Below are 110177 nucleotides of genomic sequence, written 5' to 3'. Positions count from 1 at the left end.
GGTGCAGACTTGCATCGTCCATCTGCTGCGGCACTCGTTGTCGTTCTGTTCCTGGCAGGATCGGCAGCCCATCGCCCGGCGCTTGAAAGCCGTCTACGACGCGCCGAACGCCGAAGATGACTCCGGCGAAGGGAAGGTGAGCAGGTCGTTCTCGTAATACTGTCGGTTGCTGAAAGTGATGAGGCCTTCGTGACGGCTGCGGTAGTGCCATTGCAGGCGTTTGTGGCGCACCTGATGACTCATGAGTTCGTCGAGCACACTCTCCAGGTCCTTGTGGGCTTCGGGTGTCAGGTCGTCTTCGTCGTCGTTGCCGGCGCTACTGAAGAAGTTCGTCGGTGGAAGCTGCTTGGGATCGCCGACCACGATCAACTGTTTGCCGCGTGCAATGGCACCGATCGCGTCCCACACCGGGATTTGCGAAGCCTCGTCGAAGATCACCACGTCAAAGGTCTCGTGGGAGGCTTCCAAGTATTGTGCAACGGAAAGCGGACTCATCAGCACACAGGGTTTGAGCCGAGGCAACAGCTTGGGGATGCCCGCCAGTAAACGACGCACCGGGATGTGGCGCATCTTCTTGCCGAGTTCTTTGCGAAGCAGACCGATCTCCGTCTTCGGCACGTCGCCGATGCCTTGGTCGCGTGGGATGCCGGTCGCCAGACGAGCGCGGATGAGTTCGCGCGAAAGCCCAGCGATCTTTTCGTCCAGCTCGCGGAAGCGTTCGATGCGCTCGTTGTGTTCGCGACCGAAGAATTCACGCAACGCGGTTTCGCGTTCAATCAGGGCGAAAAGGAGGGCCTTCCGGTAACTCCGCTCAAACAAGCCAGGCACGTCCAGCGTTGCTCCGTCAGGGGATTCCAGTTTGGCGATCACCGGTTCAAGACCCGTATCCACTGCTGCTCTACGCGCCTTCTGCCATGAGCACCATTCGCGGACCTGGCGCCACGCGAACGGGAGTCGCTCAGTCAGCGCCCGCACGGCGCCGAGGTAGTCGGGTGCGCTGTCCACTGTAGCTCGACGCAGTTTCACCTCTGCGGTGAATCGATCCATTTCCGTTTCGAACGCGTTCAGCGCGCCACAATAGCGCGTGAGCCGTGCTCCGATGCCGGTGCTCGGTGCGTAGACTGCGGGACCTTCGCTGAACAACGTGGCGAGGAGCTGGCGCAGTTGGCCAAGCCAGACCAAATCGTCCCCTCCGCACGCGAGCATCCGAGCGTGAAGCATTTCGCCCCACTGTCGGGCTTCCGAAAGCGCATCGGGCGAAGGTTCGCCTTTCGCCCAAAGCACACCGAGACATGCTTGCGCGGTAGGGGCTGACGACCCCAGCTCGGTATTAATTGAGCGCAGTCGCGGTGCCGTAAGCACGAACAACTCCAGTCCAGACACCACCGCCGCGAGGTGACCCGGCACGGTATCGAATTCTTCGCGACGCAAGGCAGCCGACGCCGTTAGCGGTTCGTAAGCGATGGTGAATTTCTTAGTGGCATCTTGAAAGCGCGCGAGGCGGCGACCAATCGGCGTTTCAGGCGCAAAGCTTGCGAGCCCTTCGGCGAAAAGCCTCCCGAGTAGCTGACGCAGCACCTCCAGCCAATCCGTGTCGTCACCGGCGAGGCTGAGCAGTTGTTCATGGAGGGTGGCGCCCCAAGCGCGCACCGCAGCCAGATAGTTCGCATCGGGCTCTCCGTTGGCCCAGATTCGATCGCCAAGCATTTTTTCCGCATCGCTGCGCGCGCCGGCCAGCTCGGCGTTCACCGTGCGGAGGCGCAATGCAGCCGTGATCACTGCGTCCAAGGTGCCGACTTCCGGCTTGGCTTGGTCCGACCGTGCGGTGCGGAGATGTCGGCGGACATAGCCGACACGAAGCCACTTCATGAGAAACCAAGCGTTGCGGCCGGATTCCCATTTTTGCTTCAGCGTATCCAGATCCAACGCGAGCAATTTGGCTTCGTCATAGCCGGCCAGCGAGGAACGCAGTTCCACACGTTCGTTGATCCAGCCAAGCCACCGGTCGAAGCGAGTGACCCATTCAGGCCAAGCCGTGATAACAAATGCGGCGGTCACAGGGGCCGCGCCGACAATGCTTTCAACCAGAGCCAGCAGGTTTGCCAATTCCGCACGCGTCGAGTCAGACCGGGGTGTCTTGAGCCACTCGTGCAATTCATGCGTCGCTCCGATGGCCGTTTTTGCCAGCGCAATCAGATCGCGGGCGCGTGCCACATTCATTTCCGATTCCGCGTCGGTCCACGTCTCGCACACCACGGGCGCGCCACCAGTGCTAGGCCGCACGTGAATGTGGCGAAGTTTGGCACGTAGTTCGGCACGCTCTGCGGTGTGTGAGATCCACCGATCGAGGTCGGTTACCAATTGGTTCCACGGTGTGGTGGCAAACGCGGGGCCAACCGGTTGTGGCGCCAGCAGACTTTCAATCAGATCGCGAAGGTGATGAAGTTGCTGACGAGTGGCCGAGTTGTCCGGGCAACGCAGCCAAGTCCGCAGTTCGTGCGTGGCGTCAATCGCGGCGGTGCAGTGCGTGGCCAGTTCACCGATGCGGGCGAGCGTGCGTTCGGCCCAGGCGGGCGACCACTCCTCGCAGGCGAGCGGAGCCAATGCATGGTCATGCAACGGCATGACGGCGCGCGACCGCTCTTGGAGTTGCCGTGCGAGCTGACGCGTTTCATCCAGCTTCGCGGCGGTCGTTTCGAAAATAGCCGGCCAGTTGTCGAGCCGAACGGTCGGCTCATTCTGACGCGGAAGAAGGTAGTCGAAGCAGGCGTGCGCGCTCAGGCCACAAGGCGTGCGTCGGTGTAGAGCGCGCGTGTAGGCGTTCAGGCTGAAGCGCAAGCGCTCCAGCTCAGCGGCGCGGTGTTCCCAGTCGGTGGCACTCTCTTCAGCTACGAATTTCAGGCTGCGCTCGAACTGGGCGAGGACGTCGGCCTTCCCGACTTTGTTGGAATGGAGTTCGAGGCAGAAGGGCTCCAGCCCTTCCTCACGCAAGCGACGGTGAACGACGTCGAGAGCGGCGCGTTTCTCGGCCACGAAGAGCACGCGTTTCCCGTGCGCGAGGCAGTGGGCGATAATGTTGGTGATGGTCTGCGATTTTCCGGTGCCCGGCGGCCCTTCGAGCACGAAGTCGTGTCCGGCCGCTGCAGCCATAACCGCGGCAAGTTGGGACGAGTCGGCGCTGCGCGGACAAAACACATCACGCGGATGGAACTGATCGTCGAGTTGGGGCGGCCGGATGTCGTCAGGGGGATTGTCGTAGGGTGTGCCGGCCTCGTTGATCAGGTGGTTGACGATCCGATTACGCGTGAGGTCGTCGAGCCGGTCGGAGAGATCCTTCCAGAGGAGAAATTTGGTGAAGGAAAACTGCCCGAGCCAGACCTCGGTTTTCACTTCCCAGCCGGGCAGATCGCGCACCGCGTCGCGGAAAATCTGGAATACGCGAGCGACGTTCACGCCGCTGTCGTCCTCGGGCAAGGGGTCGAGGCCGGCGATGTCCTTCTGGAAATTCTGCCGCAGCATCTCCATCAGGGTGACATTGAGGCGCGTTTCTTCGTCGATGCGGCGGAGAGCAAAGCCTTCGAGCACCGACTTGCGCTTCAGCTCGACGGGCACGAGGAGCAAAGGTGCGCGGAGGACGCGATCGCTATGCTCGGTCTCGCGCCACTCGAGAATACCGACGGCAGCGAAGAGCGTGTTGGTGCCGTTTTCGTCGAGGGCGTTGCGAGCGGCACGAAACAACTCGGTGAGCCGACGAGCATGTTCGGATTCGTCGAGATGGGTGTGCAGCCTGCCGTGCGTCAATTCATCGGCAAGATGCGCGGCAAGCGCGTCGGCGCGCTGTTGACGGGACATCGTCGCGCCGTGACGCGGGTCGTCCTCGCTCATGAGCTTCGGCTTGGGACGTAAGGCGAGTTCGTTCTCGGCCGCGAGTTCGTCCTCCACGTGTTCGGGCGCAGCCGAGAGAATCCGGATGGTGGATCTGGTCTCTTTGAAATTCAGGAGCCGGTTGCGTAAGCTGAGGTCGAGCAGGCGGCTTTTCCATTGGTCGACGCGCGTGGCGGGTCTGGCGGCGGCGTTTGCGGTCGGATCGAGTGGATCGACGAAGACGCGGTCGCCGATACCGTCGACGATATCGACCGAGACCCGACTGTTCGTCGCGTCGGCGGCTCGCTGCCCGGGAATGGGCAGCGGCACGATGCGAGCGATGCGGGCGCGGTGAACATCGAGCGCTAGCCGAAACGGTTTCTCCGTGTGCAAGTGCGCGCGGGCGGCGCGCTCGGCGTCGTTCAGCACTCCCGGCGATTCGCTCGCGACCAGGGTGGTCTCAAAGACCGTGATCAGCGATTCAGTCTCATGTTTGCGAATCTGCTGAAGCGCGTCGGAGCCGTCCGCTGTCGAGTCGGGAAAGGTCCGTTCCTCCAACCAGCAACCCGCATAGGCGTGGCCCTCGTGCATGAGCATGAGCGGATGCAACCCGGCGCGTTCGCAACTGGCGGCGAAGAGCAGCGTGAGATCGAGGCAGGTGCCGAACCGCTCCGCGACGACCTGCGAAGGGAAGGACACCTTCTGGCCGGTGTTTTCGAAGCTGGCGGGCGGATTGATGTAGCGGATGCCGAGTTCGGCGACGGCCTTGTAGATGGCGGCAACCTGTTCCCATGCGCGTTTGCGATTTTTGTCCTGGTAACCGTTGAGCGCGCCGCGTCCGGTGGCATCGCGAAGCAATTCCGACGCACGGCCAAGGATCGGCATGAGCGCCGGATCATTAGGCAGGATGAAGGCAGCGAGAATTTCCGGCAACGACACGAGACCGCACCACTCGTTGCGCGCGAGCAGCGAGATCGACTCGGTGCGCGAGCAAAGCACCGTGTCGCTGGCGATGACTTCAACCTTGAGCCAGCCGGCGACCTTCTCGTTGAGCCCCGCGAGGAAATCGTGACCGAGCTTCAGATCGAGCTGCGAAACGCGAAACTCGCCGTGGGGCTCGATGGCTTGGATGCGAACCTCCGCCGGAGTCGCGAATGCTGGCTCGGTGGAGACGCGAATGGCGAGATCTCTGCGGGCAACGCCGTCATTCTGAAACCGCAGCTCTTTGACGACCGGAATCGCATTCTGCTGGAAGGCGTAATTTATAGCCGAGTCGTAGGCTAATGCTAAGGTGGCTTCAGACATGGTCAGGAAAAAATAGGCTTAAGAATCAGTTCAAATTCCGAGCATGTCCCATCCAGGTGCGGCAAATTATCGCAGCACGCCAAGATAGCTTCCTTAGTCGTGATCTCCCTTCGAAACTGCTGAGCGCGGGCAGGCTTTTCTCCACCAACGATTGATGGCGTATAATATTCCTCAATAGCTCCACGCGAGAGAACAAAGACGTTCTGCTTTCGCAGTTCTTCCAGGAGCGCGTGTTTGGCTGCGATGACCTCAGGTGTCGTCGATACGCTCAAGAGTCGCAGACGCTCATCGTTGGCTTCCCAAGCGAAGAACGCGTCAACAGCATTGGTCATCGTCGCAAGGTTCTCCGGCGTGCGATCCTTGTCGTAAGCGGCTTTGGCGGACTTGGCCCGGGCCCAGAGGACCTTGATCTCGCCGCTCCTATTGGCCTCTTTGAGCTCCTGGGTGTTTTTCGCCGCAACCGCAGTGATTTCATGATCCAGCAAAGCGATTAAGTCTGTCTGCATCTTTTGGAGTGCCGCATCCGCGTTTAGAATTCTAAAACCCTTTAAAAGCAGGTCTAGATCGGCGACCACATAGACCGCTACGTTAAACAACGCGAAGAACTCCCGGTAGCGTCTTATGCTAGGTCCGTAAGATCGCGAAAACGACCATGCGGCGAAGTCCATCGCCCTTGGTCTCAAGGCCACCCTGAGTGCCATCATCGGCTAGAATACGAGTGGTTGAGAGGATGGCCTCAATTCTCGGCGGAGGAATCTCTAGTTCGAGCTTGATGTTGCTGAAGCTCTCACGGACATAGCCCTCAATGGTGTTTTCGATGAGCCGGATTTTCTCCAAGCGTTGATCAGCGACGATGTCCTGGCGGAATCGATGCCTTCGGGGTAGCGGGCGGTGAGGTCGGCGATCTGGGATTCGAGCGTGCGGAGGCGGGCGCGGTGTTCGCCGACGAGCTTGGTGGCACTTTGTACGGATTGAGCGGCGGCGCGTTCTTCGGCGCGGAGCTGGTCGAGTTGTTTGCTGAACGCTTTGAGCGTTTTCTCGGCAGCGGGCAGGGCCTGTTCATGGCTGGCCTCGGCGGTTTCTAGTTCGGTGAGGCTGAGGGCGCTCTCGGGGGCGGTGGGCGAGAGCGTGGTAGTGAGGGCGTCCGCCCGGCGAGCGATGGTGGCGGCGGCTTCGCGGAGGGCGGCGAGCGAATCGTGTTCTCCGAGGTGAGGTTTGAGGGCCGCGGTCGCGATCTTGATCTGAGAATCGAGTTCTTTGGCGGTGGCGACGGCTTCGCGGGCCGTGTCCACACTCGCGATCTCGGCGGCTTGCAAGGCTTCGCGGAGTTCGGTTTCGGTGGCGGCGAGTTGGGCGGCGGCGTTTTGAGCGTCTTGGGCGCCCGAGCGGATGGCGATTCGGCCCCAACCGGCGAGGTGGAGATCGAGGAATTGCGGGCGGTGGAGGCGGTAGGACTCGCCGGAGGCGAGCGAAACCTGAGAATTGAGACCTGAAACCTGAGGATCAGAAACGACAGTTGTGTCGTGATCGGGCGTGAGTTCGACAGTGAGGCCGAGGGCTTCGAGTTGGGTGCGGAGGGTGTGGACGGAGGCAGCGAGGGCTTCGAGCTTGTTGAGCCTGGCTTGGGTGAGCTTGGGAAGTTTGGTGCGGCGGGCCTCGAGCGCGGCAACCTCCGCGGTGGCGGCTTCGGCTTTGGCGACTTGCCTGGCGAGCGTCGCGGCGGCGGCGGTATATTCGCGGAGTTTGAGGAGGGATTGGAGTCGCTGGTGTTCGACGCGGAGGGCGCTCAGGTGGTTCTCGTGTTTGGGCGCCTCGGCTTGGGCGGGGTCGAGGCGGGCTCGGACTTGGGCGAGGGATTGCTCGGCGGAGGTGGCGGCGGCTTCGGCAGTGACGAGTTCTTTTTGCGTGGTCGCGAGGGCGGTGCGGCGAGTGGCGAGGACGTCGGCATCGGCAGCGAGCGCGGCGAGTTTTTCTTGCGCGGTGGCGAGGGCTTGGCGGCGGGCGTCGAGTTCGCCGCGCAGGCGTTCGGCAGTGAGGGTCTGTTCGCGGAGCTGGTTGGCGAGCGCGGTGCGGTCGGCGAGCTCTTTTTCCAATTGGGCGACAGAGGCCTCGGCTTGGTGGTAGCGCTGGTGGGTGACTTCGAGATTGGCGCGGGTCTGGCGGAGGCCATCGAGCTGCACCTCGATGGCGGCGAGGTCGTCCTCGGCGGTGGCGAGGGGGCCACCGGTCTTGGGTCTGCCGCCGGAGGTGAGGATGGAATCAGCGCTGGCGGAGAGACGGGCACGAAGTTGTTCGATGACAGGATCGAGTTCGACGCGGGCGAGGCGGGCGCGGATGCGTTGGCCCACGGCTTCGTCGTCAAGACCGGGCCAGGCGGCGGGTTCGCCTTGGCGAGCCCAGAGGAAACCGAGGAAACCCCAATGTTCGGGCTTGGTGGCGCCGCGGCCGGGGAGCGTGGACTGGAGGAGCGTGTTGACGCGCTGGTCGGCCTGGTCGGCGTCGGCGATGAGCTGCCAGGAGCCGGATTGCCACTGGCTGAGCTTGCTGCGCGGCGAGTTGAGAAAGGTTTTCTCGATGAGGAAACGGCCGGCGCGCGTCTCGAAATCGACGGCGATAGTCGGCGCGAGATCGGTGCCGGCGGGCTGGAGGACTTTCAGCTCTTCGCTCTTGGTGGTGTGGCGATCGAAGAGGGCGCGAGCGGCAGCTTGGAGCGAGGTGGATTTGCCGGATTCGTTGGGCGCAGCGAGGACGTTGAGGCCGGGGGCAAAGGGACCGAGCTGGACGGTGGAACGGAAGCGGCCGACGTAGGTGAGCTGGATGGAATGGAGGATCATCGAGTGACCTCCTGAAGCGTTTGGAAAACTGTCTGGCGGAGCTGGTCGAAGAACTCGGGCGTAAGCTGAGCGAGATCGATACGGGAGGGGGCGAGGAGTTTTTGGGCCTCGGCGAGCGAGAGCGGATCGGCAGCAGAATGCGAAGGGGCGGTCGCGGCGCCGGCGGACCCGGGCGCGATTGTTGGCGTGGTCCCGCCGGCGAAAGTTTCGAGGCGATCGACGTCGGCGAGGACTTGGGCGAGGATCGGATGGCGGGCTTGGAAATCGGCGAGCTCGGCGGTGGTGAGCGCGACGCGGGTGCGGTCGACGACTTGGTCGACCAGGAAAGTGGCGAGGATCGGGTTGAGCCAGGCGCGCGTCTCGGCAAGCGCGGAGGGTGAGGCGATGCCGGTGAGGGTGACGCGCAACACCGTATTGGCCGCGGTGGGTTTCAGGTCGTTAAGCGTAGCGGCGAGGCTGGCGCGCGAGGCTTCGGCGGTGAGGAAATCAAACGAGAGCGAGCGCCACGTGAGGGTGGCGACGGGAATCGGTTGCACGCGGGGCGTCTGGCCACGCGCAAGGATCTCGACAAGCGCGACGTGACCGCTGGCATCGTTGGCGAAGCGGTCGGGTTCGGGAGTGCCCGGCATGACGATGCGACCGCCGTCGGTATCGGGCAGCCAGTTGTGCCAATGACCGATGGCGAGGTAATCGAGACCGGCGCGCGTGGCGGCGTTGAGCGCGATGGGAAAATCGTTGGGCTGGTGTTTAGCCTCGATGGCAAGGGCACCGTGAGTGATGCCGATCTTGACGGCGTCGCGTGGGAGTCCGGCAGCGAGTTCGCCGAGCTTTAGGCTGGGATCGGTGGTGGAGAGTTTTTGATGAAGCGGAGAAGCGAGCAGGAAGGTGTCGTCGCCGAGATCGGTGACGCCGGCTTCGCGGAGAACGTGGACGTTGGACGGAACGTTGAGGAAGGCCTTGCGTTGCCAGACGGAATCGGGGCCGGTGTGCGGGTCGTGGTTGCCAGGGAGGATGTAGATGGGCAGCGCGGGGAAAGCGCGGAAGAGACCGACGGCGGACGTAACGAGCGCGTCGTCCACTTGGTTGTCCTCGAAGAGATCGCCAGCGATGAGGAAGGCGTCGGCTTCTTGCTGCACGGCGAGATCGAGCGTGCGTTTCAGTGTGGCGAGACGGGCTTCGCGGAGGTGGGTTGCTCTCGCGCTGAATTGGGCGAAACGTGCGCCCAGCTGCCAGTCGGCAGTATGAATGAAGCGAAACATGATAAGCCGATCGGGGGCTGGAGCTTGATCGGCGCTGGATGGAAGCTAGAGGCGCAGATGCTTTGCGTAAAAATTCTGCCGTGCAATAATGATTCAGAAAGACAGCCAGAATTTTCCACTTCCAGCGAGGCCCCCCCCAGGGGAGAGCAGATGGTCTCCCCGTTGGCCATGTTTGTTCGCCCTTCACTCCGGCTGAAATCCTGACGCTCGAGTCTCGCTTTCTTGCGCTCCGTTGCTTTCGCGGCTGCATGCTTCCGATCACTAGGACGAACGTCGGCTATCCTACGAGCGCGCCGCACTACTGGCCGCAGAGAAACGCTGGGTGGAGCGGGTCCGCCCAGCGTTTTTTACCGGAGTTCAAGCGATCGTCGGGATTCGTGCGGGGGAGAACGAGCGCACTGATGAGCTCCCCCACCGATGGTCAGCAATGAAAAGACGGTCGCTCCGAAGCGCCTCCTGAACCTCAGCGGGATCTTCAAGCTGCCGCAGAACTGGCCAAGATCACGAACGTCGGCGGTGAAAGGCTGTAAGCAATGAAATCGGTAAAAGTGATAAATCTGTTTTATCTTGTTTATCGATTGTTCTCCGTTATCGGTTTTACCGATAATCATGGACTACCCCATCAAGACACCTCAGCAGCTTGGCGCGGTGCTCAAGGGCTTTCGGCGTGAACGCCAGCTCACCCAAGCCGAAGTCGGGGCGCGGGTCGGACTGGCGCAGAATGCCGTTTCGGAAATCGAGTCCGATCCCGGCCGGAGCAGTGTGGCTCGCGTTTTGAAACTGCTCGCCGCACTCGACGTGGAGGTCGTCCTGCGACCGCGCCAGCCACAAGGGAAACAAGCGGCTTGGTAAGCACCATGGGCCGCGCGAAAAAATCCCGAGCACTGGGAGTCTGGATGAACGGAGAGCTGGTCGGCCACTGGCGCCTTCCGGCCACCGGAGCACAGGAATTTCTCTACGCCGACGCGTGGCTCGCCTCGCCGGCGAGCCGCCCCATTTCGCTTTCGCTGCCGCTGCGTCCGTCGCGCGAGCCCTATCGCGCCAACGTGGAGGCGTTTTTCGACAACCTTCTTCCGGATAACCGACACATCCGCGAACGTCTGCAGCGGCGTTTCCGAACTGCGTCGATCCAGGCCTTCGATTTGTTGCAGGAAGTGGGGCGCGACTGTGTGGGCGCGCTCCAACTGCTAGACGAAGATTCTCCTGCGCCCGATGTTCGGAAAATCACGGGCGATCCGCTCACTTCGGCCGGCGTCGCAGAGTTGCTGGGATCTGCACTCAACCCGTCTTTAGGCCAAGACGACGATGCGGATAGTTTCCGGATCTCGCTCGCTGGAGCACAGGAAAAGACGGCGTTGCTGTGGCACGGCGGACGATGGCGACGACCGACCGGCACGACGCCCACCACGCACATCTTGAAACTGCCGATCGGCCTAAGCTCACAAGGCATCGATCTGACCACTTCCGTCGAAAACGAGTGGCTCTGCGCCCAGCTTGTCCAAACTTACGGCCTCGCGATCGCGCCGTGTCGGATCGAAACGTTCGACGATTTCAAAACCCTGGTGGTGGAGCGATTCGACCGTCGGCTCGCGGAGGGCGGAAAGTGGTGGCTGCGTCTGCCTCAAGAAGACTTCTGCCAGGCCACCGGCACTCCTCCGGCCTTCAAATACGAAAGTGACGGTGGCCCGGGCATCCGGAAGATCATGGACGTTCTCCTGACTTCCGAAAACGCGGCCGCTGACCGACGTGATTTTCTCCGAACGCAACTCGTATTCTGGCTGCTCGCCGCGATCGACGGGCACGCGAAGAATTTCAGTTTGTTTCTCCGGCCGCGCGGAGCCTTTCGCCTCACGCCATGTTACGATGTGCTTTCTGCGTATCCAATGATCGGTCGCGGGCGGGGCCGCCTGGCGCCAGAGAAGATAAAGATGGCCATGGCTGTCGAAGGAAAGAACCGGCACTATCAATGGAGTTCGATTCGCCTTCGACACTGGCTCGAGACGGGAAAGCGTTGCGGCGAGCCGGACATGGCCGCTTTGGTTCGTGAACTCGTCGATCAAACCCCCGCGGTGCTGAGCTCGGTCGAAAAGCGAATTCCCGCGAGCTTCCCCGCTGCGTTGGCGGAAGCGATTGTCGCTGGGGTGAGGAATGCTGCGGCGGAGCTGGGCGACGAGCTGGCACGTTCCACCTAAACCCTAAACGCCGCGCTTGAGGCGCGACGTGCAAGCGCGGATTGGCGGCGCCGCGACGAGCGAGAAACGTTTCCGATAATCCTGCGGCGAGCAGCCGCAGAACTCGCGGAAGGCGCGGTTGAAGCGGCCCAGCGAGCCGAAACCCGACGCCTCGGAAACGTCCACGATCCGCAAGTCCGACGTGACCAGCAGTCGCTGCGCCTGAAAAATCCGATATCCCGTGGTGAAACGCGACAGCCCCGTGCCGAACACCAGGTGAAACAACTTCAGCGCCTGCTTCGGCGCCAACGAGATTTCGCGCGCGAAGGTTTCCGTATCGACCTGCTCCGTGTAGCGAGCGCGACGAGATGCGCCATCCGCTCGGCTTTGAGCAGAATGCCATCGTGAATGAACCCCGCCCGCTTCACTCGCGCGGCGGACGCCGCCGGCGCGTCCAGATACGAGGCGCTCAAACGCCGGATCTGCGCTTCGATTTCCAGAAACGCCGCGCTCTGCATCGTGCGGTCCGGCGAATCGAAATCCTGCTCCCAATCCTGCAATCGCGAGAGCTCCAGTTCCGTGTGCGCAAACGACGGCGGCGCCACCACCTGGCCGTGCAGCAGCGCCTGCACGAAACGCTCCGGCAGCCGCAGGCTCAGGAACCAGCCAAGCGGAACCGTCACCACAAAGTAATCCGCCTGACTGCCATGATCGACGATCTGGTGCGGCACCGCCGCCCAGAACGCCGTCAACCGCCGCGGCTCGATCCGCACCAGGTTCCCGCCAAAGAGATAAGTGATCCATCCGTCGGTGAGAAAATTCAGCTCGATCTCGTTGTGCCGGTCCGCGCGACGCATCACTGCCGGCGTCCATCGCTGACACGAGAAGCCATACGGCGTGAGATCCAGACGAGTGGGGTCGAAACTTATCATGACGGAAAAGCGGGCGCGTGGCGGCGGGGCGAAAGCCGGCGAGCGCGCGCATCGTGAGCGATTAATTGGCTGACACGCGAGAGCCTCGCACAGAAAAAGACGCGACGCCCATGGATGCCTTCCCCGACATTCGCTCAAGCATCGGGTGAGCCGAAAATTTATCCGATGGTCAAAGCCCCTGCGCCTCTTTCCTTCGATCCCTCCCGCCCGGACTTCGAGCCTTACGGATTGACCTGCGTGCACTGGCGACCGTCGAAGATGCTCCGGCCCGATCACCACAACGAGGTGGAGTTGAACTTCCTGAAATCGGGCAACGTCACCTACCTGCTCGGCGGGCGAAAGGTCACCGTCACCGCGGCGCACCTGAGCGTGTTTTGGGCGGCGGTGCCGCACCAGATCATCGATTTCGACGACGAGCCGTCCTACTTCGTCGCGACGATTCCGCTGCCGTGGTTCCTGCAGTGGCGGCTCCCCGCGAGCATCGTGAAGCCGCTGCTCGCCGGCGCACTGATCAACGAGCCTTCCGGTCAGCGCGCGGTGTTCGACGCGCAGCTTTTTGCGCACTGGGAAGCCGTGCTCCGCGAAAACAATCCGGCGCTCGAGCGCTCCGTGTTGCTGGAGATGCAGGCGCGCTTGCTTCGGCTCGGCGCGAGCGTCCCGTCGCGCACGAACGCAGAAACGCGAAAGCCGTTCAGCGCGGCCGGGCTCAGCAAGGCGGAGCGGATGGCGTGCTTCGTGGCCCAGCATTACCTCGAAAAACTCACGGTCGAGCGCATCGCGAAGGTCGTCGGCCTGCATCCAAACTACGCGATGAACCTCTTCCAGAAGACACTTGGCACGACGCTCATCGATTACATCACGAAGCATCGCGTGTCGCACGCACAGCGCCTGCTCGCGACGTCGGACGCGAAGATCAACGACGTCGCGGCGGACTCCGGGTTCTCGTCGATCAGCCGGTTCAACATCGCGTTTCGCAAAACCTGCGGTTGCTCGCCGCGCGATTATCGCCGGTCGAATCGCATCGAGGAACGCGACGTCGGTTAACGTTCGTTCAGCAGGCGCCTGACCGCCGCTTGCCATTCGCCGTGCAACCGGCGCGCGTCCTCCGCGGGCAGCCGCGGACGATAAACGGTCACCTCGCGCGCACGCTCCAGGCGCGGCACCATCGATGCGTGAGCGCCGCTCCGCGGTTGACCCGCAAGCACCGCGCCAAACGCGGAGCCGTCGGCGAGATTCGACACGTGCAGCTCCGTGCCGGTCAAATCCGCCGTGAGCTGCATGAGGAAACGGCTCGCGGTCGGACCGCCGTCGCCGTGCAGCACGCCGACCGGCACGCCGGCATCGCGCCGCATCGCTTCGAGCGCGTCGCGGATCTGCCACGCAATCGATTCGAACGCCGCGCGCGCGACGTGACGCCGATCGCTGTGACTGCTCAAGCCCAGCAGCGCCGCCTTCGCCTTCGGTTGCCAATACGGCAGACCGAGACCGGTGAACGCCGGCACGAGATACACACCGCCATTGTCCGGCGCGGCCTGGGCGAGTTGCTCGATCGCCGCGATGTCGCTGGCGAATCCGAGCTGATCGCGCAGCCACGTGAGCGTCGAGCCCGACGAAATGATGATGCCCTCGAACGCATACGTCGGCTCGCCATGCAGCACCCACGCCAGCGCGGTGAGCACGCCCTGACCCGCGGCGCACGGCGTCGCGCCGACGTTGAGCAGCAGCGACGAACCGGTGCCGAACGTGACCTTCGCCGCGCCCGGTGCGATGCAGCCCTGCGCGAGCAATGACGCCTGCGAATCGCCCATCACGCCGCGAATCAGCAGCGGTGCGGGCAACGCGCCCTCCAGCGTCGTGTCGCCAAAGGTGGCGGAGCTTTCCCGCACTTCGGGCAACGCGTTTCGCGGCACCTGCCAGAGCCGGCACAACGCGTCGTCCCAGGTGCGCGTGTGAAGATCGAACAGCAGCGTGCGGCTGGCGTTGGTGGAATCGGTGGCGAACACCCGCCGCTCGGTGAGACGATAAATGAGATACGCGTCGATCGTGCCGATCAGCGCGGCGCCCGACTCGAGTTGCCCACGCAGCTCAGGACGATGCTGCACGAGCCACTGCAGTTTCGACGCGGAGAAATACGGATCGAGCTTGAGGCCGGTTTTCCGGTGCACGAACTCCTTCTCCGCCGCGAGCGCGGCGCAGAACGGTTCGCCGCGTCGGCACTGCCACACGATCGCGGGCGCGAGCGGCCGGCCCGTGGCGCGGTCGAAGATGACGATCGTCTCGCGCTGGTTCGCGATCGACAGGCTCAAGATCTCGGCGGCGCGCGCGGCTTGTCGCGCGACGAGCGTGCGGAGGACGGTGAGGGTGTTGGCCCAGATCTCCTCCGCGTCGTGCTCCACCCAGCCGGGCTGCGGATAATGCTGGGCGTGGTCGCGCGCTTCGCGATCGAGCGTCTGCCCGGCGGCGTCGAAGAGCAGCGCCTTGGTGGCCGACGTGCTTTGATCGAGCGCGAGAAAAAACATAAGTAGCCGCGTCAGCGGGACAGCAGCGCGCGCGCGGTCGCGCTCAGGCCTTCCATCGAAATACCGTAGTGACCGAAGATGTCGGCCTGCGCGCCTGTGACCGTGTCTTCGTCGGGCAGGCCGACGATCTGGAAACGCGGCGCGAGGCCGGCTTGCAGCAACGTGGACGCACAAGCCTCGCCGAGACCGCCATGAATCGAATGCTCCTCGACGGAGATCACGGCGCGACACTCCCGGCCGGCGGCGAGCACCGCGTCGGTGTCGAGCGGTTTGATCGACGGCAGGCTCAGCACGCGCGCGGCGATGCCTTCGTCGGCGAGCTGTGCGGCGGCGAGTAGAGCGTGGACGACGGTTTCGCCGGTGGCGAGAAACGCAACGTCGCGGCCCTCGCGCAGCGTGAGCGCGCGGCCGACTTCGAAGTTCGTTCCGGGCGCGTGCAGGTCGAACATCGCGGCCTTTCCGAAACGCACGAACACCGGTCGTGGCGCGCGCGCGGCGTAGCGGATCGCTTCGCGCGTCTCGAAATTATCCGCCGGCACGAGAATCGTGAGATTGTGGATCGCCCGCAGCACGGCGAGATCGTGGAGCGAGTGATGCGTCGAACCCAGCGCGCCATAGCTGACGCCGGCGCTGATCCCGACGAGCACGCCGGGAACGTCCGAATAACAAAGGTCGTTCTTGATCTGCTCGAGCGAGCGTGCGGTGAGGAAGCACGCCGGAGAAACGCCGAACGCTTTTTTTCCGCACGCCGCGAGGCCGGCCGTGATGCCGACGAGGTTCTGCTCGGCGATGCCGACTTCGACGATTTGCTGCGGCAGCGCCTTGCCGAAAGGCGCGAGCTTGCCCGAGCCGCGCGAATCGGAGGTGACGGCGACGATGTTCCGATCGGCGAGCGCGAGCGACTGCAGCGTGGCGGCGAACTCCTCGAGATTGGCGCGGCCCATTTTTAGGCCGAGCTTTTGCGTCATGGCCTTCGCTGCGGGCGTGAACATCGACGGAGCGGGCGCGCTCATGCGGCGGCCTCCTGAAGTTTCTTCTCGGCGGCGGCGAGCTCCGCGAGCGCTTGCGCGAGTTCGGTCTCGCTCGGCACGCCATGGTGCCACTTGCCGACGTTTTCCATGAAGCTGACGCCCTTGCCCTTGACGGTGTTGGCGAGGATGAAAAGCGGCTTGCCCGCAGGCGGCGGGGTGGTGAGCGCGGCGGTGAGCTGCGCGTAATCGTGGCCGTCGATCGAGCGGACCTCCCAGCCGAAGGCGCGCCATTTCTCGTCGAGCGGCTCGTTCGACATCACGTAGCGAGTGGGGCCGGTGATCTGGAGCGTGTTGTGGTCGAGGATGGCGACGAGGTTGTCCAACTTGTGATGCGCGGCGGCCATCGCGGCTTCCCAGTTGGAGCCCTCCGCGAGCTCGCCGTCGCCGAGCAGCGTGAAAACGCGATAGCTCGCGCGATCCAGCTTCGCGGCGAGCGCCATGCCGAGGCAGATCGGCAAGCCGTGGCCGAGCGCGCCGGTATTCATTTCGATCCCGGCGATCTTGCGGGTCGGGTGACCGACATAGGGACTGCGATAGTGGCAGACCGTATCGAGATCGGCGTCGGGAAAAAAGCCGCAGTCCGCGAGCACGGCGTAGAGTGCCTCGACGCTGTGGCCCTTGCTCTGGACGTAGCGGTCGCGCGTCGGGGAGTCGACGGTCGCGGGCGAAACCTGGAGCACGCGGTGATAGAGCGTATTGAGAATATCGAGACACGAGAGACCGCCGCCGGTGTGGCCGGCGCCGGCGTCGTGAATCAGCCGCAGCATCCTCCGGCGGAGGTGCGTGGCCTTGAGGGCGAGTTCGAGATCGGTCATCGGGAGCGTCAAATCGCGCGCGGCGGGACGGCCGGCGCTCAGGCTTCGGGGCGCTCGTGGTGGTGGCACTCCCAACCGAGGTAAGTCTCGAACGCTTCGGCGAGCACGGCGGCGGTGCGGGAGGCATTCATCACGACGTGGTGCTCGAAGCCTTCGCGGCAGACATGATGCAGCAGCTTCTGCAGCTTCGGCACGTGGGCGACGGCGCGGTTGCCGAAGGTTTTGAGCTCGTCGTTGGTGAGCGTGCCCTCGCCGACGTAGGTGCGGATGACACCGGCAGTATCGTCCGTCGTGATACGACCGAACGTGAGCGGGCTCGCCGGCGTGCGGCCGTCGAGCGCGCCCCAGGTGTTTTCCACACCGAGCGTGGAGCCGAGGATCGGGGCGGTGGCGACGGTGATGTCGGGGAGGAACGACTTCGCCCAGTTGCCACAGTGGAAGAGGACGCACTTGTCGGCGTCCGTCCCGTAGTTGTTGTTCCAGTCCACGAGGGCCGACGGCGAGCCCGAGGCGAGCTGCATCGCATACATCGTGAGCACGCCGGTGACGTCGACTTCGCAGGCGCTCGGCAGGAAGGCTTCGCTCATCATGCTCATCGAGGTGCAGACGTTGCAGCCGTGATTGGCCTGCACGGAGGTCCAGCACTGGATGGCGGTGGCGTCGAGGTGGTGGGCGGCGACGAAATCGTCGAGGACGACGCCGAGGCGCGACATCTGCACGAGCTTCGCGGGCGGGACCGCGCTGGTGTTGGCGTAGGCGTTGATCTCGTCGATCTTGGTGCGGAGCCGTGTGTCGGTTTCGCCGATCTTCGCGGCAGCGCCGAGGATTTCCGAGAGGTCGACGGTGGTGACGCTGATGCCGTGGCGCTCGAGGATCTTCTCGGAGTAGCGCACGGTGTTGAACGCGCCCGGCCGGGCGCCGACGGCGCCGAGCCGCACGCCGCGCAGACCGCGGACGACGCGACAGACGGCGACGAAGTCCTGCAGGTCGGAGCGGAACGAGGCGTCGAGCGGGTGCACGACGTGTTTCGTCGTGAGCGAATAGGCGATGCCGGCCTGGCGGAGATTGTTGCAGACGGAAATCTTGCCGCAGAACGAGTCGCGACGGCGGATCACGTCGAGTTTGTCGAGATCGTCGGGATAGCCCTGGACGAGCACAGGGAGGTTGAGGCCGGCGAGCTTCAGGGTGTCGGCGATGCCCTTCTCGTCGCCGAAATTCGGCAGGCACACGAGGATCCCGGCGATGCGGTCACGGTGGCGTCGGAAGAGATCGGCGCAGGCGCGGGCGTCGTGGTGCGTTTCCACGCCGCCGAGTTTGGTCTCGGCGGGATCGAGCATCACGGCTTCGAGGCCGAGCTGGCCGAAGCGCTTGGTAATGTCGGCGCGCGCTTCGGGCACGAGCTTGTCGGGGAAGAAATCGCGGTTGCCGAAAATGACGCCGAGGGCGAGAGGGGCGGATTGAGTCATGGCGGGCGACGGTGCCGATCGCTCACTCGCGAAAGTGAAGCCCGGCGGGGTCGGGAAGGACCGCGATACTAGCGGGAGCCGCCTGCGATTTCGCGCCGGATTCTTGCAGATTTTGGCGCAAAACTAAGGCGGGCCGGAGCGCCGCGCGGGCCTTCTCCCCGTTTTCGGCGAGTTCAAGGAGGCGGTTCCAGGTGCCGAGCGCTGTTTACCGCAGGTTTAAGAAGATAGGAGCGACCAGGAAGTCGGTAGAATCGTGACGATGCGGCCGGTGCAACCGGGGGGCTGAGCAATCGGGCTGGAAATAGGGGCAATCTCGTCCGCGAGGCGCGCGGCGCCGACGCGTCAGAGTTTTTCCAGGCGCGCGTTCAACTCCAGGTAGTCGCAGAGTGCCGCGACGTTGCGGTTGAAGACGCCGCTGCTGATGCGGTCCGTGACCGTATACTCGCCGTTCCAGCGCTGGCCCTTCGGCGCCTCGCTTTTGAAACGGTCGTTGCGGGTGATCCACGCGCCGGACGCGTCCTGCGCGGCGATGATCTTCTTCACCGTGCCGGACAACTCGTCCAGGCGGCGGACGATCTTCTCCTGCGACGGCGCGCGCTCCTCGTCGTTTTTCAGGCCCTCGCGGCCGAGTCGCAGCGCTTTCTCGTAACGGCGGGTCGCGGCGGCGATCGCGTCGGACAGGTCGGTCTCGTAGCCGTAGCCGGTGCGGCGCTCGGGATGAAGTTCCTCCACGCTGTTCACGCGAATCCGGCCGCGGTCGTAGTAGAGCGCGTGGTTCGTGCCGATTTCGACGAAGCGCGCCCACTTGCCGTTGGGCAGACGGATTTCGCCCAGCCAGCGCAGCGCATCGGGGATCGGCTCGAGCAGGGTCTCGTCGCCGAGCGCGAGGTAGAGATCGATCAGCGTGCCGATGTTGCGGACGGTCACGCTGGGGCAGAGGGACGCGGGCTCGAACGTGCGCGCCCAGGCGGGTTGGAGAAACTCGTTGTATTGCTGCGCCCAGCCCGGTTGCGGCGGCGGCTGTTGCGAGATCACGATGAAGCGGGCGACGCGCCGCAGGCTGTGCTCTATCGCCGCGTTCTTGGGATCGGCGCGGTGCGCCTCGATCATCACGCGCACGCAGTCGTTGATGCCGGCGTCGTTGAATGTCGCGAAATCGTGGTAGTTGCCGCGCGCGGGATACAGGTGCGGCCAGCCGCCGTTCGCCAGCTGCGTCGTGAGCATCATCTGCACGGCGCGCTGCGTGGCGGCGGTGAGTCGCTCGTCGGGCGCGACCTGGTTCAGGGCCAGCAAGAAGCTGACGGCGGACTGGCTCTGGTTGTCGTCGAGGCTGACGGTTTCGTTGGTCAGATCCGCGAAGTCGATCGTGTGATCCCAACCGCCGTGCCGGTTTTGTCCGCGGATCAATGCGTCCGCGGCGTGGCGCGCGGCGGCGAGCGCTTCCTTGTCGCCCGTCGCGAGGTAGGCGCGTAGGAACGACTGGCCGACGGCCGGCGTGCCAGGCGGCTGCACCTCGATCGTATCGGCATCGGCCGGAGACTCGCCCCAGCGCTGCGCCAAATCCGGCGTCACCGCGTAAACGTAACCGCCGTGGGCGTTGAGGGTGTGGAAAAACGCGACGGCTCTCGTGAGCGCGGCCTCGGCTTGGGGACGGAGTTCGTCGGCGTTGAGTCCGGCGGTGAGGAGCAGATACGCGATCCAGCTGACGATTTTCTTCGGCATGACGATGGGAGGGTTTTATCCCGCGCGCGGGAGCGTTTAGCGGTTGGGTAATTGCACGCGACCGGGCGGGAGCGTGGAGAGGACGTGAAACTCCAGCGGTCCGCCGGGCGAAGTCAGCCCGCGGAGATCGACGTCGCGCGTAAGCGGTCCGGCCACGCGCACGTCGAGCGGCCCGGAGGAACCCGCGGTGCGCGCGAGCGCGGTGTCTCGGGCGATGAAGCTCTGGGCGTTTTGCAGCTGCAGCAACGGTCCCTCGGTGGCTTCGATCTGCACGCGATCGAACTGGATGCCGGCGACGTCGATCAGGCGGGCGCCGCGCGTCGCGGTGATCCGGACGTTTTCGAAACGCACGTCTTGCACCGGCATCTCGGGCAAGCCGCGGATCCACATCGCGGTGCCGGCGCCGCGGCAGATCACATTGCGAATCGTGATGTGACGAAACGACGGCGTGGTTTCGGACACGGCGGGGAAGCGGCTCAGGTAGTCGGCGGGATCGGCGGTCGCGGCGTCGTCCTCGGCGGGCGCGCTGCCGGAGTAGAACAAATTGAAGTGAATCGGCTCGGTCGGAATGTTGAGCATGTTCACGCCGTCGATGTGGATGTTTTCCACGACGCCGCCGCGGCCGCGGGTGCTTTTGAAACGGATGCCCACGTCGGTGCCGATGAAGGTGAGATCGGCGGCGTAGATGTTGCGCACGCCGCCGGACATCTCGCTGCCCACGATGAAGCCGCCGTGGCCGTGGTAGACGACGTTGTCGCGGATGACGAAGTTCTCCGTTGGCCGGCCCCGGGCGCGGCCCTCGGCGTCCTTGCCGGACTTCAGGCAGATGGCGTCGTCGCCGACGTCGAACGTGCAACCGTAGACGACGCCGTTGCGGCACGAGTCGAGATCGAGGCCGTCGCCATTTTGCGAATACCACGGGTTCAGCACGGTGACGTGACGGATGACGACGTCCTCGCAGAGCAGCGGATGAAGATTCCAAGCGGGGGAATTTTGAAACGTGGGACCATCGAGCAGCACCTGCCGGCATTCGCGCAGGCTGACCATCACCGGCCGGAGGAAGTCGCGGATGCGTTCGAAATCCTCGCGAGTCGGACGACCGTCGCGGGAACGCCCGTCACCGCGCGCACCGGCCAGCGCGCCAGCGCTGGGCCACCAGATCTGGCCGCTGTCGTCGAGCACGCCGCCGGAGGCGACCAAGTCGCGCCACTGCGCTTCGGTGAGCTTGGCGCGTTTTACCGGGCGCCAGGCCTGACCGGAACCGTCGAACACGCCAGCGCCCGTGATCGCGATGTGTTGCGCGCCATTGGCCGAAAGCGGCGACTGGCAGCGCATGGAGCGTCCGCCCTCGAAATTCGTTTCCACGAGCGGGTAGAGGGTGCGGTCGGGGCTGAAAAGCACGACGGCGCCGGCTTCGGTGTGCAGTTCGATGCGATCGCGCAGCACGATCGGGCCGGTGAGCCAGATGCCGCGCGGCACGACGACGCGGCCGCCGCCCTGATCGGCAAGCTGACCGATGGCGCGCGCGAACGCGTCGGTGTTGAGCGTTCGGCCGTCGCCGATCGCGCCGAAGTCGACGATCGACGCCGCTCGCGCCGGAATCTGCGGCAAGGTCACGCGCGGCAAATCGAACGGCGCCCCGGCATAGAGCGTTTCCGGCACGGGCGCAAAAACGGTCGGCGCGCCGGATGATGCGGCGTTCACCGAAGACGCGGCGGTGAGGAGCAACGCAGCGAACCAGCGAAGCGCGTGGGAATGACGGCGAAGGGAGAGCATGACGGGTGTGGGGTGGGGCAAAGGCGGCGGTTAGTTGACGACGTTGACGATCACGCGCTGGTAGCGCGTGAGCCGCGGACTGCCGTGATCGGTGACGGCGAGGATGATGTGCATCGCGCCGGTCCCCGGAGCCATGACGCGGCTCGTCGGAACGGTGAACCAAGCTTTCGGCTGATCGAAATTCTGGATGTCGAGCGGCTGACCGGAGCGGCCGCTCGAGAGCGGGAACGTCCCAGCCTCGTGGTAATAGAACCACTCGTAGGAAACCGCGTCGCCGTCCGGATCCGTTGTTCCCTCGGCGCTGAGATCGATGCGCTCGCCGGGTTTGGCGGTCAGTTGGGCGGCGTGGCCGAGCCTGGGTTGCGGCGGGTGATTGGCTTCCTTCGGCGATTTCACGGTCCAATCCATCCGGGCGGCGAAATCGTTTTGAAAGGCTTCGCGCCAGCGCCAGATCGTGGCGTGGTTCGTGTCATGCCAGCGGCCGTCGATGCCTTTCACTTCGTCGTCGGAGTCGGTCCAGATCGGGCGCGTTTCCGGATGAAGGTGCCATTTCTGCGGACGCGGCGTGTAGAGCTCGTAACGTCCGCCCCAGCCGCCCCAGTCGGGATGTTCGGGGACGTTGAGGCCGTTGCCGATCAAGCCGAGGAAGCTTGGCGTGTCGCCCTCCATCAGGTATTCCCAACGCGGATACTCCGCGCCGAGCGGGCCTTTTCGGCGGATGTGGTGGTCGAGCCACTCGTTGGTCACGACGGTGAAGTCGGCGCCGGCGCAGCGCGCGTGAAAATAGTCGCCGCTGATGCCGCTCCACGTCGCGTGGTGGTAGGCGCCGCCGGTCCCGAAGCCCGGGCTCACGATGTAGAAGAGTCCGGGAAACTCCTGGCGCAGCCACGGCCCCGAGTCGTCCTGGTCGGAGATCGCGTAGACGCGGAGCTGCGCGACGGCGCGGGCGAGCTGATCGGGCGAACGCGCGGCGCGGATCTTCCACAACGCTTGCGCAAGCACGCTCGGCCCGCCCCAGACCGGAACCCAGAGAGGACGCGCGTCGTCGCGGTCGAGCGCGCGGATGAGCGCTTCGGAGCCGGGCGAGTCCTTGCCCTCGCCGACGCCGAGCAGCCCGTAGACGGGGAGGCCTTCGGAGACGAGGCCGAGCAGGTGTTCGCCGGTAGGAAAGCCGCGCTCGTGTTGCTCGAGCTGATCGCGAACCTTCCCGTAGGCCGTCACGATCTGGCGGATCCGTTGCGGCGCGACGCGGTTCTGCTGGTGGATCGACGTCGTGGCGACGAGGCCCTCGACGTCGAACTGGTTCGCGTAGGTGAGAAAGCGCACCATCGACATCGCGTCATCGGGCTCGTTCTCGATGTCGGTGAGGACGAAGACGCGCGGCTTCGCGGCACTCGCGAGCAGCGGCAAGGCGGCGGTCGCGAGCAGAAGAATCAGACGCAGGGTTTTCATGAGAGTATTCGGAAAAAGGCTACGTCACTTACGGCGTGACGGTCACGATCACGCGTTGATAGCGCGACAAGGCGGGGCTGCCCTTGTCGGTGAGTCGAAGAATGAAGTGGAGCGTCTCGGGTTTTTCTACCTTGGGTGCGATCACCCAGGCGCCGATGGCGTTTTCGGCGCCGTCGATTTTCACCAGTTGCCGGTAGCTGCCGGCTTCAGGGTAGTGAAACCAGTAGAAGCTCAGGCTGTCGCCGTCGGGATCGCTGCTGCGGTGCGCGCTGAGGCCGAAGCCCTCGCCGGATTTAACGGTGAGCTGGGCGGGATGATCGAGCACGGGAACTGGCGGGTGATTTGCCTCGGCGAAAGGCTTGGTGGTCCAATCCATGCGCGCGGCGAAGTCGTTTTGAAAATCGTCGCGCCATCGCCAGAGCGTCGTCTTGAAATCGCGGAACGTCTTTTCGCCCGGGCGCGTCGCGCGGCCGTAAGCGGGCGTCTGCGGCGGCGCGTAGGTGTCGATCGCGTTGGTCCAGATCGGACGCGTTTCCGGCGGAATGGGAATGCCGCCGATGAACGTCTTCGGATCCGCGACCGGCACGTCGGGCCGGTAGCGTTCGTAACGTCCTCCCCAGCCGCCGTAATCGGGATGCTCGGGAGCGTTCAGCCCGTTGGGGACCAGGCCGAGGAAACTCGGCGTGTCGCCCTCCACGCCCCACGCGACATCGGGATAAACGGCGCCGAGTGGACCGTGACCCTGCTGCAGATGGGTCGCGATCCAGCGATTGCTGATCGTGGTGTTGTCCATCCCGTCGATGACGCTGTTGATGCCGCTCCAGGTGGCCGCACCGTAGTCGCCGCCGGGCGTGACAATATAGAAGAGGTTCGGGAATTCCTTCCGCAGCCAAGGGCCGCTGTCGTCCTGGTCGGAGATTGTATAAACGCGGAGCTTGGCCACGAGACGATCGACCTCCGCGGCGGAGCGCGTCGCGCGCAGTTTGTGCAGGGCCTGCGCGAGCGTGTTGGCGCCGCCCCAGACGGAGATCCACAGGGGGCGCTCGTCGCTTTTCTCGAGGACGTGAATCAACCAGTCGGAGCCTTCGCTGTCCTTGCCGTCGCCGACGCCGCTCATGCCATATTCAGGCCGACCGGATTTCACCAAGGCGTCGAGCGCGTCGGGTTGCGGATAGCCGCGATCGTGCTGGAGCAGATTGGTGTGAACCTTGGCGTAGGCGCGAATCACTGCGTGCATCGACTCCGGCGCGACGGACGTGCGTTTCCAGGTGGAGGTCGTCGCCACCAGGCCCTCGATGTCGAGACAATCTGAATACAGCAGCAGCCGCACGAGGCTCTGCGTGTCGTCCGGGTCGGCTTCGATGTCGGAGAGGATGAAGACGCGCGGATGGGCGGCGCCGGTCGCGAGCAGCGGGACGCAGCAGGCGAGGGCGAGAAGAGCGAGGCGGACGTGACGTTTCATGAGCGGAAGGAGTCTTGCCTCGGCGGCGCCAGCGGCAACGTGGCGGAAGCGTTGAACATTAGCGCGAGGCCGGTGCGTTCGCGGGCGCGCGGCAGCGTTCGAGTCGTGTGGCGAAATCGCGCAGGAAATCCTCGCGCCACTGGCTGATGGTTTTCGCGCCGTGGTGCCGACCTTCGGCGACGGCGGGCGATGGGTCGTCGGTCCACCACTGCGGATGCGTGGGATCGACCGCGAGCGCGGCGTCGGCCGCGGGAAACACCGACGTGATCGCGCCTGTTTTTCCGTCGAGCGCCGGCGCGTTGCTGCGCACCGTGTAGCGATAGGTTTTCGCGTCCTTGGGACAGAAACGAAACCGGATCGCGCCGGCGCCATCGGGCCAGCCGGCGAGGTTTTGGTTATCCACGACCAATTCCGCGGATGGCGCGGCGGGGGCGTTCGGGCCGAGCGGCAGAACGAGCTCGAGAATGCCGAAGATTTCCAGGCGATCCTCCGCCGTCGTGAGGCGATCGAAGCGCGCGTAAGGCCGCGGCCACGCGCGGACGTAGCGACCGCCCCAACCGGGTTGAAACGGCAGCTCGGGATTGCCCCGCAGCAGCCAGCTCACGGTCGGCGTGTCGCCCATTTTCAGCGAGGTGCGCGTGCGCTCTTCGAGCCGGATCCCGCGCGCGAAGAAGTCGCCGAGCGCGCCGCGGCCCGCCGCATGCGCCGCGGCGAACGTCTCGCTGCCGAGATCGCCCTCCTGGTTGCCGCCGGTGAACCAGCCGCGGTAGGTCGCGTTGGACTCGATCATCCACAGATTCGGATGCTGCGTCGCGAGGTAGTGATAGGCGTCGGGGCTCCATTTCTTGTTCGGGCCACCGATGAAATACACGCGCAACTTCGGCAGGATGTCGGGCGCATCGTGGAGCGCTTGCGCGACGTCCTCGATGCCGCCCCAGACGAGCACGTGCAGCGGACGCGGATCGTCACGCCGCGCGCAGCGGACGATCCAATCGGAGCCGGCGGTCGGGCGGCGAAATCCGGCATAGGGCGCGGCTTCGATTTCGCCCTGCTGCGTGATCGCGCGCAACGCGTCGGGCTCCGGGTAACGCGCGGAATACGTGCGGAGGTTGGCGTAATCGCGCGCATAGCAATCGATGACCTGCAGGATGTGCTCCTTGCGACCTGCGCCGTAGGGCGACGCGATCAATCCTTCGAGATCGAGGACGTCGGCGTAGAGCAGCACGTGCACCATCGACTGAAAATCGTCGAAGTCCGTGCCGCCGATATCGGTCGACACAATCACGCGGTGACGATGCCCCGCGAGCGCGCCCTGGTCGGCGAACGCGGAGGTCAGCGCGATCGCAGCGAAAGCGCAGAGCGCAAAAGCAAGGTGGACAGGTTTCATCACGCGGTGCGGGGTGGGGTCCATACTGTGGGGCGCCAGTGCGCGGTCGAGGCGAGGGTGCATATCAAACGCGCAAGCAGGGTGGCACCTGGCTGGGACAGTTTAGCAAAGGCGCGCGGCGGACTCCTCTCTCCTGGCAGGCTTTTTTGTGCCTATCCTAAGGTGGGTCGGGACGGTGCGGGCCGGCGCGCGTCGGTGTTACGCCGGGAAGCCCCGGATTTGACCGGAGCTCACGACCAGCGCGGGCGCGATGAGAGCGACCGCCGCCGCGCGAAGTTCGTGTCAGATCCAGCGGCGGACTTTTCGCCGATAGGCGAGGAAGGCTTCGCCGAAAAGTCGCTCGAGTGCGGCCTCCTCCGGCTTGATCTGAAAACGATTCATGCCGACCACAAAGAGCGCCGGGCCGAGCAGCGCGAGCGGGTGCGCGAGCCACCCGGTCCAGGCAATCAGCCAGAGCAGCATGCCGAGATACATGGGGTTGCGGGTGAGGCGATAGACGCCCGAGGTGACGAGGGCCGACGCTCGCTGCGGCTGGCGCGGGTTGACGGTGGTCCGGGCGCGGCGAAACGAGACGACACCCGACACCACGATCACGCCGCCAATGAAAGCGATCAGGCCGACGGCGGGCTTGCGCCACGGGAGTTCATAGCTCCGCACCGGCACCGTCCGCGCGAGGAGCAGCATCAGTCCGCCGACGAGCAGCAGGATGACCAGCGGTGGAACTCTCGGATGTGGTGAACCCATCGCGGAAAACGACACCGCGAAACCGTCACCGGCGCAATCGTGCGGTGCGTGCTGGTGCCGCGATCTGCCGCATCAGGCGCGCTGGAATCGTCAGCGCAAACGGCTCCCTGGCGCCGCACCGCAGGGCGGGTTCACGCGTTTGACGGTCGCGGAAAACTCCGTCGGCACCCGGAGCGGCAACGGGCTTGCCCGGGTGGGAGCCGCGAGGTTTGCTGCGCCACATGAAGCGATCGCCCCCTTCCGCCTCGTCTCGCCAAGAGCTCGCGGCGCCGACGGGAACGGTGTTCGTTTTGCTGCTCGTCGCCGCGCTCGCTGCTTACCTGCCGGCGCTGCGGGGGACGTTTCTATGGGACGACGCCGGCCATGTCACCAATCCGGCACTACAATCGTGGTCGGGATTGTTCCGCGTCTGGTTCGAGCCGGGCGCGACGCAGCAGTATTATCCGCTGCTGCATTCGGCGTTCTGGCTCGAGCACCGGATCTGGGGCGACGCTCCGCTCGGCTATCATTTGATCAATGTGTTGTGGCACGCGACGTCGGCCTGCCTGTTCGTGACGCTGTTGCGGCGGCTCGCGGTCCCCGGCGCGCTGCTGGCCGGCTTCGTGTTCGTCCTGCATCCGGTGGCGGTCGAATCGGTGGCTTGGATCTCGGAGCAGAAGAACACGCTCTCGCTGGTCTTTTATCTGGCGGCGGCGCTCGCGTGGTTGCGTTTCGAAACCGACCGGCGGCCGCGCCGTTACGCGGTTGCCACGTTGTGGTTTGTCGCCGCGTTGCTGACGAAATCCGTCACCGCCACGCTGCCGGCGGCGCTGCTCGTGATCGCATGGTGGCGGCGCGGCCGGCTCTCCTGGCGTGCGGACGTGCGGCCGCTGCTGCCCTGGTTCGTGCTCGGCGCCGCCGCGGGACTTTTCACCGCCTGGTTCGAGCGTGTCGGGATCGGGGCGCAGGGCGCCGACTTCGGGCTCGATGCCGTGGAGCGCGTGCTGCTCGCCGGCCGCGTCGTGTGGTTTTACCTCGGGAAACTGGTGTGGCCGGTCGGGCTGGCGTTCTTTTATCCGCGCTGGACGATCGACGCGTCCGTCGGTTGGCAACTGTTGTTTCCGCTCGCGGCGCTAGCGGCGATCGCCCTCGCCGTCGCCTGGAGCCGGCGCCATCGCGGACCGTTGGCGGCGCTCCTGCTGTTCGGCGGCACGCTCTTTCCCGTGCTGGGATTCGTGAACGTTTACCCGTTCGTGTTCTCCTACGTGGCGGATCACTTCCAATATCACGCGAGCCTCGCGATGATCGCGCTGTTCGCGGCGTCGGTGAAGCTTGGATACGCGCGGCTGCCCTGGCCGCGCTGGAGCGGTCCGGCGCTCGCGGCGGCGGTGCTCCTCGTGCTTGCGGGACTCACGTGGCGGCAGAGCGGCACGTATCGGAACGGGTTCGCCCTTTATGAAGCGACCCTGGCGCGCAATCCCGCGAGCTGGGTCGCGCATTTGAATCTCGGCATCGCGCTCGACGACGCCGGTCGCACGGCGGAAGCCTTGCCGCACCTGCTGCGCGCGAACGAGCTGAAGCCGGATTTCCCGGAAACGCTCAACAGCTTCGGCAATGTCCTCAACCGTCTGGGCCGCGCCGCCGAGGCTCGGCCGTTGCTCGAACGAGCGATTCAGCTCCAGCCGCGGTTCGCGAACGCTCACAACACGCTGGGTGTCACGTTGATGGCGCTGCGCGACGCCGCGGCGGGCGAGGCGGCCTTTCGCCGCGCCCTCGAACTCGAGCCCGGGCTGACCGTCGCCCGCGTGAACCTCGGCTGGGCGCTCGCGAATTCCGGACGCGTCGCCGAGGCGCGCGCGCTGCTCGAGGAGGCGCGTCGCGAGCAACCGGACAACGCCGAAGCCGAGTTCAAACTTGGTCTCGTTTACGCGATGTCGCAGCGCCTGGGCGACGCGGCGTCGCACGTGCGACGCGCCGTGGAGCTGCAGCCGGGCAACGCCGACATGCGCCATGTGCTCGGCTGCGTGTTGCTTGATCTGGGCCGGCCGGGCGAAGCGGCCGAGGAGTTCGTTGCGGCTCTGAAGATCGCTCCCGCGCACGACGGCGCCCGCCAGGGCTTTGAGCAGGCGCAGCGTCAGCTCGCTCGCTGACCCGGTGCCGTTACGCGCGCCGTGCGTCCTGTAAGTCGCGTTCCGATGCGACGGCGTGGCGAGAACGTGCTGGCGAACGGCTTGCGGTCGGGCCGGAATGGTTTCCGGACCGTTGACAGCGGGCGGGTTAGCGGAAGCTTGGCGGAACTCCGCGTTCTCTGACATGACGGACTCTACCTTTATGCGCCGCTCACTTTTTACTGTTTCGAGCCTCGGATTTTCCGCCCGCGGCCTGTTGCGCGTTTTTCTGCTGACCTGCCTTCTGGCCCTGACACCCGCCTGGGCCGCCGATCCCGCTGCCCCGGCAAACGAAACGGCGACTGCTCCGGGCGGCGCCGGCGGCGAAGCGGAGCCGATTGTTTCCATGAAGCGGCTGGAGTTCGACGCTGAGGATGGCGGCGTTTATGGACAGCTCGTCTTCGCCGACGAGTTGCAGAGCGCGAATGGCGACAACGATCTCGTCTTCACCATCACCGAGGAGCCGTTGCATGGCCGCGTGGGCCTCGCGGGCGGCGACGATTCGGACTTCTTCAAGAACAAGACGTCGCGGCTGGGCTATTTCGCGTATCGGGCGGACGACGACTATCAAGGCGAGGATTCCTTCTCCTATACGGTGCGCAACGAAACATCGGGCCTCGTGTTCAAGAACACCGTCGTGATCGCCGTCAGCCCGCCACCGCCAGTGATGCTGCAGAAGCTGGAGGTCGATGCGACGCGCGTCCGGGGGATGAACGTTCGCGAGGTCGCGCTCACGACCCGGCCGAATCAGCCGGCGATGTACAAGGTCCCGAGCCACGAGGATTTCATGTCTCCCGTCGACCGCGCGGCTGTCAGCGACCCGAAGGTCGCCTACCTGCTCGACGAGCAGGCGAAGCCGCAGAACGGCACCGCCAAGCTCGATCGCGCCACCGGCCAGCTCACCTACGCGCCGAATCCCGGCTTCATCGGCGAGGACCGTTTCAAATACTATACGGTCGACGAGAACAACCCGCACCTCGGCGTGGAGAACGTCGTCGTCGTGCACGTCGAGCCGATCCGCCGGGTGCGCCACGTGACCGCCGACCGCTCCCGCAGCCGCGAGGTCGATCTCGTGTTTGTCATCAATAATTCGCCGTCCATGGCGGCGCACCAGAGTCGCATCGCGGCCAACCTGAGCCGGTTCCGCCAGCTCTTCCACACGCGCGACCTGGACTATCGCATCGGCGTGCTGACAACGGACTTCGTCAATGCGGAGCCGGGCGTCCGCGCCGAGGATCAGCGTTTCTATAAACAAGTCCGCACGGTGGAGCTCGATGCGGCGGGAAAACCCGTCCTCGACTGGCGTGGGCGACCGAAGCAGACCACGAAGCGCGTCGCCAGCAATGGGCGCCTCGTGACGCTGCCGGCCATGGCGCAGCCGTGGGTGACGCCGAAGACACCGGACAGCCTCTTTGCCGAGTTGGTGAAGGTCGGCACCAACGGCGACAGTAACCGCACGGCGTTCACCGCGGTGTATAATTTCGTCGCGAATTACTACAACAAGCAGCACACGTTCCTGCGTCCGGAAGCGACCACCATTGTGGTGTTCTTCATGGACGAGGAGGAGACGCGCATGGCGTTGTGGAAGGAGGAAAGGGACGGCACGCAGAAAGCCGAGTGGATCGAAAACGGAACGCTGCCGGATCTGCTCAACCAATATAACGCGCGGCATCCGAAGAATCGGCAGACGCTCGACGGCTATATCAATTACTGGGTGTTGCGGCCGTTCATCATCGCGAAAGGCAACAAACGCGGGAAGATCGAGATGCACGCGGTGGTCGCGCCGGACAACATCTCGCACCGCCGCGCCGCCGAGCTCACGGGTGGGACGGTGTTGAACATCGAGAGCGATTTTTCGGCGCCGCTGGCGGCACTCGGCGATCGCATCGCCGACACGGTGGCGGTGGCGCTCGATCCGGTCGCTCCGGGCGCCACGTTATACAAGAAGAGTTTCCGCGTGTTGGTCGACGGCGTCGAGGTGAAGCCCGATCCGGAGAACGGCTGGAGCTACGACGAGCGCACCCACAGCATTCGGTTCCAGGGCGAAGCCAAAAAGAAAGCCTTCACCGCCAAGATCGACATCACTTACGAAGAACACCTGTGACCTAGCGGCAGAAGGTGGCGCGGACAGTTGGCGGGTCGCGATCGCCGGGCTCGGGGCCCGGCACCAGCCGCGCGGCGAGGGCGATCAGGGCGCAGCGGCGCGCACCGCGAACGGCTGGCCCACCGTGCCGATGACAAACAGAACGAGGCGCACGGGCGTCGCGCCGGTGTTGATGCCGTTGTGCAGCAGGTCGACGACCTCGGGCAGGGCGTCCCCGGCCTTGAAGGTCTTTTTTTCGCCGGTCTCGGTTTCAACGGTGATCTCGCCGTCGAGGATATAAGCGAAGCAGGGGACTGGATGGCGGTGCCAGTTGGTCTGGCGTCCGGGCGCGAGTTCGACGAGGACGGCGGTCACCTCCGCCGGCGCCTGCGTTGGATAAACCAGTTTGGCGCCTGCACCGTCCGTCTGTGTTTGCAGCAGAATCTTCGTCGTTACGCTGCTGCTGTAGGCGGCGGCGCCGGCCTTGTCGTTTGCGGCGGCGTTGGTGACCAGGGCGAGGCAGCTGAAGAGAAGGGTGGCGGTGAGGAAGCGGAAGCGCATGGTGAAGAGGAGTTCGGGTGTGAGGCTGGCGTTGAGCGGGGTTCGAAATCATTGCCGTGGGTGGGCGCGCGCTTCGCGAGACGAAAAATGTGGGTGAAAACCACCGGTCATGCGGGTTTCGCACGTTGCATTAGTGGAATGGTCGGTTAGGGTGCCCGCTTGATCCAAAATACATCCACCACCCGCCCAGACTCGAAATCTGCATCTCATATCGAAGTTGAAGGAAAGATCGTAGCTGTGCTGCCCGGCACCATGTTCCGGGTGCAGCTTTCCAACGGCCACGTCGTGCTGGGGCACATCTCCGGCAAGTTGCGCAAGCACTTCATCAAGATCGCCGCCGGCGACACCGTGAAAATGGAGATGAGCCCCTACGACACGGAGAAGGCGCGCATCACGTATCGCGTAAAGGATACGTCCTCGACCTACCGCCCGCGCGCCCGCCGGCGTTATTGAGCGCGAGCCGCGACGGCGGCGGTCGCTTCGATCGGATGGGGAACCACGAAAAACACGAAAGTTTCGGATTTGGCCCACGGAACACACGGAATACACGGAAGAATGGTTCTGAATTCCGTGTGATCGGTGTGTTCCGTGGGCTCATTTGGGTGCGACTGGGTCGCGGGCGTGCGCGAGTGGGGTGAAGAACGAACCAAGTTTTCGGCCCGGCGACTTGGTATCGGGTGGCGGAACGGATTCGCCTCATTCCGGGCATTCTTCTTGCCGAACGTTCGCCCTCCTCGCGCCTTTGCGCTGAGTCCGACGGTTTTTCTCTTCGAACAACGCGAAGGCGGGAAGGCGCGAAGTTCACGACGCGGCCGGCGCGTCGAGATCGCGCAGCAGGGCTTCGATCTGCCGCTTCTCGGGCTGGAGCCGGAACCGGTCGCGTATCCACAGAGCTGCGACTCCGAGCAGAAGGCCGATCGCAAAGACCAGAGCCATGCTCCAGGCCTGATCGGCCGTGGCTTTGCCGCTGGCATAGAGTTGTCGAACGGCCAACCGCTCAGGCTTCGCGTGACGCCGGCGCGAAACGGCGGATGAAGTCGAGAAGGAGGGCTGCCGCCGTTTCGGCGTGGGTTTCCAGCAGGAAGTGTCCGCCATCGAGAATGTGCGCTTCCATTCGGGGCAGCGCCTGCATCCACGACACGGTCTCGGCGATCTCGAAGAAGGCGTCGTGTCGGCCCCACACCATCAGCGCCGGCGGCTGGCGGGCGGCGAGATAGTGGGCGATGGCGTCGAAGCGCGCCACGTGCCGCGCATAGTCCGCGATGAGGGCGCGTTGCGTTTCCATCCGGCCGGGCCGGCACATCACCTGCCAGTCTTCTTCCCAGACTGACGGTGAGATGCGGTCGGCGACCTCGGCAGGCACGCCAGCCACGTATTGGGCGCGGATGCCCTCAAGCGTGAGGTGTGCGGTGGCCGCGGCTTCGTTGTGTTCATTCGGCGCCGACCAGAAGGCCATCGTATCCGCCCATTGGGGACCGAGACCGGTGCGATGCGCGTTGCCGTTTTGAATGACGAGACCCAGCACACGATCGGGCGCCGCCATCGCCAAGCGGAGCCCGACCGGTGCGCCGAAGTCGTGCAGATATATGAAACGCGGTCCGACCGCCAGATGATCGAGCAACTCGGCGACGGCCTCCGCAAACGCCTCGAACGACGCGGAAGGCAGCGGGTCGGACTCGCCGAAGCCCGGGAGGTCGGGCGCGATCACAAACGCCGTTCGCGCCAGCACGGGGATTATCCCGCGGAAGCTCCGGGCCGAATTGGGAAATCCGTGTAGAAGGAGCACCGCCGGCGCTGACGCGTTGCCCGCGGTCAAAAACGATAAACGCGTTCCGCCGGTCAACGTGATCGTCCGCCGTGTCGCCAGCTCGCGCTTCGACTCCGGTGTGCCCGGACGGACGGGCTCCTTGGCGTCACCGGGAAAGGAAGTCGCGCTCATGGAAGACTCGGACGTCCGCGCATTCGGATGAGAAGAAGAGCGGCGCCGTTTCTGGGACAGGTGCGCCGCAAGCGGGTTCAAGAGCAGGGGGCCGCGCAGTCTTCGGGAAAAAGGTCGCTCCTCTTTGCGAATCTTCGCCGCCTTCGCGTCTTCGCGCTTAATCCGACGCTCCTGCGCTCTGTCACAACTGCAGGTTTTTCACCTCGATCAATCCGTTGAGCATCAGCACCACCGACTGCACCATCGGGCAGGGCGGACAGGAATAGCGCACGCGGTCGCGGATGTAGGCGATTTCGTCGACGGGCAACTTTTTCAGTTCGTCGTTGATCTCGCGCAACAGCGCCTCGTCGCGCATGTCCTGCGGGCCCGCCGCCAACCGGCGGAGGGCGGCGCGAACGCGGGGAGTGAGGGAAGGGCGGGCCATGACGATTAAGGCCGCGGAACCTGCACACCTCGCGCCGAAAGGCCAGCCCGCGGCGCGGGTGGCTTCGACCGCGGAGATGAAGCGCAAAGAGGCAAAGGCGCGAAGGCCGATCCGCGAAGCCGAACCGATCGAACCGACGGCGCGCCGCGGCGGCGCTGGTCGCTTCGATCCGGGGGTGAAGAACGAACCAAGTTTTCGGCCGGCTGTTCAGTGGCCGGGTGGCGAAACGGATTTGGCTCACTCCGGCCTGTCTTCTTCGCGAACCTTTGCCTCTTTGCGCCTTCGCGCTGAATCCGAGGGTTTTTGTCTTCGAACAAAGCGCGAAGAAGCGAAGGCCGATCCGCGAAGCCGGACCGATCGAACCGCCCGCGCGCCGCGGCGGCGCTGGTCGCTTCGATTCGGGGTGAAGAACGAACCAAGTTTTCGGCCGGCGGTGATTTGTCCCCAGGGACAACGGCTTTGCTTCACTCCCGCCGGTCTTCTTCGCGAGCCTTCGCAGTCTTCGCGTCTTTGCGCTTAATCCGTTTTCTTCGCCGCCGGCTTCAGGAAGCCGTTCACGTCGAGCCAGTGCATGAACGCGTCGAACCAGCGGTTGCTCGTGCGGTCGGGATTGCCGAGGCCGAAGCCGTGTCCACCATTCTGATACAGGTGAAATTCCACCGGGCGCCCGGCGTCGAACCACGACTTGATCACGCCGAACTGGCCGCGGAAGAGGAAGTCGTCGGTGGCGATGACGTTGAACATCGGCGGCGCGTCCTTCGGCACGTCGACCGGGCCCATGCCGCCGTAGATCGGTCCGATGAACGCGAGCTTCATCGTCTGCGAATGCAGCGTGCAATGCATCGTGAGCCCGGCGCCGGCCGAAAAGCCGATCATGCCGAGACGCGAGGGATCGACGCCCCATTCCTTCGCGCGCTTCAGGATCAGTGCGTAGGCGGCCTCGGCGTCCGCGAGCTGGTTCGACAAATCCGGCCGGGGCGGGCGCGGCCGGTTTTCGCCGGCTCCGGCGGCGGCGAAGGTCTGGTTCATCGATTCCTTGAAATCCTCGAGCGAGACCGGCGTCGGTTGTAACCGGTATTTCAGGACAAACGCCGCGATGCCGCGGTCGGCGAGGGCCTGGGCGACTTCCCAGCCTTCGTTGCCCATCGAGAGCCAGCGAAAACCGCCGCCGGGCGCGACGATGACGGCCGCGCCGTTGGCTTTGGCGGGATCCGGCAGGAAGGGCGTGAGCGTGGCCGCGGTGATGTTGCGCGCCATCGGATCGCCCCACTGGCGAAACCAGGTTTCGCGTGCGGGCTGGTTTTCGACGCCGCCGGTGTTGAGCGGAATGGCGTTGGGTTCGGCGGGCGTTTCGAGCGGATAGATGGTGCCGTCCTGAGCCACGGCGGACGTGGCGAGAACAAGCAGCGAGGCGAAGGCAGCGGTTTTGAACAGGTGCATGCGGGGCAGGGGGATTGTCATGGTCTGAGGGGAGTTTTTTGCCGGCCCGAGGTTGGGACGCGGCGGGAGGGGTGGACAAACGCATAGCCGCACCGGTCCGTGGGCGCCAACCCACGCACAGAATTACCGTTCAGTTGAGGAACGAAGACCGAACGGTTTCGCGCTTGGTTGGGGATCCAGAAACCTAATTAAGCGCAAAGACGCGAAGCCGGCGAAGGCTCGCGAAGAAGTCGAACCGATCGAGCCGACTGCGCGCCAGAGTGGCCGTAAAGTAGGGCGGTTCTGTGACCCGCCTTTCCACGGAGGGAAGTTCAGAGACCAAAGCCCAAAGCCTAGAGCCCAGAGCCTAGAGCGACGTAGGGGTGAGTTTTCTTCGCGAACCTTCGCAACCTTCGCGTCTTTGCGCTTAATCCGATGTTTGTCGCGCTTCATCCGCCGGTCGGGCGGGCAACATGAGCGTCGCTTCCGCCAAGCCGGGCGCGGTGAAACGCACGCGGGTCGGGGTGGTCGAATCGGTCGATTGCACGTAAGCGACGAGCCGGCCGTGGTGAACGCGGTGCGTGGCGTCCGTGTAATCGGACATGTCGCGAAGATTGCCGGCCTCGAGGCCGAGCAGCCGGCCGTTTTCAACCGTGCACGTCACTTCATCGTCCGCGTTCAACACCGGCACGCCGTGACGGTCCACAAGCTGAACCGCCACTACGCTGACGCCGCCGTCCGGCCCGGCGGGTTCGCTCGTGTGCACGCGCAGCGCCGTCGCCGCTTCCGCCGTGCGCACGACCGTTCGGCCGATCTCCGCGCCGTGCTCGTCGAAGCCGATCGCTTCGAGCGTTCCCGCCGTGAACGGGAGGTCCCATTTCATGATTCGCGTCGCCGGATCCTGGCGCTGGTCGGCGCCGACGGGTTTTCCATTCAGTAGCAAACGCACCCGTGCTGCGTTCGTGTAGCAGAGCACGCGAACGTCGGTGCCGGGCTCGTAATTCCACAGCGGCCACGATTCCGTGGAGCGCCGGTCGTGGTCCGGTTTTCGTTCCGTTCCAAGATGGATCACCGGCCGGTCGGACCACAGCGCTTCGCGGAAACGGCCGCGGGGCTTTACGGCGCCGGTGAGATCGAGGAGTCCGGCGGACGAGCCGCGCGAAGGCCAGCGTCCGGCCTCGCCGAGATAATCAATGCCGGTCCAGAGAAACTGGCCGAAAATGAACGGGTTGTCCTCCACCGCGCGCCAGGCGTCGACGGAGTGCCGGTTTTCGCTGCCGTAGATCACGCGCCGCGGGTAGTGCTCATGATCGAGGCGGTAGCGGTCCTCGGTGTAATTGTAGCCGACGATGTCGAGAGCGCCGGGGTATCCGGTTTCGTTGGACATCACGACGCCGGCCAGCGCGGCGGTGACGGGCCGCGAGCGATCGTGCTGCCGCACCACGGCGGCGAGGCGCTCCGCGATCGCCCCGAGCCGCTGCGCGTCGGGCGCGTCGGGCTGATACTTCCCGATTGTCGGCTGGCTGATCCGCGCCTCGTCGAGGACGGGATGCGAGTAAGGATCGTTGGGATAATCGACTTCATTGCCGATGCTCCAGGCGAAGATCGACGGGTGATTCCGGTCGCGGCGCACCATGTCGGCGAGGTCGCGCGCGCTCCATTCGGCGAAGAAATCGGCGGAGCCTTCGAAGCCCGGTTTCCCCACGTTCCAGCCCTCGAGCCATTTCCGCTTGGGAAACTCCCACTCGTCGAACGCCTCGTCGAGGACCAGCAGGCCGAGTTCGTCGCAGAGTTCGTAGACGTCGGGCGCCTGCGGATTGTGGCTCATGCGCACGGCGTTGCATCCGAGCGCCTTCAGAGTCGCGAGCCGCTGCCGCCAGACAATCCGCGGCACGGCCGCTCCCAGCACGCCGGCGTCGTGATGCAGGCACGCGCCTTTCATCTTCATCCACTCGCCGTTGAGCGCGAAGCCGCGGTCCGGATCGAACGTGAGCGTGCGAATCCCGGTGGTGGTCGTGGTCTGGTCGAGCGTGCGGCCGTCGGCGTGAACGATTCTCGTGCGCAACCGATACCGATGCGGCGCGGCGAGCCGCCAGAGTTGAGGCGACGGCACCGTGAGCGGTTGCGTGACGGTCGCGGTCGAGTGGGCGCGCAGGTCAGCCTCCTCGTGTGCGGCCGCGACCTCGGCGCCGCGTGCATCCAGCAGCACCTGTTCGACGCGCACGCGAAGATTTTCGGCGGTTTCATTCTGGAGCTCGGTGTCGACGTCGAGCGTGGCTGACGCGTCGTCCGCGTCACGGGTGCGGACGAACACGCCCCACGGCGCGAGGTGCACCGGCCCGGAGCGAATGAGGAAAACGTGCCGGTAAATGCCGGAGCCGGTATACCAGCGCGAATCGGCGGAACGGCTGTGGTCGACGCGCACGGCGATGGTGTTCTCGGCGTCGAACTTCACGTGCGGCGTGGCGTCGTAATAGAACGAAACGTAGCCGTTGGGACGTTGCCCGAGGAGGTGGCCGTTGAGATAGACCTCGCTGCGATTATAGACGCCTTCGAAATACAAGAAGACTTTGTCGCCGCCCTCCGCCGGAATGAAAACCTGGCGGCGATACCAGCCGACGCCGCCGGGCAGATAGCCGGTGCAACTCGCGAGCTGCGGATCGAGTGGCGCCTGGATGCTCCAATCGTGCGGGAGGGTGACTCGTTCCCAGCTGCGATCGTCGAAACCGGGATCTTTCGCGGCGGGATCGTCGGCAAGCGAGAACGTCCACGCGTCGTCAAGCGGAGACGCCGAGCCGAGGGACAACGGCGTGGCGGCGAGATTCGAGGTCAGGACAAGAGCCAGAACGGAAAGGAAGCGGATCATGGGGAAGAGGGGCGGCGGAGCGTAACACGAATTCCGCGGCAGGAACAGATGCGCGCCACCCCTCGATCAAAAATCACCCGATCGGGTGAGCCACTCTCAACTCTCAACTCTCAACCCTCATCTCTCAACTCCCGCCTCGCCTCCCTTCACTCCTCGCCCTCGATTTCCGGCGGCTTGATCGGCATGAGCAGGCGGTCGAGTTCGTCCTGCGTGGGATTGCGGATCGAGAGCACTTTCAAGATTGATTCGCCGGCGGGGAGCGTCACCTGGGTTTGCGCGCCGGCGGCGAGGCCGAGCAACGCGGTGGCGAGCGGCGAGTTGTGCGGCAGGCATTCGATGCCCGAATCCGGATCGGTCGCGGTCTCGCCGTAGGTCGTGACCAGAAACGTGAAACGGTGTATTCGTTTCGTGGCGACGTCCTGCTTCTCGATCCGGGTGACGTGACCGAGTTGCAGGGTGTCGGTGGGTTTGGTGAGCCACGTCGCCGGATCGACTTCGATGAACGTGTTGCGGGCGACGAAGCGATCGAGCGCGGTCATCTTGCGGTCGACGGCGCGAATGGCCTCCTTGGCGGCCTTGAAGCCGAAGTTCTCGCGCAGGTCGCCCTGGCTGTGGGCTTCGATCTTGTCCTGCACGAGCCCGACGCGCTTCACCTTCAGCGCCTCGAATTCCTCGGCGAGCACGCGGTTGTAGCCCGGTCGAACATAGATTGTCGTAGGCGCGGGCGGCGGCGGGCGGTAGATGTGTTTGCGACGGAGCGGCATGGGGGAGGGGGAGTTGAGAGCTGAGGGTTGAGAGCTGAGGGTTGAGAGTTGAGAGTTGGAGGAGCGGACGGGCGGAGCGCTGGCTCGCGGCTGCTTCGCGTCCTGGCGTCTCCGCGCTTAGATCAAATTCGGATCTGAACGAAGCGCGAAGGTGCGAAGATCGATCCGTGAAGCTTGGGGTCGTGAGGTAGGGCGGGTCTTTGACCCGCTTTTTTGCGTTTCAGTCAATCGAAGGCGGGTCACAGACATGCCCGACCATGGAGTCCTACGCGCGGAGGTTGCGCCTTCGCCTTCTTCACGAAGCTTCGCCATCTTCGCGTCTTTGCGCTTAACCCGATTTCTCGGTTTCCAAATGAAGCGCGAAGGCGCGAAGGTGCGAAGATCGATCGGCAAAGCCGAGCCGATCGAACCGCGGCGGGCCGCTTCGATCCGGGGCGAAGAGGGAATCAAGATTTTTTCTAGCGGCTCTTCGGTGGGCGAACTGCCATTGCCATCTCCAAGTCCTGGTTTTCTTCGCGAAGCTTCGCCATCTTCGCGTCTTTGCGCTTAACCAGTCCTGTCACTTTTCTCACCGCCATGTCTGACCTCCGCGCGCAGCTCGACGCCGTTTACCGGGCCGAAAGCGGTCGCATCCTTGCGACGCTCATCCGGCTGCTCGGCGATTTCGAGCGCGCAGAAGATGCGATGCACGATGCGTTCAACGCCGCGCTGCGCCGCTGGCCGACAGAAGGCGTTCCCCGGAATCCCCGCGCGTGGTTGATTTCCGCCGGACGGTTCACGGCGATCGATGCGATCCGGCGGCGCGCGCGTTTCGACGTCGCACAAGCGGACATCGCCGAAACGTTGCACGGCGGTCAACCGCCCGCTCCGACAGGCGACGACGAGTTGCCGGACGACCGGCTCAGGCTGATTTTCATCTGCTGCCATCCGGCGCTTCCCGCGGAGGCGCGGGCGGCGCTCACGTTGCGCGAGGTGTGCGGGCTGACGACCGAGGAAATCGCGCGGGCGTTTCTCACCACCGCCCCGACGATCGCGCAGCGGATCGTGCGCGCGAAGGCGAAGATTCGCGACGAGCGCATTCCCTACCAGGTGCCGTCCGGGCCGGAACTGCCGGAGCGCCTCGGTGCGGTGCTGGCGGTGGTGTATCTGTTGTTCAATGAAGGCTACTCGGCGTCGTCGGGGCCATCGCTCGTCCGTGCGGAGTTGTCGGCGGAAGCGATCCGGCTCGGGCGTGTGCTCGGCGAACTGCTGCCGGAGCCGGAGGTGGTCGGGCTGCTCGCGCTGATGCTGTTGCACGAATCGCGGCGCGCGGCACGCGTGAGCGGCGCCGGCGAACTCGTGCTGCTCGAGCAGCAGGATCGATCGCTGTGGGATCGCGCGCTGATTCGCGAGGGCATCGCTTTGGTCGAGCGCGCGCTCGCGACGCGGCGGTTCGGGCCCTACACGCTGCAGGCGGCGATCGCGGCCGTGCACGCCGAGGCGGCGGCGCCGGAGGCGACGGACTGGCGGCAGATTTGCGCGCTGTATGCGGCGCTGCTCGCGATCCAGCCCTCGCCGGTGGTCGAGCTGAACCGCGCGGTGGCGGTGGCCATGCACGAAGGCCCGGCGGCCGGCCTCGCACTCGTCGACGCGCTGCTCGCCCGCGGCAAGTTGCAGGAGTATCGCCTCGCGCACGCGGCGCGCGCCGATTTCTGCCGCCGACTCGGCCGGCGCGACGAGGCGCGCGCGGCTTACGAACGGGCGCAGGGGCTGGCGAGTTCGGACGCGGAAAAGCGTTTCTTCGAGAAACGCCTGCGCGAGCTCGGCTAAAAAAATATTGCCGTGCGCTGTCGAATTTCGCGGCGGCGGTTCGGCTAGTGGTTGAAACCCGCCCGATCCCGGGCGAGGTCACTCTCACCATGAAATACATCTGCCTCGGTTACATTGATCTGAATTGGTTCGCCTCGATTCCGGAAACGGAGCGGCAGGCGATGATGGACAACTGCTTCGCTTACGACGAGAAGCTCCGCGCGAACGGACACTTCCTTGGCGGCGAGGGGCTGCAGCCGCCGAACACGGCGGCGACGCTGCGCTACACGAACGGCCGCGTCGTGGTCACCGACGGCCCATATGCGGAAACGAAGGAGCAGATCGGCGGCATCATGATCCTCGAGGCGCGCGATTTGAACCACGCGATCGAGCTGATCTCACAACATCCGGGCGCGAAGTTTGGTCCGTGGGAAATTCGGCCGGCTGCGGATTTGGACGCCCTCGTGCGCGAGAGCGAAGCGCGTCGTCGCGCCAGCGGCGAAGGGTGAGCTCTCGCGATCGGGGACAGAGGCCGGGTCGGCGGCGGCCGGCGACTTATTTTTGCGCTCGCCGCGCGGCGGCATCGGCGGCCGCCTTCTGCCGGGCGGCGAGCGCGTCCTCGCGGGCCTTGGCTTTCGCTGCCACCGCCGCCTCGTGGTCAGCCTTGCGCTTGGCTGCGGCGGCATCCGCGTCGGCTTGTCGTTTCGCGAGCGCGGCCTGCTTGTCGGCTGCGGCTTTCGCTTTCGCGGCCTCGGCTGCGGCGAACGCTTGCTCCTCGCTTGCCTTTACGGCGGCGAACCAGGTGTGGACGCTCGTGCCGGGAGCTGGAGTGACGGTGACTTTCTTGATCGGTCCGGCGCCGCGCGGGTCGACCGAGGGGCCGATGAACACGATCGTGCCGTCCGGCATGTATTCCCACGGCTTTGCCTCGGGATCGGGATCGATTGAGCTCACGCCGAAGGGCAGGACCGTCGCGCTGGCGCGGTCCCACCTCATTTTGGGCGAGTTTTCCCAAGGAAGAGACTGGCCGGAAAATTCCGCCACGAGGTCGCCATCCAGGAAATAACGTGCGCCGACACCCGGGCGGTCGCTCGCCGGTCCGCCCTTCACGATCAGATGCTGGCTGTCGGGCGTAAATTCCGCGGCGCGGCCGGGAGCGCGGCGGGCGGGGAGAAACATCCCGTCGGCGTAAACGGTGCCGCCGTCCGGGCCGCGGGTGGCCGCCGCCACGTGTTGCGAGTCGGGACTGAAGAACACCGTGCCGCCGAAGCCGCCGTCGCGCGTGACGACTTCGCCGTCGACGATGAGCTCAGTCGTGTTGGCGTCGATACCGGCAAAGTAGGCGCAGCGTTCGCCGTTGGGGCTGAGCGCGAGTCGCCAGATGTTGCGATGCACGGGCGAGGATTTCCCGTCATGATAAATCTTCAACGCGAGCGGCTGCGCGCCGGCGGCGTAGACGAATTGGTTTCCCGTCTTCGCGAACGTCGGCCGGCTGCGGACGAGCTCGTGGCCTTCGTCCGCCTCGCCGTTCTTCACCATGAACTGTCGCGTGCCGTTTCCCGCGATGTAAGCCAGCGTGGACGAATCGGGGGAAAACGTGAGGGCGTCGACGGAGGCATACTCCTGGTGCTTTTTCCCATCGTGCACGACCCACTTGACGGTCGCCATGTCACGCTGGAACCACGCGGCCCAGTGTTTGCCGTCGGGACTGAATACGATGTCCGCGACGCCTTCCGAATGCGAGACGAGTTTGCCGTTGAGGTAGAGCGTTTGCTTGAACACCTCGGACGTGCCGGCCGAGGGCCGGACGATCGCGGCGATGTCGCCGTTCGCGCTGACGCGGTAACGTTCGATGAACGGCGCGCTCAGGATCGGCTTGCCGTCGACGAGCAGTTTCTGGTCGCCCTCGGAGCCGGAGGTGCAGACGACGTGTTTGCCGTCGGGCGTGAAACGCGCGCGCTGGCCCGAATAGCCGGCGTCCTTGCCGTCGACGATGAGGAGGCGATCGGCGGGCTGTTTGGCCTTGCCGGCGCTCAGCAGCCAGCGCTTTCCGTCGGCGCTGAAGAACGGTTGCGGCACGCCGTCGAAGGCGGGCGTCACCGGTTTCCCATCCATCATCAACCGAAACGAGCGCATCGTGTCGGCGGTCTGCTGGTAGAAATAGACGTGGGCTCCGTCCGGCGTGAATTGCAGCAGCGAGACCGGTGGTGCGGCGGTCGAATGAGGCGCGCGGAAGATTTCCTTGCCGTCGAGAATCACGACCACCTCGCTGCCGCGGCGAGCGGCGTAGGCGTAACGCTTCCCATCTCGGGTGAAGGCGACCGGGCCTTTGCGCGCGACTGACTGCTCGCGGATGATGCCGGCGTTATCGTAGTCGGTTTCGAACATCGGGACTGCGCGCAGGATATCATCAAACGCCTCGCCGTCGGTGCCGTCGATCGTCACGACGAATTTGTTTCCCTTGGCGTGCGTCGCCGCAAAGCGCATGCCTTTTTCGCTGAGCGTGTAGATCGTGCCGGGGACGTAAGCGGGACCGACGATCTCTTCAACGATCGTGGGTGTGGACGATGCCGCGAAGGCGTGCGCGCCGTCGCTGGCGAACACAACGAGCGCGGCGAACACGGGCCGAAATGACCAACGAGGGGTGTTCATGGGGGCCTCTGCACAGGAAGGCTGTCGGGGGAGGGTGGAGCGTTCAGGTGAAGCCGGCCTCGTTTCGGGTGACGAAGCACCGATTCACCGGGGAGAATCGCGCGATGGCGTGCTGCGAGATGCGGACAACGCGGCCGGGCCTTCAAGCCTGCTGCGGGGTCTTCGGCTGCGATCAGCTTTTGCCTGATGACGCGGCGAGAAAGCCTCACCCGGAGGGGCGGCGGACGGGCGCTGAGCGTCGTCTCGCGCTACGCGTCGGTGCGCCGCCGGACGCGGTGAACAACCGAGGGATGCGGCGCGGCGACGGTCAGGGGGTCTCGGGCGCGGGCAATTCAGCGCTGACCTGGAGCGCCAGCACGGGGTGCACGCGCGGCGCCGTGATGGCGTTCAAGACTTCGAAGCGAAGTTCGATTTCCGTGAGGGGGTCGATCGGTTTGACCAGGATCGTTGCTGTCGCGTGGGCCGGGATTTCGACGAGCGAAGCGTGTTGATGAAGCTGATACGCGCTCACGTTGCGCAGCCGGAAATCGGCGTCGCTGTGGTTTTGCAGCGTGACGGCGAGGACGGTGGTTTCCGGCTGGTAGATCGCGGACGCGACCGTGAGCGACGCGGCGAGCAGCGGCTCGATCCATTCGGCGCGACCGATCAGGGTGTTGTCGAACCAGACGACCGTGCGCCGGGCGAACAGCGCGTCTTTGAGCCCGGCCTCGGTTTTCTCCCGCGCAAAAACGAGCGTGACAGGTCGGTGGCCGCCTTCCGGCACCTGATGGGTCCAATCGACGAGGTCATGGATGTCGGAGTTGCCCATGATCGTGAGATTGCGATCGAGAGCGATCTGCAGGGATTCGTCGGAGAACTCGTGCTCGTTCACCACTTCGATGCCGTGGATCAGGTTCTCGGCGAGGAGTTGCTCGTGCATCGGCGTGAGCCGCGCCACGCCGTCGGGCGTCTGCTTGGTCCACGACGGATGGTTCCAGAAAATGAAGGCTCCCTGGCGCGACGCTTCGCGAAACGCGTCGATCGGATCCGCGGTCAGGAGCGGATTCGCGTCCTGGATGAAGATGGCGTTGGCGTGTCCCGGCGGCATCTTGCGCGTCACTTCGGCGCCGCGGATGACGAGGAGGGTTTGGTCCTTTGCCGCCTTGCTCGCGATGACATGGGCGCGGTTGCGATCCGGATGCGGGATGTCGGCGGCGTGCGGTTGATACTCGAGGTGGTCGGTGATCGCGATGGCGTCGAGGCCGTCACGGGTCGCTTCCTGCACCCGAATGTTTGGCCACACGCTGCCGTCGGAAAAGACGGTGTGCTGGTGGAAGTCGCCGACCAGGGTTTGATAATCGGGCAGGTCGGGAAACTCGATGACGCGCGACGCGGGCGAGTGTCCGAACGCGGGAGCGGCGAGCGCGGTCAGCGCCGCGAGGAAAAGCGGGGAAGCGGCCCGGAGAGGTGAGGGGCAGGAAAGCATGCGTGAGTGAAGCGCGGCGCGACGAACCGAGACAAGGTTGGACCTTCTCGGGGCCGACTGGCGCGGGAGCGCAAAGCGCGGCCCCGCGTCCCGCATCGAGCCTGCTTTCCGCCGCGCGGTTACGTGCCGTGGCGGCGGATGAAGGGTTGCGGGCTCAGGCCGTGCACACGCTTGAACACCCGCGAGAAATGAAACGGATCCATCCCGAGCCGTTCCGCCACCTCGTGCACCAGCAGGTGCCCTGAATCGAGCAACTCCGCCGCGTGCACCATGCGCTTGCGCGTGAGATATTCATAAGGAGAGCCGTGACCGAACCGCTGGAACAGTCGCGACAAATGGCTCGGCGAAACATGGCACGCCGCCGCGACTTCCTCCGCCGTGGCGGTGCTCACGAAATGCCGGTCGATGTAGTCGAGACAGCGGCGGAGTGTTTGCTGCGAGCGCCGGTCCGGATCGCCCGACGCGTCCGGATGTTCGCCGAGCTTCAACAGCAGCACGCGTAGCTCCAGCGCCACGATCGCCGGCGTGTGCGGGCGATGATGACGGCCGTCGGACACCAGCAGGCGCAGCGCCGCCTCGACCTCGTCGGCATTCGGCAGCACGCGAAACCGCCCGGGTTGCAGCGCCGTGGCGGAGAGCAGGTTCTTCGCTTCGCCACCGCCGAAGTTGATGAAAAATTTCGACAACAGGTGCTTCGGATCCGACTCGATCCGAACTCGCACGCCCGGCCCGTAGGTGAAAAAGCAGCCGCGCTGCAGCTCGTGCTGCGTCCCCGCGATTTCGAGCCGGCCCCTGCCTCCAGCCACGAACTCGACCGCGAGCCACGGAAAGGTCTCGCGCCGAATCAGGTAGTCCGGTGCGGTGAGTTCCCAGCCGCCGCAAATCACCGTCAACTCGTCCGTCAGCGGTGCGCCGGAACCGAGATAGAAGCGTTCTGCCGCCTTGACCTGACGGGAGATGAAGGCGGGTTCCTCGGGGGCGGGGCGCGGTGCGGGACGGGGATTCATGAGGGCGGAAGCAAGATCAAGAATCGATATGCAACGGCAAGGAAATGCCATGGGAAACCCCACCGCATCCGGGCAAGATATCGCCAGCTTCGCCGGCGGCGCGCCTCCGGCAACCCCTTCGCCTTTCGATCATGCTGAAAGCCGGCATTCTCAATCCCCAGTTGTTGTCGCTGCTCGCCCGCGTGCGGCACACCAACTCCCTCGTCATCGCCGACCGCGGCTTCCCGTTCTGGCCCGGTATCGAAACCGTGGATATCTCGCTCGTCGACGACGTGCCGACGGTGCTGCAGGTGCTCGCGGCTCTCCGGCCCAACTTCGTCATCGGCGCGGCGCACATGGCCGAGGAGTTCCTTGCGCATAATCCGCCCGGGATTGTGGCCCGCTTCGCCGCGGCGCTGGAGGGGATCCCGCTGCAGCACGAACCGCACGAGGCGGTCTTCAAGCCGCGCGTGCCGCGCGCGATCGGCCTCATCCGCACCGGCGACACCACGCCCTACGCCAACCTCATCCTCACCAGCGCGTGACCCGCGCGCTCCTGTAGTTAAACATGCACTACCGCAAACTCGGTTCCACCGGCCTCGACGTTTCGATTCTCAGCTTCGGCGCCTCGTCGCTCGGCGGCGTGTTTCGCCCGACCGACGACCGCGAGGGCGTTCGCGCGGTGCACGCGGCGCTCGACGCCGGCATCAATTTCATCGACGTGTCGCCCTACTATGGCGCCACGCGCGCCGAGTCGGTGCTGGGCCGCGCGCTGCAGGGCGTGGCGCGCGACCGGTATATCCTTGCCACGAAGGTCGGCCAATACGGCGAGGGCGAGTTCGATTTCTCCGCGGCGCGCGTGACGCGTTCGCTCGACGAGAGCTGCGCGCGGCTGGGCGTCGACTACATCGACCTGCTGCAGTGCCATGACATCGAGTTCGCCGATCTGAACCAGATCGTGGACGAGACGCTGCCCGCGCTCGTGAAGCTCCGCGACGCCGGCCGGATCGGCCACATCGGCATCACGGGTCTGCCGCTCAAGGTGTTTCCCGCCGTGCTCGATCGCGTCGCGCCCGGCGTCGTCGAAACCATCCTCTCGTTCTGCCGTTTCGAGTTGAACGACTCGGCGCTCGGCGACCTCGTGCCGTATCTGCGCGAGAAAGGCGTCGGCATCATCAACGCCTCGCCGACCGGCATGGGCCTGCTGACGGAACGCGGCGTGCCGGCCTGGCATCCCGCGCCGCCGCACTTGGTGGCGACGGCGAAACGCGCCGTCGATTACTGCCGCGAGGCGGGCGTCGACATCGTGAAGCTCGCGATCCAGTTCGCCATCAGCCATCCGGGGATCGCCACCACGCTCGTCGGCACCGCGAATCCGGAGAACATTCTCAAAAACGTGGCCTACGCGGAGGCGCCGGTGGAATTCGAACACATCGGTCGCGTACTCGAGATCCTGCGCCCGGTGCACAATCACAACTTCACCCGCGGCCGTCCGGAAAATCGTGACGAGCTCGTCGCCTGAAAACCGCTTCCCCGATGCAAACGCTCATTCTCGAAACGCCCGGCAAACTCGTGCTCGCCGACACCGACGTCCCGACGTCGCCCGGTCCCGGCGAGGCGCTGGTGCGGGTGCACCGCATCGGCGTCTGCGGCACGGACATCCACGCGTTCAACGGCAAGCAGCCTTTCTTCAGCTATCCGCGCATCCTCGGTCACGAGCTCGGCGTGGAAGTGCTGGCGGTCGGCGCGGGCGTGATGCACCTCGCCGTCGGCGATCGGTGCGCAGTAGAACCTTATATCAATTGCGGTCGCTGCATCGCCTGTCGCCGCGGCAAACCGAATTGCTGCGCCGCGCTGAAGGTCCTCGGCGTGCACCTCGATGGCGGCCAGCGCGAGCGCATGGTGTTGCCCGCGGCCAAGCTGCATCGCTCCGCGAAACTCAGCTACGATCAACTCGCGCTGGTCGAGACGCTCGGCATCGGCGCGCACGCGGTGGAGCGCGCGGCGCTCCAGGCGGGCGAGACGGTTGCGGTGATCGGCGCGGGACCGATCGGCTTGTCGGCGATCCAGTTCGCGCACGCGGCGCAAACGCGCGTGATCGTGATCGACGTCAACGAGGCGCGGCTCGCGTTTTGCCGCGAGCGGCTGGGAATCGCGGCGGAGGACTTGATCGACGCGCGTGCCGGCGGCGTGGTCGAGCGACTCCAGGCGCTCACGGCCGGCGATCTGCCGACGGCAGTGTTCGACGCGACCGGCAGTCCGGGCTCGATGAAGAGCGCGTTCAATTATCCGGCGCCCGGCGGGCGTCTCGTGTTCGTGGGGCTTTTTCCGGGCGAGGTGACGTTCGACGATCCGAATTTCCACCGCCGGGAGCTCACGCTGCTGGCGAGCCGCAACTCGCGGCCGGACGACTTTGTCCGCATCATCGAACTCGTCGAAACCGGCCAGGTCGACACCTCGCCGTGGATCACGCACCGCGCGGCGCTGGCCGACGTGCCCGGGCATTTCGCCGCCTGGACGCGACCGGAGACCGGCGTGCTGAAAGCGATGATCGAAGTATCCGATCAGTAGTTACAGAACCTGCCATGAGCGTCTCCCCGTCACACGAAGCCCGGCTCCGCGAGGTCTCCTCTGCGCGTTTTGCCGGCTGATCGATCATGAAAACTTCCTCCCTCGCTTTGATCGGCCCCGGTGCGATCGGCTGCACGTTGATCGGGCACCTGGCCGCGACCGGTCGCTTCGACCTGACGGTCGCGGCGCGCTCGCCGCTGGACCGCATCGAGGTCGAAACCGAGACGGGCGTCCTGCGTTGCGAGCCGCGCGTCTGCACCGCGGCGACGCAGGTGCTCGCACCCGTGGATTGGGTTCTGGTGGCGACGAAAACCTACGACGTCGCCGGCGCGTTGCCGTGGCTGGAGCGGCTTTGCGTGCCCGAAACCCGCATCGCCCTCCTGCAGAACGGCGTCGAGCATCTCCAGCGGCTGCCCGAGCGGTATTGTCGCACGCAGCTCGTGCCCGTCGTGGTCGATTGCCCGGCCGAGCGTCAGGCGCCCGGCCGCGTGCGCCAGCGCGGCCCCGCCCGGATGATCGTCCCCGACGACGCGGCGGGGCGGGCATTTGTCGAACTGTTCCGCGAGACGCGTATCCAGGTCGACACGACGAACGATTGGCGAACCGCCGCCTGGCGGAAGCTCTGCCTCAACGCGGCCGGTGCGGTCTCGGCCGCGACGCTGCGGCCCGCGGGCATCGTGCATTTCCCGCCGGCCGCGGACCTGATGCGCGCGATCGTGCGCGAGGTGGTCCTCGTCGGTCGCGCCGAGGGCGCGCAATTGGACGACGCGATCGTCGACACGGTGATCGAGAACACCCGCCGCGCGCCGCGCGATGCGGTGAATTCGATGCACGCGGATCGCGCGGCCGGACGCCCGATGGAAATCGATGCGCGCAATGGCGTCGTCGTCCGTATCGGCCGTCGGCACGGCATTCCCACGCCTTGCAACGAGGCGCTGACCAATCTGCTGCTCACGCTCGAGCTGCCGGAGCAAGCCCAACCCTGATCATCGCAACCGCCGCGGACATCCCCTTTTTCCTGTCATGAAGCCCTCCTCTTCTACGTCCCTCTCGGGCCGGCGCGTTCGTGCCGCTCTTCTCGCCGGTTTGCTTTTGCCGGCGGCCGGATCGTTGGCGGCCGAGCCGCTCTCCTCGAATCTCAAACCGACCGTCATGGTGGTGGCGGCGGACGAGCCGGTCGCGGCCGGCCCGTTCGAGCCGTCGTGGACGTCGCTCGCGAACTACGAAGTGCCGGAGTGGTTTCGCGATGCCAAATTCGGCATCTGGGCGCACTGGGGGCCGCAATGCGAACCGGAGCAGGGCGACTGGTATGCACGCTCGATGTATTCGCAGGGCACGCGGCAATATGAGTATCAGACCCAGCATTACGGCCATCCCTCGCAGGCCGGTTTCAAGGATGTGATCCACGCCTGGAAGGCCGAGCACTGGAATCCCGAGGAGCTGGTCGCGCTCTACGCCCGGGCCGGCGCGCAATACTTCGTCGCGCTCGCGAATCACCACGACAACTTTGACCTCTGGCCGTCGAAATACCAGCCGTGGAACGCCACGAAGCTCGGCCCGCAAAAGGACATCGTCGGCGGCTGGGCCGCCGCCGCGCGGCGTCACGGTCTGCGCTTTGGCGTGAGCGTGCACGCGGCCCACGCGTGGAGCTGGTATGAAGTCGCCCAGGGCGCGGACGCGACCGGGCCGCTCGCCGGCGTGCCTTACGATGGCAAGCTCACCGCCGCCGACGGTCGCGGCACCTGGTGGGACGGACTCGATCCGCAGGACCTTTACGAGCAGCGGCACACGCCGAGCCCGAACTTCGGGAACCTCTCGTCGATCCACGCACGCTGGAACTGGGGCAACGGCGTCACCCCGCCCGACGCGGCCTACTGCGAGCGTTTCTACAATCGCACCGTGGACCTCATCAATCAGGTCCAGCCGGATCTCGTTTACTTCGACGACACTGCGCTGCCGCTCTGGCCGGTCAGCGATGCCGGCCTGAAGATCGCGGCGCACTTCTACAATTCCAACCTGGCCCGCCATGGCGGAAAACTCGAGGCCGTGCTCTGCGGCAAGATCCTCGCGGAGGACCAGCGCCGGGCCATGATCTGGGATATCGAGCGCGGTCAGAGCAACGTGATCGAGCCGGAGCCGTGGCAGACCGACACCTGCATCGGCCAGTGGCACTACCGGCGTTCGATTTACGACGAGAAAGGTTACAAAAGCGCGCGCACCGTGCTGCAGACGCTCGCGGACGTCGTGAGCAAGAACGGCAACCTGCTCCTGAGCGTGCCCGTGCGCAGCGACGGCACGATCGACGACGAGGAGCGCCGGATCGTCGAAGGCATCGCGGACTGGATGGCCGTCAACCGCGAGGCGATCTTCGCGACGCGCCCGTGGAAAGTCTTCGGCGAAGGCCCGGCGTCCGCCGGTGCCGAGTTGAGCGCGCAAGGTTTCAACGAGGGCAAGGGCAAGCCGTTCGGCGAGGAGGACGTGCGCTTCACGCAGTCGAAGGACGGCCGCGTGCTCTACGTCATCGCGCTCGTGCCGCCCACGAAGCCGCTGCGCGTGAAGGCCCTCGGCACCGCCGCTGGCCAGCTCGACCGCGGCATCGCCCGCGTGCAACGGCTCGGCGCTTCCGCGCCGGCAAAATGGCAGCGGACCGCCGAGGCGCTCGAGATCGCAGCGGGCGGTTCCGCCGGGCCCGATCAGCCCGTCGTATTCAAGATCGTGTTACAGTAGCAAACGGGGCGGCCCGGGCAGCGGCCTGGTTTACGTTTTCATTGGGCCACCGCGACAAGGCCCTTCACATCCTCGACAACTCGTCGCTGTGCCCTGCTTATCGGGACGCCGTCGCCGCGGCCTTCGTCCTATGAAAAAACTTCGCCTGCTCTTCTGGTTATCGCTGCTCGCGACGCCGCTCGCCGCCGCGCTGCAACTCGGTAGCCCGTTCACCGATCACGCCGTGCTCCAGCGCGACCAGCCCGTCCCCGTCTGGGGCTGGGCCGACGTGGGCGTGACGGTCACGGTCAAATTCGCCGGTCAGACCAAATCCGCGACCGCCGACGCGAAGGGCGCGTGGCGCGTGACACTCGATCCGTTGTCCGCTTCGGCCGAGCCGCGTCCGCTCACGGTCGCGCAAGGTTCCGAGACGCGCACGCTCGCCGATCTCCTCGTCGGCGAGGTGTGGCTGGCGTCGGGCCAGTCCAACATGGTTTTCACGCTCTCAAAATCCCGTTACCGCTGGGCCGGCGTGATCGACGAGGAAGCCGAGATCGCCGCGGCCGATTATCCGTTGATCCGGATGTTCACCGCCGGTGAACAGAAATCCTACGAACCGCAGGCGACCGTGCCCGGCGAGTGGCAGGTTTGCACGCCGGCCAATGCGCCCGCGTGGTCCGCGATCGGCTATTTCTTCGCGCGCGATCTGCACCGCGAGCTCGGCGTGCCGGTCGGCATCGTGACCGCGGCGTATGGCGCGAGTTGCGCGCACGCGTGGATTCGTCGCGACGCGATGCTCGACGATCCCGCGTTCAAGGCCGTGCTCGATCGCTTCGACGAACAGGTGCGCGGCCACACTGAGCCGACGGCGGCGGAGATCGCGGATTGGGAGCGTGCCGTCGAACTCGCAAAGGCGGAGAACCGCCGGCCGCCGCGCCGTCCCGGACAGAGCCCGATTCAGGACCAGCACAACCCGACGGTGATGTTCAACGGCATGATCGCGCCGCTCGTGCCCTACGCGGTGCGCGGTTTCATCTGGTATCAGGGCGAATCGATCACGTCGCCGCGTGAGCTGTTCCCGCGCTGGAACGCCCGCCTGATCGCCGACTGGCGCCAGTTGTGGGGCGGCGAGACGAAACCGTTTCTGTTCTGCCAGCTCGCGGCGCTGGCCAACAACAGCAACAGCCCGCAGGTCCGCGCCTGGCAGGCCGAGGCGTTGCGGGAATTCAACACCGGCATGGCCGTGACCATCGACGTCGGCGACGAGAAGGACGTGCATCCGCACGACAAGGCGCCCGTCGGCCATCGCCTCGCGCTCCTCGCGCTCACGCACGCGTATGGCCGTGACCTCGAAAGCTCCGGACCGGTGTGCACCGGCGCGATCGCGACCGCGGAAGGCGCCGCGCGGCTGCGGTTCGATCACGCGACCGGCGGGCTCGTGGCGAAGGGCGGGGCCTTGCAGACCTTCGAGATCGCGGGCGCCGACGGAAATTTCACGGCCGCCGAAGCCGCGATCGATGGCGATGCGGTGATCGTGCGCAGCGGTGCCGTCTCCGCACCCGCTGCGGTGCGCTACGCGTGGGCCAACTATCCGGCCGGCTGCAATCTCTACAACGGCGCGGGTCTGCCGGCCGCGCCGTTTGGCGTCGCCTTTTCTGCGCCGTGACGATGTTCGTGCCCTCTCCGGCCCATGCGATGGGGCGCGACCAGGCGGAGGAGGAGCGAGCTTTTATTCTTCGAACAGCACCGCGCCACCTTCGGCGGCGAGCGAGAGCGCGATTTTGCCATCCGCGCTGACGGTGATCGAGTCGCGCTTCGCAGTGCGGTCGGGCGCGTCGTGGAGTAACGTGAGCGTCCGGCCTTTCAGTTCCGGCAGCGAAAGCGTGAGCTCCTTCGGCTGCTTTTCGCCATTCGAGGCGGCGATATACCAGCGGTCGCCGTGGCGACGGGCGAGCGCGACGTCGCGGCCGGGATAGCCGGCGAGAAAACGCGTCTCGTCCCAGACGGCCGGCACGCGTTTCAGAAAATCGATCACGAACGCCGGCTGCTCCTCGAGGTTGTTGGGCGTGAGCCCGAAGTGCTGGAGCGGCGATTGGAAGAGCACGGTCGTCGCGAGCTGAAACGCATCTGTCGTGCGGCGCACGTTGCCTTTATCGGCCTCGCGATGAAAGCGGCGGTTCAGGACCATCGGGCCGTAGTCCATGGGCGCGACCGGATTGCGGACAAAGGGAAACACGGCGCTGTTGAACGCCTCCTGGTCGGCGAAGCCTTGCGAGAACACGAGATTCTCCGACGCCGTCACGGCCTCGCTCGTCATGAAATTCGGATACATGCGCTCCCAACCGCGGGGCAGCGTGGCGCCGTGGAAGTTGAGCATCAGCCCGTGCGCGTTCGCGTCGGTGAGGATGTCCTCGTAAAGCTTCATCGTGGCCTGCTTGTCGCCGCCGAAGAAATCGACCTTCAGGCCCTGCACGCCAATCGAACGCAGCCACGCCATCTCGCGCTGCCGCGCGGGGGCGGCGTCCATGCGTTCGCGCGGCGTCTGCGGGGCGTCGTTCCAGTGGCCGTTCGAGTTATACCACAGCAGGACGCCGACGTTTTTCCGGCGCGCGGCGGCGACGAGCTCGGCGAGTTTCTCGCGGCCGAGCTCGGTGTCCCAGAGCGCGTCGATCAGGATGTATTCGTAGCCCATCGCCGCGGCGAGATCGATGAATGCGCGCTGGTCCGCCTCGTTCATGCTCGCGTCCTGCCAGAGCAGCCAGCTCCACGTGGCACGGCCGGGGCGGTAAACCTGCGAGGCGTCGTAGAGCGGTTTGACGACGTCGGTGGCGACGGTGGTTTCGACGATCGGCGCGAGCGTGCGCCCGATCGTGATCGTGCGCCAGGGCGTGAGCAGCGGCAGCGCGGCCGCGACCGTGGCGTCGCCGACGCCGCCGTTTTCGCCAGGCTCCGGAAACGCGAGCGGATACAAGCCGTCGGCGGTGGGCTCGCCGAGTCGCGAGCCGACATAGCGACTGGATACGCCCGTTTCGGAAATGAGCGCCCAGCCGTCGGCGCCGATGCGGAAGAGCGCGGGAAACGTGAAGCCGAGTCCGTGCTGCGATTTCGTCCCGACCGGGACGTCCATCAAATAACCTTCCTCGTAGCTCGGCTTCGTGGCTTTCCAGCCGCTGCCGGCGGGCGCTTGCGACGTCACGAAGGCGGTGGCGTTGGCGGGGAATTTAAAGCCCGTGCGCTCGCTTTGGACGATGGCGCGCTGTTTCTCGGGGCCGGACAGACGATACGCGAACGCGACGTCGCGATCGCTCACGCGGAAGATGACCTCGAGTTGGTCGCCGTTGGCATTGGTGAATCTCGCGGTGAGCTCGTTGGCCCGGTAATGCACGTCGCGCGTCTTGCCGTGCGGCAGCGTGTAGTGCTCGTCGATCGCGGCGGTCGTGCTGCCGGCGGCGGTCAGGCCGGTGGCGAAACTACCGAGGCTGGTTTCAAGGCCGAGGGGCGAGGCTTCGAGGATGGGTTTGCCCTGGTGATCGATCCGGTAGGAAAGCGCGCCGGCGTCGAGCGTGAGGCGCACGGCGAGGGCGCCGTCGGGACTTTTAAGTTCCTGGGCGCGGACGCCGAGGGCGAGCGAAAGGGCGACAAAGACAGCGAGGGCGAATTTCATGGTGGAGAACGGGGTGCCGATGACACCCGCAAGACGACGGCGGCCCGCGCGAACGTCGACTCGTTTGTCGCCAATTCTTGCTGGACCGTGAGGCGGAAACGGTCGGGCCGATCGCACGCCGAGCGTCGTTGGGCTGCTGCCTTCCGTCGGCTTATTCGGTCATCGAGGAGATGCTTAGGATAGGTAGGTAAAACCCCGGGTAAGAACCTGAACGGTGGAAGGTGGCGCTGCCGCCGAAGTGCAGTTGACTAACGTCGGTGGCTTCCGGCGGGTCCGGTCCCGCCACTTTCCAGCATCATGACCGAAGACCAACTGCGCCAGCTGCTTAATGTCTTGGAGGCAGGCGTCCTCATGTTCGAAGCGGAGGACCGTGACCGGCTCTCGAGCCACGAATTGAAAGCGTGCATCGCCCTGATGGAAGCGCGCGCGCACGTGGTGCTGCAGCTCGAACGGCAGTCGCAGGCCCAGACCCGCTTGCTGGCGGCGCACCAATCCTAGCGATCAGGTTTGGCTGGGCGCGGTTTCAGTGGCGCCTTGGGTCGAAATTTGTCCGTTTCGCACAGCGCGCTCGAATCGGCGACAATACCAAATGGCGCCGACCGCGAGGACGAATTGGAGAACGAAAATGCTGCTGTAGTCGAAGACGTCTGACGCGGCCGAGTTCGTCAACCGGCTGAAGCCCTGCACCCACAACCCGCCGAGATTGATCAACACGAAACCTGAAACGCCGCTGACAAACGAGAAACCGGCGCTCACCGTTCCCAACCGGTCCGCCGGGATGAAGTCATACACCAGCGGGCCCCAGATCAGGTATTTCAGCGCGATGAAGCCGCCGCCCATGCCGGCGAAAAGGCTGACGCCGACGATCACGGGAGGGGAGACGAACCCTTCCGGTCCGAAGCGGAGCAGCGCGAAGAGGCAAAGGTTGACCGCCGCGGCTCCGCCGATCGCGAGTTGCATGAGCTTCAGGCGGGAGAAGCGGTCCGCGAGGTAGCCGGAAAGCGGCACGAACATGACGAGATTGGCGAGCATCGTAATCGTTTCGATCCCGCCAAACTGCGCCTTGGTCAGACCGATCTGCTCGGTCAACGTGAGCGGGACGAACACTCGTGACGCGGTGCTGGAGAGCATCGGACAGGCATAAAGCGCGTAGACCGGCCACCACCTTCGGTCGGCGAAAACGTCGCGCAGGAAGCGGGTGAACTGAAAGCGTTCGCACACGGTGCCGCCGGGCGGCGGAGCCTCGCGGACGGCCAAAGCGATGAAGAGCGTCGCGACCAGCGTGAGCGCCGCGCCGGCCCAATAGATCAGGTGCTCGCCTCGGAGATCGAAAGTCCCGCCGGCGAGCAGCGGCCCGAAGCTGCGATCGAACTGAACCAGCAGCACGCCGTTGAATACCAGGCCCACCATCGTGGTGGAAACGCTGCGCAGCACTCCGGTGCGGCCGCGTTGCGCGGGTGGCACGACCTCGTTGTAAAGCGGTTCGTAAGGCTTGGCAACGTCGGTGAAAAACTGATACAGGCCAATGAGCGCGGCGAGGGTCCACAGGTTGGGCGCGAGAGGAATGGCGATAACCACCAATGCGGAACCGGTCCAGCCGACGATCAGGAAGGGGCGTCGGCGCCCCCAGCGGGTCCAGATCCGGTCGCTGACGTAGCTCGAGACCGCTCCGACCATGAAGTTGAAGGCGATGTTGAGACTGCTGAAAAACGCGATCAGGGCCGGCTGGTCGGCGAATTTGCGCAGCGTGAAGGTGAGCGGGGAGCCGCTGAGCAGATTGGAGTAGTTCATGGCCATCCACGGCAGCATCATGCTGGCGGCCCACGTCCACGGGATCCTCGACTGACCGGTGGTGATCGGCATCGCGCGGAAGATCAGATTCCTTCGCGCGTTCTGCGGACGCACTCGCGAGCCCAGGCGCAGGGCGTTATCAAGCGGGGCCGTTGACGGCCGTGGGCGCAGGCGCAGATGACGGGGGCTTGGTTGGATGCAGGGCTTTCCCGGGGGAAATGTTGAGTCGGGATGGGCATCCGGCGGCGCACGTTGGCGAAAAATCGGTCGGAGCGGAAGAGTTTAGGAACGGCCCGGCGTGGTCCCGACCAGGCAGGCGTGACTTTCCCGGGAGATGCGTCCAAATGGAAAGGATACAGCCCGACCGGCAGGTTCGCGTGTCCATTGCCGCGGTAGCCCAGGCGCTCGCGGTGCGGGCAGTCGGGGATCTTCGTCACAAAAAGGGGACTACAGGGCAGCGAGGCACGACGGCGAACCGGCGGGGCACGGTCTGGAAATTGACAGCATGGCTCAAACGTCTTCCAGGTTACACCGATGACGAATCTGCTGCGCGTGACTCAACGGGATGTGGCGCAGAAGTATGGCTGCAGTCATGCGACGGTCTCGCTCGCGCTGAGCGGCAATCCGAGAATCAGCGAGAAGGTGCGCGCCGAGATCGTGGAGCTCGCCGAACGGATGGGCTACCGGCCGGATCCGAGTCTCGCGCAACTGGCGCGCAGCCGTTTCGCCCGGCGGGCGGCGGACTACCGGGCAAACCTCGCCTATCTGGTGCATTCGAAGGCCACAGGCGCGATGCAGCTGCGACATTTCGAGGCAGCGCGGCGTCGGGCGGAACAAAGCGGTTACAAGGTCGAGTGCTTCGACCTCGCGCCTTACGCGTCGGGCTCGTCCGCTGCCCAGGTGCTGTATAACCGCGGGGTGCGCGGCGTCATCATCCCGTCGATGCCGACGCTGGTGGAAGAGTGTATGCGCGACCGCGCCTGGGAGCGGTTTACCATCGTGTGCTGCACGCTGGGCTGGGCTCGCTTCGTCTATAATGTCGTCACCGACGACGTCTTTGCCGCGACGCGGCTTACCTGGAACGAGGTCGTGTCGCGCGGCTACACGCGGATCGGCGCTGCGATGTTTCGGCACAATCCGATCGCCGAGGACGATTATGCGCGGCACGGCGCGTCGGTCGCTCAGCAGGAGGCGCTCGTGCCGAAGAACCGGCGGATCCCGATCCTCGTGGATTGCGATCCGTTCGATCGCGACACGTTCATGCGCTGGTTTGAGCGGCACGAGCCGGAGGTCGTGATTTCGTTCATCAGCCGCGCGTGCGAATGGCTGACGGCCGCCGGATACCGCGTGCCGGAGGACGTAGCTTTCGCCTGCCTGAATGTTCGTCCGCAGGAGCGCTACACGGGAGTGCTGATCCCCGATCCGGATCTCGCGACCACTGCGGTAGACTTTCTGATCGCCCAGATTCACCAGAATCAACGGGGCGTGCCGCGCGTGCAGCAGTCGCTCATGCTGGAGCCACAGTGGCGCGAGGGGAAAACCTTGCCGGCCCTCTCGGGCGGGCAGTCGCGTTAACGGATTAACCGCGGGCGGGTTTGCGGGAGAGGCGGCCGGCGGCTTCCTCACGTTCACCCAACGGCGTGTCCGCCGGTTCTGTGTGTAGTGTAACATCGGATGCGCCTCACCCCCAAGCCACCGTTCGCCCCCAACAGCCATGCAGACCATGACTTCCTGCCGTCCCGGCCTCGCCGGGTTTCTGGCGCTGACGGGCTTGCTCGCCTCGCCACTCCCGGCGCTGGCGCAAGCCACCGACGATCCCGCCGCCCGCCGCAACGAACCCCTCGTCCTCTCGCCGTTCGAGGTGACCACGGAACGCGATCGCGGCTACATCGCGACGAACACCCTCGCCGGCAGCCGCCTGAACACCTCGCTGCGCAACACGCCGGCGTCGATTTCCGTCCTGACGAAAGACTTCCTCGACGACATCGGCGCGCTCAACGTGAACCAGGCGATGGAGTTTGCGCTCAGCGCCGGCAATGACATCGGCGGCGGCAATTCGAACGTCGCTGCGTCGACCGGAAACGGTCTCATCGACAACGATTTTAATTTCCAAATCCGCGGCTATCGCCGCGCGACGCAGACGCGTGATTACTTTAACACGATCATCAGCGCGGACATCTTCAATCTCGACCGCGTCGACATCGCGCGTGGTCCGAACTCGATCCTTTTCGGCATCGGGGGACCGGGCGGCATCGTGAACGTGACACCGAAGCGCGCGCGGCTCGATCGTAACATCGAGGACGTGACGCTGCACTTCGGCAGCTGGAACATGCGTCGTGGCGCGATCGACGTGAACCACGAGTTAATCGACGACAAGCTGGCGGCGCGCCTGAACTTGATGGCGCAGCGGGCGGACGGTTATCGCGATTTCGAGTCCGACAACCAGGAGCGCGGCGCGCTGGCGCTGACGTGGAAGCCGCTCGAAAGCACGACGATTCGCTTCTCCGGCGAAATGGGCCACATGAAGCAGAACAAAGTTCGCCCGTGGATGCCGTGGGACCAGATTGCCACTTGGGACGCGATGGGCCGCCACTTCGTTGATTTCGGCACGCCGCAGGCACCCTCGGTGCTGGGCGACGAGGACTACGCGCAATTTCAGAGTGGCAATGGCAACGGATTCCCGGCCAAGCCAGCGGATCCGTTCTTCGGCGGTGAAATCAAGACTGCCGGTCACATCGTCAACGGCACCGGCCGCATCTATCTGACGGACGGCCCGCTCGCGGGCAAGGTGCTCTATACCGGCACGAGCCCGGAAAACGCGCGCTTCTATCGTTCGTCGAACAACAACGGTGTAAACGGCTACAACACCCCGACCGCATGGGAAGACGAGAGCGTCTATCCGCGGAGCGGTAACATCACCGGCCCGGGACAGTTCGTGGAGTTCGATTATCACACCGTGGGCCTGTCCCTCGAGCAGCGCATCGGGCAGAATCTGTTCATCGAAGCGGCGGTGAACCGTTCGCAGGTGGAGCGCCTCAATCGGCAGGTCGTGGGGTTCGGGGGCATTTCGATCATGTATGACGTCACGTCCACGCTGCCGACGTTCACGAGCGACATGCGCTACAATGCCACGGTGGGCGGCCCCAATGGCGCGGCGTTCGCCAACAAGCTCGGCATTCCGTATCAGGCGACGACGCAGGGACAGAATGCGCTGAACTTCAACGAGAGTGTCCGTAATCCGTATGCCGGCGCCTTGATGGCGTATGCGGAGCCTACTTATTCGGAAATGGAAACGACGCGCGACGACATGCGGATCAGCGCTAACTATAACCTCGATCTCGACCGCTTCGGGAAGCACATGCTGCTCGGTTTCGTCAGCCGGGCCGAGACGCGCAGCGAGAATCAGGGTTTCCGCGAGGGCAATGTTCACCCGCAGCGGCTCGCGGCGAATCATTTCACCGATCTGCCGCGCCGGGTGTCGCACATCTTCCCGTTCTCGCCGAATCTCGCCGAGCGCGGACTCCCGGATCCCTTCGCCACAAAGATCGGGCCGACCCAACTCTATGGACGTCCGGACGAGTGGTTCGAGAGCGGTTTCGTGCGCGATACCTGGAGCAAGGGGAAGAATCGCATCGACTCCGGCGCGCTCGCGGCGCACAGCGAGTTCTTCAATGGCCATCTCGTGACGACCGCGGGTGTCCGCCGCGATCGCATCAAGGTGTGGAATCGGACGCAGGTCCGCAATGCGCAGACGGGTGAAGCGGGAGCGCTCAATCCAGAGCCGGCGGCGCCTGGCCTCGATCAAACCGGAGATACCCACACGCTCGGCGCGGTGTTTCACATTCCGAAGGCCGAGTGGCTGGGTGTGTTCGTCAATCGCTCGACGAACTTCCAAGACCAGGGTGGGTTGGCGTTGCTCGAGGACGAATCTCTGCAGGCCGGCCGCACCCTCGGACCGCTGGAAGGCAAGGGTCTCGACTACGGGATCAAGCTCAGCCTGCTCGACAACCGTATCAACGCGACGGTTACGCGCTTCACGGTCGATCTCGAGAACCAGGCATCCGGTCACCAGAGCGACGTGTTCAACTATATCAACGCGATCTGGACGACGTTGCTCAACGGCGGCCCCACCGGCACGCTGACGGACCAGAACGATCCGAACGGCCATCGTGTGGGCGGCACGGACTCGCGCTCGCAGCAGTCGGAAGGTTACGAGCTGGAAATCACCGCGAACCCGACGCCGAACTGGCGCATTTCGTTCAACGTCAGCAAGGCGGAGAACCAGATCTCGCAGCTCGGCGGCGCGCTCTCCGCTTACATCGAAAAGCATCGCTCCACCTGGCAGCAGAATGCGGGACTGAATTACGACACGAGTCGTCCGCCGGGGAATCTCACCAATGCCGGCGGCACGAATACGATCGGCGCGCTCATCACCGGCCTCGACAGTTGGCTCGCGTTCGTGAAGTCGCAGGAAGGGCAGATCGAGACTAACATCCGTCCATGGAACGCGAATCTCTTCACCGCGTATCGCTTCCGTGACGGCACGCTGAAGGGCCTGACGCTCGGCGCCGGTGCGAACTATCGCGGCGACGCGATTCTCGGCGTGAAACCCGCGACCTTGCAGAACCCGGTGAACGAAGTGTTCAAGGGACGCGATTACATCAACTACAACGCGATGGTCGGCTACGAGTTCACCCTTCGGCGTGACATCCGTGTCCGCCTGCAGCTGAACGTCGACAACCTGTTCAACAACGACGACAAGCAGGTCGTCGCGTCGGCGTGGAATCCGGTGCTGAACGGATTGCAGACCTTTGAGGCGATTCCGAATCCGCGCAGCTACCGTCTGAGCGCGACGTTCTCGTTCTGAACCTGGTTTGATCAAACGGCCGAGGGTCTGAACTCGACCAGCGAAGCCCGGCGTTTCGGCGTCGGGCTTTTGCATTCTGGAGAGCGCTTGGGCGGCAAAGAGGCGCGAAATCGCTCAGGACAACGAGTGAGGCGCGGCGCCAAGCGGAGTCGCCGAAACGGCAGATCGCCTCCCAAGTCGTATCATTGAAGATCCTCCTGAATGGATGATGCGCGTTGGCCTTAGCTGGCTTTTCCTAAAACCGGTTGGGGGATTCCATGAAGTCCGGCCGTAGGCGCCACGACGGAGGAGAGGGCGGAACGTTCCGCTGGCCTCAGGCACTAACCGCCGATAAAAAGGGCGCGGATCGGTTGAACTGCCGAGGCGGCATGATCCCCGCTTCGACGCCCCAATCCGTCCGCATGTCCCGAGTTCATTATCGTCCCGAAATCGATGGCCTCCGCGCGCTCGCGGTGCTCGCCGTCGTGTTTTTCCACAGTCAGCTGAAGTTCCCCGGTGGATACGTGGGGGTGGATATCTTCTTCGTGATCTCCGGCTACCTGATCACGGCGATCATCGCAGCGGATCTGGCGGCGGGCAGGTTTTCGCTGCGCGATTTCTGGGAACGGCGCATCCGGCGGATCATGCCGGCGGCGACGGCGACCGTGGCGGTTTCGCTGCTGGCGGGCGCCGCGCTCATGCTGCCGTCGGATTTTGCGGAGCTCGGGCGTTCGGCGGTCGCGCAGGCGGTGCTGTCGGCGAATGTATTTTTCTACAGCCAGAGCGGCTATTTCGACGGACCGGCCGGCGCGAAGCCGCTGCTGCACTTCTGGTCGCTGGCGGTCGAGGAGCAGTTCTACCTGCTCTTTCCGTTCCTCCTGCTCGCGCTGCATCGGTGGCGCGCGGGCGCTCAGACATGGGGCATCGCCGCGATCGCTGGGCTCTCGTTCGCGGCGAGCGTGGTGGGCGTGCACGCATTTCCCTCGGCGACGTTCTACCTTCTGCCCACGCGCGCGTGGGAACTGGCGATCGGGGCGCTGCTCGCGCTGCGCGGCAACCGGCTGCCGCTGCCGGAGCGCGCCCGCGGCTGGCTAGGCTGGGCCGGTGTGGCGTTGATGATCGCACCGATGGCACTTTACGATACGGACACGCCGTTTCCGGGCCTGGCTGCGGTGCCGCCGTGCGTGGGCGCGGCGCTCGTGATCTGGGCGACGGGCGCCGGTGAATCGCGGTTGAAACAGCTGCTCTCGCTGCGGCCGGTCGTGTGGGTCGGGCTGATTTCCTATTCGCTGTATCTGTGGCACTGGCCGGTGAAGGTATTTTTCCATTACTGGTTCACGGGACTCTACAGTCCGCTGCCGATGCGCGTGGCGGTGGTGATCGTGAGTTTCGGGCTCGCGTGGCTGTCGTGGCGTTACATCGAGAAACCGTTCAGACGGAAACGGGCGGGCGCGCCGGCTCTGCGTCCGGTCCTCGCGGCGGCGGCCGCGTCGATCGGCCTGACGATCGTCGCGGGCGGAGCAGTGGCGGTGCGTCACGGCGTGCCAGAGCGTTTTCCGGAGGCGGTGGCGCGTTTCGACGAGGCGCATGACGACCGCCCCGAGATGGAGGAGGCGGATTTGACGACGGAGGCGGCGGAGGCGGGGAATCTGCCTGTGATCGCCGCCGGCCCGGCGTCGCCGTCGGTGCTGGTGTGGGGCGACAGCCACGCGCGCGTCGCTTCGCCGGCCGTCGAGTCCGCCTGTCGTGAACTGGGAGTGCGCGCTTACCGGGCGAGCAGGTCGGCGACGCCGGCGGTGCTGGCGTGGGGCGACGAGGAGCAACGCGCGCACAACGCCGCGGTGCTGCGCTGGATCCGCGCGGAGCGCCCGACGCTCGTCGTGCTGGTTTCGCGCTGGGAGAAAGTGCTTCGTTCGCCGGAGGACGAAGCGGCGCTGGCGGCGACGGTGCGGACCCTGGCGGACGCGGGGGTGACGGTGTCGCTCATGCGACAGGTTGCGGCGCAGCAGCGCGACATCCCCAAGTCGCTCGCGAAAGCGGCGTTGCTGGGCGAGGACGTGGACGCCGTCGGCGTGCGCGTCGCGGATCACGCGCGTTTCACCCATCGCTCCAACGAAATCATCGATCGCATCGCCGCGCGCGAGCCGCACCTGCGGGTGATCGACCCGATCCCGTATCTGGCGCGCGACGGTCGCTGCCTGGCGGAGGAGGGCGGGCGGGCGCTGTATTACGATTACCAGCACCTGACGCGGCACGGCGCCGAATTTCTGCGACCGATGTTCGCGTCGCTGATCCAGCGGGTGGCCATGGTTCCGCCGCCGCGCGGAAGTTACTCGGCGGTGCATTGACAGCGGGATGACGGTATCCGGCGGGAACCTGCCTGCCGGCCGGACCACCATCCGGAGGCGGCGCCGTATCCTGGATCTGGACGCGCCGTTTTATGGATTGCCCTCCTTTTCCGATTTTCGCGGAGCTCCGGTCCCGCCCCGGCGGCCGGCCGCACGCGGGACAAGATTTTACATTGAGAAAGGCTGAAAGTTTGCGAAACACGGCCCCCTCCGTGCGAGCGCTCCGCCCCTTTCCCCTTCCGTCCTCGTCTTTGCGCGTCGGGTCCCGCCGGACCTGGGCGGCGCTGGGCCTCGGGGCGTCGTTGCTGTCCGCCTCGGCCCAGGTGGCGCCGCCGAGCACCTACCAGCGGCTGAAGGCGATGACGCTGGATGAGTTGTTGAGTGTCGAGGTGACCTCGGTTTCTGGATACGTCGAAAAGTTGCGCGAGGCGCCGTCCGCGATCCAGGTGATCAGCGGGCGCGAGATCCAGCGTTCGACTGCGCAAACGCTGCCGGAGGCGCTGCGGCTCGCGAACAACCTCAATATCGCGCAGAAGAACCCGCACGACTGGGCGATCAGTGCGCGCGGCTTCAACGCCAACGTCGGCAACAAGCTTCTCGTCCTGATGGACGGACGCAGCGTCTATACGCCGCTCTTCGCGGGCGTGTTCTGGGACGGCCAGGACTACCTCCTCGAGGACATCGAGCAGATCGAGGTGATCAGCGGTCCGGGCGGAACGCTCTGGGGCGCCAACGCCGTCAACGGCGTCATCAACATCAACTCCAAGAACGCGCAGGACACGCAGGGTGCGCTGGTGCGGGCGGGCGTCGGCGACGAGATGCGTTCGCTGGTGGCGGCCCGCTACGGCGGCCGGGCCGCGCCGGGTGTTTACTATCGCGTCTATGGCAAGCACCTCACCCACGAGGCCGGCGTGCTGGCGGACGGAACGAAGGCCCGGAACGGCTGGGAGCAGGGCCGCGGCGGGTTTCGCGTCGACGTCATGCGATCGACGACGGATACGTTCACCTTCCAGGGCGACGTCTATTCCGGCGACCTCGACGTGCAGGCCGGCGAAACCGCGCGGCTGGCCGGCGGCAACCTGCTCGCACGCTGGACGCGCAACGGTATCGACGGTTCGGAGACAAAGGCGCAGCTCTATGCCGACCGCACGCACATCGCCGTGCCGTTCGCCGAGACCCCGTTTGCGCCAGCGGGCTTCATCAAGGACGACACCGACACCTTCGATTTCACCCTGCGCCACAGCCGGCGCTGGGGCGAGCGGCAGCGGCTGACCGCGGGCGTCGGCTATCGTTTTACCCATGACTCGGTCAAGGAGCAGGCGCCGAACTTCGCGTTCCTGCCCGCCCGACTCGATCGGAGCCTGTGGAGCGTGTTTGTGCAGGACGACCTCCGGTTGACGGAGCCGCTCACGGTCACGCTGGGCAGCAAGCTCGAGCACAACGATTACACGGGCTTCGAATACGAGCCGACCTTTCGGCTGCAGTGGAAGGTGGCGCCGCACCGGACCGCCTGGGCTGCGGTTTCGCGCGCGGTGCGCATGCCGTCGCGATTCGATCGCGATCTTTATCAGCCGGCGCCCCCAAATTCGCTGCTCGCCGGCGGGCCGCATTTCCGTTCGGAAACCGTGGTCGCCTACGAGGCCGGCTACCGCGCGCAACTGACGTCGCGTCTTTCCGGATCGATCGCGATTTTCTACAACGATTACGACCACCTGCGCAGTTGGGGAATCACGCCCGTGACCGTGCTGCCGGTGGTGTTTGAAAACAATCTCCAGGCGAAGACCCACGGCGCCGAGTTCGATGCGGACCTTCAACTCGCCCCCTGGTGGCGGCTGAGCGGCGGCTTGGTGCTCCTGCGCGAAACGGTGCGCGTGCGGCCCGGTGCCTTCGATCTGCAGAACGCGCTGGATGAAACGGCCGACCCGCGTCATCAGGCCTCGCTGCACTCGATTCTCGATTTGCCGGCCAATCTCGAATGCGATGTCGCCCTGCGCTGGGTCGATCGGCTCCGGGTCAACCACGGGGGCCTGCCGGGCGTGGTCCCGGCCTACACGGAGCTCGATGTGCGCCTCGGGTGGAGGCCGTCGGCTATGCTCGACCTTTCCCTGATTGGGCGTAATCTGCTCCACGCCCAGCATGCCGAGTATGGTCCGCCGGGACCCCTTCGCGAGGAGCTCCAGCGCAGTCTTTTCGCCCAACTTACGTGGCGCTATTGATATCGATTCACCCCTTGATGAAACGCCTCCGTTCACTGCTTCGTCCCGCCAGACCGTTGCGCCCGCGCGGGCCGGACGTCCGGCGGTTCACGCTTGTGTTCGCCTTGCTGGGCACGGCATGGGCCGGTGCGGCGGAGGCAGCGTCGGAGTATGACGTCAAGGCCGCGTTCCTGTATAACTTCACCCGCTTCGTCGAATGGCCGGGAGAGGCGCTGCCGCCTGTCGGTGCGCCGCTCGTGATCGGCATTGTCGGCCAGGATCCGTTTGGCTCGGCCCTCGACCAACTCGTCCGGGGCGAGTCCGTGCAGGGACGGCCGGTGCAGGTGCGCCGGTTCAGCCGCCGCGATCGGCTCGACGAATGTCATGTCCTCTACATCAGCCGCACCGAGGCGGCGCACCTGCCCGCGCTGCTCGAGCGGTTGAAGGGCCGTCCCGTGCTCACCGTCAGCGATTGCGAACGTTTCGCCTACGACGGCGGCACGATCGGCCTCGTCATGGAGCGCGGCAAGGTCCGGTTTCAGATCAACCTCGACGCCGCCCGGGCGGCGAAGCTCGCAATCAGCGCGCGACTCCTGCGACCGGCGACGGTGATCCGCGGGCGCCCGCAATCGAAGCTGACGCCCGCCTGGGACCTGTTCGACGAGGAGCCGGAACTGGCCGCGTGCGAACTTGTCCCGCCGGAGAATAACGTTACTTCGACGTAACCTGTCCGGCGCCACTTCGCGCTGGCACCGCGACAGGAGGCGTGACCCGATAGCGCCCGCCGCGCCATGTCCCGCCCGTCCGCCTCCGCCCCGCTCGCCGAAGTCGGCGCCGCTTTTCTCAAACTGGGGCTGACGTCGTTCGGCGGGCCGGTGGCGCACCTCGGTTATTTCCACGAGGAAATCGTCCGGCGGCGCCGCTGGCTCGACGATCGCGAGTTCGCCGACCTCGTGGCGCTCTGCAATTTTCTCCCCGGACCTGCGAGCAGTCAGGTGGTGTTTGCGCTGGGATTGAAACGTGCCGGGCTCGCGGGCGCACTGCTCGCGTCGTCGTGTTTCACGCTCCCCTCGGCGGTGCTGTTGATCCTGTTTGCGTATGGCGTGAGTTCGCTCGGCGACTTGCACGCGGCCGGCTGGCTGCACGGGCTCAAGCTCGCGGCGGTCGCGGTGGTCGCCCAAGCCGTGTGGGGTATGGGACGGCGCCTGTGTCCGGATCGTCCGCGGCTCACGCTTGCGCTCGGCGCCGCGGCGATCCTGCTGCTTCTCCCGGGCGCCCTCAGCCAGATCGGCGTCATCGCCCTCGGGGCGGTCGCCGGGGCGTGGATCTATCGCGGACGCGTGGAGCTGCCGCCGCCGGCGGAGCCGGCCGCGCCGCGGCATCACGTCTGGGCGGCGGCGGCGCTGACCGTTTTTCTGGCGCTGCTTTTCGGACTGCCGGCGGTGGCAAAAGCGACGCAAGCGGGACCGCTCGCCGTGTTCGACGGGTTTTACCGGGCCGGCTCGCTGGTGTTTGGCGGCGGGCATGTCGTGCTGCCGCTGTTACGCGCCGAAGTCGTGCCGCCCGGCTGGGTGAGCGACGATGCGTTTCTCGCCGGTTACGGCGCGGCGCAGGCGGTGCCCGGGCCGCTGTTCACGTTCGCGGCCTATCTCGGCACGGTGATGAGCGCGGGTCCGCAGCGCTGGGTCGGCGGCCTGTGGTGCCTGCTCGCGATTTTTCTCCCGGCCTGGCTGCTGATCGGCGGCGCGCTGCCGTTCTGGCGGGTGCTGCAGGGCAAGGCGTGGATGCAGGCGGCGCTGCGCGGAGCGAACGCCGCCGTCGTCGGCGTGCTCCTCGCGGCGCTCTATTCTCCGGTGTGCACGCAGGCCATCGCGGAACCGCGCGATGTTGCCGCGGCGCTCGGTGCGTTCGCGCTCCTGGAGATCTGGCGCGTGCCGCCGTGGCTCGTCGTGCTGCTCGCCGCCGCGCTCGGCTACTGGGCCTGGTGAGCGGAACAGATGGCGCCCGGGCCGTGGTCGGCGTCCGCCGGCGTGACGGACTCGCGGTGCTTGCACAACGAGCCGAACGTCGCGATCTCCTCGCTGGCGATCCGGTCGATCGCGCCTTGCAGATCGGCAAACGCCGCATCCCGCTCCGCAGCGTCGAGTCCCGGCGTGGCCGCGAGCACGAGCACCAGCGCCTCGAGCAGCGCCTGGTTGCCGGCGCGAAAGTAGGCGAGAAACGGATTCCTCCCGCACGCACACTCCGGCCGCGTGGCTGCGCCTCCCCGCCCGCCGCGCCGCAGCTCGACGAACACGCGGTCGAGCGTCTGGTCGAGCAGGAACGACAGCGTGCGGGGATGCGCCAGCGGAGAGGTGACGGGCTCGACGAACAGCATTTCCTGCCAGCGGGCGCGGATCTCCGCGCGCCGCGCGATGAGGGCGGTTTCGAATTCGCGTTTCATGGACGACGGGAAACTCGAGAAAAAAGAGGCACTTCGATCAGCCCAGAATCCACTCCAACAGCAACGCGCTCAGGAGCAGCGGCAGGTAACAGATCGACGCGAGGAAGAGCCGTCGCGCCGCTTCGTCGCGACGCCGCTCGTCACGGAGAAAACGCCACGCGCGCTCGAGAAAGAAGGCGCCGCCGAGCAGCGCCGCGGCGTAGTAAATCGGACCGACCTGAGCCGCGGGCGCGCCGAGCAGCGACACCGCGATCAGCCCGAACGTGTAGCCGAGCGACCAGCGCGCGGTTCTGACACCGGTCGGATCCGTGGCGGGCAGGAGCGGAAAGCCGGCCGCGTAGTAGTCGCGTCGATACATCCAGCCGATCGCGAAGAAATGCGGCATCTGCCAGAAGACGAGCACTGCCGCGAGGAGCAGCGCGGACGGATGCAGGACGTCGCCCGCCGCGGCCGAACCGATGAGCGGAGGCAGCGCGCCGGAGATCGAGCCGATCTCCGTCGCCCAGCGCGTGCGGCGTTTCAGCGGCGTGTAGATGACGCCGTAGATCAGGATCGTCGCGGCCGCGAGCGCCGCAGCGGTGAGGTTCGCGGTGAACGCAAGCAGGCCGACGCCACCGAGCGACAGGCTCGCGCTCCACGCGAACGCCACCGCGGGCGCCAGGGTGTGGCTCGGGAGCGGGCGCTTGCGCGTGCGGCGCATGAGCGCGTCCGTGCGGCGTTCCCACCACTGGTTCAGCGACAGCGCGCCGCCGGCGGAGAGCGCGGTGCCGAGCAGCGTGAGCCACGCGGACGCAGCGCTCGCGGGCGAGCGGGCGAGGATGAACGCCGCCATCGCGGTCAGCAGCGAGAAGAGCGCGAGGCGTGGTTTGGTGAGTTCGAACAGGGCGCGGACGACGACCGCACCGCGCTGCAGCGGCGCGGCTCCGGCAATCGTCCAACTGGATACGTTGTTCGCGGGCGGAGGGATCACGTGAGCCGCATGATAGTTCGGCTTTCGGCGCGCGGCCTTGATGCAGGTCAAGGCATGACGAAGCCGCGGCCGCTATAAACGGCCCCCGCATGCCTCCGGCTTTAACCTCTGCGTCCGCTCCGCTCGTGCCGCTGTCGGTCTCCGTCGACGCGCCGCGCGCGCTCGTGGCCCCGTCCGTCGCGGTGGCGGCCGTGGCGCCACCGGCGGTCAGTGCCGAGGCGAAACGCTGGTTCACGCTCGCGATTGGCAGCCTCGTCGTTGCGGGCCTGCTGTCGCTCTCCGTCGTGCTCGGGCGGCTGCCGGTGCTGTCGCGGATCATCGACGATCCCTTGTTCTTCAAACGTTGCCTCGTCGTGCACGTCGACCTCGCGCTGGTGGTCTGGTTCTACGCGTTCCTCGCCGCGTTGATGGCGCTGCGCACGCCGCGCGGCGAAGGCTCGAGCGGACGGGTGGCGTTCACGCTGTCGGTTGGCGGCGTGCTTGCGATGCTCGCCGGCGGACTCGTCCGCGGCGCGCAGCCCGTGCTGGCCAACTACGTGCCGGTGATCGATCACCCGCTCTTTGGCGCGGGACTCGCGGCCTTCTTCACCGGCGCGCTCATCTTTTTCGTGCAATCGCTCGCGCGACCAACGAGCCAGCGGGCGGACGAACTGCCGTCGGATGTGGCGATCGGGCTGCAGGCCGCCGCCCTGACGACGGTGATTGCGGCGGCGACGTGGGTCTCGGCTCGCGCCGGGCTGCCGGCCGGCGTTGACGCCTACACGCGCGCCGAGTTTCTCGCGTGGGGCGCGGGTCACGTGCTCCAGGCGGCGAACGCCGCGGCGATGCTCGCGGTCTGGCTCTGGCTGCTGCGCCGCGCGACCGGACGTTCGTTGTTTTCGCCGCGAGCCGCGCGGGGCGTATTCGCGCTGGTGGTCCTGCCGCAGCTGGCGATGCCGCTGCTCACGGTGCGCGGCACGCTCGACACGCTGTATCACAGCGGCGCGACGCAGCTCATGCGTTGGGCCATTTTCCCGGCGGTGGTGCTGGTGTTCGCGCTCGGCGTGCGACACCTCTGGCGGCACCGCGCGGCGCACGCCTGGCGGCCGCGCAATACGACCTGGTCGCCGGTGCGTCCGGCGGATCCCGCGGCGCCGGTGGCGCGCGTCGGGTTCGCGGCGAGCGCGACCCTCGCGATCCTCGGCATGATCCTCGGCGCCTGTATTCGGAGTTCAACGACGCTCGTGCCGGCGCATTACCATGCATCGCTCGGCGCGGTGACGATGGCGTTCATGACCGCGGCATTTCTCGTCTGCGCTGCGGCGCGACCCGCGGCGAACGGCGCCGGGCTGTCCGACCGCACGTGGCGGCAGGCGCGTTGGCAGCTCCTCGCGTATGGCGTGGGCCAGACGATTTTTGTGGCGGGGTTCGCGATCGGCGGAGCCTACGGACTCGGGCGCAAGGCCTACGCGGCCGAGCAGCACGTGCGCGGCGCGGGCGAAGTGACCGGGTTGATCGTGATGGGCGTGGGCGGCCTCCTCGCGGTGGCGGGCGGGCTGTGGTTCTTGTTTCTCGTGCTGCGCGAAATGCGCGGCTGGTGGCGGGCGCGCGGCGCCGCGGCGGAATTTGCGATTACCTCAACATGAAAAAACCATCCGACGAACCGTGGCTGAAACGCCTCATGGACAACACCTGGCTGCTCCTCGTGCTGGGCGTCCTCATTCCGCTGCTCTCCTACACCGTATGGGGCTGGGTCGAGCTCACCGTGGTCAAACCGGCGACGCTGCCCTGACGCCTTTCCGCCATGAGTCTCGCCATTCCTGAACGCGGTTGGTTCAAGGCGCCCGCGGGCGCCGAAAAACTCTGGATCGGCCTCGCGCTGCTCTGGTGCCTGGTGATGAGCGTGATGATGCCGTTCTGGCATTTTCGCGGTAAACAGAACAGTCGCGGCGAAGCCTACGCGGTGCAGCCCGCGGCGTTTCAAGCGCGCGTCGAGCAGTTCGCCGCTGCCAACAAAGTCGGCGAACTCGCGGGCGTGCCCATCGTCGAGCCCGCGCCGGGCGGCGACGCCTACCTGCTTGCGCGCATGTGGAGCTGGTATCCGGTGCTCAAGCTCCGCCAGGGCGAAACCTATCGCCTGCATCTCTCGGCGCTCGATCTGCAGCACGGTTTCTCGCTGCAGCCGCTCAACATGAACTTCCAGGTGCTGCCGGGTTACGACCACGTGCTCACGCTGACGCCGACGTCGAAGGGCGAGTTCACGATCGTGTGCAACGAATTCTGCGGAATCGGGCACGACAAGATGTTCGGCAAGATCCTCGTCGAATAACCGCCAACCCCAGCCGCTTCGCTTATCGCCATGTCCTTGGACGCTTCACTTCCGCTGCCGCCGGTCGGCGGCACCCCGACCTCGCTCGCCGCGCCTGGCGCGCAGGCCCGCCGTTGCGAGACGACCGGCCTCTCGGTCTGCCTCGCCGCGCAGCAGTTCATCAAGCTCAACGCCGTCAGCGCGGTCGTTTTCCTGCTCCTCGGCGGCATCGCCGCGATCCTGCTCGCGCTCACGCGCTGGCAGGCCGTGCACCTGCTGCCGGTGGATTGGTTCTACCGGATCCTGACATTTCACGGCCTGAACATGCTGATCTTCTGGATCCTGTTCTTCGAGGTGGCCGTGCTTTATTTCGCGTGCACGGTGCCGCTGAAATCGCGGCTGTTCTCGCGCAAGATCGCGTGGGCGTCGTTCGCGATGATGCTCTCCGGCGCGGTGATGGTCGATTACATCATCCTGCGCGGCCAGGCCGACGTGCTCATGACGAGCTACCTGCCGCTGCTGGCGCATCCGCTCTTCTATCTCGGCATCATCCTCGTCGCGGTCGGCACGCTCACGGGCGTGTTCAACTTCTTCGCGACCCTCTACATCGCGAAACGCGATCGCACGTATGAAGGCTCGGTGCCGCTGGTGACGTTCGGCGCGACGGCCGCGGCGATCATCGCGGTGGTCACGTTGCTGCACGGCGCGATCGTGATGATCCCGACGTTCACCTATTCGATGGGATGGACCGGCCAGCCGGATCCGATGTGGTATCGCATGATCTGGTGGGGCCTCGGCCACCAGTCGCAGCAGGTCAACGTCTGCGCGATGGTCGCGATCTGGTATCTCATCGCGCATCTCGCCACGGGCGCCAAGCCGGTCAACGAAACCGTCTGCCGCGGCGCGTTCGTGCTCTATATCCTCTTCATCAATCTCGCGTCGGCGCACCACCTGCTCGTCGATCCGGGCGTCGGCTCGGCGTGGAAGATCTGGAACACGTCCTACGCGATGTATCTCGCGGTGCTCGCGTCGATGATCCACGGCTTCACTGTCCCCGCGTCGGTCGAGATGGCGATGCGCGAGAAGGGCTACGTCAAAGGCCTGTTCGGCTGGGTGATGTCGGCGCCGTGGCGCAATCCGGCCTTCGCGGGCTTCGTGCTTTCGCTCGTGATCTTCGGCTTCATCGGTGGCATCACGGGCGTCACGCTCGGCACGCAGCAGATCAACATCATCGCGCACAATACGCTGCGGATCACGGGCCACTTCCATGCGACCGTCGTGGGCGGCACGAGCCTCGCGTTCATGGCGGTGACGTATTATGTCATCCCGCTGATCTTCCGCCGCGATTTCATCTGGCGTTCGGCGGCGCGGATGCAGCCGTGGCTCTTTGGCATCGGCATCCTGCTCGTTTCGCTCGGCATGTCCTTCGCCGGTTCGCTCGGCGCGCCGCGCCGCGATTACGACATCGACTCGTCCGGTGCCTTCGGTCCGGCGGCGCACCTGTTTCTCGGCGTCATGGGCGTTGGCGCGATTCTCGCCGTCATCGGCCTGTTCCTTTTCGTGCTGCTCTGCGTGGGCACGATCCTGTTCGGACCGAAGACCGACGGTCGCGCGATGGCCGACTGGGGCACGGTCAAGGCCCTCGCGAACGCACAACCCGAGGCGATCGCCGAGGATCACTGGGCGATGAAAGGCACGATCGCGCTCACGTTCGTGTTTCTCGCGTCGTTCGCGGTCTACTACTTCGCCAACTGGAAAGCGCTCGCCGACGTCTGGCCGGTGCGCTGACCGCCTCGCCGCGCGTGAACGACGACCGCTCCCACGCCCTGCCCGCGCCCACCGCCGCCGATCGCGGCTGGCGCGGGTTCTTCACCGGCACGGGCCTGCCGCTTTTCATGCTGGCGGCCGCGACGGTGTATGAGCTGTTCCTGCTCGCCGTCGTATTTGCGCCGGAGAGCACGAGCGCGTGGGGCGATTTCTCGCGCGAGTTCAAGCAGTGGTGCTTCCGCTACGACGCGCGCACCGGCGGCATGGAGTGGGCGGCCGTGTGGGTGATGCTGATCGAGCCGGCATTCGTCGTGCTCGTCGCGGCGTTCGTGTGGCGTCGCGGACTGCGCCCGCTGCGCCAGCTCGCCGGCTGGCTGCGGCACTGGCGCGCGGCGGCGGGTGGCGTCGTCGTCGCGGCGCTCGCGATGGGTGGACTCTACGCCTACGGCCGGCCGGGCGCGGAAGCGGAGGCGGTGCTGCCGTTTCCGGGCGAGCGGATCCGCACGCAGCTCGCGCCGCCGGCAAACGTGTTCGTCGATCAGAAAGGACAACCGCTCGCGCTCGCCGACCTGCGCGGCCGCGTCGTGCTGATGACTGGCGTGTATGCGTTCTGCTCGACGGCGTGTCCGGAGATCCTGCAGGAAACGAAAGCGCTGCTCGCCACGCTGCCGGTGGGGGTGCGCGACCGGGTGGCGGTCGTCGCGGTGTCGCTGAATCCTGAATACGATACGGCGGAGCTGATGGACAACGTCGCCACCGGCTACGGCTTAGCGTATCCGGAATTTCGTTATCTCAACGGCGAGCCGGCCGCAATGCACGCGGCGCTGACGCAGTTCGGCTTCGGCGCGGTGCGCAATCCGGCGACGGGCGTCGTGGATCACGCGAATCTCTTTCTCGTCCTCGATGCCGAGGGACGGATCGCCTACCGGTTCACCCTCGATCCGCGGCACCGCTCCTGGTTGCGCGAGGCGATTCTGGCGCTGGCGGAGGAGACGGCGTGAGCGACGGGTCAGCGGAGATTCTGCCGTCGGTGGAGCCGACGGAAAGTGCGGCACCTTCGTCCGCGGAGCCCATCGATCCGGCGGAAAGCCGGACGCGGCTCGCCGCGCCGCTCGCGCGGGTGGACCGCGCGCTGGCGTGGTTCGATTCGCTGCTCGCGCGGTGGCTGCCGGCGGAGCACAACCCGCTCGCCCAGGCCGGCACCGCGGCGAACCTCGCGCTCGCGATCGCGGTGGTCTCCGGGGTGGCGCTGCTGATCTGGTATTCGCCGAGCCTGCAGTTCGCGTATCCGTCGATTGCGGACATCCACGGCCGCACGCTCGGCGGCTGGGTGCGCGCCATGCATCGCTACAGCGCCGACCTGGCGATGTTCTTCATCGTGGTGCACGCGCTGCGGGTGTTCTTTGCGCGCAAGTTCGCCGGCGCGCGGTGGCTGCCGTGGATTTCGGGGCTCGGTCTGATCGGCCTCGTGTGGTTCATCGGCTGGACGGGTTACTGGCTGGTCTGGGACCAGCCGGCGCAGCAGGTCGCGGTGTCCTCGATGCGCCTGCTGGACGGACTGCCGATCTTCGGCGAGCCGATGGCGCGGCTGTATGTGGCCGACCGGCTCGTGCCGAGCCTGCTGTTTTTCGTGGTGTTCTTCCTGCACATGCTGCTGCCGCTCGCCATTGCGGTCGGGCTGGCGGTGCATCTCGTGCGCGTGAGCCGGGCGCGTTTGTTTCCGCGCTGGCCGTTGATGGTTGCGCTGGGCATCGGGCTGGCGGCGGCGAGCGTGCTGGTGCCGGCGCCGCTGGATGAGCCGGCGCAGATGGCGGTGAAGGCGCCGGCGTTTACGGTCGACGCGTGGTATCTCGCGCCGCTTGCGCTGGCGCTGCGGTTGCAGCACGCGGGGCTGTGGCTCGCGCTGCTCGGCACGGGGCTGTTTGCCGTCACGATTCCGTGGTGGCTCGGCCGCCGGCGCGTGGCGGCGCGGCAGCTGGCGTTCGTCACCGAATCGCGCTGCCACGCTTGCACGCAGTGCGTGCAGGATTGTCCGTTCGATGCGATCACGATGGAGCCGCGCACGGACGGGAAGCCGTTTCCGTCGCGCGCGTTGGTCGATCCCGCGAAGTGCGTGGGTTGCGGCGTGTGCGCGGGTTCGTGCGATTCCGAGGCGATGTCGATGACGTGGTTCGACACGCGGCGCGAAGAAGCGCGGATGGAGCGCGAGATTCTCGGCACCGTAGCCGAAGGCGGGCCGGCGTGGGTGGCGTTTATCGGTGCCGATATCGACGGCGGACTCGGGCTGTTTCTCTCGGCGCGCTGGCGCGAGCGACTGCCGGATTATCAGGTGCAGGCGATTCCGACGGCATCGTGGCTGCGGCCGAAGTTCGTGGAGCAGTTGTTTCGGCGCGGGGTGCGAGGCGTGCTGGTCGTGCGCGATGCGCGTGCGGAGGCGGCGGCGCGCGATGGAAATCGCTGGGTGCTGGCGCGGTTCGCGGGCGAACGTCATCCGGTGTTTCGTTCGGCGCGGGCCGGGGGCAACGAGAACTGGCTCGTGCTCGACGCGGATCTGTCGGACTGGCGCGCAGTGGCGAAGGCCGCGGCGGAATTTCAAACGGGCCGCGCGCAAACGAACGCCCGGCCGGCGCGCTGGCGCGTCGCCCTGGCGGGTCTTGCGCTCGCGGTGGGCGTGAGCGCGGCGGTGGTGGCGCCGAGTCATCTCGTGGTGAACAATCCCGCGCCCGCGGAGCCGGAGTTCGTGTTCTCGTTTCGCGCGTTGGGAGAGAAGGTCGCGGCGGTCCCAGCTGATCCGGCGGCCGAAGCGGCCAAGCCCGTGCACATGCGGGGTGTCAGCACGCAGAAGGTTCATCGGAGCGCGGTGACAGTGCGCGTGACGATCGACGGCGAAAAGGTGGAGCGCGTTTTCCGGCCGAAGGGAATATCCGGCGACGGGCCGGCGATCGACGAGTGGCGGTTTGCGTTACCGTCGGGCGGGCATCGCGTTGCGGTAGAGCTGTTGCCCGGACCGACCGCGCCGGCGCTGCGCTGGAACGGTGTCATCGAGGGACGCGACCGTCGCATCACGGTGCTGACCTACGAGCCGGGCGCCGGGTTTCGACTCGAGTAGAGAGAACGCGATTTGCGCGGGAATTGATCCGCATCAAGGCGCATGCCGCCGGCTCGCGGCATACTTTGCGCCGTGAACCGCGCTTCGGCTTACGCCTCGATTCTCGCTCCTTCCTGTCTCACCGAGCTCGATGCACGGTGTGGCACGCCGCCGAATCACGTGAAAGCGATCGTCGCGGCACTCGACGCCATGCCGGCCGGTCGGCCGCAATCGCTACGGACCAAGTCGAGACCCGTGCGCCTGCTGCAGGAGCTCGCCGCGTTGGACGTGGAAGGGGAGAGCGGCGCGTTGCCGGACGGCAGCTGGCGCACGCTCCTGCGCCGCACCGCGGCGGCGGCCTGAAACGGCGTGAAGCACGCATCCAACTTTCTGCTACGATGAATACACATACCTCCACCGATACCTCCGTCCTCGACGTGCGGCCGATTCCCGGTCGCTCCAAGCACGCGCAGATCTTCCAGCGCTGGTTCGATCTCGCGGTTGGACAGCATTTCGTGCTGCTCAACGACCACGATCCGATTCCGCTGCATTACCAGTTCGCGGCCCAGTTTCCCGACGCGTTCGGCTGGGAGTATCTCGAGCAGGGACCGGAAGAGTTTCGCGTCAAAATCACCAAACTCCGCGCCGTCGAGGCCCGGCTGCCCGAGCCGCCGATCGGCATCGTGCGCCCGCCGAGCACCTCCGTGGCCAAGGCTGCGGGCGTGGAGGAAATCGATGTGCGCGGACTCGAGCCGCCGGAGCCGTTGATCCGGATCCTCGACCGGCTGGAGAAACTGCCGGCGGGAGTCGAACTGCGGGCACGGACCGACCGCGAGCCGTGCCATCTGTTCGGCGAAGCCGAGCAACGTGGGTTTCGTCACGACTGCCGCGCGCAGCCGGACGGAAGCTACCTGACGGTGCTGACTCGTGGCTGAAGCTGGCCACGTTCGTCCGCCGTCGCCAGCCCGGCCGATGCTATCGCCGAGCTGGCTCGCGACGCAGGGCCGGCTGCCGCTGGCGTTCATGGGGCTGGCACTCGGCTGGCTCGCCGCGGCGACCGCGTTGTTGGTCGCCTGGCCGGAGGTGCTCGCGCTGCCGCACCTGCACCCGCACGTCATCGCGTTCACACACGCGTGGGTGCTCGGCTTCTTCGTCACCGTCGCGTGCGGCGCGGTGTATCAACTCGCGCCGGTCGCGCTCGGCACCACGCTCGCCAACGAACGTCACGGCTGGTGGCACCTCGGGCTCCATGCGGCGGGCGTGCCGGGCATGGTGTATTCGTTCTGGATCTGGGACCTGAAGCTGCTGGGGCATTTTGGTTTCGCCGTCGCGCTCGGCATCCTGCTGTTCAGCACGAACACGTGGCAGACGGTGCGGCGCTCCGGGCGCGGCAACGCGGTCGCCTGGTCGCTCGTGCTCGCGGCGGCGTGGCTGCTGTTGACCGTGCTGCTGGGGCTGTTGCTTGCGGCGAATCGCTTCTGGTCGTTTGTGCCGCTCGATCCCTTGGCGCTGCTGCGGGCGCATGCGCATCTCGGACTCGTGGGTTTTTTCGTCACGCTGCTGCAGGGCGTCGGTTTTCAACTCGTGCCGATGTTCACGCTTGGCGAAGTGCGCGACTGGCGGTTGCCCAAAGCCGGGTTGTGGTTGTCGCAACTCGGACTCCTGGTCCTAGCACCGGCGCTGGCGTGGCAGCTCGGCGGGCTCGCGGTTGTGTGCGCTGCGGCGATCGCGGCGGGACTCGGCTGTTCGGCGGTGGGGCTGCGTCAGGCGCTCGCGACCCGCAAGAAACGGGCGTTCGATCCGGGCACGCGCGCGTTTCTCCGGGGCGGCGGCGGCGTGCTCGCCGCGGCGTTCGCGGGCGCGGTGCTCGTCGCTCCGGGCACGCCGTGGGGTTCGGCGCCCGGCGGCTTCAATGCGATGACCTACGCGATCCTCGCGATCGGCGGCGGACTGCTGCCGTGCATCGCCGGCATGATGTGCAAGATCGTGCCGTTTCTCACCTGGATGCGTGCGTATGGTCCGCGAGTCGGACGTGGGCCTACGCCCGCCGCGAGCGCGCTCACGTCGCCACGCCTCGAACGCTGGGGCCTCGGGCTCCAGCTGGCGGCGATCCTGCCGTTGCTCGCCGGCGCGTGGCTGCTCGATGAACGCTGGCTGCGCGCGGGTGCGTGGATGCTGGCGGTGGGCGTGGGACTTTTCCTCGCGGACATGGCGGGAGTGTTGAAACACCTGCGGACGCCGGCCGTGGCGCCCGCGACCGCGCCGAAGCCCGCATCGAATTTATGAATACAGCCATCGATTCGACCGTCGTGTGGGACGCGCTTCGCTCGATTCCGGATCCGGAGTTTGGCATCAACATCGTCGACCTCGGGCTGATCTACAGCGTCGAGTGCAACGGCCAGGACGTCGCCGTCACGATGACGCTCACCACGCCGAACTGTCCGTCGGGGAGCTGGATCTACGAAGGCGCGAAAGAGGCGCTCGCGCGTCTGCCGGGCGTTGGCACGGTGAACGTCGCGATGGTGTTCGAGCCGCCATGGACGCCCGACATGCTGAGCGAAGAGGCGAACCGACAGCTGGGGCGCACGGAGTGACGAGCGGACGCGGGTTCTCCGCGAATCCGGATTTGCGCGGAGGCCGTCATCGGTGGCAGGCTGACCTACGATCATGAGCACGCCTTCCCGCCCCCGCGGCCCTTCCACGCTCAGCATTCACGCCGGCACTTATCACGACTCCGCCACCGGCGGGGCGTGCAGCCCGGTGTTTACGTCGACCGCCTTCGCGTATCCAAATCCGGCGAACGAGAACATCTACCCGCGCTATTTCAACACGCCGAACCAGCAGGTGATCGCGCGCAAGCTCGCCGCGCTGGAGCACGGCGAGGACGCCGTGGTGTTCGGTTCCGGCATGGCCGCGATCTCGACGCTGCTGCTGGCGTATCTGGCTCCCGGCGACCACGCCGTCTTCCAGGCGGATCTTTATGGCGGCACGTATCACCTGGTCGCGAAGGAGCTCACGCGGCTCGGCGTGCAGGTGACGTTGTGCGCCACCGCCGGCGAGTTTCCCGACGCGGTCCGGCCGAATACGCGCCTGCTCTACGTCGAGTCGCCGTCGAATCCATTGCTGAACTGCATCGATCTGGCGGCGGTCGCCGCGCTGGGCCGCTCGCGGGGGCTGTTGACGGCGATCGACAATACCTTCGCGACGCCGATCAATCAGAACCCGCTGACGCTCGGCTTCGACGCGGTGGTGCACAGCGCCACGAAATATCTCAACGGCCACAGCGATCTGAATGCCGGCGTCGTCATCGGCGCGTCGGCCGTCACGCGCCGCGTGCGCGAGATGGCGTTGAGCCTGGGCGGCATGCTCGATGCGCACACGTGCGCGCAATTGGAGCGCGGATTGAAGACCCTCGCCGTGCGGATGCGCGCGCACAACGAAAACGCTGTCGCGCTCGCGCGCTGGTTGCAGGCGCATCCGGCGGTCGCGCGGGTGAATTATCCCGGTTTGCCGGAGCATCCGACGCACGCGATCGCGGCGCGCCAGATGCGGGGGTTCGGCGGCATGGTGTCGTTCGAATTACGCGACCCGGTGGGCGTCGATGCGCTGCTGAGCAAGCTTCGGATTGTCATGCCCGCGTTGAGCCTCGGCGGCGTGGAAAGCCTGGTCTGCATCCCGAGCCGCACTTCGCACCGCACGATGACGCCGGAGGAGCGGCACAAGGCGGGGATCAACGACGGACTCGTGCGCGTGTCGGTCGGCATCGAGGACGTGCCGGACCTGATCGCCGATTTCGAGCAGGCGCTGTCCGCCGGGTAGTTGCAGCGCAATGCCGGGGTGGGACGGCTCCCTGGCTCGCGCAAACCAGGCTCAGGACGCGTGGGGGACACGCGTCCTGACCTCGCACAGCGTAACAGAAAACAAACTACGGCGTCGCCACCGGCGCGACGTTGCCCGCCTGCCATCGTTCCTTGAGCGGGGCGCGCACGCGTTTGCCGTTGGAGTTTTGCGGCATGGTGTCGACGCGCAGGATGCCGACCGGCCGCTCGTGCGATTCCCAATGATCGTAGCAGTAGTCGGCCAGGCGGAGTTGCAACGGTTCGAACGGCGTGGTGGCATCCACGAGCTGGACGAACAGAACGCTGGCCGGTTCGCCACCCATCTCGATGCCGACGATGACGGCATCCAGCACTTCACTGAAATCGGCGACGATCTGCTGCTCGAGTGGTTCGGGCACGACCCACTTGCCCTTCACCTTGAAGGTGTCATCGGTCCGGCCGAGATAGACATAGCCGCCCTCCGGTTCGCGGGCGAAGAGGTCGCCGGTATGATACCAGCCGGCGCGGAATTTCTCCGCCGTACGTCCGGGGCTTTGGTAGTAGCCCAGCGAGAGGCTCGGCCCGCTGACGAGCATCTCTCCGCCCTCGGTCAGCGGCACATGATCCGTCTGCGCCAGCTCGATCCGGTAACCGGGCAGCGGATGCAGCGTGGAACGATCCGGCCGGATGCAATTGGCCATGTAGGCGTGCCCCATCTCTGTGGCGCCGAGAATGTCGACGATGCTGCAGTGGAACCGTTCGCGGAAGCGCTCGAACAGATCCGCGGATAACGGCAATCCGGCGGAGCCCGCGATGCGCAGCTCGCGCAGAACGTCCGCCGCGCGCGGAGCCACGTCCGCGGCCAGGATCCAGCGGAAGACGGTCGGCACGGCGAAGAACGCGGTAGGCCGGACCAACGCCAGATTGTCCAGCACGACCTCGAGGGTCGGCCGGCGCGGGTCGAGGAAGGTCGGGCAGCCGCAATACAGCGGGAAAAAGACGCTGTTGCCCGCGCCGAAGGCGAAGTGCACGCGGGCCACGGAGTAGGTGAGGTCGCCCGGATGCAACTGCAGGTGCTGGCGGGCGAAGATCTCGCAATACGAGAGAATGCCCCGCGCCGATTGCATGATGCCCTTGGGGGCGCCGGTCGTGCCGGACGAATACTGCAGCACCGCCAGATCCGTGTCGTCGCGAAGAACCGGATACACCTCGCCGGTGCGAAGGGCGGGATCGAGCACGTTGGGCTGTCCCCGGGGCGACTGGCGCGAGGCGTCCCACACGTTCAGTCCGGGAGGGCGCGGCGCCTCCGCCGCGACACCGGGCTCGGCGACCAGGTGCAGCGCGCCGCAGTCCGCGATCAACGCCGCGAGCGCCGTGGGCTTCAGCGCGGGATTGACGGAGACCGGCACGCCCCCGGCCAGCAGGACCCCGCAGAAACAGGCGATGTGATCGATCGAGTCCGGCTTGGCGATGACGACGCGTTCTCCCGGCCGGAGGCGATCCTGCCAGAAGCGGCCGGCGCCCTGCGCGAGCGCGACAAAGTCGCGGACGGCGATTTGCGAATCCGGCTCGACATAAAGGAACGCGTCCGGCGGCAGCCGGTTGCGGCAGTGAGCCAACAGTGCCTCTCCCAGGTTGGTTTTCATCTCCAGGTGCAAGCGGGGTCTCCGCTGGCCGATACGCCGGCCACCGTGCTGGGTTTGAAGGGAGGGCGATTTCGTTTATGACACGGCGCGGTCGCGCATGCGAGGTCATTTTGCCGGTCCCGCTGATCTACCCGGATTTGCGCCCGACCACCTGCCCGGTCACGCCGACCGGCTCTTCAATTTCACGAGCGGCTTCTGAGCCGCGGTCCGCGGTTCGGACTTTTGTCCGGCAAAGGCCTCGTTTTAGCTCCGCGCATGACTCCCGCCCGCTGTTTTTCCACGCTCGGCTGTCCCGAGCTGTCGCTCGATCAGGTTTTCGCGCTGGCGCGCCGCCATGACGTGGAGGCGGTGGAATTACGGGCGCTCGACGGGACCATCGATCTCGCGGCGCGGTTCGCCGATGGGTTCGGTTCTCCTGCGGCGCTGGCGCAACACGTGAAGCACGCGGGCGTGCGCATTGCGGCGATCGATGCGTCGCTGCATCTGGTCGGAACCACGGACAGCGAACGGGAGCAGGTGCTCGGAGTGATGCCCTGGGTGGAGGCGCTGGGCGTCGCGTATCTGCGGGTGTTTGACGGCGGCAAGAGCGCCGACGCCGCGGAGTTGGCCGAGGCCGCAAAAACGGTCGCGTGGTGGCGCGAGTTGAAACGGGCGCGGCAGTGGCGCGCAGACTGGATCGTCGAGACGCACGATTCGCTGTTCACCGCCGCGGCCATCCAGCGCTTCACCGCGGCCGTGCCGGACGTCGCACTGCTCTGGGACACGCATCACACCTGGAAGAAAGGCGGGGAGGATCCGCTGAAAACCTGGTCGGCGATCCGAGCGCACGTGGCGCATGTGCATGTGAAGGACAGCGTCGCCGACGCGAGCGAGCGGAAAGGCTATCGCTACACGGTGCCGGGGACCGGCGAGTTTCCTTTCCGACCGCTCATGCAACGGCTGCGCGCCGACGGGTTCACCGGCTGTGCGAGCATCGAGTGGGAGCGCTTCTGGATTCCGACGCTCGGCCCGCTCGACGAGGTTCTGCAAGCGACCATCGCCACGGGCGAGTGGTGAGTGGAGGGAGAAACCACGAAACACACGAACGAATCGAAAGCAGGAAGCGCGCGCAGTGAACGGAGTCCTCTTTCCGTGTGTTCCGTGGCCCAGCCTGTTCGCGATCAGAGTTCGATGATGCCGCGTTGGACGGCGGCGGTGACGGCCTCGGTGCGCACCGCGACGTGGAGCTTGCCCATGATGCTCTTCAGATGGTCTTTGACCGTGTATTCGGTGATCGCGAGCGTGGCGGCGATTTCCTTGTTGGCCTTCCCGCGCGCGATCTCGCGCAACACCTGGATCTCCCGGGGCGTCAGCTCTTCGTAACTTTGCCGCACCGCCAGACGCGTCGCCACGTCGCGCGGGATCCAGGCATCGCCGGAGGCGACGGCGCGAATCGCGGGAATCAAGCCTTCGCCGGTCGAGCTTTTGAGCACGAAGCCGTGTGCGCCCGCGCGCAGCGCCTTGGCAATATCCTCGTCGCCGCTGAAGGCGGTGAGCACGAGGATGCGCGCGGCGGGAAACTCGCTCCGGATCTCCTCGATCGCCTGGGTGCCGCTCTTCACCGGCATCCGCAGATCGAGCAGCGCAAGGTCCGGTCGGTGCCGGGCAAACAGGTTCACTGCTTCGGCGCCGTCGGCCGCTTCGGCGACCACCGTCAGGTCGCTCTCGGCCTGGATCACGGCCACGAGGCCGGTGCGAACGATGAAATGATCGTCCGCCACGAGTATCCGAACTTTGGACGCACGTGTCACGGTTCGCCCTCCTCGTTCTCCAGGTGGATGGGCGCGGCGGCGGCGTCCACCGGCTCCAGCGGAACGTCCACGGTGATGACCGTGCCTCGGCCGGGCGCGCTGTCCACGACCACCCGGCCGCCGAGACGTTTGGCGCGCTCGGTCATGCCGATCAGTCCGAAATGCGGCACGCCATTCGGCGGCACGGCGTCCGGGGCGAAGCCGACGCCGTCGTCGGCGATCCGCAGCCGCAGCGCGTCCGGGGCGAATGCAAGTTCGGTGGCGACCTGTGTGGCGTGCGCGTGTTTGGCGACATTGGTGAACGCCTCCTGGCCGATGCGCAGCACGTTCTCCTCGACGACCTCCGGCAGCGCGCGGCGCTCGCCGGTGGTGGAGAACTCGAGGCGCAGGTCCGTGCCGGCGGCGAGCTGCTCCGCACTCTGCTGCAGCGCGCGAGGAAGGTCGAATTGCTCGAGCTCCCGCGAGCGCAGATCCCAGATCGACCGCCGCAGCCCGACCTGGCTCTGGTGCAGCCAGGTGCGCGCGAGCTGGAGGTGACGCTGCGATTCGTGCGGCGCGCGCGCAAAGAGTTTCGCGGTGGCGTCGAGCTGCAGCGCGATGCCGGTGAGTGTTTGCTCGAGCGTGTCGTGCAGGTCGCGTGCGAGCCGGGTGCGTTCGGCCAGCACGGCCTTGAACTGCAGCTCGGCGGTCTTGCGCGCGGTCATCTCGACCTGGAGCTGGGCGGAGCGTTGCGCCACCTTCTGTTCGAGCGTGTCGTGGGCGTCCTGCAGCTCGCGCTGTGCCTGCTCGCGCTCGCGAATGAGCGTTTGCAGGGCGGCGTTTTTCTTGGAAATCGTGAGCAGCCAGGCGAGTGCGCCGACGAGGATCGTGCAGACGATGCCGAGCCCGGTCAGGAGACGTTGCGGCGAGAGCCAGCTCGGCCGGGCCATCACGCGCATCGCCGTTGCGTCAGGCAACAGCAGCTTCAGCGACTGCAAGCGGCCATCCGTGTCGACGGTGGAAACGCAAACGCCGTCGAGCTCGACGAGGCTGCCGAGGGGAATCCCGGCGAGCGGATTGCGGTCGCCGGCGATCTCGTGTTCCACCGTGAACGCGAGGTCGTTGCCTTGGAGGAGCCAGGTGGTCAGGAGGCCGGAAAACGCCGCGACCGGGCGGACGAGCGGGCGGCTGGTCCGGTCGACGATGCGACCGCGAAGGGTAATCAGGGACGCATGGTGCAATCCCTGACGCAGCTCTGCGAACGTCACCGCGCGCGGCACCGCCGGCGCCGGCGATCCGTCGAGCCGGCGGCAGACCGCGTCGCGCAACACGGGCAGGTGATGCTCGAATTCGAGAAAGCCCACGGCTTCGACGGGATCGCCCGGCGTAAGGGGATCCGGCTGCGTGCTCTGGATGCGCAGCCCGCCGGTGGCATCCTGCAGGAAAAGTCCCTCGCCTCGCTGCTGCAGCGTGACAACGCCGCGCACGTGCAGCCGCCCCGAGGCCTCTCCGCGGCGGTAGCCCGCGATGTCGCGCAGCGGCACGGCCGGTTGCGCGAAGGGATTGGCACTTTCCGCCTCGATGACAGCGATGTCCTCCCAGCGCGGCACGTAGACGGCGACGGAGGTCAGGTGGCGAAGCGCGGCATTATAGTGCGTCGCCGTCGTGCCCCGCACCCGGATCCGTGCGGCAACGAGCGCCTCCGGTCGTCCCACCGCGAACGGCGGCGCGCAGACCTGAAGCCGAAACCCGCCGACCGCGAGGTCGATCGTCGTGCGCGCCGGATCCGCCAGGACCGATCGAACGACGCCTGCGATCTCCACCCGCAGGCCGTCCTCGACGCCGGCTTCGAGGTTCTCGATCGACACCTGTTTCGGCGCGGGCAGCGCCGCCGCGCCGAGCTTGCGCCACTGCGGCGCGCTGACGATCGGAGCGAACGCTCCCGGATGGCTGACACCGCTGACGCTCACCAGATCACCCGGCGCGGGACCGCGCTGATGCAGGTTCTCGACGAAGACGCCACCGGTTTCGTCCTGGAGAAAGAACTGGCCGTTCCAGTCGGATTCGGCGGCGGTCACGATTCCCGTGACTTCGATCGGGAGCTTGCGGCCCGCCTGTTCGGCGGTGAGCGACAGCACGGCCGCGGCGGTCGTCAACGCCGGCCGCTCCGCCGCGCGAAGCGCCGGCATCGACGCGAGTGCGGCGACGACGAGGAAGCGCAGGGCGGGGCGGACGAACATGGGGCGGGGTAAGGCGCGGTGCTCCGGCGGGAAGACCGCGGACGTCGCAATCTGGCCCGCAGGCGCCTCCGATCCAAGCCTTCTCCCGTCCCCCGAAAGAGGGATGCCGGCGGCGTGGCACGAGTGCTAACGTAAAGGCGTTCGTTCCCCTCCGCCCCGATCGCTGCGACCGCCTTCACCCCGACCGAGATCGCGCGCATCGGCCAACCCCCAAGCGCACCAACACCGATGAACCCCGCCCGATTGTTGTTCGCCGCCGGCGCCGTTGCCGGCTTGTCCGCCGCGCCGCTCGCGTTCGCCCAGGCCGAGCCGCCGCCGCCTCCGTCCAGCGAAGAAGAAGTCGTCGTCCTCTCGCCTTTCTCGGTCGATGTGTCGCGGGACAAAGGTTACCGCGCCACGAACTCGATCTCGGGCACGCGACTGAACACGGCCATCAAGGACCTGCCGATGCCGATCGAGGTGATCACCGCGGACTTCCTGCGCGACACCGGCTCGACGGACCTGCGCCAGAGTCTTCGTTACAGCTCGGGCGTGATCCTGCAGACCCAGAACGACTACTCCGCTCCGGCCGGCAGCTTTTCGACCAGTCCGGGCAAGATCAACAATCCCGAAGGCCTGACCGCGAGCGCCGACCAGACGCATATGAAGATCCGCGGTTTCCAGACGGAATCGGTGCTGCGCGACGGTTTCCGCCGGCAGAATGCCACCGACTCGGTCAACATCGCCCGCATCGAGGTCGTGCGCGGTCCCGCCTCGCTGCTCTACGGCGTCGGCAATTTCGGCGGCGTGGTGAACTACCTCGTCAAGCAGCCGGAGCCGAAGCCCGCGGCCGAGGTGTCGCTCGCGGTCGGCAGCTACGATTTCCTGCGCGGCACGATTGACCTCACCGGCCCCGTCACGTCGTCGGGGAATCTTGGATACCGGCTCACGGCCGCGGTGCAGGACACGGATTCCTACACGGATTTCAACAGCGAGAATCACTACTTCGTCTCGCCGGTGCTCGTCTGGCGCCCGACGGCGAGCACCGAGGTGCTGCTCGACCTGGAGTATGGGAAGCAGCGGTTTCAAGGCATCGGCTGGCAGGACCTGCGGGCCGCGGTCTCGAGTTTCGTCAACGACAGCGCCGGTTATAATGGAAACTTCCTGCCCATCCCCGGACGCGACGTGCGCGAGTTTCGCTGGAGCGGACCCGACACGTATCTCGACAGCGAAACGTCGAACGTCGAGTTCAAGGTCACCCAGAGCTTCGGGTCGCATGTGCACCTGCTCGCGGGCGTGAACCGCGGGACGTTCAACTTCGACCAGCTCGACAACCTCGCCGCGCTGCAAACCGTCTCCGCTGGCAGCGCCGTGCCGGCGTGGGCGGTGGCGCCCGTGAACTACGTGGGCCTGAGCTCCGGCCAGTCCGGTGTGCCGGCGGGCCCGCAACCCTCGACCATCGCCTACCAATGGGAGAAGCGTCGCCAGAGAAACGTCCATGAGCAGGCGCGCGTGGAGCTGAACTTCCAGCTCACCCTCTTCGAGGAGCGCTCCAAGTGGCTGCGTATCGATAATTCGCTGCTCGCCGGTTTCAGCTACACGAAGGAGCGGATCGACGACCGCACGCGGCAGACGCCCGGCGACCGCGCCAATTATCACAGTCCGGCCGATTTCAGCTACTTCCGCTTCGGACGGCAGGGCGACGGCTCGCCGGACTATCCGCTCGTCGAGTGGGACAACATGAAGACCACGACCTCGGACCCGGCGCTGTATGCGGTTTACCAGGGCAAATTCCTCGACGACCGGCTGACGCTCATCGCCGGCGTGCGCCGCGACCGCAGCTGGAACACGCAGTGGATCTACAATCCCGAATACAATTCCGACGGCACCAGGCGCGGCGACGCCGCGCCCTACACGACGCGCAGCACGGACAGCAAGGATACCACCTACCAATACGGTGTGAATCTCCGGGTGACGAATGAAGTCTCCCTCTACGCGATGCGCTCCGAGGGCATCCAGCCGAACTACCAGGGCAAGCTCGACCTCTACGGCGTGCCGCTGGAGGCGGCGCTGGCGAAGAACGAGGAGGTCGGCGTGAAAATCGATCTGCTGCAGGGCAAGGTGTCCGGCACGATCAGCCGCTTCCGCATCACGCGCGAGCGCGCGCAGGTCGGCAGCTCGAGTCTCGTGTGGTTCGCGCCGGTGGTCTCGAACCGCCTGAACTTCGACCCGAACAAGGACATCGTCTACAACGTCAACGATCTCAATCCCATCACCAACGACTGGAACGGCGCGGCCGTCGCGTCCCGCGCCCAGTGGGACGCCGCCATCGCCTCGGGCGCGATCTACCAGGCCACCAATTCCGCCGGTAGCACGAACTGGTATGCCAACGCCTCGAAGGCGGACGGCGCGGCGTTTCTCGACGCCGTCTTCGCCAATGTCGCGACGCTCAAGCAATACGGCTGGTGGGGCTGGCTCTACAACGGCGCCGATCCCGGCAGCCTGCCGTTCGACAATCTCGTGAACAACGCGACGATGGACGACAACGGCGCGCAGAAAAGCGTGGCGACGGGCAGCGATCGCTCCAGCGGCTGGGACACGCAGATCCTGATCACCCCGGTCGAGAATCTGCAGATTCTCCTCTCGTGGTCGCACATCGAGAAGGTGGTGCTGAACGCGCAAGCCTGGCCGAAGTATCCGTATCCTCAGGACAGGTGGGCGATCTGGTATGCGCCCATCTCGTGGGCGGCGACCGCCGGCCGGCCGCTGGATCAGGTCTACGCGGATCCGAACGACACCTCGACCTTCATCGCGTTCGGCACGGGCCTGCCGATGGACGACACGCCGCGCAACCAGGGCACGATCTGGGTGAACTTCGATTTCCCCAAAACCACGGCGCTGAAAGGCTGGTCGATCGGCGCGGGTGGCGTCTACGAGAGCGAGCGCACGGTCTATCCGGCCTACGGCCAGAACGCCCTCGATAACAACGGCAACACGATCACCCTCGTGACCCCGAGCCGCACCACGATCAACGCGATGGTGAAATACGAGTTCAAGCTCCGCGGCCGGGACTCGAGCGTGCAGCTCAACGTCGAGAACGTGGCCAACGACCGCAAGCTCTACGGCTTCATCTACGCCGCGCCCCGCCGCTGGCAGCTCACCTTCACGCACCGGCTCTAAGCGGTTCCGCCCTCTTTTCCGCCGGACCGTGCGGTGCGGTGGAGGTCAGGGGCCGGGCGGCGGCAACCGCCCGGCTCGCACCCCGATCGTTTGTATCGATTTTATCATGACAACCTCGCTTCGCTTCTCCCGCCTCGCCGCCTTGCTCGCGACCGGGGCCTCCCTCTCCGCCGCGCCGCGGGCCGGCGACGTTTTCCTGACCGAACAAGGCTCCGACCGCCGGCTGGCACCCGCCGGCACGCTGCAGTTCGAACCGCTGCCGCAGCCGTCGGAAAAACAGCAGTGCGTCTTCGTCGATCCGTCGCACGCGTTCGAGACGCTGCTCGGCATCGGCGGCGCCATCACCGACGCCGCGGCCGAGACTTTCGACAAGCTTCCGCCCGCCCAACGCGCCGAGCTGCTGCGCGCCTACTACGATCCGGTGCACGGCATCGGCTATTCGCTCGCGCGGACGCACATCAACAGCTGCGATTTTTCCTCCGCCAGCTACACCTACGTCGCGGAAGGCGACCGGGAGCTGAAGACCTTCGACATCGCGCCGGACCGGCAGCACCGCATCCTGCTCCTGCGCGCGGCGCGCGAGGCGGCGGGCGGCCAGCTGACGACTTACGCGAGTCCGTGGAGCCCGCCCGCGTGGATGAAGGACAACGGCGACATGCTGCACGGCGGAAAACTGCGGCCGGAGTTTCGTGCCGCGTGGGCCGAGTATTTTGTGAAGTTCATCGAAGCTTACGAGCAGGCCGGCGTGCCGCTCTGGGGCGTCACGGTCCAGAACGAGCCCATGGCGGTGCAGATCTGGGAGTCGTGCATCTTCACCGCGGAGGAGGAGCGCGATTTCGTGCGCGACCACCTCGGCCCGACCCTCGCCGCGCGCGGACTCGGCGGAAAGAAGATCGTGGGCTGGGATCACAATCGCACGCAGCTCTACCACCGCGCGGCCACACTCCTCGGCGATCCGGCCGCCGCGCGCTATCTCTGGGGCGTCGGCTTCCACTGGTATGTGGACGACACGTTCGAGAACGTCCGTCGCGTGCGCGACGCGTTTCCGCAGGCGCAGTTGATGCTGACCGAGGGCTGCAACGGGCCCTTCGCCTGGGATAAGATGATGGATTGGGCGCTGGGCGAGAGCTACGGCCGCGCGATGATCCACGATTTCAACAACGGCGCCTCCGGCTGGACCGATTGGAACATCCTGCTCGACGAAACCGGCGGACCGAATCACGTGGGCAACTTTTGTTTTGCGCCGGTGCACGCCGACACGCGCACGGGCGAGCTGCACTACACGCCGGCGTTTTACTATATCGGACACTTCTCGAAGTTCATCCGGCCGGGCGCCCGGAGGATCGTCGCGTCGCCGACCGTCGACCGGCTGATCGCGACCGCGTTTCGCAATCCCGACGGCAGCATCGCGGTGGTGGTGATGAACCCCAGTGCGGAGCCGCAGCCGTTTCATGTCTGGATCGGCGGCCAGGCGGCACCGACGCTCAGTCCGCCGCATTCCATCATGACGATCGTATTGCGCGGCGACTCCGGCTGAGGCGCTGGAGCGGCTGTTGCGGCTCGTTTGCACAGATTTGAGGAACTCCCGCCGCCTCTCCGCTGACAAGTGGGCGGGTCCACTCCGGGTCACTTGACTCGCGGCTGGGCGTTGCCTCGGATGCCCGCCTTTGTGTTGAGCCGTTATCTGTCTTTCTTCCATCGGACCCTGCAGGGGCGGCTCGCGCTGCTGGTGGCGGCGGTGCTGTTGCCCGTGACGGTCCTCGTCGTCTGGCTGATCTACGAAAGCTACCAGAACGAGCGGCGTCAGCTGGAGCGGCACCTGATCGCGGCGGTGCGGGCGACGTCGCTGCTGGTCGATTCGGAGGTCGGCGAACGCGAGTCGCTGTTGTGGGGCCTGGCCACGTCGTCGCGCCTGCAACGCGGGGAGTTTTCGACCTTCCGCGCGCAGGCGCAGGCGGCGGTGCAGCGGTCGGACGAATGGATTCTCTTGGTCGACATCGACGGCACGCAGCGGATGAACACCCTGCTGCCGCCGGATTCGGTGCTGCCCAATTTCCGCTATGAGCCCGAGTTCCTGCAGACGCTGCGGGAGGGGCGCACCTATGTTTCCAATCTCGTCTTCGACGAAACCGGGAAAGCGTCGCTGCTCTTCACCGCGGTGCCCATCCGGATCGATGGTGAGGTGAGATACGCGTTGATCTCCGGCATGCGCCCCGCGGCGTTTCGCAACGCCCTCGGCCGTGGCGGCGTCGCTCCGTCCTGGAATGTTTCCATCGTGGATCGCACGGGCGTGATCGCCGCCCGCACGCGCAACCCCGAACAGTATGTCGGCGCCAAAGCCGGACCGATCATCGTCGCAGCGATGGCGGCCTCACGCGAACGCGTGATCGAAAGCACCACGCTGGATGGCATCAAGGGCATCACCGCGTTCGCGCGTTCCGCCCGCACGGGCTGGACCATCGTCGTCTCGGCGCCGGGAGACGAACTGTATGCGTCTGCGCGCCGCCTGCTCAGCATCGCCTTGTCGATCTCGCTGCTGTTGGGCGCGACCGGCGCCTTGCTCGCGGTGTGGTTCGCGCGCGGCGTCGTGTCGGCGGTGCAGACGATCGTGGAGCAGACCCTCGGGATCGGTCGGGGCGAGCCGGTTCGAACGGAGTCCACGGGCATTGCGGAAACCGATCTGGTGCTCCGCGCGTTGGGCGAGACCTCCGGCCAACTCGCCCGGCGCGAGGCGGAGCTCAAGGAGCTCAACGAATCCCTGCGCAAGGCTGGCCGCGCGAAGGATGAATTTCTCGCCGCGCTGTCGCACGAACTGCGCACCCCGCTCAATCCGGTGCTCCTCATCGCAAGCGAGGGCGCGCAATGCGGCGATTATCCGGTGGCCGCGCGGGACGCGTTTTCTGCGATCGCGAAAAATGTTCTCCTCGAAGCCCGGTTGATCGACGACTTGCTCGATCTCACTCGCATCACCGAGGGCAAGCTGTTGCTGGAAAAACAGACGGTCGACGTGCATCGCGTGCTCGCCGAAGCGCTCGCCACCGTGCGGCCGGAACTCGAAGCGAAGGCCCAGCAGCTCGAGGTGCGGCTCGCTCCCGGCGCGGCGCCGGTGCACGGCGACCCGACGCGGCTCCAGCAGGTGCTCTGGAATGTCCTGAAAAACGCCGTGAAGTTCACGCCGAAGCACGGCCGCATCCTCGTGACCAGCGCGATGGCGGACGGACGCGTGCGGATCGAGATCGCCGACGAAGGTATCGGTCTCACGCCCGACGAGATCGGCCGGGTGTTCAAAATTTTCTCCCAGGGCGATCACGCCACCGGCCGCGCCGGGCATCGGTTCGGCGGGCTCGGCCTCGGTCTGGCGATTTCCCGGATGCTGATGGAACTGCACGACGGCAGGATTTCCGTGCGCAGTCCGGGACGCGACCAGGGTGCGGTGTTTGCGATGGAGTTGCCGTTGTCGGCGACGCCGGCCCTCTTGGCGGCTGACGTCGAGCCCGTCGAAGAAACGGCCGCCGGCGCTCCCGGGCCGCAGGGACTCCGCATCCTGCTGGTCGAGGATCACGAAGCGACCCGCGTGACGCTCGTGCGCCTGCTGCAACGCCGCAAACTGGACGTCTCACCGGCGGCCGACGCGGCGGAGGCGTTGCGTCTCGCGAGCGAGCGGAGCTTCGACGTGGTGTTCTCCGACATCGGTCTGCCGGATCTGGACGGCTTCTCGCTGATGCGCCACCTGCGCGAACGTCACGGCCTGCGCGGCGTCGCGCTCACGGGCTACGGCACCGAGGCCGATATCGATCGCGGTCGTGCCGCCGGTTTTATTGCGCACCTCACAAAACCGATCGAGGTCCGGAAACTCGAAGCGGTGTTGCGCAACCTCTCCGCGCCGCAGGACTCATAACGGCGTCGAAGACGACCATTGTTGCCGTGAGGATCGCGGAACTCGGCGGCGCCTGCCGGCGGTGTCGGATCGGTTGACGCGTTGTCGGGAAACTTTCCGAACTACCGATCTGCGGCCGCGGGGTTCGACAAATTTTCCGGCGTAATCGGTTCCCGCGCAGGCAGGCCGTGGTCGGGCGTACCACCGAGGCACGCACCGTGCTCGAAATGGCTTGGCCTTTCGAACTATGAAAACTCTCGAGTGGATGGCGCAGCAGCGCCTGGCGCTCGCCCGGCGGGCGCCCTTCGGTGCGGGAACCCGCGCATCGTTCCCCATTCGCCTGCGCCGGTCGCGCGCGCAAGCGGGGATCGTATCTTTCGCTTCTTTCGTGCTGCTCCTCGCGGTGTCGCCGCGGGTTTGGTCGCAGGGTGCGGCCGATCCGGGCTTCGATCCCAAACCGAGCGCGCTTGCCGGCGGACTGGCCGTGCAGCCGGACGGCAAAATCCTGTTCACCGCGACATCATCCATCGGCGGCGTGGCGTGCCACGGACTCGCCCGGCTGAACGCCGATGGCACACTCGATGCCGCGTTCGCGCCGGATTTCGGCACGGACGCCGTGTGGGCGGCTGCGGTCCAAGCAGACGGAAAGATCGTCGTCGGCGGGCGTTTCGCTACGGTGAATGGTGTCACGCGTCACAACCTCGCGCGGCTCAATCCTAACGGGACGCTCGACCCAAATTTCGACCCGCAATTCGACGACCAGATCTTCAGCGTCGTGCTACAGCCGGATGGGAAAATCCTGGTTTGCGGCGAATTCACGACCGCCAACGCAGTCGCCCGTCCTGCGTTTGCCCGGTTGAACCCCGACGGTTCACTCGATAGCCCATTTGATCCCGGCGTCACCGGCATCGTGCATGCCATCGCCGTCCAGCCCGACGGAAAGATCCTGATCGGCGGCAACAGTATCAGCGTCGGCACGAGCGTCGTCCGGCAGAGCCACGCGCGACTCAACGCCAACGGCACGCTTGATGCGGGCTTTGAGATCCACTCGATCCAATGGGTGCGCTGCTTCGCCCTGCAGCCCGACGGGAAAATCCTGGTCGGCGGGGACACGCGCCAGTTGCAGCGTTTGAACCCCAATGGATCGATCGACACCAGTTTTTCCATGGTCCTCGCGGCTGCAGACCCCCCGGGTTTCGTGAGTACAATCGCGTTGCAGACGGATGGTCGCATCATCTTTGGCGGCCGCTACAGTGCCGTGAACGGGACGCCCAGAAACTGCATCGCGCGGGTGAATGCCGACGGGACCGTCGACGCGTCGTTCGATCCGAAGGCGGACGGGTTCGTGTTCGACCTCAGTCTCCAAGCGGACGGCAAGGTGCTCGCGGCCGGAAACTTCACTTCGATCGGAGGTGCGTCGAGAGACCAGGCCGCAAGATTGCTGAACGATCCTGCCGTGGAATCGCTCATGGTGACGGATCATACGCGGATCGAGTGGTTGCGCGGCGGCTCGGCGCCGGAGACGACGCAGGTCACCTTCGAGCTTTCCACCGACGGCGCCACGTGGACCTTGCTCGGCGCCGGAAAACGGATTGCGGGCGGCTGGGAGCTCACCGGTCTGCGTCTGCCGGAATTCGGGGCGATCCGCGCCCGCGCGCGAATCGTGTGCGGCGACCTGAACGGCTCCTCCGGTCTGGTGCAGGCAACGACGATGTTTGGCGTCAATGCGGCGCCGGAGGCGTTTCCTGCTCCAGCCGTCCAAACCCGGGAGCTTGGCGTCGAGCGCGTGGTCGTCACCGGCGAGGTTGCGGATCTCAATGGCGATGAACTGACGTATCAATGGCTGGTCGGCACGACGCGGCTGAGCCGCGGCACGGTCACCGCTCCGGCGAACGGCAGCCGCGTCGCGATCGCAGGCGTCGACCTGGCCTCGACGGACCGCCGCCTCGGCTTGGGCACGCACCAGGTGTCGCTGCGCGTGAGCGATGGCGTGAACCCGCCGGTGAGCGCGGCGGTGAGTGTCAAAATTGTGGATACGAAAGCGCCGACCTTGACCGCGCCGCCCGATCAGCGGGTGAACGCCACGCGGCCGCAGGGCGCGAAGGTGAATTATCCGGCGCCGGTCGCCCACGATGCGGGCGGGCCGGTGGACATCGTGTGCTCGAAGGCGAGCGGAACGGTGTTTCCGATCGGCACGACCACCGTCCGGGTGACCGCGACAGACGGCGCGGGCAACAAGGCGCAGGCGACGTTCAAGGTCACCGTGCTCGGCGCGGCCGATCAGCTTGACGCGCTGATGGCGGCCGTGCGGGCGATGAATTTGCGGACCACGACGCGCGTTCTGCTGGTGGGCACGCTCTCGCTGGCGAAAATGTCGGTGCAGGTCCCGCCGATCGCGCGCGGCCTGTTGCGGGGGTTCATCGAGGAGGTCCGCCTGCAGCGGGGACACACTCTGACCGCGGCGCAAGCGGACTGGCTGACCGGCGAAGCGCGCCGGATCATCGCGGTGCTCGGCGGCTGACGAGCCGCGGGGCGACTCAAGGGGCGTCGACCCGCGACGCCTCCTTTGGGTTTAGCTGCGTTGCAGCAGCGTCAGCAACTCACGGTCAAGTTGGTGGCCGTGCCAATCTTCGTAAGCAACGTCGTCGCGCTCGGTGTCGAGAATGCCGAACTTGCTGCCACCGAGAAAATCCCAGAGCGCGAATCCGATGCCGAGGTCGCGGCAAACGCCCAACACGTCGCTCAGCCACGCGCGATATATCGGCGCGGGCAATCGATGCGAGCCGCCGGTCTCGCCCATATGCACTCCGAGACCCTGCGCGAGAATCTGCCGCCACGGTGCGTAGTAGCGCTCGAGGCGCTGCCGATCCCACGCATAGCCGGCGTCGTCGGTCGCGCCCGGCCATTTCGGCTTGGGCCAGTCCGCGCGGTCCTGCATCCAGTCGACCTTATAGTGACTGAGGATGCCCGGAATATAGCAGTGCACGCTCTGATGCACGCCGAGCGGGATGAGCTCGGGCACGCAGAGATTCCCGGCGCCGGCGCCGTCGGCGATGACGATGCGATCGGGGCTGACGCGCCGGATTGCCGCGACGGCGGGCGCGATCGCGTCGTGATAGATTCCGCCGTTGAAATCGTCGTTGGGCCACGGCGCCTCGTTGAACAGATTGAAACTGAGCTGGTCGGCCGCGCTCCCGCGATAACGCCGCGCGAAGTGATCCCAGTGAAACGTGAACGCGTCGACCGCCGCAGCGTCCCGCCAGAGGACGAACGGCTCGTCGACGTTCTTGCCGACGCGGTAGCCGGGCGCGTGATGAAAACAGAGGCAGATGTGAACACCGTGCTTCTCGCCATAGCTCACGGCGTCGTCGATCAACGCGAGCACCTGTTCGTCGACCTGAAACGCATCGTCGGGTGTGATGCTTTCGCCGCGGCGCGTCTTCTTTTTGAGCCACGTGCGGTAGCTCATGGGAATACGGACGAAGTCGAAGCCCCAGTCGGCGATCCAGCGGAAATGATCTTCGTCCGGTTTCGCGAGCTCGCCGCCGGCACGGTAGAGATACTGCAGGTTGAAACCTCGCCAGCGCGGTAGCGCGTTGCGAGAGGTGGCGCTCGCGGGCTTCGCTTCCGCGAGTTGCGGGGTGAGTCCGAGCGCGAGCCCGGCGCCGGCGGTGCCGGCGAGTTTCAGAAAATCGCGGCGACTGGTCGGAGCGCTCATGGCAGGTAGGCGAGCTCGACGCGACCGATGGCCTGTGCCGCATCGGCGTCGGCGGAGAGTTCGATTTCGACGCTGCCCGTTCTCGGCTCGTCGAGCGCGAGCTGGAAACGGGCGCGTCGTCCCTTGTCGTAGGCGGTGACGTTCGGTTTCAGTTCCATGCGCGCGCCGTGAGCGTCGTGCAGAAAAACGCGCGGCGGAATAGTGGCGGCGAAGACGTTGAACGTTATTTCGCGGAGTGCTCCAGGCACGCGGTAAACGAGCGAAGCCGGTTGCGCCGGATCTTCGCGCCCGGCGAGGGCGATGTCCTCAAGATACGCGGAGTGCGCGTAGGCTTTTTCGATGCGGACGTTCTTTGAGTCGGGTGCAAGTTGGCCGCCGTCGAACAATTCGTCGACGAGCCAGCATCGGTCGGGTGTCAGCGGGCCGAGGGTGTTGGACGGCTGCGACGTGCCGGCAGAGTTGCGCGCGAGCACGCGATAGAAATAGGTGCGGCCGACCTCGGCGGTGGTGTCGCAGAAGAGCGGCGCGTAAACGATGAGGTGATCCTGCACGCCGCGCGCGAGCGTTGTCCACGGACCGTCGGCCGTCGTGGCGCGCTGCACGTCGTAGTCGGTCGCGCCGGTCGAGCCCTGCCAGGTGAGGTGCCCGACGTCGGCCGCCGGAAGCAGGCGAGGTGCGTCGGGGATTTCGACGGCGGGCGCGGGCGTGTCCGTTATCCGGCTCGCGTAGTCGCGCAGGATTCCAAGGAGCTCACGTTCGCGCGCGATCTCGGGCAGATAGTTTTCGGGATCGGCGAAGCCCGGCCAGTTGAGATCCTCAAACTGGGAATTGCGATCGCTGTGCTTGTAGAAACCGCCGTCGCGATTGCGAAAACGCAGCGCCCACCAGTTGGCGCCCACGGTGCCGTCGGCGATGACTTCATCGAGCAACGCGCGCAGCGCGGCGGGTTTCGTATACATCGCGACCTCGGTGACGAGGAGCGGCTTGCGCCCGCGCAGCTGGCTGCGGATCAGCCGGAGCGTGCCGGCGGGCGTGTCGGCCTGCGGCAGGTTGACGTAGGTGTGATACGAGACGGCGTCGATGTGCGGGTCGTCGGCGAATTCCTCGTAACGATCGAAGACATCGTTCGGTTTGTTGCGTCCGTCGATCAATAGATGGCGTGGATCGATGGATTTGATATACGCGGCGATGTCGTGGAGCCACGCGCGACGCGCGGGATCGTCGCCGATCACGAGCTCGTTGCCCGTTTGCCATGCGAGGATGGCAGGATCGTCGAGATAACGCCGGCCGGTGAACGCATTCGTGCGCGTGAGCAGCTGGCGCAGCATGTCCTTGAACGCGAGATTGCCGGGGCTGCCGACGTTCCAGAAATCCGCGCCGTAAGTGGTCACGTCGCCGCGGACGTTGCTGTTGTAGGCGACGAGCGGCACGATCAGGCGAACGCCCTCCTCGTGGCAGATTTGGAGGAGGCGATCCAGAACCTGCAGGGCGGACTCGTTGGGCACGACCGGCAGGCGGGAAACGTCGAACGCGAGGGCGGGATGCGGCTCCCGGCCGCAGGTGATGACGAATGTGCGGATCACGCGGCCGCCGAGCTGCCGCACGCTGCGCACGCAATCGCGCAGCTCGAATTCGTTCGGCAGCCGGTAGCGGCCGGCAGGCTGCTCGGTGTCGAAGCGGTAGTTTGTGATGAGCTGAAAACTGTCCGGCATGTTGACCGACACGTAGCGAAATTCGCGACTGCCTTCGACGAAGCGATCACCCTCGCGCGTGACGAACTGCGTCAGCGTTTCGGCGCGAGCCGGCGTGAACGCCGTTGCCAGGAATGCGGCCGGCGCGACCAGACAAAGGGAACGAAAGGAACGTAACATCATGGGGTGGGGGTGAGGGAGGGCGACGCGGCAGGTTCGCGGCGTTGCCGCGCGGAGGGGCGCACGGCGAGGCCGACGGCGATCATGAAACCAGCGCAGAAAAGCAGGCCGGCGCGGCCGGACCAGGAGGCGGAGAACAGCGCGAGCACGGCGATGAAGCCGCCGTAAACGAAACACATCTGGGCGACGCCGCGGTGGCGCCCATGGTCGTCGATGCCCGCCTCGGCGGGCGTGACGTCGGTCGCGACGTGCGCGAAAAATCTCCGGACCTGCGCGACGCGGGCGGGCGATTGGCCGCGTTCGCCGAACAGGAACGCGGCACCGAGAAACCACAGCGAGCCGAGGACGACGTTCGCGATCGTGATCGCCGCGTAATCGTGCAGCCGCGCCCACGCGAGCCAGCTGCCGAGGCCGTCCGCACCGAGACCGAGCGCCCATTCGGTTTTCGGCAGCAGGCTCACGGCCGCGCCGACGCCGCAGCAAACGAGAATCGTCGACCATGCGGCCCAATCGGGCGAGCGCCGCACGAGCAGGCACCAGAACAGCGGCACCGCATAAGGCGTGGCGACGAGCGCGCTGAAATTCATCATCAGCTGAAACACGCCCAAGTCGCGCCACGAGCTGTAGAAGAGCGCCATCATCACGGACAGCGCGCCGAAACCGAGCGTCGTCAGCCGGCCGACGAACACCAGTTCGCGCTCGGGCGCCTGCGGGCGAAACACGGGTAGATAAAAACTGCGGACGAAGATGCCGGCGTTGCGGTTGAGACCGCTGTCCATCGATGACATCGTCGACGAAATGATGCCCGTCACCAGCAGTCCCATCAGCCCGGCCGGGAGACATTGCGCGGCGATCGCGATGTAGGAAATCTCGGCGGGATTCGTCACACCCGCGAAGCCGTCGAGCGGCAGCTGCCGCGCCCGCGCCACCATCGGGGGAATGAACCACACGATGGAGCCGAGGAGAAACAAGAGCGCGCTGAGCGCGCCGGCTTTCTGCGCATCACGCCCGCTTGCCACGCAAAGGTAGCGCGTCGACGAATGGAGCCCGTTGATGTTGGAAATTTTCTCCATCAGGACGGCGATGATCCACCACGGCCCGAAATCGGCGGCGGCGCCGGTGAGGTCCCAGTGCGTCGCGGGCAAATGGTTCACGAACTCGCCGATGCCCCCGATCGACTGCAACGCGGTGAACGCCGCCACGATCGTGATCGGCACGAGGACGAGTGCCTGGATGAAGTCGCCTGCGACGACCGCCCACGAACCGCCCGCGGTGGCGACAAACACCACCACGATGCCGCAGACGAGAATCGTCGCGCGCACATCGAAGCCGAAGAGCGGCGCGCAGAAGATTGCCAGGCCATACAGCCAGATGCCGGCCTGCAGGATTTGAAACGGCACCTGCAGCCAGGTGAACACCTGCTCGTTGGCGCGGCCCAGCCGTTCGCGCACGGCCTCGAGCGCGGTGACGACGCGGGTGTTGCGACACCAACGGCCGAAGTAGGCCCAGTTGAGCAGGAAGCCGAGGGCGTTGGCCCAGTAGAGAATCAGAATCACCAAGCCCGCCTCGTAGGCGACTCCGGCCGCGCCGGTAAACGTCCACGCGCTGAACGCGCCCATGAAGCTCGACGCGGCGACCATCCACCACGCCATGCGCCCGCTGCCGCGGAAATACTCGCTGCTGTCGCGGCCGGTGTGACGGAAGAACCAGCCGATGCTGAGCAGGAAGAGCAGATAGAATCCGATGACCAGGTAGTCGAAAACGGCGAGCATGTTGGCGGCGTCAGGTGGCGCGATCGTAGGCGGCGAGACTCAGGGCGGCGGCGGGTCTTTCGCCGCGGAGAAACGTGCGCAACTGTTCGAGCGCATGTGCACCGCAGTGCGGATAACGATCGAGCGTCGGCCCGGCAATGTGCGGTGACAGCGTCACGACACCGCTCGTCACGTAAGGCGAAGCCCGCGTCACCGGTTCGTTGGCCACGACGTCGAGCGCGACGCGCAACCGGCCCGCGGCCACCTCGCGTTGGAGTGCGGCGTCGTCGACGAGATCGCCGCGTCCGATGTTTACGAATACAGCATCGTCCGGTAGCGCGCCCAGGATCTCGGCCGAAACCGAGTGGGCCGTGGCCGGCGTGAGCGCCTCGCATTCGAACAGCACGTCGGCGCCCTTGAACAACTCCGCGAGCGAGGCGCGGGGCTCCACGCCGGCGGCGCGCATCAGCTCCGATGGCACGCCGGCGGAGTAGGCGGATAGCGAAACGGAAAACGGGGCGAGCAGCGGGAGCAGGGCGCGCGCGACCGCGCCGAAGCCATGGATGCCTACGCGCCGACCGAAGAGCGTTCTCGTGGCGAGTTCCTCGATCCGCCGCGTGGCGGGCGGGCGGGCGATGAAGGCGCGCCAGTGAGCGGCGTTGCGGAGCGCGGACAATGCGAGCAGCAGTCCATGCTCGGCGACCTGGCGCGCGACATTGTCGCCCCAGTTCGTTACGATCCCGCCGCGCTGCAGGAAAAGGCGGGGCACGAGCTTTCGGACGGAGCCGGCCACATGGCAGACGTAGCGCAGCGGGCAGTCGGGCGCGGCGATCCAGTTCTCCGGCAGCGGCGGCGTGCTCCAGCCGGTGACAAGCACCGTGGGGCGGATCCGCGCGAGACGCTCCGGCCAGACATCGCCGGCGAAGTCAGCCTCGCTGAAGCGATGGTGCGGAACGGACAGACCGTCGTTGGGCTCCCGGAGAAAGAGTGAAAGCTCCCGTGCGGTCAGGGCGAACGCGACCAGCGGTGCGTCAGGCGGGTCGTCGGGAGACGAGGTGGTTTCCGAATGAAGGCTCATTAAACAGAGAAGGGGCCGCGTCAGGCGAGTGCCGGCAGCTGGGAATGGCGGAGCGACCAGGAGCCGAGCTGCGGATGCTCGAGCTCCCACGCCCCGTCGCGCGCGGTGACGAGCGACCAGGCGGCGGCTTGGGCCGGATCCGTGCCGGTCCACGTCAGTGCGGCCAGCACCCCCGCATTCTCGGCGCGGCGTCGCACGGCGAGCGGTGTGGCGTGATACGGCGTCGCGAGATGCGAACGCGGTGAGGTGTCGTCGAGACGGACGTCCCACGCCTCGTCGTCGAAACCATGCAGCGGCTGCAAAACCGAGCCGCGTGCGCGATCCGTTGTCCAAGCGGAAAGGATACGCGACGCGTGGGTGCGCTCGCAGCGCGGTTCGCGCAGCGGCAGCGCGTAGCCGCCGAGCCGCAGTGCGACCGGCTGGCGGGCATCGAAACGATGCAGCTGCAGCAGCCAGCCGGCGCGCCACCAGACGAGTGTGTCGACGCCGACGTTGATCTGTTCCGGTGCGTAGCCGAGCGCCCAGCGGTAGGCGAGGTGATCGTCGGCGAGTTCGGTCGCGACCGTCGAGTGACGACCGAAGACGCGGCCGTCCGCGAGCTGGAGCGTGAGCGCGGAATCGGGCGACCAGTTTGTCGGCGCGGGAAAGGCGCACGTGAAACTCGTGCCTGTGCGGTAGGCGGTCTTGCTCCATTTCCACGCACCGTAGCGCAGGTTCACGTGCGAAACCTGCGAACCGGCGTTGAGGAGCTCGACCTCGCCGTCGACGCTGCGCACGACGAGCGCGGCCGGTTTGATCACATGCGCGTGATCGCCGCGTTCGCTCAGGAGCGGTTCCTCGGACGCAGTCCAGAACGGGTGCGACGGCGGCAGCAGCAGCGGTGAGAATCCCTTCGCGGCCCAGTAAGGTGACGCCGCGCTGGTGTAGAGTTCGGCGGATGCGTCAAAGCGGTCGAGCCAGCCGACGGCGAGACAGCCCTGGTCCTGGTAGATCGGATGCTGCAGGAAGAAATCGAGATTGCGCGTGCAGAGCCGGCGGACGCGTCCGAGGGGAAGGTCGCAGCAGTCCTCGAGCACGCCGAGGCCGAACGGCGCGAGGCTGTTGAAGCGGTAGGTGATCGAGCGGCCGAACGCCGGATGTTCGCCGCTGGCGGCGAAGAAATGCTCATAGTGCGCCGTGAACCGTCGCGACCACTCGCGCCACCGCGCGGCGCGTGCGGGATTGCTCTGACCGTAGAGCCGGGCCCACCAAAGGCCGTAGAAATTGAAGGCGTAGGCGTTGTAATAATCGTAAGCCTGGTTGATGCCGTCGGTGAACCAGCCGTCGCCGCGATGCAGGTGTTCGAGGCGATCGAAATAGTCATCGACCACGATCTCGTCGCCGGCTTCGCCGTAGCCGTGCGCGCGCAGGAATTCGATGATGTGAATTCCCATGAAGTAGTGGTTGTTGTCGACGTAGCCGGAGCGCCGGGCCGACGCGAGCCAGCGGGCGACTTGCGCTTGCTCGGCGCGGGTGAGCGGCTGCCAGAGCTGCGCGGGTGCGATCTGCAAGGCCAGGCAGACGAGCCCCATCTCGACGTGCAATTGATGGTAGTTCGCGTCGGGCCCCCAGGACTCCGGTCCGTCGGGCGCGGAGCCGGCGACGAGCGCGGTGCGAAACCACTCGGCCACGCGCTGGCGGAAGGCGTTCGCCGCGTCGGTCGCGGCGCCGGTTTCGGGCGCGCTCTGCAGGTAGTGCGCCGCGAGCAACAGCGGGCGGGTAAACGACTCGAGCCGATCGGCCTGGACACCGTTGGCCGAAGCCGGACCGTGGAGTTCGAGCGAGGCGCGGCCGGGCACGAACAACGCGGCGAGCGGTTCCAACAGCGCGCGTGCCTGCGACTGCCAGTGTCGGTAGGTGTCGGGCACGGCCGCGCTGGCGGAAGGCGTTGGCCCCGCCCGCGCGGTCAGCGCGGCGAGCGAGCGGGGCAGCGAAGCGCCGGCGCCGGCGAGCGCGGCCATTTTGAGAAATTGTCGGCGGGCGAGTTGCATGGGGCGGAAAGGGGCAGACGCAGCCTGACGCACGGGCGCCGGCGACGGACGCGCAACCTAGCGGCGCCGGCGACCGGACCAAGGGCTGCGATTGTCACACAGGTGTCGGAAACGCGCGGAAAAGGAGGAGGCGGGCGCGCGTGCCGGCGCGCCAGTCGGTCCCGTCCGGTTCAGCCGGTCTGCGGACGCAGCGTTTTGCCGGCGAGCCAGCGTCCTTCGACGTGGATGCGCTGCGGGTTTTCCGGGATGCCGCGTTCCTGGCGATGGATCATACCGATGAGGAAATCGACCGCGACGCTGCCGATCTGAACTGAGTTTTCGATGACGCCGGCGAGTTCGGTGTCGGCCGAGGGCAGGAGCGGGCAGGCGACGCCGATTTCGTCCGGCACGCGCCGGCCGAGCGAGCGCAGCACATCGAGGAAATGATAATTTCCGGTCACGATCGCGTCGGGCTGGTGCGCGCGCAGCCACTGTTTGACGGCCCGATGATCCGGATACGGCGCTGGCAGCGGCGGCACGGTGCTGCCGCCGCCGGCGAGATGTTCCTCGACCAGATAACCGGCGAGGTAGTTGTGGTCGGTGCGCAGATCGTGATCGCCATCGAGCGCGAGGCCGATGCGCCGGTAGCCAAGCCGGCGCAGCTCGTGCACGGTCTGTCGCATCGCGCGATATTGTGTGGCGCTGACCGTGTGGAGGTGCGGGGTGGCGAGGCTGTAGCCGAACGTGACCGCGGAGAAATTCTGCCAGGGGAAATCGAGATTCGTCTCGGGCCGCGGCTGCGGACACAGCAGCACGCCCTGCACGCCGCGGGCGGCAAGAATCGACGCGAGCCGCGCGGGCGTCATTCGCGGGGCGTTGAAATCGAAGATCTCAAGCTGAAACCCGTAACGCTGCGCCTGCGCCTTCGCACCTTCGAAATAGTCGCTGAAGTGCGGTCGCAGCGTGCGATCGCGCCAGTCGAAACCGTAGGCGGAGTTGGTCAGCCAGGCGAGGGTGCCGTGAAACGTGGCGGGCCGCTTGCGATTGCGGTAAGCCGCGAGCGCGGAAAGCATCGGATCCGGCGCATAGCCGAGCTCTGTCGCAATTTTAAGGATACGCTCGCGCGTCTTCGGCGGGATGTTCGGATGGCCCTTGAACGCCATCGATACGGTGGCGCGGTGCACGCCGGCCTTGCGGGCGATGTCCTTCTGGGTGACGCGATGCGACTCCACGGTCCACCCCTTGCGGCACCGCGGCGGGGAACGCGAGTTTGTTTTGTCGCGCTCCGGGCCGCGGCGCGCGCGGTCGTCACCTGTGCTACTAGCGGCGGGATTGTGTGGCGGCACGCTTTCGCGCGGTGATGCGCCCGCCATCGCCCGGCGTGCGAGCCACTTCGCTCCTTGCGCCCGGCGGAACCGGCAAACAAACCCCACCTCCCCGCCTGGCGCGGATCGCGCTCTTGCCCGACCAGCGGCTTCGTTTCCGCCCAACCTCATCCCAACGACCATGAACACCGCCACCTCCTCGCCCGTTCGCCGCACCGCGCCCCCGCGGGCGCTGCCGGGCGCGCTCCTGCTGTCGCTCGCCACGCTCGCCGTGGCACAGACCGTGCCGCCCCGCCCCGCCGATCCCGAAGCCGCGGAAGAAATCGTGCAGCTCTCTCCGTTCGAGGTCTCCGCGAGCAGCAACGAAGGCTACCTCGCCACCGCCTCGCTCGCCGGCAGCCGCCTCAAGACGGACCTCCGCGACATCGCGTCGCCGATCTCGGTCGTGACGCCCCAGTTCCTGCGCGACACCGGTGCGCGCAACCTCAGCGATCTGCTCGTCTACACGACCAACACCGAGATCAACGGTATCAACGGAAACTATACGGGGGTCGATCTCGGCAAGGACGGCGCTTCCAGCCAGGACGGCAACCTGCGCAATCCGCAGGGCGGCAACCGCATTCGCGGCCTCGGCAGCGCGGACGTCACCCGCAACTATTTCCCGACCGACATCCCGCTCGATGCCTACAATACGGAGAACATCGAGATCCAGCGCGGCCCAAACTCGATCCTCTTCGGCCTCGGCAGCCCGGCGGGCATCATCAACGGCGCCCTGAAAGCACCCAACGTCACGAAGCAAAAGATCGGCGTCGAGCTGCGCGTGAACAATTTTGGCGGCACGCGCCAGGCGATCGACGCCAACGTGCCGCTGGTCAAGGGCTCGCTCGCCCTGCGGGTGAACGCGCTCAATGAGGACGAGGCGTTCCGGCAGAAGAACACGTCGGCCGACACCACGCGCGCCACGGGCTCGCTGCGCTGGGAGCCGAAGCTCGCGCGTTCCATCTTCACTCAGATCACCGCCACCGTGGAGGCGGGCAAGACCGACTCAAATCGGCCGCGTTTCTCGCTGCCGCTCGACATGTTCAGCAACTGGTTCGATCCGAGCCGGCTCAACAAGCTCACCACCGCCGAGCCGGTGAATCGCGCCACGCTCGCACCCGGCGGCGCCTGGTATCAATACGGGCCCTACCTCAACCGCGATATCGGCGGCGTCGGCGAGTGGTTCGATCAGGAAGGCATGGTGTGGTTCAACCCGTATTCCAGCGCGACCGGTGATCCGAGCAACCCGGCTTTCCCCGACGCCTATCACCAGCGCGGCGGCGCCTACAAGAGCACCTCGCGCATCGGCAACTGGGGTATGATCGCACCGGTAAATTTCTACGACAACTTCCACATGACGCTGAATCCCGGCGTGCACCCGCTGACGCGCAAGGAGACCTTCGCCGGCGATCCCGACCTGCTCGCGCGCATCAATCGCATGGAGGCGATCTCCGGGATGTCCTTCACCGCCAAACCCTGGAGCACCTGGCAGCAGCAGCAGATCACCGATCCGAGCGTGTTCGACTTCTGGAACTACGACCTGGCCGGCCCGAACAACTCGCAATACAGCCGCTACAACGCGCGCAACATCGCGCTCGTGCAGACGTATCTCGACGGCAAGGCCGGCATCGAGCTCGCCTATGACGAGCAGGAATACCGTAACGGCCACATCAACTGGCTGAATAACCCGAACAACATCAACATCGACATCAACCAGAACCTGCGCCGCTCGACCGAGTATTCCGACCCTGCAAAATACGGCCCCGAGATCCCCAATCCCGGTTTCCGCCGTCTCGTCGTTGCCACCTCGACCGACGGCCTGCGCAACCGCGCGGAACGCACCGGCTCGCGCGCCACGGCGTTCTACCAGTTCGATTTCGAGGATCACGTGAAGCGGCCGTGGCTCTCCCAACTCCTCGGCAATCACACGTTCACGGGCAATCTCTCGCGGCAAACCTACGAGAGCCAGTCGCGCTCCTTCAGCCTGCAGACGCTCGGCACCGGCCGCGAGTTGTCGCAGTATATCGCCGCGAACGAGGACTTCATCGGACTCCACTATCTGGATACGCGCGTCGATCCGGCGGTCAGCCCCGGCATTGCGGGCCTCGGCATCCAGCCGCTGTATGCGATCCAGGCGGCGCAACCCGGCGAGGGCACGGTCAACGATCTCTACCTCGACACCCATTCCGTTCCGCGCGTGCCCGGCTACTCTCGCCAGCAGGCGACCGGCATCAACGATTACCGCACGAACGAAACGAACATGTATCGCAACGGCCCGAGCCACCAGGCGACGCGCGTGACCAACCGGGCGTTCATCGTGCAGAGCAAGTTTTTCAACGACAAGGTCGTCGGTCTATGGTCCGTCCGCCGCGACGATTTCTTCCAGCAAAGCAAGGGCGCGACCAGCCGGTTCACGAGTCTCACCGACGCCAGCGGCAAACCCACCGGCGCCACGCCCTATAATCTTGGCACGCAGGTGCAGGCGCCGAACGGCTCGTATCATTCGCTGCCCGATTCGCCCGATTGGATGTTCGATCCGGCCAACGACAAACGCGCGATCGAGACCACGCGCTCGTGGGGCCTCGTCCTGCACTCGCCGGAGTTCATCAACCGCCGTCTGCCTTGGGGCACGCGGCTCAGCTACAGCCTGAACAGCTCGAGCAATTTCCGGCCGGAAAGCCTCAGCTTCGACATGTATCACAAGCCTAATGGCACGCCGTCCGGCATCTCGCGCGATCACTCGGTCCGCATCAATACCCTCAACGGCCGTCTCGACATGCGCGTGACCTGGTTCAAGACGCTGCAGAAAAACGCCTCCTACGGCGGCGGTCCGTCCGGCGCGCAGGTCAAGCAGCAGCTCGCCCGCACGATGAACGGCCTCATGATCGACGCCACCTCGAGCACCGGTATCCAAAATACCACTCCCGAATGGCTCATCAACAAGTGGTTCTTCGGCGACAACTACGATAAGACCGTCGCCGCGCAGCCGATTCCCGAAAACTGGACGAAGGAGAACGGCGCCGCGCTGCTCAACCAGCCGCTGCGCATCCGCCGCGCCGCCGTGCCCGGCGAACCCACCTACATCGCCGAAGGCACGCCGCGCCCGACCGGCGGCGGCACGTATTCGGAACCGCCGATCACTGACGCCGAGCTGCGTTATCGCCGCGAATGGTTCGCCGCCCGCACCGACGAGGAATGGTTCCGCCCGTGGAACATCTACGCCGACCAGGGCCTCAATCTGAACGACGGCTTCCAGCTCGTGCGCACGCCGGTTTCCTCGGCCTCGGCCGCGCCTGCCTTCTTGTGGAATGCCGACGGCGGTCCCGCGGGCTTCGGCAAGACGTCGGACAAAACGTCCACCGGCGTCGAGATCGAGATCGCGGCCAATCTCACGCCCAACTGGCGCGTGATTGTGAACGGCTCAAAAACCAACGCCCGCGACACGAACATCCTCAACGTCGCCGGCGGCGGCAATTTTGCGAAATACTACGAGGCGGTGAAACCGGTGGCGCAGGATGGTTACAGCCCGGCCGACGCGACCGCGACCTATAATTACTGGCAGAAAAAGGGTTTCGCGCACATCGCGCCGTTCGGCGACAACAGCCGCGAATATCTGGGCTACATCTGGACCGACGGCTTCGAGCGCGAATACCTCCAGGCACTCGCGGCCGAGGGCAAGGACGTCGGCGAACTGCGGCAATATCACCTCAACGCGATCACGTCGTATGATTTCACCGAAGGTCGGCTGAAGGGCTTCGGCGTCGGCGGCGCGATGCGCTGGCAGGATCGTCCGCTGCTCGGGTTCAAGAAAACCTTCCTCGAAGCGCCGGTGCTCAACTGGGTCGACGACCTTTCGTCACCGATCTACGGCAAGTCCGAGACGAACTTCGACGCGTGGGTGTCCTACCGCCGGCACCTCACGAAGGACATCGACATGTCGATCCAGCTGAACGTGCGAAACCTGTTTCAAGGCAAGCGGCTCGTCGCCGTCGTCGCGAATCCGGACGGCAGCGTCGGTTCGTATCGCCTTGCGGAAGGCACGACCTGGGAGCTGACGACGCGCTTCGAGTTCTAGGCGCAAACGGCACCGCCAGACGGACGGGCAATAGTAGGGCGGGTCTCCGACCCGCCATTTCGCGCCGATTGTGGGCGAAAGACATAAAGGCGGGTCAGAGACCCGCCCTGCCAGGATACAGCACATTTCACGGCCGGAGTCCGCACGACTCCGGCCGTTTTGCTGTTGGCGAATCGAACGAGTCGGAAGACTCCGCGCTTGTGCGATGAGAAGGCAGAGGCGTTGATGAGCGAGACGGGCGCGGATCTCTCGCGCCACTCGTCCATCAACCCCTTTGCTCCATGAGACTCCTCTGTTTCCTCGCGGCGGTCTGCGCCGGTTTTCCCCTGTTCGCGGCCGCCCCCGCGACGGAGCGGCTGTATTTGTCGGGCCGCGACAGCGCCGACGCCGTGACCTGGGAATTTCGCTGCTCCGCCGGCGCGAAGTCGGGCGTTTGGTCCACGATCCCCGTGCCGTCGAATTGGGAAATGCACGGCTTCGGCACGCTGAGTTATCACAGTCTCACGCCGTCCGAGAGCGGCGAGTATCGCCATCGCTTCACGGTGCCGGCCGAGTGGCGCGACCGCCGGATCAAGCTCGTGTTCGACGGCGTCATGACCGACACGCGCGTGCAAGTGAACGGTCAGCCCGCCGGCCCGATGCACCAGGGCGGATTCTACCGGTTCAGCTATGACGTCACGGACAAGGTCAATTTCGACGGCGAGAACGTCCTCGAAGTGGCGGTCGACGAAACCTCCGCCAACGAAGGCGTCAACAAGGCCGAGCGCACCGGCGATTATTGGAACTTCGGCGGCATTTACCGGCCGGTCTGGCTCGAGGCCGCACCCGCGCAGGCGATCGAACGCGTGGCGATCGACGCACGCGCCGACGGCGCCTTCGCGCTCGACGCGTTTCTCGAGGGCCGCGGCGACGCGGCGCAGGTGGAAGTGCGGGTGGTGGACGCCCTCGGTCGCGAGGCGGCGCCGGCGTGGCGTGCTGACATCGCGGATACAAAAATACGCGTGACCGGCCGCGTGAATGCGCCGCAAGTGTGGAGCGCGGAATCGCCGGCGCTCTACTCGGCGGAAACGCGCCTGCTGGCGAAGGACGGCACGGTGCGGCATGCGCTGCGCACGCGTTTCGGTTTTCGCACCTTCGAGGTGCGGGCGGGCGACGGCTTTTATCTGAACGGCCGCCGCATCGTCCTGCAGGGCGCGAACCGGCACTCGTTCAACGCGGAGACCGGCCGCAGCCTGAGCGAAGCCGATCATCGCGAGGACATCCGGTTGATGAAGGAGATGAATTTCACCGCCG

At 66.0% G+C, this 110177-nt stretch carries 78 protein-coding genes and 1 pseudogene (1 of these 79 only partly in view); 40 read left to right on the top strand and 39 right to left on the bottom strand.

The genetic code is table 11. The features are described from left to right. A pseudogene (locus AC6RV7_RS06020) lies at positions 1-103 on the top strand (transposase); the annotation flags it as partial. Here the strand turns inward: AC6RV7_RS06020 and AC6RV7_RS06015 are convergent. The 4 genes from AC6RV7_RS06015 to AC6RV7_RS06000 all read right to left on the bottom strand — a co-directional run bounded on the left by AC6RV7_RS06015 (position 94) and on the right by AC6RV7_RS06000 (position 9262). Beyond that, positions 94-4455 carry a DUF4011 domain-containing protein gene (locus AC6RV7_RS06015; RefSeq protein WP_500093012.1) on the bottom strand — a complete coding sequence of 1454 codons (4362 nt, stop codon included), beginning with the start codon at positions 4453-4455 and terminating at the stop codon, positions 94-96. The pseudogene AC6RV7_RS06020 and the gene AC6RV7_RS06015 overlap by 10 nt on opposite strands. A 716-nt stretch (positions 4456-5171) precedes the next feature. After that, the gene (locus AC6RV7_RS06010; RefSeq protein WP_500093002.1) at positions 5172-5837 is read right to left on the bottom strand and encodes a hypothetical protein; all 666 of its coding nucleotides are present in this window, start codon (positions 5835-5837) and stop codon (positions 5172-5174) included. 90 nt (positions 5838-5927) lie between these two features. After that, positions 5928-8003, bottom strand: a complete 2076-nt coding sequence (locus AC6RV7_RS06005) for a hypothetical protein (RefSeq protein ID WP_500093001.1) — start codon at positions 8001-8003, stop codon at positions 5928-5930. Then, a complete protein-coding gene (locus tag AC6RV7_RS06000; protein ID WP_500093000.1) occupies positions 8000-9262 on the bottom strand; it encodes a metallophosphoesterase family protein in 1263 nt (420 codons plus the stop codon). The genes AC6RV7_RS06005 and AC6RV7_RS06000 overlap by 4 nt, the downstream gene beginning before the upstream one ends. Positions 9263-9871: 609 nt before the next feature. On the opposite strand from AC6RV7_RS06000, the gene AC6RV7_RS05995 reads away from it, so the two are divergent. Beyond that, entirely contained in the window at positions 9872-10114 is a 243-nt protein-coding gene (locus AC6RV7_RS05995) for a helix-turn-helix domain-containing protein (RefSeq protein ID WP_500092999.1), read from the top strand. 5 nt (positions 10115-10119) lie between these two features. Further along, complete coding sequence (locus tag AC6RV7_RS05990; protein WP_500092998.1) at positions 10120-11454, top strand: type II toxin-antitoxin system HipA family toxin; 1335 nt, start codon at positions 10120-10122, stop codon at positions 11452-11454. Positions 11455-11457: 3 nt separating this feature from the next. Here the strand turns inward: AC6RV7_RS05990 and AC6RV7_RS05985 are convergent, their stop codons facing one another. Further along, the gene (locus AC6RV7_RS05985; RefSeq protein WP_500092997.1) at positions 11458-11742 is read right to left on the bottom strand and encodes a helix-turn-helix domain-containing protein; all 285 of its coding nucleotides are present in this window, start codon (positions 11740-11742) and stop codon (positions 11458-11460) included. Continuing rightward, positions 11721-12365 carry a hypothetical protein gene (locus AC6RV7_RS05980; RefSeq protein ID WP_500092996.1) on the bottom strand — a complete coding sequence of 215 codons (645 nt, stop codon included), beginning with the start codon at positions 12363-12365 and terminating at the stop codon, positions 11721-11723. The genes AC6RV7_RS05985 and AC6RV7_RS05980 overlap by 22 nt, the downstream gene beginning before the upstream one ends. A 165-nt stretch (positions 12366-12530) precedes the next feature. Here AC6RV7_RS05980 and AC6RV7_RS05975 point away from each other — a divergent pair, with 165 nt between their 5' ends. Beyond that, entirely contained in the window at positions 12531-13409 is an 879-nt protein-coding gene (locus tag AC6RV7_RS05975) for a helix-turn-helix domain-containing protein (RefSeq protein ID WP_500092995.1), read from the top strand. On the opposite strand, the gene AC6RV7_RS05970 is transcribed toward AC6RV7_RS05975, so the two are convergent. The 10 genes from AC6RV7_RS05970 to AC6RV7_RS05925 all read right to left on the bottom strand — a co-directional run bounded on the left by AC6RV7_RS05970 (position 13406) and on the right by AC6RV7_RS05925 (position 26739). Continuing rightward, positions 13406-14884 (bottom strand): FGGY family carbohydrate kinase, encoded by a 1479-nt coding sequence (locus AC6RV7_RS05970; RefSeq protein ID WP_500092994.1) that lies wholly within the window; start codon positions 14882-14884, stop codon positions 13406-13408. The genes AC6RV7_RS05975 and AC6RV7_RS05970 overlap by 4 nt on opposite strands. Before the next feature lie 11 nt (positions 14885-14895). Next, the gene (locus AC6RV7_RS05965; protein WP_500092993.1) at positions 14896-15897 is read right to left on the bottom strand and encodes a transketolase family protein; all 1002 of its coding nucleotides are present in this window, start codon (positions 15895-15897) and stop codon (positions 14896-14898) included. Further along, a complete protein-coding gene (locus AC6RV7_RS05960) occupies positions 15894-16730 on the bottom strand; it encodes a transketolase (RefSeq protein ID WP_500092992.1) in 837 nt (278 codons plus the stop codon). The genes AC6RV7_RS05965 and AC6RV7_RS05960 overlap by 4 nt, the downstream gene beginning before the upstream one ends. 38 nt (positions 16731-16768) lie before the next feature. Beyond that, a complete protein-coding gene (locus AC6RV7_RS05955; RefSeq protein ID WP_500092991.1) occupies positions 16769-18196 on the bottom strand; it encodes an L-fucose/L-arabinose isomerase family protein in 1428 nt (475 codons plus the stop codon). A 342-nt stretch (positions 18197-18538) separates the two neighbouring features. After that, a complete protein-coding gene (locus AC6RV7_RS05950) occupies positions 18539-19918 on the bottom strand; it encodes a pectate lyase (protein WP_500092990.1) in 1380 nt (459 codons plus the stop codon). A 36-nt stretch (positions 19919-19954) separates the two neighbouring features. Next, positions 19955-21694 (bottom strand): glycoside hydrolase family 28 protein, encoded by a 1740-nt coding sequence (locus tag AC6RV7_RS05945; RefSeq protein WP_500092989.1) that lies wholly within the window; start codon positions 21692-21694, stop codon positions 19955-19957. A gap of 30 nt (positions 21695-21724) precedes the next feature. After that, entirely contained in the window at positions 21725-23146 is a 1422-nt protein-coding gene (locus AC6RV7_RS05940; protein ID WP_500092988.1) for a DUF1593 domain-containing protein, read from the bottom strand. Positions 23147-23174: 28 nt separating this feature from the next. Next, complete coding sequence (locus AC6RV7_RS05935) at positions 23175-24608, bottom strand: DUF1593 domain-containing protein (RefSeq protein ID WP_500092987.1); 1434 nt, start codon at positions 24606-24608, stop codon at positions 23175-23177. Positions 24609-24666: 58 nt separating this feature from the next. After that, positions 24667-25995 (bottom strand): nucleoside hydrolase-like domain-containing protein, encoded by a 1329-nt coding sequence (locus tag AC6RV7_RS05930; RefSeq protein ID WP_500092986.1) that lies wholly within the window; start codon positions 25993-25995, stop codon positions 24667-24669. 282 nt (positions 25996-26277) lie between these two features. Then, positions 26278-26739, bottom strand: a complete 462-nt coding sequence (locus AC6RV7_RS05925; RefSeq protein ID WP_500092985.1) for a methyltransferase family protein — start codon at positions 26737-26739, stop codon at positions 26278-26280. A gap of 221 nt (positions 26740-26960) precedes the next feature. On the opposite strand from AC6RV7_RS05925, the gene AC6RV7_RS05920 reads away from it, so the two are divergent. Together AC6RV7_RS05920 and AC6RV7_RS05915 are read left to right on the top strand one after the other, a co-directional pair. Further along, positions 26961-28868 carry a tetratricopeptide repeat protein gene (locus tag AC6RV7_RS05920; protein WP_500092984.1) on the top strand — a complete coding sequence of 636 codons (1908 nt, stop codon included), beginning with the start codon at positions 26961-26963 and terminating at the stop codon, positions 28866-28868. Positions 28869-29049: 181 nt separating this feature from the next. Beyond that, the gene (locus tag AC6RV7_RS05915) at positions 29050-30990 is read left to right on the top strand and encodes an Ig-like domain-containing protein (protein WP_500092983.1); all 1941 of its coding nucleotides are present in this window, start codon (positions 29050-29052) and stop codon (positions 30988-30990) included. A gap of 84 nt (positions 30991-31074) precedes the next feature. Here the strand turns inward: AC6RV7_RS05915 and AC6RV7_RS05910 are convergent, their stop codons facing one another. Beyond that, positions 31075-31530 (bottom strand): cupin domain-containing protein, encoded by a 456-nt coding sequence (locus AC6RV7_RS05910; protein WP_500092982.1) that lies wholly within the window; start codon positions 31528-31530, stop codon positions 31075-31077. A 210-nt stretch (positions 31531-31740) separates the two neighbouring features. Between AC6RV7_RS05910 and infA the strand changes: the two genes are divergently transcribed. Beyond that, the gene (infA, locus tag AC6RV7_RS05905) at positions 31741-31983 is read left to right on the top strand and encodes a translation initiation factor IF-1 (protein ID WP_500093011.1); all 243 of its coding nucleotides are present in this window, start codon (positions 31741-31743) and stop codon (positions 31981-31983) included. A gap of 348 nt (positions 31984-32331) precedes the next feature. On the opposite strand, the gene AC6RV7_RS05900 is transcribed toward infA, so the two are convergent. From AC6RV7_RS05900 to AC6RV7_RS05875, 6 genes are all read right to left on the bottom strand, one after another. After that, on the bottom strand, positions 32332-32466 hold the full coding sequence (locus tag AC6RV7_RS05900) for a hypothetical protein (RefSeq protein ID WP_500092981.1): 135 nt from the start codon (positions 32464-32466) through the stop codon (positions 32332-32334). A 61-nt stretch (positions 32467-32527) separates the two neighbouring features. Continuing rightward, entirely contained in the window at positions 32528-33469 is a 942-nt protein-coding gene (locus tag AC6RV7_RS05895; RefSeq protein ID WP_500092980.1) for an alpha/beta fold hydrolase, read from the bottom strand. 181 nt (positions 33470-33650) lie between these two features. Beyond that, on the bottom strand, positions 33651-33893 hold the full coding sequence (locus AC6RV7_RS05890; RefSeq protein WP_500092979.1) for a hypothetical protein: 243 nt from the start codon (positions 33891-33893) through the stop codon (positions 33651-33653). A 516-nt stretch (positions 33894-34409) separates the two neighbouring features. After that, entirely contained in the window at positions 34410-35333 is a 924-nt protein-coding gene (locus AC6RV7_RS05885; RefSeq protein WP_500093010.1) for an alpha/beta hydrolase, read from the bottom strand. A 406-nt stretch (positions 35334-35739) separates the two neighbouring features. After that, on the bottom strand, positions 35740-38178 hold the full coding sequence (locus AC6RV7_RS05880; RefSeq protein WP_500092978.1) for a glycoside hydrolase family 2 TIM barrel-domain containing protein: 2439 nt from the start codon (positions 38176-38178) through the stop codon (positions 35740-35742). Between the two features lie 146 nt (positions 38179-38324). Continuing rightward, on the bottom strand, positions 38325-38942 hold the full coding sequence (locus AC6RV7_RS05875; RefSeq protein ID WP_500092977.1) for a GreA/GreB family elongation factor: 618 nt from the start codon (positions 38940-38942) through the stop codon (positions 38325-38327). Positions 38943-39518: 576 nt separating this feature from the next. On the opposite strand from AC6RV7_RS05875, the gene AC6RV7_RS05870 reads away from it, so the two are divergent. Next, complete coding sequence (locus AC6RV7_RS05870) at positions 39519-40751, top strand: RNA polymerase sigma factor (RefSeq protein ID WP_500092976.1); 1233 nt, start codon at positions 39519-39521, stop codon at positions 40749-40751. An 89-nt stretch (positions 40752-40840) separates the two neighbouring features. Continuing rightward, positions 40841-41239, top strand: a complete 399-nt coding sequence (locus AC6RV7_RS05865; RefSeq protein ID WP_500092975.1) for a YciI family protein — start codon at positions 40841-40843, stop codon at positions 41237-41239. Positions 41240-41285: 46 nt separating this feature from the next. Here the strand turns inward: AC6RV7_RS05865 and AC6RV7_RS05860 are convergent, their stop codons facing one another. The 3 genes from AC6RV7_RS05860 to AC6RV7_RS05850 form a co-directional block, all read right to left on the bottom strand. Continuing rightward, positions 41286-43382 (bottom strand): hypothetical protein, encoded by a 2097-nt coding sequence (locus AC6RV7_RS05860; protein ID WP_500092974.1) that lies wholly within the window; start codon positions 43380-43382, stop codon positions 41286-41288. Between the two features lie 307 nt (positions 43383-43689). Then, complete coding sequence (locus tag AC6RV7_RS05855) at positions 43690-44847, bottom strand: Sb-PDE family phosphodiesterase (protein ID WP_500092973.1); 1158 nt, start codon at positions 44845-44847, stop codon at positions 43690-43692. 119 nt (positions 44848-44966) lie between these two features. Then, positions 44967-45854: an AraC family transcriptional regulator gene (locus AC6RV7_RS05850; RefSeq protein WP_500092972.1), complete on the bottom strand. Its 888-nt coding sequence runs from the start codon at positions 45852-45854 to the stop codon at positions 44967-44969. Positions 45855-45985: 131 nt separating this feature from the next. Here AC6RV7_RS05850 and AC6RV7_RS05845 point away from each other — a divergent pair, with 131 nt between their 5' ends. The 6 genes from AC6RV7_RS05845 (at position 45986) to AC6RV7_RS05820 (ending at position 52776) form a co-directional block, all read left to right on the top strand. Next, a complete protein-coding gene (locus AC6RV7_RS05845) occupies positions 45986-46378 on the top strand; it encodes an RbsD/FucU domain-containing protein (RefSeq protein WP_500092971.1) in 393 nt (130 codons plus the stop codon). A 23-nt stretch (positions 46379-46401) separates the two neighbouring features. Further along, complete coding sequence (locus tag AC6RV7_RS05840) at positions 46402-47355, top strand: aldo/keto reductase (protein ID WP_500092970.1); 954 nt, start codon at positions 46402-46404, stop codon at positions 47353-47355. Between the two features lie 14 nt (positions 47356-47369). After that, a complete protein-coding gene (locus AC6RV7_RS05835; RefSeq protein WP_500092969.1) occupies positions 47370-48404 on the top strand; it encodes a zinc-binding alcohol dehydrogenase family protein in 1035 nt (344 codons plus the stop codon). 86 nt (positions 48405-48490) lie between these two features. Beyond that, positions 48491-49390 (top strand): 2-dehydropantoate 2-reductase, encoded by a 900-nt coding sequence (locus AC6RV7_RS05830; RefSeq protein ID WP_500092968.1) that lies wholly within the window; start codon positions 48491-48493, stop codon positions 49388-49390. Between the two features lie 37 nt (positions 49391-49427). Continuing rightward, positions 49428-51131: an alpha-L-fucosidase gene (locus AC6RV7_RS05825; protein ID WP_500092967.1), complete on the top strand. Its 1704-nt coding sequence runs from the start codon at positions 49428-49430 to the stop codon at positions 51129-51131. A 130-nt stretch (positions 51132-51261) separates the two neighbouring features. Then, the gene (locus AC6RV7_RS05820; RefSeq protein WP_500092966.1) at positions 51262-52776 is read left to right on the top strand and encodes a sialate O-acetylesterase; all 1515 of its coding nucleotides are present in this window, start codon (positions 51262-51264) and stop codon (positions 52774-52776) included. Positions 52777-52839: 63 nt separating this feature from the next. Here AC6RV7_RS05820 and AC6RV7_RS05815 read toward each other — a convergent pair whose 3' ends face one another. Next, a complete protein-coding gene (locus AC6RV7_RS05815) occupies positions 52840-54774 on the bottom strand; it encodes a glycoside hydrolase family 97 protein (RefSeq protein WP_500092965.1) in 1935 nt (644 codons plus the stop codon). Positions 54775-55071: 297 nt separating this feature from the next. Here AC6RV7_RS05815 and AC6RV7_RS05810 point away from each other — a divergent pair, with 297 nt between their 5' ends. After that, entirely contained in the window at positions 55072-55272 is a 201-nt protein-coding gene (locus AC6RV7_RS05810; RefSeq protein ID WP_500092964.1) for a hypothetical protein, read from the top strand. Positions 55273-55275: 3 nt separating this feature from the next. Here the strand turns inward: AC6RV7_RS05810 and AC6RV7_RS05805 are convergent, their stop codons facing one another. Next, positions 55276-56637 carry an MFS transporter gene (locus AC6RV7_RS05805; RefSeq protein WP_500092963.1) on the bottom strand — a complete coding sequence of 454 codons (1362 nt, stop codon included), beginning with the start codon at positions 56635-56637 and terminating at the stop codon, positions 55276-55278. A 462-nt stretch (positions 56638-57099) separates the two neighbouring features. Between AC6RV7_RS05805 and AC6RV7_RS05800 the strand changes: the two genes are divergently transcribed. The 6 genes from AC6RV7_RS05800 to chrA all read left to right on the top strand — a co-directional run bounded on the left by AC6RV7_RS05800 (position 57100) and on the right by chrA (position 67942). After that, positions 57100-58140, top strand: a complete 1041-nt coding sequence (locus AC6RV7_RS05800; RefSeq protein ID WP_500092962.1) for a LacI family DNA-binding transcriptional regulator — start codon at positions 57100-57102, stop codon at positions 58138-58140. Positions 58141-58279: 139 nt separating this feature from the next. Next, on the top strand, positions 58280-61432 hold the full coding sequence (locus AC6RV7_RS05795) for a TonB-dependent siderophore receptor (protein WP_500092961.1): 3153 nt from the start codon (positions 58280-58282) through the stop codon (positions 61430-61432). Between the two features lie 401 nt (positions 61433-61833). After that, complete coding sequence (locus AC6RV7_RS05790; RefSeq protein WP_500092960.1) at positions 61834-63759, top strand: acyltransferase family protein; 1926 nt, start codon at positions 61834-61836, stop codon at positions 63757-63759. A gap of 251 nt (positions 63760-64010) precedes the next feature. Then, positions 64011-65975 (top strand): TOL_0244 family TonB-dependent receptor, encoded by a 1965-nt coding sequence (locus tag AC6RV7_RS05785; protein ID WP_500092959.1) that lies wholly within the window; start codon positions 64011-64013, stop codon positions 65973-65975. A gap of 17 nt (positions 65976-65992) precedes the next feature. Beyond that, on the top strand, positions 65993-66679 hold the full coding sequence (locus AC6RV7_RS05780; RefSeq protein ID WP_500092958.1) for a TOL_0243 family YfiR-like periplasmic protein: 687 nt from the start codon (positions 65993-65995) through the stop codon (positions 66677-66679). Between the two features lie 66 nt (positions 66680-66745). Next, the gene (gene chrA, locus AC6RV7_RS05775; RefSeq protein WP_500092957.1) at positions 66746-67942 is read left to right on the top strand and encodes a chromate efflux transporter; all 1197 of its coding nucleotides are present in this window, start codon (positions 66746-66748) and stop codon (positions 67940-67942) included. Here the strand turns inward: chrA and AC6RV7_RS05770 are convergent. Together AC6RV7_RS05770 and cyoE are read right to left on the bottom strand one after the other, a co-directional pair. Further along, on the bottom strand, positions 67927-68397 hold the full coding sequence (locus AC6RV7_RS05770) for a hypothetical protein (RefSeq protein ID WP_500092956.1): 471 nt from the start codon (positions 68395-68397) through the stop codon (positions 67927-67929). The genes chrA and AC6RV7_RS05770 overlap by 16 nt on opposite strands. 37 nt (positions 68398-68434) lie before the next feature. Next, complete coding sequence (gene cyoE / locus AC6RV7_RS05765) at positions 68435-69367, bottom strand: heme o synthase (protein ID WP_500092955.1); 933 nt, start codon at positions 69365-69367, stop codon at positions 68435-68437. An 89-nt stretch (positions 69368-69456) separates the two neighbouring features. Here cyoE and AC6RV7_RS05760 point away from each other — a divergent pair, with 89 nt between their 5' ends. The 11 genes from AC6RV7_RS05760 (at position 69457) to AC6RV7_RS05710 (ending at position 80328) form a co-directional block, all read left to right on the top strand. Next, entirely contained in the window at positions 69457-70992 is a 1536-nt protein-coding gene (locus AC6RV7_RS05760) for a cbb3-type cytochrome c oxidase subunit I (RefSeq protein ID WP_500092954.1), read from the top strand. After that, on the top strand, positions 70989-71138 hold the full coding sequence (locus tag AC6RV7_RS05755; RefSeq protein ID WP_500092953.1) for a hypothetical protein: 150 nt from the start codon (positions 70989-70991) through the stop codon (positions 71136-71138). The genes AC6RV7_RS05760 and AC6RV7_RS05755 overlap by 4 nt, the downstream gene beginning before the upstream one ends. A 12-nt stretch (positions 71139-71150) precedes the next feature. Then, a complete protein-coding gene (locus tag AC6RV7_RS05750) occupies positions 71151-71675 on the top strand; it encodes a cytochrome C oxidase subunit II (RefSeq protein WP_500092952.1) in 525 nt (174 codons plus the stop codon). Between the two features lie 30 nt (positions 71676-71705). Then, positions 71706-73442, top strand: coding sequence for a cbb3-type cytochrome c oxidase subunit I (locus AC6RV7_RS05745; protein ID WP_500092951.1), 1737 nt, complete (start codon positions 71706-71708; stop codon positions 73440-73442). 14 nt (positions 73443-73456) lie between these two features. Beyond that, on the top strand, positions 73457-74422 hold the full coding sequence (locus tag AC6RV7_RS05740) for an SCO family protein (protein ID WP_500092950.1): 966 nt from the start codon (positions 73457-73459) through the stop codon (positions 74420-74422). Continuing rightward, positions 74419-76530: a cytochrome b N-terminal domain-containing protein gene (locus AC6RV7_RS05735; protein ID WP_500092949.1), complete on the top strand. Its 2112-nt coding sequence runs from the start codon at positions 74419-74421 to the stop codon at positions 76528-76530. Before AC6RV7_RS05740 ends, AC6RV7_RS05735 begins: the two co-directional genes overlap by 4 nt. 72 nt (positions 76531-76602) lie before the next feature. Beyond that, positions 76603-76872, top strand: a complete 270-nt coding sequence (locus AC6RV7_RS05730) for a hypothetical protein (protein ID WP_500092948.1) — start codon at positions 76603-76605, stop codon at positions 76870-76872. Positions 76873-76907: 35 nt separating this feature from the next. After that, positions 76908-77444 carry a DUF2249 domain-containing protein gene (locus tag AC6RV7_RS05725; protein WP_500092947.1) on the top strand — a complete coding sequence of 179 codons (537 nt, stop codon included), beginning with the start codon at positions 76908-76910 and terminating at the stop codon, positions 77442-77444. Between the two features lie 37 nt (positions 77445-77481). Further along, entirely contained in the window at positions 77482-78795 is a 1314-nt protein-coding gene (locus AC6RV7_RS05720) for a hypothetical protein (protein WP_500092946.1), read from the top strand. Beyond that, positions 78792-79103: a metal-sulfur cluster assembly factor gene (locus tag AC6RV7_RS05715; RefSeq protein WP_500092945.1), complete on the top strand. Its 312-nt coding sequence runs from the start codon at positions 78792-78794 to the stop codon at positions 79101-79103. The genes AC6RV7_RS05720 and AC6RV7_RS05715 overlap by 4 nt, the downstream gene beginning before the upstream one ends. A 73-nt stretch (positions 79104-79176) precedes the next feature. Beyond that, positions 79177-80328, top strand: a complete 1152-nt coding sequence (locus AC6RV7_RS05710) for a trans-sulfuration enzyme family protein (protein ID WP_500092944.1) — start codon at positions 79177-79179, stop codon at positions 80326-80328. Positions 80329-80434: 106 nt separating this feature from the next. Here AC6RV7_RS05710 and AC6RV7_RS05705 read toward each other — a convergent pair whose 3' ends face one another. Continuing rightward, positions 80435-81973, bottom strand: coding sequence for an AMP-binding protein (locus tag AC6RV7_RS05705; RefSeq protein ID WP_500092943.1), 1539 nt, complete (start codon positions 81971-81973; stop codon positions 80435-80437). 255 nt (positions 81974-82228) lie between these two features. Between AC6RV7_RS05705 and AC6RV7_RS05700 the strand changes: the two genes are divergently transcribed. Then, entirely contained in the window at positions 82229-83029 is an 801-nt protein-coding gene (locus AC6RV7_RS05700) for a sugar phosphate isomerase/epimerase family protein (RefSeq protein WP_500092942.1), read from the top strand. 104 nt (positions 83030-83133) lie between these two features. Here AC6RV7_RS05700 and AC6RV7_RS05695 read toward each other — a convergent pair whose 3' ends face one another. Continuing rightward, positions 83134-83733, bottom strand: a complete 600-nt coding sequence (locus tag AC6RV7_RS05695; RefSeq protein WP_500092941.1) for a response regulator — start codon at positions 83731-83733, stop codon at positions 83134-83136. Between the two features lie 26 nt (positions 83734-83759). Further along, positions 83760-85982: a histidine kinase gene (locus AC6RV7_RS05690; protein ID WP_500092940.1), complete on the bottom strand. Its 2223-nt coding sequence runs from the start codon at positions 85980-85982 to the stop codon at positions 83760-83762. A gap of 228 nt (positions 85983-86210) precedes the next feature. On the opposite strand from AC6RV7_RS05690, the gene AC6RV7_RS05685 reads away from it, so the two are divergent. The 4 genes from AC6RV7_RS05685 (at position 86211) to AC6RV7_RS05670 (ending at position 95539) form a co-directional block, all read left to right on the top strand. Beyond that, a complete protein-coding gene (locus AC6RV7_RS05685) occupies positions 86211-89141 on the top strand; it encodes a TonB-dependent siderophore receptor (RefSeq protein WP_500092939.1) in 2931 nt (976 codons plus the stop codon). A gap of 106 nt (positions 89142-89247) precedes the next feature. Continuing rightward, positions 89248-90678 (top strand): glycoside hydrolase family 30 protein, encoded by a 1431-nt coding sequence (locus AC6RV7_RS05680; RefSeq protein ID WP_500092938.1) that lies wholly within the window; start codon positions 89248-89250, stop codon positions 90676-90678. Between the two features lie 120 nt (positions 90679-90798). Next, the gene (locus AC6RV7_RS05675; protein WP_500092937.1) at positions 90799-93039 is read left to right on the top strand and encodes a hybrid sensor histidine kinase/response regulator; all 2241 of its coding nucleotides are present in this window, start codon (positions 90799-90801) and stop codon (positions 93037-93039) included. Between the two features lie 226 nt (positions 93040-93265). Beyond that, positions 93266-95539: an HYR domain-containing protein gene (locus AC6RV7_RS05670; RefSeq protein WP_500092936.1), complete on the top strand. Its 2274-nt coding sequence runs from the start codon at positions 93266-93268 to the stop codon at positions 95537-95539. Positions 95540-95590: 51 nt separating this feature from the next. On the opposite strand, the gene AC6RV7_RS05665 is transcribed toward AC6RV7_RS05670, so the two are convergent. From AC6RV7_RS05665 to AC6RV7_RS05640, 6 genes are all read right to left on the bottom strand, one after another. Then, a complete protein-coding gene (locus tag AC6RV7_RS05665; protein ID WP_500092935.1) occupies positions 95591-96736 on the bottom strand; it encodes a cellulase family glycosylhydrolase in 1146 nt (381 codons plus the stop codon). Continuing rightward, positions 96733-98610, bottom strand: a complete 1878-nt coding sequence (locus AC6RV7_RS05660; RefSeq protein WP_500092934.1) for a glycoside hydrolase 5 family protein — start codon at positions 98608-98610, stop codon at positions 96733-96735. The genes AC6RV7_RS05665 and AC6RV7_RS05660 overlap by 4 nt, the downstream gene beginning before the upstream one ends. Continuing rightward, positions 98607-100379 (bottom strand): sodium:solute symporter family transporter, encoded by a 1773-nt coding sequence (locus AC6RV7_RS05655; RefSeq protein WP_500092933.1) that lies wholly within the window; start codon positions 100377-100379, stop codon positions 98607-98609. The genes AC6RV7_RS05660 and AC6RV7_RS05655 overlap by 4 nt, the downstream gene beginning before the upstream one ends. A gap of 10 nt (positions 100380-100389) precedes the next feature. Continuing rightward, complete coding sequence (locus AC6RV7_RS05650) at positions 100390-101436, bottom strand: hydroxyacid dehydrogenase (RefSeq protein ID WP_500092932.1); 1047 nt, start codon at positions 101434-101436, stop codon at positions 100390-100392. A gap of 20 nt (positions 101437-101456) precedes the next feature. Next, on the bottom strand, positions 101457-103466 hold the full coding sequence (locus tag AC6RV7_RS05645) for a DUF2264 domain-containing protein (protein ID WP_500092931.1): 2010 nt from the start codon (positions 103464-103466) through the stop codon (positions 101457-101459). A gap of 170 nt (positions 103467-103636) precedes the next feature. Further along, positions 103637-104677: a LacI family DNA-binding transcriptional regulator gene (locus tag AC6RV7_RS05640; protein WP_500092930.1), complete on the bottom strand. Its 1041-nt coding sequence runs from the start codon at positions 104675-104677 to the stop codon at positions 103637-103639. 274 nt (positions 104678-104951) lie between these two features. On the opposite strand from AC6RV7_RS05640, the gene AC6RV7_RS05635 reads away from it, so the two are divergent. Beyond that, entirely contained in the window at positions 104952-108884 is a 3933-nt protein-coding gene (locus tag AC6RV7_RS05635; RefSeq protein ID WP_500092929.1) for a TonB-dependent receptor plug domain-containing protein, read from the top strand. A gap of 281 nt (positions 108885-109165) precedes the next feature. Beyond that, positions 109166-110177: the beginning of a glycoside hydrolase family 2 protein gene (locus tag AC6RV7_RS05630; protein ID WP_500092928.1), read on the top strand. It continues 1712 nt past the right edge of the window; the window shows 1012 of its 2724 coding nt (coding positions 1-1012); the start codon lies at positions 109166-109168; the stop codon falls past the right edge of the window.

The sequence above is a fragment of the Opitutus sp. sgz309028 genome, assembly GCF_059821195.1.
Note: the sequence above shows the minus strand (reverse complement) of the source record. Positions and strands in the feature narration are given on the sequence as shown.

Bases quoted from the DNA above. Each gene is read 5' to 3' on its own strand.
- AC6RV7_RS05930 (WP_500092986.1), bottom strand. From the start codon at position 25,995: ATGAAACCTGTCCACCTTGCTTTTGCGCTCTGCGCTTTCGCTGCGATC.
- AC6RV7_RS05995 (WP_500092999.1), top strand. From the start codon at position 9,872: ATGGACTACCCCATCAAGACACCTCAGCAGCTTGGCGCGGTGCTCAAG.
- AC6RV7_RS06000 (WP_500093000.1), bottom strand. From the start codon at position 9,262: ATGTTTCGCTTCATTCATACTGCCGACTGGCAGCTGGGCGCACGTTTC.
- chrA (WP_500092957.1), top strand. From the start codon at position 66,746: ATGTCCCGCCCGTCCGCCTCCGCCCCGCTCGCCGAAGTCGGCGCCGCT.
- AC6RV7_RS05895 (WP_500092980.1), bottom strand. From the start codon at position 33,469: ATGAGCGCGACTTCCTTTCCCGGTGACGCCAAGGAGCCCGTCCGTCCG.
- AC6RV7_RS05910 (WP_500092982.1), bottom strand. From the start codon at position 31,530: ATGCGCTTCCGCTTCCTCACCGCCACCCTTCTCTTCAGCTGCCTCGCC.
- AC6RV7_RS05925 (WP_500092985.1), bottom strand. From the start codon at position 26,739: ATGGGTTCACCACATCCGAGAGTTCCACCGCTGGTCATCCTGCTGCTC.
- AC6RV7_RS05670 (WP_500092936.1), top strand. From the start codon at position 93,266: ATGAAAACTCTCGAGTGGATGGCGCAGCAGCGCCTGGCGCTCGCCCGG.
- AC6RV7_RS06005 (WP_500093001.1), bottom strand. From the start codon at position 8,003: ATGATCCTCCATTCCATCCAGCTCACCTACGTCGGCCGCTTCCGTTCC.
- AC6RV7_RS05790 (WP_500092960.1), top strand. From the start codon at position 61,834: ATGTCCCGAGTTCATTATCGTCCCGAAATCGATGGCCTCCGCGCGCTC.
- AC6RV7_RS05680 (WP_500092938.1), top strand. From the start codon at position 89,248: ATGACAACCTCGCTTCGCTTCTCCCGCCTCGCCGCCTTGCTCGCGACC.
- AC6RV7_RS05940 (WP_500092988.1), bottom strand. From the start codon at position 23,146: ATGAAAACCCTGCGTCTGATTCTTCTGCTCGCGACCGCCGCCTTGCCG.
- AC6RV7_RS05700 (WP_500092942.1), top strand. From the start codon at position 82,229: ATGACTCCCGCCCGCTGTTTTTCCACGCTCGGCTGTCCCGAGCTGTCG.
- AC6RV7_RS05830 (WP_500092968.1), top strand. From the start codon at position 48,491: ATGAAAACTTCCTCCCTCGCTTTGATCGGCCCCGGTGCGATCGGCTGC.
- AC6RV7_RS05900 (WP_500092981.1), bottom strand. From the start codon at position 32,466: ATGGCTCTGGTCTTTGCGATCGGCCTTCTGCTCGGAGTCGCAGCTCTG.
- AC6RV7_RS05635 (WP_500092929.1), top strand. From the start codon at position 104,952: ATGAACACCGCCACCTCCTCGCCCGTTCGCCGCACCGCGCCCCCGCGG.
- AC6RV7_RS05675 (WP_500092937.1), top strand. From the start codon at position 90,799: ATGCCCGCCTTTGTGTTGAGCCGTTATCTGTCTTTCTTCCATCGGACC.
- AC6RV7_RS05650 (WP_500092932.1), bottom strand. From the start codon at position 101,436: ATGAGCCTTCATTCGGAAACCACCTCGTCTCCCGACGACCCGCCTGAC.
- AC6RV7_RS05715 (WP_500092945.1), top strand. From the start codon at position 78,792: ATGAATACAGCCATCGATTCGACCGTCGTGTGGGACGCGCTTCGCTCG.
- AC6RV7_RS05780 (WP_500092958.1), top strand. From the start codon at position 65,993: ATGAAACGCCTCCGTTCACTGCTTCGTCCCGCCAGACCGTTGCGCCCG.
- AC6RV7_RS05800 (WP_500092962.1), top strand. From the start codon at position 57,100: ATGACGAATCTGCTGCGCGTGACTCAACGGGATGTGGCGCAGAAGTAT.
- AC6RV7_RS05860 (WP_500092974.1), bottom strand. From the start codon at position 43,382: ATGAACACCCCTCGTTGGTCATTTCGGCCCGTGTTCGCCGCGCTCGTT.
- AC6RV7_RS05815 (WP_500092965.1), bottom strand. From the start codon at position 54,774: ATGAAATTCGCCCTCGCTGTCTTTGTCGCCCTTTCGCTCGCCCTCGGC.
- AC6RV7_RS05935 (WP_500092987.1), bottom strand. From the start codon at position 24,608: ATGAAACGTCACGTCCGCCTCGCTCTTCTCGCCCTCGCCTGCTGCGTC.
- AC6RV7_RS05745 (WP_500092951.1), top strand. From the start codon at position 71,706: ATGTCCTTGGACGCTTCACTTCCGCTGCCGCCGGTCGGCGGCACCCCG.
- AC6RV7_RS05645 (WP_500092931.1), bottom strand. From the start codon at position 103,466: ATGCAACTCGCCCGCCGACAATTTCTCAAAATGGCCGCGCTCGCCGGC.
- AC6RV7_RS05760 (WP_500092954.1), top strand. From the start codon at position 69,457: ATGCCTCCGGCTTTAACCTCTGCGTCCGCTCCGCTCGTGCCGCTGTCG.
- AC6RV7_RS05805 (WP_500092963.1), bottom strand. From the start codon at position 56,637: ATGCCGATCACCACCGGTCAGTCGAGGATCCCGTGGACGTGGGCCGCC.
- AC6RV7_RS05875 (WP_500092977.1), bottom strand. From the start codon at position 38,942: ATGCCGCTCCGTCGCAAACACATCTACCGCCCGCCGCCGCCCGCGCCT.
- AC6RV7_RS05840 (WP_500092970.1), top strand. From the start codon at position 46,402: ATGCACTACCGCAAACTCGGTTCCACCGGCCTCGACGTTTCGATTCTC.
- AC6RV7_RS05720 (WP_500092946.1), top strand. From the start codon at position 77,482: ATGCTATCGCCGAGCTGGCTCGCGACGCAGGGCCGGCTGCCGCTGGCG.
- AC6RV7_RS05955 (WP_500092991.1), bottom strand. From the start codon at position 18,196: ATGACTCAATCCGCCCCTCTCGCCCTCGGCGTCATTTTCGGCAACCGC.
- AC6RV7_RS05850 (WP_500092972.1), bottom strand. From the start codon at position 45,854: ATGAATCCCCGTCCCGCACCGCGCCCCGCCCCCGAGGAACCCGCCTTC.
- AC6RV7_RS05660 (WP_500092934.1), bottom strand. From the start codon at position 98,610: ATGATGTTACGTTCCTTTCGTTCCCTTTGTCTGGTCGCGCCGGCCGCA.
- AC6RV7_RS05810 (WP_500092964.1), top strand. From the start codon at position 55,072: ATGACCGAAGACCAACTGCGCCAGCTGCTTAATGTCTTGGAGGCAGGC.
- AC6RV7_RS05975 (WP_500092995.1), top strand. From the start codon at position 12,531: ATGGTCAAAGCCCCTGCGCCTCTTTCCTTCGATCCCTCCCGCCCGGAC.
- AC6RV7_RS05665 (WP_500092935.1), bottom strand. From the start codon at position 96,736: ATGAGCGCTCCGACCAGTCGCCGCGATTTTCTGAAACTCGCCGGCACC.
- AC6RV7_RS05870 (WP_500092976.1), top strand. From the start codon at position 39,519: ATGTCTGACCTCCGCGCGCAGCTCGACGCCGTTTACCGGGCCGAAAGC.
- AC6RV7_RS05915 (WP_500092983.1), top strand. From the start codon at position 29,050: ATGCGCCGCTCACTTTTTACTGTTTCGAGCCTCGGATTTTCCGCCCGC.
- AC6RV7_RS05990 (WP_500092998.1), top strand. From the start codon at position 10,120: ATGGGCCGCGCGAAAAAATCCCGAGCACTGGGAGTCTGGATGAACGGA.
- AC6RV7_RS05770 (WP_500092956.1), bottom strand. From the start codon at position 68,397: ATGAAACGCGAATTCGAAACCGCCCTCATCGCGCGGCGCGCGGAGATC.
- AC6RV7_RS05920 (WP_500092984.1), top strand. From the start codon at position 26,961: ATGAAGCGATCGCCCCCTTCCGCCTCGTCTCGCCAAGAGCTCGCGGCG.
- AC6RV7_RS05890 (WP_500092979.1), bottom strand. From the start codon at position 33,893: ATGGCCCGCCCTTCCCTCACTCCCCGCGTTCGCGCCGCCCTCCGCCGG.
- AC6RV7_RS05945 (WP_500092989.1), bottom strand. From the start codon at position 21,694: ATGCTCTCCCTTCGCCGTCATTCCCACGCGCTTCGCTGGTTCGCTGCG.
- AC6RV7_RS05885 (WP_500093010.1), bottom strand. From the start codon at position 35,333: ATGCACCTGTTCAAAACCGCTGCCTTCGCCTCGCTGCTTGTTCTCGCC.
- AC6RV7_RS05725 (WP_500092947.1), top strand. From the start codon at position 76,908: ATGAATACACATACCTCCACCGATACCTCCGTCCTCGACGTGCGGCCG.
- AC6RV7_RS05950 (WP_500092990.1), bottom strand. From the start codon at position 19,918: ATGCCGAAGAAAATCGTCAGCTGGATCGCGTATCTGCTCCTCACCGCC.
- AC6RV7_RS05820 (WP_500092966.1), top strand. From the start codon at position 51,262: ATGAAAAAACTTCGCCTGCTCTTCTGGTTATCGCTGCTCGCGACGCCG.
- AC6RV7_RS06010 (WP_500093002.1), bottom strand. From the start codon at position 5,837: ATGGACTTCGCCGCATGGTCGTTTTCGCGATCTTACGGACCTAGCATA.
- AC6RV7_RS05965 (WP_500092993.1), bottom strand. From the start codon at position 15,897: ATGAGCGCGCCCGCTCCGTCGATGTTCACGCCCGCAGCGAAGGCCATG.
- AC6RV7_RS05980 (WP_500092996.1), bottom strand. From the start codon at position 12,365: ATGATAAGTTTCGACCCCACTCGTCTGGATCTCACGCCGTATGGCTTC.
- AC6RV7_RS05970 (WP_500092994.1), bottom strand. From the start codon at position 14,884: ATGTTTTTTCTCGCGCTCGATCAAAGCACGTCGGCCACCAAGGCGCTG.
- AC6RV7_RS05655 (WP_500092933.1), bottom strand. From the start codon at position 100,379: ATGCTCGCCGTTTTCGACTACCTGGTCATCGGATTCTATCTGCTCTTC.
- AC6RV7_RS06015 (WP_500093012.1), bottom strand. From the start codon at position 4,455: ATGCACGAGGGCCACGCCTATGCGGGTTGCTGGTTGGAGGAACGGACC.
- AC6RV7_RS05710 (WP_500092944.1), top strand. From the start codon at position 79,177: ATGAGCACGCCTTCCCGCCCCCGCGGCCCTTCCACGCTCAGCATTCAC.
- AC6RV7_RS05705 (WP_500092943.1), bottom strand. From the start codon at position 81,973: ATGAAAACCAACCTGGGAGAGGCACTGTTGGCTCACTGCCGCAACCGG.
- AC6RV7_RS05880 (WP_500092978.1), bottom strand. From the start codon at position 38,178: ATGATCCGCTTCCTTTCCGTTCTGGCTCTTGTCCTGACCTCGAATCTC.
- AC6RV7_RS05855 (WP_500092973.1), bottom strand. From the start codon at position 44,847: ATGCTTTCCTGCCCCTCACCTCTCCGGGCCGCTTCCCCGCTTTTCCTC.
- AC6RV7_RS05690 (WP_500092940.1), bottom strand. From the start codon at position 85,982: ATGTTCGTCCGCCCCGCCCTGCGCTTCCTCGTCGTCGCCGCACTCGCG.
- AC6RV7_RS05865 (WP_500092975.1), top strand. From the start codon at position 40,841: ATGAAATACATCTGCCTCGGTTACATTGATCTGAATTGGTTCGCCTCG.
- AC6RV7_RS05825 (WP_500092967.1), top strand. From the start codon at position 49,428: ATGAAGCCCTCCTCTTCTACGTCCCTCTCGGGCCGGCGCGTTCGTGCC.
- AC6RV7_RS05750 (WP_500092952.1), top strand. From the start codon at position 71,151: ATGAGTCTCGCCATTCCTGAACGCGGTTGGTTCAAGGCGCCCGCGGGC.
- AC6RV7_RS05795 (WP_500092961.1), top strand. From the start codon at position 58,280: ATGCAGACCATGACTTCCTGCCGTCCCGGCCTCGCCGGGTTTCTGGCG.
- AC6RV7_RS05685 (WP_500092939.1), top strand. From the start codon at position 86,211: ATGAACCCCGCCCGATTGTTGTTCGCCGCCGGCGCCGTTGCCGGCTTG.
- AC6RV7_RS05755 (WP_500092953.1), top strand. From the start codon at position 70,989: ATGAAAAAACCATCCGACGAACCGTGGCTGAAACGCCTCATGGACAAC.
- AC6RV7_RS05845 (WP_500092971.1), top strand. From the start codon at position 45,986: ATGCTGAAAGCCGGCATTCTCAATCCCCAGTTGTTGTCGCTGCTCGCC.
- AC6RV7_RS05960 (WP_500092992.1), bottom strand. From the start codon at position 16,730: ATGACCGATCTCGAACTCGCCCTCAAGGCCACGCACCTCCGCCGGAGG.
- AC6RV7_RS05835 (WP_500092969.1), top strand. From the start codon at position 47,370: ATGCAAACGCTCATTCTCGAAACGCCCGGCAAACTCGTGCTCGCCGAC.